Here is a 111,308-nt window from a genome sequence, read left to right on the forward strand (position 1 = left end):
GCCGTCGGCGGCCATACCACCGATGAGAATGAGGGCGAGCATGTCGTTCGGTGAGAGATGCCCGGTGCGTCGCTTGGGGATGACGCGGATCAGGATGACGAGGGCGAGATAGACGAGCGTCGTGCGCATCGCGATCTCCCAGAGGGGCTTGGAAAAACCAAAGTTCCCTTCCATGGGCGTCCTCCCGCCAGTACGGCCACGCGCGTCAGCGCGCGGGATGGACGTCGGGAGCGAGGTTCGCGGCCGCCCAGCGCGCCAGCGCCGCGAGCTCGACGCAGCGGTGCAGGTGCCTCATCTCGGTATTGCTGGGCATGGCCGCCTCCTTCGGGGGCACGGGAGTACTGCTTCGTTCGCGCTGGAGGGGCCCTCGCAAGAAAGGGACCGCTGCAGACCGTGTGCCGCGCGGCCGAGGAGGGGCTCGCTCGGTGTGCTGCCTTCTAAATTAGCGTATTTGCTCGTGTTTCTGACCGTTTGGCGCGCTGGTTCACCGTCGACGCCGAGCGCACTATAGTGCTGCACGTGGTCCGGCAGCCGACGAGCTAGCAGGGCCGATCCTCCCCCTTGCAGGAGCTCAAGCTCTTCCAGGAGTAAAAGATGACCGTGAAAGCCTTTGGTGCCCATGCCGCCGACAAGCCGCTGGAAGCGCTCGACATCTATCGCCGCGCCCCGGGCGACCACGATGTGCAGATCGACATCGTCTACTGCGGCGTCTGCCACTCGGACTTGCACACCGTCCGAGGTGAATGGGCGGGCACGCTCTATCCGTGCGTTCCTGGGCACGAGATCGTGGGGCGGGTGTCCGCTGTGGGGGGCCAGGTATCTCGCTTCAAGAAGGGCGAGCTGGTCGGCGTCGGCTGCATGGTCGACAGCTGCGGCCGCTGCGCGTCCTGCGCCGAACACCTCGAGCAGTACTGCGAGAGGGGCATGACGCTCACCTACAACTCTCCGACCCCGGACGCCCCCGGGCACACGCTGGGCGGCTACTCCCAGCGGATCGTCGTCAACGACAGGTACGTGGTGAAGATCACCCACCGCGAGGATCAGCTGGCGGCCGTGGCCCCGCTGCTCTGCGCCGGCATCACCACCTATTCGCCGCTCCGGCACTGGAACGCCGGGCCCGGCAAGAAGATCGGCGTGGTGGGCATCGGCGGGCTCGGCCACATGGGCGTCAAGCTCGCCCACGCGATGGGCGCGCACACGGTCGCGTTCACGACGTCGGAGTCGAAGCGGCAAGACGCCAAGGCCCTCGGCGCGGACGAGGTCGTGGTGTCGCGCAACGCGAACGAGATGGACCGCCACGCCGAGAGCTTCGACATGATCTTGAACACGGTCGCGGTGAGCCATGACCTCGACGCCTTCACGAGGCTGCTCAGGCGGGACGGCGCCCTGGTGCTCGTGGGCGTGCCGAAGGACGCCCACCCGTCGCCCAACGTCTTCAACCTCGTGCTCAAGCGCAGGACGATCGCCGGGTCGACGATCGGCGGCATCGCCGAGACGCAGGAGATGCTCGATTTCTGCGCGGAGAAGGGGATCGTCGCCGACATCGAGGTGATTCCGATCCAGCGGATCGAACAGGCGTACGAGCGCATGCTCAAGGGCGACGTCAAGTATCGCTTCGTCATCGACACCGCCAGCTTGGCCGCCGGGCCACAGCGGTAAGACCCTAGGTCATCGTCAACGCCGAGGGGCGGCGCTAGCCCCTTCGCCTCTTCCGTGGCGCGCGGCGCTGCCCAGTACGCCCGCTCCGCGCCACCGTCTCTTTCCCGCCTGCCACGACCTCCCGCACGCTGTCGCGCAACCAGCGGTGAGCGGGGTCCGCGTCCAGCCTCGGGTGCCACAGCAACGAGACGGTGATCTCCGGCGCGGCGAAGGGCAGCGCGAAGCTGAACAGGCCGTCGCGCAGGCTCCTTGTGTGGTGATCCGGAACGGCGGCGATCAGGTCGGTCGCGCGCGCCAGCGCGATCGCCGTGGCGAACCCGCCGACGATGGTCACCACCTCGCGCGCCAGACCGAGCGCGGCCAGGCTCTCGTCGATGCGCCCCTTGGCCACGCCGCGCCGTGAGAACACGACGTGGCGTCCGGCGGCGTAGCGCGCGGGCGTGATCTTCGCGCGGCCGAGGGGGTGGTCGCTGCGCACGACGCCGATGAAGCGGTCGCGGAACAGCGCCTGGGTGCGCAGCTCGGGGCTGGTGTCTTCGTCGACGACGCCCGTCTCGAGGTCGACGGCGCCCGTGCGCAACGGCGCGCTGTCCTTGTCGGGCTTGGCCACGAAGCGCAGCCGGACGCCTGGCGCCTCGGCGCCGGTGCGCTCGATCAGGGCTGGACCGAAGCTCTCGACGAAGCCCTCGCTGGTGCGCAGCGTGAAGGTGCGCACCAGGCGCTTCAGGTCGAGCTTCTCGGCCGGCCGTAGGACGGCCTCGGCGCCCTGCACAAGGTGGCTCACGCGCTCGCGCAGCTCGAGCGCGCGTGGGGTCGGCACCAGGCCGCGTCCAGCGCGCACCAGCAGGGGATCGCCCAGGGTCTCCCGCAGGCGCGCGAGCGCCCGACTCATCGCCGACGGGCTCAGGCGCAGGCGTCGGGCCGCGCCGGTGACGCTGCCTTCCGTGAGCAGCACGTCGAGCGTCACGAGCAAGTTCAGGTCAGGCAGCGACATGCCGGCAGGCTACCAGAGGTCGGGGTGAACTATGGCGTCGCATGCACATATAGGTTGCGATCGTTGCGCGTTCCGCAATCCGTACCGGCGCTCTAGCTTCGACGTCGAAGCGCGGATCACGTCGATTCGAGCCGAGCCGGAGGCCACCCATGACCGAGAACGCCCTTGACCTGTTCGTCCATCGCACCCGTGCCAGCTGGGGACCGCTCAGCAGCGATCTGGTCGCCAGCTGTCGCCATCACCTGGAACAGCTGGCGAAGGCGCACGCCTCCGAGCCCTGGCTCGCGGCGCTGCACGAGGAGGCGCCCGCGTCCAGGGAGCTCTACCGGGATGCGGAGCACGGCTTCGTGCTGCAGGCCCACACCGAGCAGGCCGGGCTCTACCGCCCGCCGCACGACCACGGTCGCAGCTGGGTGATCTACGCCCTGCAGCGCGGAGAGATCGCGATGTCGACCTACGCTCGCATCGAGACCGGAGGCGGCATCCAGCTGGTCAAGCGCGACGAGACGCTGCTGCGCGCCGGGCAGGCGCAGCTGTTCTTGCCGGGAGACATCCACGACACGCGCTGCGTCGCCGGCCCGGCGCTGCTGTTCCGTTTCACCGAGCGCGATCTCAGACAGGAAGATCAGGTCGCGCGGCGCGTGACCCGCTATGTCGAGCGCAACGGCGTCTGGACGGTGGGAACATGATGGCGCTGCGCACCTCGATCGCGGGCGCGCCCCTGCCGAGCGAGGCGCCCGATCAGGCGGCTTCCGGTGTGCAGGGCCCGGCGCGCGCGGAGGCGATTGCGTGCGTGCTCGCGGCCATGGTGCTGGTGGTGCTCTCCGCGGGCATCGCCAACGTGGCGCTGCCTGCGCTGGCGCACGCGCTCCAGGTGACGCCCGCCGCGTCGGTGCGCGTCGTCAGCGCCTACCAGCTCGGGCTGGTGATGGCTCTGTTGCCGTGCGCCGCGCTGGGCGAGAGCCTGGGCTATCGCGCCGTGTTCACGGCGGGCGTCGGGCTGTTCACGGGCGCGTCGGCGCTGTGTGCGCTGGCGCCATCGCTCCACTGGCTGGTCGCTGCGCGCTTTCTGCAGGGGCTCGGCGGCGCCGCCGTGATGGCGCTCGGGGTGGCGCTGCTGCGCTTCGTGGTTCCGCAGGCGCAGCTGGCAGCCGCCATCGGCTGGAACGCGCTCGCCGTGGCGCTGTCCTCGGCCGCGGCGCCCACGGTCGGCGCCGTGCTGCTCTCGAGCGCGAGCTGGCCCTGGCTGTTCGCCGTCAATCTGCCGCTCGGCGTGGCGGTGCTGCTCGCCTCGCGCGGCCTCCCCGAGGTCCCCGGCACGGCGCGGGCGCTGGACGCGACGAGCATGGCGCTGAACGCGGGGGCCTTCGGCGGGTTGATCGCAGGCGCGGAGCTGCTGCCGGCGGCGCCGGCGCTCGGGGCCGGCCTGCTCGCCGCGGCCGTCCTGAGCGCGACGCTGTTGCTCCGCCGCGAGCTGCCGAAGGAGGCGCCCCTCGTGCCGCTCGACCTGCTGCGCAGCCGTTCGTTTCGCGTCTCCGTGATCGCGTCGGTCGCGTGCTTCGCGGGGCAGGCCTCGGCGCTTGTCGCGCTGCCCTTCCATCTGCGGCACGGCTTTGGTCAGGAGGCCTTGAGCACCGGGCTGCTGATCACGCCCTGGCCGCTGAGCGTGGCCCTCCTGGCGCCCGTCGCGGGCCGCCTCGCCGACCGCATCTCGACGGCCTGGCTGTGCGCGACGGGCGCGGGGTGTCTCGCGCTGGGGCTCGCTGCGCTCGCGCTGTCGCCGGCGCACGGCAGCGCGCTTTCGCTGGTGCCGTTCGTGGCGCTGTGCGGCGCGGGCTTTGGCCTGTTCCAGGTGCCGAACAACCGCAACATGCTCCTCGCGGCGCCGCGCGCGCGGAGCGCCGCCGCGGGCGGCATGCAGGGCACCGCGCGGCTGGCCGGCCAGACGGCGGGCGCTGTCGTCATGACCTTGCTCTTCACGCTCATGCCAGTAGATGCCGCGCCGCGCATCGGCCTCGGTATCGGCGCCGTGCTGACGCTGAGCGCCGGGATCGTCAGCGCGCTGCGCGCCGGCTCGCACCGCGAGCCATGATGGTGGGCGGATGGGCAGCTGAGAGCCGCTGTGTCCGAGCTCTTCGAGCAGAGAGCGCCGCGGGCGAGAAGGAGGGGCGCCGGCTGGCGCCTTGACCCACCTCGGGCACGCGCGTATCCAATTTTGCGCAATGCTGAGGATCCGTCGGGCGCAATGGGTTGCTCTGGCGAGACCGGCGGACGATCGGCTCGCGGAGCAGCTGGCGGCGATCGCGGCGCGCCACTGGGCGGAGGCGGCGGCGCTCCCGGCGCCGGCGCGCCTCGAACGCGTGCGCGCCGCCGTCGATCGCGCGCGCGCCCTCGGGATCGACGACGATCGCGACGTGGGCCGCTTCGTCATGATCGACCTCGCGCTCGGGGCGGGGTTCGAGGTCGAGCGGGCCTGGGCGCGGGCGATCCTCGCGGACGAGCGGCTGCCGATGGGGGATCGCGTTGCGCGGCTGAAGGCGCGGGCGCACGGGGAGCTCGGGTGAGCGCGGCCCTCCGCGCCGTGGCCGGGCCGCGGTCCGATGTCGGCCTCGAGCCGCTCGGGTTCGAGCACGCCGCCGCCATGCAGGCGCTCCTCGCCGGCCCGGCCGTGGCGGGCCCGCTGCGGCTGCCGCACCCGCTGCCGCCCCGGCACGTCGAGCGCGAGGTGGTGGCGCTGCGCCACCACGAGCGCGAGGGGACGCGGGCGAGCTTCGCCATCGTCGTCGCGCGGGGGGTCGCGCAGGCGGCTGGGCAGGCCGCGGCCCCCGGGGGCGCGCCTGCGGTCGCGGGAGGCTGCGATCTCTGCGCCATCGATCGCCACCGGCGCACGGCGGAGATCCGCTACTGGCTGGGCGAGCCGTTCTGGGGCCGCGGGATCGGACGCGCCGCCGTCTCGGCGCTGATCGGCGAGGCGCGGGCCCGCGGGCTCGGCTCGGTGACGACGTTCATCGCGCCCGGCAACCTGCGCTCGCGCCGCCTGGTCGAGGCGCTGGGCTTCGAGCGCATGTCACGGAGCGACGCGGAGGAGGCGCCCGGCGGCGCGCCGCCGCTGCTCGCCTACGGCCGGGCGCTCTGAGCGCGGGGGCACGAAGATGGAAGAGAGAGAACCGTCCCTCCCCGCCACGCGGTACAGGTCAAAGAAGCGGGCCAGGAAGCAGGGGCGCTTCCGGCCGCCGACCGTCACCGAGCTCGGCCTCCTGGACCTCGAGCTCTTCCTGCAGTCGCGACCTTCGAGCTGGCCCGACTCCATCGACGAGCTGATGCTGCTCGACGCCCTCCGTCTGCGCACGCGCTACTACCGGTGGCGGTTCGTGACCGACGAGCAGTCCGCGCTCGAGACCTCGACCGACGAGGTGCTGCGCCTGGTCCCGAGCAAGAGGGGTCCGGAGACGACTTGTTCCGTCACCGAGAAGGAGAAGGAGGTCGAGAACGACGACGCCGCGAACAAGGCGCAGCGGGAGTTCAACGATCTCGGACCGCCCGCCGCCGGCGACACGCTCCTCCTCTTGGCCGCCATCCAGACAGGCGACATCCAGGCTGTCGAGGAGGTGATCGATGGCGCCGATCTCTATCTCCCCTGCGCTTATATCCCCTGCATGTTGGCGGACCAGGGCATCTGGGAATTCGCGTCCGCCATCGACTTCTACATGTCGCCACGGCAGGCCGCCTTCGTCGAGTACGCCTGCGCTCTCCTCGCGTCGGCCGACCGTCAGACCGTCTGCGCCAAGCTCGCCGTCCCGAAGATCAAGCATGCGCGCAAGGAGATCCTCGACCTCCTGCTCGCGCACGACAGGACCGACGCATTTCCGAAGCCGCTCCTCGCGCACACCCTGAAATTCGACCTCGCGCACGCCGGGTGCCTGATCGATAGCCCGTGCTGGACCCACTTCGGAAAAGACCCGATGAGCCAGCCCTCGTCGAACGTCCGGGACTTCGTGCTGCTGCTGACCGGCTTGCTGGCGGGGCTCTGCCTCGAGCTCAACGAAGCGCACCTTCATCGGAGCTGCGGCGTCGAGGACCTGCTCGACCGCCTGCTGGCCATCGATTCGGTCTGCGAGCTCTGCATCGGCGTGGTCTACGGGCAACAGGCGCTGAGCAACATCGGGCAGACGCCGCTGAAGGCGCCCACAGCGCTGTCGCCAGCGTTCGTGGACGAGCTCTTCCGTCTGCAGGCCGACGCGGCCGGTCTGGCCCACGCGCTGGATGCGGGGTTGAGAGAGGATCTCGGGCTGCCGCCGCCGATCCCGCCGGGGCAGCGGGAGGATCTCTGGGGAGCCGCGAAGCGCAACCTCTGGGTCTACCTGCCGCAGCTCGCGCAGCACCTCAGGGGATCCGAGAAGATCTGGTCCGTCATCTTCACGCCGCAGGACCTCTCCGGCCACATCGGGAAGCTCGAGGCGCTGGAGCCTCCCAAGGATCCGTCGCTGGTGGAGACCCAGGAACTCGCGAAGAAGATCGTGTCGAGTTGCCTGCTGAAGAGAGGCGCCATCGACCTCGCCACCCTCCTCGAGCTCCGGAGCAAGCTTCCGGCGAACCCCAAGGTCGAGCTGATCATCATGAACGTCCTCGGCCTTGGCCAGAGCCTGCAACAGACCATGGAGGAGGCGCTGGCGGCCGCGCACGCGGCCCGCACGCACCCCAAGGTGTTCGGCGCCCCCGCCGACATCAAGAACAAGTACGACCGTACCGTGTGCGGCGCGAACAGCGCGCCGCCCGACGTCGAGTACTACGGTCTTGACGGGCTGGCATGGGACGCCAAGCGGCTCGGCGGCAATCAGTTCGAATGGGGCGACACGCAGAAGAAGGGGTTCGCGAGCACCAGCAACGTGCCGTGCGCCCTCCTGCTCGACGCGACGTATGCCAACCAGCGGCGTTACCAGCGAGCCTGGGCCGCGATCTTCCGCGACGTCGCGCGCGGCAAGCTGCGGCTCTACCGGATGGTCAAGGGAGAGCGCCGGCCCGCGCTCCTCGAGATCTCAGTCGACATGATCTGCGAGGCCCGCGGCGCGCAGGTCCTCTCTCCCAGCCCGGTCGGCTTCCTTCACCATCCTTCATGCACCTTCGGGGCCTACGTCGTCGACGACTGGCTGAAGAGCGGCAAGCTCCAGGGAAACGCCGTCAACGTCGCAACGATCATCAAATCGAACCCCTGGGTGAAAGCCACGCTCGATCGTCTGCTGTCGGGGCAGCTCGTCTGGTACGACTTCTTCTCCGACCACACCCGCGAGCTCCCGCTCGGCGGCGGGCGGCACATCTGCCTCGAGGTCTCGCTCAGGTCGGTCCCCGAGATCGTGAACCTTTGCGACGAGAACGCCGCGCTCGCCGAGGAGGTGAGCTCCTTCTGGCGCATCATCTGGGTGGTCGACCAGCACCGCTTCTTCATCACGTTCACGCATTACGAGCGGTGGTGCCTGGGCCGCGGCCCGACGGCGCAGCCGCTGCCGATGCCCGCTTTTTTCGAGCTCGAGGGCCCTCCGCCTTCCGCGCTGCCCGCCGCCCCGACAGGCACGACCTTCGCGAACGCGCTCGGCGCTTTCGGCGCCGGCCTCACGTGAGGCGGCGCTTGTCTCGCCGCCGGTGCCACGAAGCGCCGGAACCACGCAGGCAGGTGTCAGCGCCGGGGACGCTTGAATCGCTCACGCGAGCGCTCGACCTCTCCTCGGATGACGCAGCCCTCGACGTGATCGTTCACCAGCCCCATCGCCTGCATGAACGCGTACACCGTCGTGGGGCCGACGAACTTCCAGCCGAGCTTCTTCAGGTCCTTCGAGAGGGCGATCGACTCCGGTGATGTCGATACGGTCTGCGGGAGCGCGAGCCGCTCCGCTTGGGGCTCGTAGCCCCAGACGAACGCCGCCAGCGAGCCCTCGCGCTCGACGAGCTCTCTGGCGCATCGCGCGTTGTGGATGACCGCCTCGATCTTGCCGCGGTGGCGGATGATCCGCGCATCCCCGAGGAGCCGCTCGACGTCTCGCCCCGTGAAGCGGGCGATCTCGTCGACGTCGAAGCCGTGGAACACCGCGCGGAAGCTCTCACGCTTGGCGAGCACGGTGCGCCAGCTCAACCCGGACTGGAAGCCCTCGAGGCTCAGCTTCTCGAACAGCCGGCGGTCGTCGCTGACAGGAAACCCCCACTCGCGATCGTGATAGTCGATGAACTCCGGCGCCGCGCCGGACCAGCGGCAACGCGCTCGACCGTCGGGCCCCACGATCGTCGCGGCGCTCATGGCGCGTCGCCTCGCAGGAACCCGAGCCGCTCGTCGACTCGAGACGGCGCGATCTCGAGGATCTCGGCGCTGACGACGCCCGCGGTGACGAACGGATCGCCGTTCACCCTGTCGCGAAGCTCCTCCATCGTGGTCCGATGCGCGAGGATCCCGCCGCCGCCGTGGGGCTTCAGGCTCCCGACCAGCACGAACACGCCTTCGTCGAAGCCACGCCGGATCCAGGCGTTGTGTTGCTCCATGTGCAGGCTGGCTTGACCCTTGTTGTCGGAGAACTTGAGAAGGACAAGAAACACGGCGCATGCTCCTGGGGTTACGGCTCACGTCTGCCGCGGGGGCGGCCACGTGTCGTCTTGCGTTGCGTCGCCTGGAGCCCCCGCTCTGTCCGAGCGTCGGGGCCAGGCGGGCCGGCGCTGGTCGTCAGCGACAGCAACCACGCGTGCATCTGCTCCACTTCCTGCGCGATGAAGGCCTCGTCGTGGAAGGCGCTCGCCAGCGTGGCCACCCCCTGGCTCCGCGCCAGGAGGTGCATCGCGAGCTCATCGGCGTCGTCCGCCCGGCCGAGCAGCACGAACTGCCGGCTCAGCCACGTCCGGAAGAGCGTCAACAGCCGGTTGGCTCCCGGCCGAGAAGGGTGGTCCAGCTTTGCGAGCTCGGCGCACAGGGTGCCGACGGGGCAACCGAATCGCTTGATGCTGGCGCGGTTCGCGATCAAGATCCCGATGAAACTGCGTATGCGCTCCGCGGGGCTGTTCCCCTCGATCTCCCACCGATCGAGCATCTGCTGCGTGCTCGCGAGGCGCTCGTCGATCACCGCATCCAGGATCTCGTCCTTCGTCTTGAAGTGGTAATAGAAGTTGCCGCGTGAGATGCCGACGGCCTCCGCGATATCAGCGAACGATGTGTGCTCGTAGCCCCGTCGATAGAAGAGACCATCGGCCGCTTGAACGATCTGAGCGCGCGTCGTCGGGTTGCTCACGGTGTCGCCTCGCCGGACGGCCGCTGTCGCAGCCGCGGAGAGTCATCTAGTAGGACGATTGTCCTAGGCTGTCAAGCGTCGCCGCGTCCGCCCTGCCACGACCCGGGGCACCGGCGGGCACGGTCGCGGACCGGCGGCGCCTGCAGCACCCTCCCGCCGTCGCGCCGGTCGGTACGCTGGAGCCGCGCGAGGGCCCGCTATCATCCGCGAGCGGTGGCCTTGGTCGTGTACTCCGCGAACAGCTCGCTCAACGCCCTCGCCATGGCGCGCATGCGCGGCACCTGGCGCAGCTCTCGATGCATCACGACGTAGAACGGGACCGACGGACCCGCGGCGTCGAGCGCGACGGGCTCCAACCCCGGGAGATCGACGCCGGCCCCGTGCACCACGATGCCCATGCCCGCTCGCGCTGCCTCGATCCGCGTCTCCACGGCGTTTGAACGAAGCGGGAAGTTCTGCGCGCCGCGCTCCACGAGCCAGTGGAAGGGGCCGAGTCCCTGGGTGATCCGCTCATCGACGATGAAGCGTTGGGCTGTGTAGTCGTCTCGCGTGAGCAGGCGTCCGGGCAGATGCGCCGCCAGGTAAGCGGCGCTCGCGTACAGAGCCGGCCTGACCTCGCCGACGCGCTTCTCGATGAGCACGTTCGAGGCCGAACGACCCCCGCGGAGCCCGATGTCGGCTTCGCGCTCCGCCAGATCGACGAGCCGCGACTCGACCGACACCTCGACGATGGTCGTCCGGTCCTGCTCCCAGCATCGCCGCGCCGCCTGGGCCGCCACGGCGCCAAACCCTTCCGGCACGGAGAGGCGCACGGTGCCGGCTCGTTCACGATCGTGCGCCCCGAGCGCTTGCTCGAACCCGGCGGCGATGCTCACGAGCGCGAGGGCCTCGCGTTCGAGCCGCACCCCGTGGCTCGTCCGGTGGACGACGGAGCGCCCGAGCGCGCGCTCGAGCGTCGAGACGCGCCGCATGACCGTGGAGGCCGACATGCCGAGGCGCTGTCCGGCCGCGAGGAAGCTCCCGCGGCGGTGGACCTCGAGCAGCACACGACAATCGTCCCAGTCCATGGGACGACCCTGCCATCTCGGCGGATCTTCGTCCATGCAAAACGGTTTTGTCCCAGCGCAAAACCGCCGTCGTGCGGCGCCGGTTATGCTGTCTCCCATGAAAATGGCAGTGCTCGGTACAGGAGCCATCGGCAGTACATTCGCTTACCAGCTGGCGAAAGCCGGCCACGAGGTCACGGCCGTCGCGCGCGGCGCGCGGCTGGAGCGCCTGCGGGAAGACCGCGCCATTGTTCTGAGCGATGGCGCGCGCGCCCCTGTGGCCGTCGCCGGCACGCTCGACCCGAGCGTCCCGTACGATCTCGTGCTCGTGACGGTGCTGGCGCCTCAGGTCGACAGCGTCTTACCCGCGCTGCGACAGAGCGCCGCGAAACACATCATGTTCATGTTCAACACCTTCGAGCCGCTGGATCGACTGCGGGACGCGGTGGGCGCCGAGCGCTTCTCGTTCGGCTTCCCCGGCGGCGTGCTGGCGCATCTCATCGACGGCAAGCTGCGGAGGCGCATCCTGCCGGGCACCACCGTGGGCGATGCGGCCTGGGCGAAGGTGTTCGGCGCTGCAGGGATCCCGACCGTGACCAGCGCCGATATGCACGGATGGTTGCGCTCGCACGCCGCCATGGTGATCCCCCTCATGTCGATCGGCGTCGTCGTGGCGCACCGGAACGCCGGCATCACATGGCGTGAGGCGCGCCGCTACGCCGCCGCGCTCGCCCAGGGGTTTCACATCGTGCGCGGCCTGGGCCACGCCGTCGAGCCCACCGTGGTGGCGCTTCTCAGCCGTCTGCCGCGCACGCTCACGACCGGCTTGTTGTGGCTCATGAGCCGCACCCAGGAGCTCCGGAAGCTCGGCGCGCTCGGCGCCGCGGAGCCCCGGATGCTCATCGACATGGTGGCGACCGCGGTGCCGAATCAGGCCGCCGAGCTGCTGGCGATCCGCCCGTGAAGGTATCCGGCCACGTCTCGGCGTGCGCAGGCGCAGCGAGCCCGAAGCCTGCGAGAACGCGGGTGCGTCTTGCAGGTTGGACCAAGCCGCTTCGCGGCAGCTCCTGTGCCGGCCGCGAGCGAGCGCGATGCTGACGAGGTGCAGGAGCTCGGCGTGAGGCTCAAGAAGATGCTGCGGGCCCTGCGCCGTTAAGCATTCCGGATACCGAGCCGCGGTTTCCTGCCGCGGCTCGGATCCTTGTCTTCGCTGCGGTTGTCACGGCAGTCATTGCTGCCGCAGCGCGGCTTTTGCCAGTATTTATTGCGAAAAAAGAGCCCGGCGCCGCGCAGGACTGGCCGCCCGCCGCCTCATTCCCTGCCCACCCTGCCGTTCGCGACGCCCCTGCCCGGGCGCCGCGTCCACCAGGAGGGCAGCGATGGGACAGCTCCGCGATCGAATGGCCGAAGACCTGAAGCTGCGGCGATACAAGCCGTCGACGTGCGACAATTACCTCCGCTGCGCACGGGCCTTCGTAGCCTATCACCGCAAGCCGCCGCAGCAGATGGGTCTCGACGAGGTGCGCGCGTTTTTGCTCTATCTCGCCGAGCAGCGAAAGATCGCGGAGGCGACGCAGCACCAGTACGTGGCGGCGATCAAGTTCCTCTACGCCACCACGCTCGGGCGTCCGGAGGTCGCTGTCGCGATCCCCTGGCCGAAGGTACCCCAGAAGCTGCCGCCGGTCCTCAGCGGCACCGAGGTCGAGGCGCTGCTCAACGCGATCGGCTCGGTCAAGCAGCGCACGATCGTACTGACGGCGTACGGCGCCGGTCTGCGGATCGATGAGGTCTGCTCGCTGCGGGTCGAGGACATCGACAGCAAGCGCAACCTCATCCACGTCCGCAATGGAAAGCATGGGCGTGATCGGTACGTGATGCTCAGCGCCCCCGTGCTGACCGCGCTGCGCATCTACTGGCGGGCGGAGAGACCCGCTGGACCGGAGCTGTTCCCGGGTCGCAAGCAGGGCTCGGTCATCTCGCACGAGGCGGTGCGCAACGCGCTGCGCGAGGCGGCGAGGCGCTGCAAGCTGCACAAGCGCGTCACCCCGCACGTGCTGCGGCACAGCTTCGCTACCCACCTGCTCGAGCTCGGCACCGACATCCGCGTCATCCAGGCCCTGCTCGGCCATCGCTCCATCCGCACCACCGTCCGCTACGTCCGCGTCAGCCAGGCTCACGTCGGTCGCACCCGCAGCCCGGTCGAGGTGCTCGGCACCCAGGAGGCCAAGAAGAAGCTCGGCTGAGGTCGCGTGCACCCGCATCCCCCGGCGCCGCGGCCCACGGCGACGGGTAGGCCTCGGCTCGAGGTCGCGGATATCGTCCGCGCCCACGGCGAGGCCTACCTGCGCGCCCACGCCGTCTCCACCGCCCAGCGCAAGGTCCTGCGCGACATCGCTGCGTGCAGGACCGCGGTGCTGGGCGGCCATGTCGACGTGTGCACGAGCTGCGGCCACGAGCAGCCCTCGTACAACTCCTGCCGCAACCGCCACTGTCCCAAGTGCCAGAGCCTCAGCCAGGCCAGGTGGATCGCCGAGCGGCAGCAGCGCATCCTGCCGACGCACTACTTCCACGTCGTCTTCACGCTCCCGGCCGAGCTGCGCCCGCTGGCGCTCGTCAACCAGCAGAGGGTCTTCGATCTGCTCTTCCAGTGCGGCTCGCGGACCCTGCTCACGCTCGGCCGCGATCCCAAACGGCTCGGCGCCGACCTCGGTGTCACCGCCGTGCTGCACACCTGGAGCCGCAATCTCAGCTTCCATCCGCACCTGCACTGCATCGTCACCGGCGGCGGCCTCTCGCCCGACGGCTCGCGCTGGATCGAGGGGCGGCGCGGCTACCTCTTCCCTGTGCAGGTCCTCGGCAAGCTCTTCCGCGGCAAGTTGCTCGCCGCGCTTCGGCAGGCCTATGACGCCGGAGAGCTCGACCTGACCGGCGGGGCCGCCGCGCTGGCCAACCCCGCTGCCTTCGCTGCGCTGCTCGACGCGCTCTACCGCAAGCCCTGGGTGGTCTACGCCAAGCCGCCCTTCGCTGGGCCCGAGCAGGTCTTTGCCTACCTCGGTCGCTATACCCACCGTGTCGGGCTGTCCAATCACCGGCTGCGGTGGATGGATGAGCGCGGCGTGTGCTTCCGGACCCGCGGAGACAAGACCGTGACGCTCTCCGCAGACGAGTTTCTGCGTCGCTTCCTGATTGTTACCGAGCAGGCTGCTTGATGGCCGGAAGATCCGGCTCTGTGATGGCCATCATCGAGCTGGATTTGCGCTCACCGCGATCGCAGCGAGGCATGCGCCGGGGTGACTGCGGCGGTCGCAGAGCGCCGGCGCTCTCAGTCGATGCGGAGTGGGAGGCGGTCATCGCCGTCGAGGACGGCGTGGTAGCGAGCGAGAGCGTCGTCGAGCCGATCGAGGTAGTGGAGCACGACGTCAACGGCGTAGAGACGAGGGCACAGCGGATCCGGGTCGCTCGGGTAGCGCGCGGTGAGCGCGCCGCGGGCGAGCGCGAGGGCCGCGACGAGGGCGGCGGCTGCGCTGCCCGCGGCGTCGCCGCGCCGCGTGTCCCCCTCGGCCACGGGGACGGGGTTCACCCGGCCTCCTCTGCGTCCAGCTGCAGGATGCGGCTCAGGACGTCGCGCTCGACGAGCTTGCGCTTCTTGCGCGCAGCGGCGCGGAGCGCGGCAGTGGCGAGTCGATCGGTGTCGCGCAGGCTGCCAGCGGCCGCCTCGTGCAGCATCGCGATGGCGTCCGAGGTGAAGAGCTCTTTCGTGCAGCCGACTCGGCCGAGACGTACACGCAGATAGTCGGCCGTATCGTCCGGCGTGAGCGGGTCGATGGTCAATCGGTAATGGAGGCGCGAATACAGGGAGCGATTGCGGCGCACGCGGAGCCGCTCGCCGAGCTCGGGCAAGCCAAGCAACACGAGCGAAAGCAATGCGCGGCTATCCCATGCGTAATTAAGGAGTATGTGAAGATGATCGAGTGTGTCCTGATGAAGCAGATGGGCCTCATCGAGGACGAAGACCGGAAATACGCGCTCCTTCGCGAGTTCCTCGACGTGCGTGCTGACCGCGTAGAAGACGTCTCCAGCGGTGCTGCAGCGAGCGAGACCGAGCGCCAGACAGAGCTGCCGATAGAAGTCCCGGCGTCCAAGCGTCACGTTGGCGCAGTAGGTCAGGCGAAACGTCTGCGGCGAAAGGGCATGACGGAGCGCGCGGAGCAGACACGTCTTGCCGACGCCGGGGTCACCGGCGAGCAGCACGCTCTTTCTGGCGTGCACCGCCTCGATGAGCGTCTCGAGTACCATCTGCTTGGACGGGGGGAGCCAGAGCTCGCCGTCTTCGACCTCCTTGGAAAATGGCTCTGCGGTGAAGCTGAAGTAGCTGCAGAAGTCCATGGTCATCCCTCCTCGTCATCGCGGGGCGTTCGTCCGAGAGCCTTGTCCAGGAGGGTCTTCGGCGGGTCAAAGGGGACGCGCGCCTCGTGAGCGACATCGAGGTTGCAGGCCGGTCGCGGCCGATGGGCGTTCTTCACCGGATCGACCCGGTGCAGGGCGAAGCGTTTGCCCTCGTGTTCAATCCAGGGCGGCTCGGTCGGCGTGACGAGGCACCTCGACACCGTGACGAGGCGGCCGGCGAGGAAGCCGAGATCGGTCTCCCAGTCCTCCCCATCCATCGAGAGCGTGCTGTCACGCCGCACGCGCCGGCGGGCCTGGGCCGTGAGCGCGTCGCGCAGCTTCCGCTCGTCGAGGTCGTCGGTGACGTGGGGATACTCCTCGTAGACCTGCGCGGGGGACTTGCCGAAGAGCGCCGCGTGCGGTGTGCGGTGATAGTGCTCGTCGACCCATGCGTAGAGCCGGACGTTGAGGTCGTGGAGCGACCCGAGCGCGCCGGTAAAGTCCAGGCACCTCTCGCGCAACGTCCTCCAGAAGCGCTCCATCTTGCCGCGCGCGGGGGCGTCGTACGGGCGGGCGTGGATCAGGGTGGTGCCGAGTCGCTCGCACGCAAGGTGCAAGGTGTGCCCGCGGTAGGTCGAGCCGTTGTCCAGGTAGAGGGCGTCGGGAGCGCCGTGCTTGCGCAGCGCCCGGATGAAGAGCGCCAGCATGTCGACCTCCCGCTCGGCGCTCATCGCCTCGAGCGCGAGGATGTACCGCGAGGCGTCGTCGAGCAGCGCGTGAATGCGCACCGGCGCCGGGCTGCCGTTGACGAGGATCGGCGACGCGTGACACACATCGCCGTGCCACAGGGCGCCGGGATGCTCGGCCTGCCAGCGCAGCCGCACCTTGCCGCCCGGGCGATCGCGCAGCGCGACGCGATCGAGGTGGTGTTCGGCATACAGCCGTCGCACCGTGGTGGCGGATATGGCGCCCTTGTCGATGCGGCCCGCCGCGATCAGGGTGTCGAGGATGAGCGAGACCGAGGCGCTCGGGTGCTCCTCTCGGATCTCGAGCAGCATCTGCCGTTGCTCGGGGGTGAGCTCGCGCGCCCGCCCCTTGTCCTTGCGGGGCTTGGGGCGTAAGCCCTCGAGACCTTCGGTCTTGTACGCGTAATACCAGCGCTCGAGCGTGGGGACGGAGTAGGTGCGCGGAGAATGGGCGCGTGGTGGGCGAAACCGCTGCTTGCTCAGGTCGGCGAGCGCTTCGGCGAGCTCTCCGCGGTCGAGCTCGCGGTGCATGAGCGAGCCGATGATCTCGCTGCGATAGAGCGCCACCGCTTCGGCGTGGTCCTTCGGCTGGAGGGGGTCTTGCACGTCGTGTCCTTTCCGCGCCGGTGACACCGCACCGGCCGCACAGCCATCCAAGCGCAAGGCGCTCCGCCGACCGAGGATCCAACCGGGTGGGGTCCGGCATGAGCTCGGCGAGCGGGCCGCTTGCCATCACGCGGCCCGCACGGCGCCTGCCATGACGGCGGCCTCGGGGACCTCGGCCGCAAAAGGCGCCATCGCGACGAGCGTCATCGCCGCCCGCTCGGCCCGCTGCCGCAGCGATGCAGCGAGGGGACTGGGGCGGACCGCCGCAAAGAGGCGCCTCTGGTCGATGGCGCGTAGCCAGCGCCGCACGGTCACCCAGCTGTCAGCATCGAAGCTGGCGGACCAAGGGCTGACGCGCCGCCGCACCTCGATGAGCGCTGCACCGGCGACGCCGACGAGCAGCAGGGCCAGACCGATCGCCGTCGCGGCGAAGTGCCGTCGCGGTGCGACGCCCCGCGGCACGACCGTGATCGCGGCGCTGCAGCGGCGGCATCGATAGCGGCGCGCCTCGATCGTGACGAGCCCGCCGCGCTCACCGGCAGCCAGCGGCCCGCGCACCTGCCGCGACCGCGTTCCGTGACCCCACAGCCCCAACCCGCCCCCCAGCGGGCACCCCGCCGCGCCGCAACGGGGGCAGCGGGCTGGCCGCGCGCGGTCTACGGTGGGCGGGGAACCAAGCCAGCCTTTGACATCGAGGTCCAAATGGACGATCTGTTGAGGGCTCCGCTCTTTCAAGCGATTCGGAGCACGACGGGAGGGGGCACGCGGCCAAACGAGCTCCTCCCGTCGCCTATTTTGTGGCCGGCGCCGCGCCGATGCTCCACTCCTGCCGCTGACCTACTCCGTTCGTTACGCCGACGGGCGAGGAGTCGTGCTGGTAATTTTCGAGAGGAGAACGGAATGCGCGCTCCCTCTTTTCCTGTGCTCCTGGATTCGACCAGCGCGTTCGTGCTCGGGACGAGCTACAATGAGAATTTCATCGGACTCGGCGTAATGCATGGCCGGGGAGCGCTCCGGCAACTTGCTGCCCCCGGACACCTCTGTCATCGCGTCTGATCCGCCTCGACGATGGTGTTCTCCGGTGGGTCGAGCGCCCCGTCATCAAAGAGCTGGATCCACAGGCGCACCATGGGCATCAACGACGGTGCTCGGTAACACCTGATGCACGTGCTGCCACATCGCTTCGTGAAGATCCGACACTTCGGCCTGATGGCCGCGTGTCACGCCACCACCACGCTCGAGGTGGCACGCACGAGGATCCTGGCGGCGCGAGACGCAGGGCAGTGCGCTGTCGGGGGAGATGAGCACCGGGAAGGCAGCTCTTACGAGAACGAGCCCTCTGCGCGCCACGTCGTCAAGGTCGACTGGTGCACGCTGCTCGCCGAGCTCACGGGGATCGACCTGTCCATCTGTCCTCGCTGCGGTCAGGCTGCGATGGCTCGCCGCCCGCTGCCGTCGTGCGTCGTCGGCTCTTCCGCCGCCCCTCCGGACACGTCATGAGCATCGCTGGCCTGGGCAGAAGCGACAGCACCACCTCCGTTGCGCGGCGGTCAGGCATCGATCCGCCTTCTGCGCCGTCCACCTCGGCGGCGTGCGTGCTGCTGGGCCTCCATCGGCGCCGCGCTCTGCCTCGGCACGTCTGCGCCCAACGTCGTGGCGGCGGGATGCACCACGCGTGCGAGCCCCGCCGCGCCCGCCTTCTGCGGCCTTCTCGGGCAGGATCTCCATAGGCCTCGCGACCGCCTCGCCCGGCCGCGAACCGGCCCGGTCCAACCCGACGTTTGCGGGACTGCGCCGGGACCTCGCCGCCGCTGCTGCTCAGGCGCAGTCCCGCAAACGCCTATTCATTGGCCCGGAGATCTGCATCAGCGCATTGCGCCAGCGCTCTGGAGCTAGCACCTCGGGTCAGAGTTCCTGCCCAGGGACCGGTGTCGCGAGGGGAGAAAGAGTTCAACGCAAAGCCGCAAAGTCGCAAAGGCGCAAAACTGCACGAAATCTGTTCTTTTTTGCGGCTTTGCGACTTTGCGGCTTTGCGTTGAATCTCTCCCCAGATCGCTGGCCGGACTTCTGGCGGGCGGAACTAGTCCCGATCGGTCGGCGCGCCGCCCGGGAAGTAGTGGCGATAGGGTCGGCCGCCCTCCACGGCGCGCTCGACGGACGGGCGCTCGCGCAGGCGGCGGTAGTAGGCGCGCAGGTTGGGGCGGTCGTCGAAGGGGTGGACCCAGTCGGCGTAGAACAGCGACGGGGCGGCGGCGCAGTCGGCGAGGGTGAAGGCGTCGCCCGTCGCCCAGGTGCGGCCGGCGAGCTCGCCGTCGAGCCAGGCGTAGACCTTGTCCAGGGCGGCGCGGGCCTGGACCTCCCCGTACTCATCGCGCGGGTTGGACTGCATCTCGCGGATGCGGTTGTTCACGATCACCTGCATCATATTCATGACGTAGTTGTCGAAGATGCGGTCGAACATCCGCACCTGGAGCGCGGCGGCCGGATCGGACGGGATCAGGCGGGCAGGACCCGGATGGGTCTGGTCGAGCCACTCGACAACGATGGTCGCCTCCCACAGGGCGAGATCACCGACCCGGAGCACGGGGAACTTGCCGAGCGGCCAGAGCGCCGCCAGCTCGGCGCCGGCCTGCGGGTTGGAAGGCTCCAGCAGGCGCAGCTCGAAAGGGACGTCCTTTTCATGGAAGGCGATGAAGGCCTTCTGGGAGTAGGACGAGAAGGGGTGGGCGTAGAGGATCGGTGTCGTCATGGTGGCCTTGCTGCTTCGCGTGTCGGCGAGCAGTTCGTGTCTGCAAGTGGTCATGGTCGGCGAGACCGTCGCGCGTTCCATCGGAGCGCCCGAGATTCTCGCAAAATCAGCCGGATCGATGTTCAGCCAGGCCTCTGCGTGCCCCTCGCCAGCTCCTCGCCGAGCGCGTCCAGCATCTGGAGCCAGCTCGGGTGCGCGCCGGTCCGGCGAGCGAGCGCCTCGCTCACGTTCTGCTCGAGCCTCACGAGCGTCCGCCCGCTTCGCTCGGTGAAGGTGATCGACACGAGCGTCTCCTCGGGCCAGTCCCGATCGTGCCCCTGGCTCTCGGAGGAGACGGGATTCCCGTTCGCGTCAGCGATCCGCATGGTGAACGCGAGCCGCTCCGGCCGCACGACCTCGCGGTAGACACCGACGGTCCAGCAATCGCCGAACTGCGGGTTGTGGATGCACGAGTGGAAGCCCCCTCCCGGCCGGACGTCGATCCGCGCGAAGCGGATGGTGCACCCCCGCGGCGCGAACCAGCGCGCCAGCAGGTCGGGGTTCGTCCACGCATTGAACACCACGTCGCGCGGGAAATCGAACGTGCGCTCGATGAGGACCGTGGGCTCATGAGGGGTGTGAGAGAATTGCATCGTGACGTGATCACCCTTTCTTCGGCGGATGCAGCTCGCGCAGGAGGTCGTCCAGGCGGCCGAACGCCTCGTCCCAGTGCTGCCGGTACTGCTCGACCCAGCTCGCCACCTCCCGCATCGGCGCGGGATTGAGCTGGCAAACGTGCTGCCGCCCGTCGCGCCGCTTCTCGATCAGACCCGCTCGTTCCAGGGTTGCCAGGTGCTTGGAGATGGCCTGTTGCGAGATCTGAAACGGCTGCGCCAGCTCGTGCACCGACGCAGGCCCCGTCTTGAGCCGCACGAGGATCGCGCGCCGGGTGGCGTCGCTCAGGGCGGCCAGGGTCGTGCTCAGCGAATCCACAACCATATGGTTGTGGATTCGCTCCAGGAAGTCAAGCGAGGGGCGATGTGCAATCAGATGGTTGCACTTCGTCGGGCGGCTCGGTATTGTGCATCCAGGAGGTTGCACATGGCATCGACGGACAGGATCGAGAAGCAGGTCACGCTGCGCGCGCCCGTGTCACGCGTGTGGCGGGCGATCGCCGACGCCAGGGAGTTCGGTCGCTGGTTCGGGATCGAGCTCGAGGGCGAGTTCGTCGCGGGCAAGACGCTCACTGGCATCTTCGATGAGGGGCTCAACGAAGCCGCCATCATGGACTACCAGAAGAGCCGCGGTCTCCGGCCTTCGAAGGTGAAGCTCCCCGAGAAGGGCGCGGTGTTCTGCACGGTGGAGCGCATCGAGCCGGAGCGGTACTTCAGCTTTCGCTGGATCCCGTATGGCATCGACGCCGAGGCCGACCCGGACAACGAGCCGACGACGCTCGTCGAGTTCCGCCTCGAGGGGGTCGCTGAAGGCACCCTGCTCACCATCGTGGAGTCCGGCTTCGACCGTGTGCCAGCGCATCGGCGCGAGCGCGCGTTCCGCATGAACGAGGGGGGATGGGCCGCTCAGGCCGAGAACATCGCGAAGTATGTCGAGAGCGTGTGAACAGGCGGTCGCCGACGTCTTCTTCGCCCTCGGCGATGGGACGCGGCTGTCGGTGGTGACCCGGCTCGGGGCCGGAGGGGCGCTGTCGGCGACCGCGCTCTCCGACGGAGCGAAGGTGACGCGACAGGCGATCGTGAAGCACCTCCGGGTGCTCGAGGGCGCGGGCCTCGTGACGCACGAGCGGCGCGGTCGCGAGGTCCTCTACGCGCTCGAGCCGCGGCGGATCGAGGAAGCCCGCGTGTTCCTCGACGGCATCTCCGCAGGCTGGGATCGCGCGCTCGAGCGGCTGCGCCGGATGGTCGAGGAGCCGTCGCCTCCGCCGAGGAAACGGGAAACGCGATAGGGGAGCGGCTTCTCGGCGACGTCCTGACCGAAGCTCCGCCCAGGTGCTGGGCCAGCGTTGACCATCTTGCGAACGGTTCGTATAGTTCCCCGCGTGCGCCATGTGACCCAGCCGCCCGCGCTCGACGAGGCCGGCCTCGAGCGGGCGCTGGAGCGGCTGCGGCGCGCGGTGCGGCAGCGGGGCCTGAAGGGGTCGTCGGTCCGCGACTCCATCGCGCGCGCGGCGCTCCTCAGGCGAGGGCACTTCTCGGTCGACGACCTGCTGAAGGAGCTCCGCGAGAGCGGCGTCGTCGATGCCCACCCCGCCACGGTCTACCGGGTCCTACCGCTCCTGGTGGAAGCGGGGCTCCTCCAGATGACGCTCGTGTCGAAGGGCGACGGCGCGCGGTACGAGCGAGCGTTCGAGCGTGAACATCACGACCATCTGATCTGCACACGCTGCGGCAAGGTCGTGGAGTTCGAGTTCGAGGCGATCGAGGTTCTTCAGCGCGATGTCGCGGAGAGATTCGGCTTCCGCTTGACGGGCCACGTCCACGAGCTGCTCGGGATCTGCAAGGACTGCAGCGCTGCCGGCGTCGAGGGCTGACGCGCGAGAGGCGCCCTGCCGGCGCCGCTGCGCGACCGGATCACCGGCGTGCCCGACCGCGAGGCAGGCGGCGTACATGAGCAGCGACCCGGACACCGCCGTCAGGTAGCCAGGCCACGCGATCCAGCCGGCGCTCAGGGCGACGAACGCGCCGACGAAGCCGAACATCGCCGCGCAGCCGGCCACGGCGACCCACCGGCCAAGGCGCCCCATGGCCGCGCACGCGAGCTCCCGGACCCGCGCGCCGAACGTCCCCCAGGGCCCCTCCAGCGGAAGAGCCGTCGAGGCCGCGCGCGCGAGCGCCCGGGCCCTCACGCGACACCTCGCCTCACCACGTTCATCACCTCGGTCGTCCTCCGCGCGTGGAGCTCCGCGGCGGCCTCTCCGAGCACGGCCCACAGCGCCTCCAGGCTGGAATCGTCGAGCCGGACGGAGACGGGGCCGAGGTGAATCGAGATACCCCCGCAGTCCAGGCACCGCTGGACGTGCGCGACGCCGTTGTACGCGAGGGTTTCGTGACGACAGTCCTTCGAGTTTGACAAGTCGACCTCCCGAGCGAGACCGTAACGCGAATGATTCTCATTTTCAACATCATCGCGCTGGGCGGCGACTGGCGGACGGATGGCCTCGCGACCGGAGATCCGGCCGTGACAGAGGGTCTTCGCTGCTCCTTGCTGAATTTTCAGGCCGAATCCGCGCTCCGGGGGGGCGGCGCGTCGCCGGCGCTGCGCGCCGAGGCGACGAACTCCTCCACGAAGGGCGACGCCGGTCGGGCGGAGAGCTCCTCCCAGGTGCCTGCCTGCGTCACGCGCCCTGCCTCGAGGACGGCGATGCGATCTCCCAGGAGCCGCGCGTCCGTCGCGTCGTGCGTGACGACGACGGTGGGGATGGCGAGCGTCCGCAGGTAGTTCGAGAGGAACGCCCGGACCTCGCGGCGCGAGTGGACGTCGAGCGCGGCGAGCGGCTCGTCGAGGAGCAGCGCCCGCGGGCTCACCGAGAGCGCGCGCGCGAGCGCCACGCGCTGCTTCTCGCCCCCGGAGAGCGCCTGCGTCCGCCGGTGCGCGTGCGCGGCGATGCCGAGGTCGTCGAGCATGGCGTCGACGACCTCGGCGCCGGCCGCGCGCCCCCGCCGCGAGGGATCGCTCCGCACCGCGAACGTGACGTTCTCACGGACGCTGAGGTGCGGAAACAGCGCGTAGTCCTGGGGCACATAGCCGATCCCGCGCTGCTCGACGGGCACGTCGATCCCGGCCGCCGTGTCGAGGAGCACCGCCTCTCCGACCTCCACGCGCCCTCGTTCCACGGGGAAGACGCCCAGGAGGAGCGAGAGCAAGGTGGTCTTGCCGGCGCCGTTCGGCCCCACCAGGACGAGCGACCCGCCGCCGGTGTCGAGCTCGGCCTCGATGCGCAGGCGCCCGACGCGCGCGGTCACGCGGGCGCGGAGGCGCTCCGCCGCCATCACGGCGCCGCCTCGAGGCGCTCGGCCTCGGTGGAGCGCCGCAGCACGGCCCGCACGAACAGGAGCAGCGCGAACGCCACGACGACAAGGACCATCGACAGCGCCTGCGCGGCGCGCAGGTCCGACTCGAGCGCCGTGTAGATGGCGAGCGGCAGCGTCTGCGTCCGCCCCTCCAGGTTGCCGGCGAACATGAGCGTCGCGCCGAACTCGCCGAGGGAGCGGGCCCAGCTCATCGCGGCCCCCGCTGCGAGCCCAGGGGCCGAGAGCGGCAGCGCCACGCGGAAGAACACCCGGAGCGGCGAGGCGCCGAAGGTCCGCGCCACCACGAGCAGCCGCGCGTCGACCCTCCGGAACGCGCTGGTCGCCGCCTGCACGAAGAACGGCGCCGAGACGAACACCTCGGCGACGACGACCGCCGCCGTCGTGAACGAGACGGACCACCCCGCGGGGTAGAGCCACCCGGAGAGGAGCCCGCGGCGGCCGAACGCGAGCAGCATCGCGACGCCGGCGACCGCGGGCGGGACGACGATGGGCAGCTGCACCACCGCCTCGACCGCGCGCGAGAGCCGCCCGCGCGAGCGCGCCAGCGTCCAGGCGAGCGGCGTCCCCAGGACGACCACGACGGCGAGGCTCGCGGAGGTCGTCAGGAGGCTCAGGCGCAGCGCGGGCCACACGAGGGGGTGGCGGAGCCCCTGCGCGACGTCCCCCGCGGTGGCCGTCGCGAACAAGGCCAGGATCGGGACGGCCAGGAAGGCCACGAGCACCGTGCCGACCGCGGCCAGGGCGACCCGCTCCGCGCGGAGGCGCCCGCTCACCGAGGCGCGCCCTCGCCGGAAGGCACAAGGAAGCCAGCGCGCCACAGCGCCGTCCGGCCGGCCTCCGACGTCACGAGATCGATCCACGCGCGCGCGAGCCCGGGGTGCGCGGCGCCGGACACGACGGCGATCGGGTACTCGGCGAGGACGTTGACCTCGGGCGGGATCGCCACGACGACCACGCCGTCCTGCGCCGCGAGCGCGTCCGTCCTGTAGACCACGCCCGCCTGCGCTTCCCCGAGGCGCACCTTGGCGAGCACCTGCCGCGCGTTGGGCTCGCGCGAGGCGACCCTGGACTCCACGCGCGCGCGGAAATCCCCGCCCAGGGAGGCCGACGCGCGATCGAGGATCTGCAGCGTGTAGCGGCCGATCGGGACCTCGGGGGTGCCGATGACGATGCGGGTCGCGGCGGGGAGGTCGGCGAACCCCCGGACGGTCGCGGCGCTCTCGCTCGCGACGACGAGGACGGGCTCGTTGCGCGCGAAGACGACGGGGCCCGCGGCGCGCTGGGATTTCACGAGCTCGTCCATGTGGCGCTGATCCGCCGAGGCGAACACGTCGACCGCGGCGCCGTGCTCGAGCTGCGTGCGGAGCTCCTGCGTGCCGGCGAAGTTGAACGTGACCTCGACGCTCGGATAAGAGCGCTTGAAGTCCTCTCCCAGCGCGGTGAACACGTCCCGGAGGGAGGCGGCGGCGAAGACGACGAGCCTGTCCTCCCGCTGGGCGGACGCCGGCGAAGGGCGCTCGCAGCCGCCGAGGGCGGCGAGGCACGCCGCGAGGATCAGGAGGGGGAGGCCGCGCACCAGCTGTCGTCGGGGGCAATTCATCCGGGAGACTCCTCTGTTCCGTCGTTCCCTGGCTCGGTCCGCGCCGTCATGCCGCTCGCACCTCGGCGACCCGCTCGCCCGCCTGCCGAGCGTCGTAGGCGAGCGCCGAGAGCTCACGGCGGAACTCCCCTGAGACGAGGACGTCGAGCAGGCGCTGCACCCTGCCGTCATCGAGCCCCTCGCGCGGGACCGCGAGGTCGTAGCGCTCCTCGGCCAGGGGCACGAAGCCGAGCCCGAACGCCATCGCCGCGTCGCGCGTCGCGACGCCGGCGTCCGCCGCGCCCATCGCCACGGCGCGCGCGACGTCGAGGTGGCCGGCGACCCGCAGGTGCGGCTTGCGCGCGAGCTCGAGCGGCAGCCCGTGGCCGCGGACCTCGCGCTCGAGGAGCCGCTGGGCGCCGGCGCCCGCCTCCCGGCCGGCGAGGCGCAGGCCAGGGAGATCGAGGTCGGCCGCGCCGCGGACGCGGCCGGCGTCCTCGCGGCGAACGAGGAGGCCCGCCTCCCAGCGCGCCAGCGTGATGAGGACGATCGGCTCGGCGTGCCCGAGCCGGCGGACGTCGGCGACGTTCGCCTCGCCGGTGCGCGCGTCGACGAGGTGGACGCCCGCGACATGGGTCCGCTGCCGGGCCAGCGCCTGGAGGGCCGCGGTGCTCGAGCGGGGGAACCAGAGGAACCGCCCCGGCCCCGGCCTCGTGTTGAGCCGGTCGGCGAGCAGCCCGAGGCCGGCCGCGCAGCCCATCATGACGACGTTCTCCTCGACCTCGGCGAGCGCCCGGAGGGGCTCGACGACAGCCCTCCCGCGCCGCTCGCCGGTCACGATGCCGTCCGCGGCCATCCGCACCGCGTCCTGCTCGAGGGGGTAGGAGACCCAGCGGTCCGCGATGCGCGCGACCGCGGCGCGGCCCAGCGCCGCCGGAGCGTCGGTCTCGGTCGCGAGGTCCGCCGCCGCGCTCGGCCCCCCGAAGAGGTCCTCGACCGAGCAGTCGAGGGCGCTCGCGAGGCGTAGCGCGACGTCGACCGCCGGGGTCGCGCGGCCCGCCTCGATGGCGCCCACGCTCTGCCTCGTGAGGCGGGCGCGCTCGGCGAGCGCCACCTGGGACAGCCCGCGCGCCTCGCGCCGCTCGCGAACCCGGTTCGCCGCTCGGTCTGTCATGACGCACACTCTTTACACCGAGGAAAGCTTGCTTGTCATCCATCGGCGGTCTTGAGATGCCCTCGGCCCCCCTCGACAGGTAGAGTTGCCCCGCTCGTCGCGCGTTGTCCTGCCACGCTCCCGCTCGCCGCCGGAGCGCTTCTCGCCGTGCGGCGCGGCGCCGGGGCACCTTGCTCTTCGCGCAACGCGGTCTAGCTTTCGCGGAGTGGCTCAGCCCCACGGATCCGCCGACGCCCGTCGAGAGGACGGAACTTCGGTCATTCCGACGCGGACGCGCTTCGAGGCCACGGCGAGGATGGGTTATGCCATCCTCACCCTGCTCCTGGCGCTCGGCATGGCGTTCTCGGTGCGGCGCTTCTCGTCCGTGGCCGAGGCTCAGATCGCTCGGCTACGCGCCAAAGAGCACGAGATCACGCTCGCGGAGCGGCTCCGGTGGAGCAGCGAGCTCATCGTGTCTCACGGCCGGGGCTATCTTATCTCCGGCGATGCGGAGCTCCTCGAGCAGGCGAAGAGGGCCAGGGCGCGCTTCGACGAGCACGTCGGCGCGCTTCGCGACCACGCGCTCAGCCCGATCGGCCTCGAGCGGGTGGCCGAGGTCGAGCAGGCGGCCAGGCACCTCGTCCGGATGCAGGAAGAGCTGCTCGACGCCCGGCAGCGGACGCGGACTGGCGACGCGAGCGAGCTCGTGCGCCGGTTCGACGAGGAGCTGAGGCCGCGTCACCGCGATCTCGAGGGCTCCCTCGCCCGCCTCGTCGAGCACAAGCAAGATGTCCTCAAGCAGCTCTACGATGATGCGAAGACGGAGCGAGCCCGGCTGGAGCTGTGGCTCGACGGCCTGCTGGGCTTGCTGGTGCTGGCCGGCCTGGGGATCGCCTGGTACTTCACGAAGCTCCTCGGCGGCCCGTACCACAAGGCGCGGGAGGCGCGCGACGCCGCGCGCCTGGCGCTGGCGGCCCGCGACGAGCTCATGGGCATCGTGGCCCACGATCTGCGCAACCCGCTCGGCGCCATCGCGCTGAAGGCCGCGTGGCTGCGGCGGGGCGCCGACTCCGAGCGAACACGGCAGCAAGCGGAGTCGATCGAGCACGTCTCGCTGCGGATGGAGCGCCTTATCAGGACGATGCTCGACGTGACGACGATGCAAGCCTCCAGGTTCTCGGTGACGCCGAAGCCGTGCGCGGTGGAGGATCTCCTGCACGAGACGATGGAGATGTTCGGGCCGCTCTCCGAGTCGAAGCAGGTCCGGTTCGAGCAATCCCTGAAGGAGCCCGGGCTCGTGATCCGCGCGGAGTGGGAGCGCGTGCTCCAGGTGCTGTCGAACCTCCTCGGCAACGCCCTGAAATTCACGCCCCAGAGCGGCCAGGTGACCCTCTCGGTGGACCGGGACGGGGCGATGGCCCGCTTCGCCGTCCTCGACTCGGGGCCGGGGATCCCCCCCCAGAACCTCACGAGCATCTTCGAGCGGTTCTGGAAGGACGAGACGCCCGGGAAGAAGGGCACCGGCCTCGGGCTCTACATCGCCAAGGGGATCGTCGACGCGCACGGCGGCCGCATCTGGGTGGAGAGCGAGGTCGGGCAGGGCGCCCGCTTCTACTTCACGCTCCCCATCGCCGAGGCGGCGGGGCACGAGGCGCCCGCGGCGGCAGAGGCGCCCGCGCCCGCGGCGGGAGGCGAGGGCCGCTCGCGCGGGTGAGGCGTCGAGCAGCAACGGGGCACGCGGCGCGCGGCGCGCGGCGGCGCCCGTTCCGCCCGGCGCTTCACGGCTGCCCGCCGGCCGGCGCGTCCTCCCGGACGCGCGCGTAGAGCAGCACGTCGCCGAGCCGCCCGTCCTTCACGACGTGGCGGCGCATCCGCGCCTCGAGCGCGTAACCCGCCTTCTCGAGCACGCGGGCGGACGCCCCGTTCCAGTCGAAGACGCCGGCCTGGATGCGCTCGAGGCCCAGCTGCTCGAAGCCGTACCGCGTCAGCGCGATCACCGCCTCGGTTGCCAGCCCGCGCCCCCAGTAAGCCGCGCCGAGCCAGTAGCCGAGCTCCGCGGTGTTCCGGTGCACGTCGTCGAGGCGCTCGAGGCCGATGCCGCCGGCCGCCTCGCCGGCGACCACGATCGCCAGGGCCTCGCCGGGCCGCGCGCGCGCCGCGCAGTGCGCGATCCAGCCCTCGGCGTCGTCGCGCGTGTACGGGTGCGGAAAGCGATCGCGGAGGTTCGCCCAGACGCGGCGGTCGTTCGCGTTCTTCACGAGCGCGTCGACGTCGACCGCCGCCCAGGGACGCAGGGTGAACGCGGGCATCTCGAGGATCATGGCGTCGCTCCCTCCGGTCGAGCCTCGCCGGCCCGAGCCTCCGATCGATCGAAGAGCTTCACGAGGATCTCGCTCCCGATGCCGGTCGCGACCATCCGCTCGCGGCGGTTCGAGAGCAGCGCGCCGAGCCACGGCAAGGCGCCGCCGTCCCCGAGCGGGAGCTCGAGGCCGTCGTCCCGGCGGACGACGAGCTGGATGAACGGCCCGGCGTAGTAGCCGAGCCCCTGCAGCCGCCCGAGATCGTGCACGACCTCGACCTCCGGGCGTGCGCGGGTGAGCGGCTCGCTGACCTCGGCGATCCAGCGCTCGGCGCGCGCGAGGAGCTCGGGGCCGAGGCCGAGGGACCGCGCGGCCCCCACGAGATCCGCCGCGCGTCGCGGCAGATCGACGCCGGCCTCGCGCAGGGCCGCCTCCGTCGACCCGGGCTCGTGCGCCTTCGCCCGCCGCGCCATCGCGTCCGCGTCGACGCCGCGCGCGCCGAGGCTCGCGCGGACCAGCGACGTGTCGGAGAGCACGACGCGCAGCCCCGCGGCGCGGAAGCCCGCGTGAGGCAGCGCGCGGACGAGGTCCGCCCAGACGACGAGGTGATCGAGCAGGGCGCGCCGCTCGCACGCGTCGTCCTCGCCGCGGCCCGGGGAGCGGGCCGCCGTCGCGAGGGCGAACAGGCGGAAGTGCGGCGTGAAGCCCGGCTGGGTCGTGGGCTGCATGCGCAGGACGCGCTGGCTCGCGCAGAACCGCAGCGGCTCGCCGCCCCGGGTCCCGCGCCGGCGCCGCGCGGCGTGCAGCGCGAGCCCCGTCGTCGGGTCCGCGGCGACCTCGGCGAAGCGGACCGTCGCGAGCACGTTGTTCGGCTCGACGCCCGCGCACGCCGTGGCGCCGAGCGGCCCGATCGGGGCGAGATCCACCGCCTCGAAGCCCGCCGCCGCGGCGTACGCCGCCGCGTCGAGGGCGTGCAGCCGCCGGGCGTCCGCCGTCGAGGCGTGCGTCATGGGCGCGCGCTCCGCGTGGTCGAGGACGTCGGCGAAGCTCCGCCGCAGCGCGCGCCGGCGCAGGCAATGGAGCAGGAGCGTGGTCAGCTCGTTGCCCGGGAGGTCCTCGGCGAGGAGCCGATCGATCGGCTGACCGGCGTGCGCCTCGGCCGCGCGGCGGGCGATGCGCGACGAGAGCTCGCCCGTCTTGTCGTCTTCGAACGGCCGCCGCGGGGGAGCGGCGGGCCGCTCGGGGGCGGTGGGCTGCTCGCGGGCGGTCGACACCGTCGTGAGGTCGTCGGCGGTGGGCATGGCTGGCTCCTCGTCGACACGGTGCCCCGGATCTGGCACCCTGGAAAGGGCCAGAGAAGCCGATCTCGATGGTGCCAGCGCGCTCCACCTCCCACGCCGCCCACGCCTTCCTCCACCTGCAGCGCGGCGCGCCGGCGACGCTGGCCGCCCAGCTGGTCGAGCAGCTGCGCCGCGCCGTGCTGGACGGCGTCCTCCAGCCCGATCACCCGCTCCCGTCGTCCCGCGAGCTCGCGCGGGAGCTCGGCGTGTCGCGCAACACCGCGGTGGCGGCGTACGAGGCGCTGGCCGCGGACGGCACCATCGTGGTGCGCCCTCGTCGGGCGCCGCTCGTCGCGCACGTGCCGGCGCGCGCGGGGGGGCAGGGCGCCGCCCGCGTCCAGCCGGCGGCGGCCGCGCCGCGCACGTCGAAGAGCGCGCGGCGGCTCTCGGCGGTGGTGCCCCCCGACAAGCTCGACGCGCTCCTCGGCAGCCGCGCGCGGTCGCGCCCGTTCGGGGTCGGCCTGCCGGACCTCGAGCTGCTCCCGTGGCGCATCTTCGAGCGGTGCCTCGCGCGCCGCGTCCGCTCGATGTCGGCGGCCGACGCGCTCGACCACGATCCGCGGGGCGCGCCGCTGCTCCGGCGCGCCGTGCTCCACCACATCGCGGTGGCCCGCGGCGTGCGCGCGACGGTCGACCAGGTGTTCATCACGGAGGGATCCCAGGCCGCGGTGGACCTGTGCTGCCGCGCGCTGCTCGACCCGGGCGACGCCGCCTGGGTGGAGGACCCGGGGCCGCTGGCCCTCCGCGCGGCGGTGCGCATGGCGGGCGCGCGGCCGATCCCGATCCCGGTCGACGAGGACGGGCTCCGGGTGCGCGCCGGCGCGCATCGACGTCGGGGCGCGCCGCGCGCGCGGGTCGCCTTCGTGTCGCCTGCCTACGCGTTCCCCTCGGGGGCGCGGCTCACGCTGCCGCGGCGCATCGAGCTCCTGTCCTGGGCCACCAGGGCGCGCGCCGTGGTCGTCGAGATCGACTACGAGGGCGAGCTGCGGTTCGACGGCACCCCGCTGCCCTCGCTCCTCAGCCTCGACCTCGAGGGCGTGAAGGATCGCGTGATCCACGTGGGGACCTTCAGCCGCTCGCTGTTCCCGGGCCTGCGGCTCGGCTTCATGATCGTGCCGCCCGCGCTGGTGCGCGCCGTGGCCATGGTGCGCGCGGCGTCGACCCGCTCGCCGCCCTACCTGCTGCAGGCCGCGCTTGCCGACTTCATCGACGAGGGCCACTTCGCGCGCCACCTCCGGAAGCTGAAGCAGGCGACGCGGCGCCGGCGCGACCTCGTGCTCGCGGAGCTCGGGCTGCTCTTGCCGAGCGCGGTCCGGGCGCGGGCGCCCGCGGGGGGCTCGGTGCTGACGCTCGACCTGCCCGCGGGCGCGGACGACGTCGCCATCGTCCAGGCGCTCGCGGCGCGGGGCGTCGACGCGCAGCCGCTCTCGCGCATCACGGCGGCGCGCGCTTCGGCCCGCGCGCCGCGCGCGCCCGGGCTCATCCTGGGGTTCGGCGCGCACTCGGAGGGCGCGCTCCGGGACGCGGCGCGGACGCTGGCGGCCGTCGTGACGCAGGCGATCGGCGCGGGCGAGGCCGGCGCGCCGCCGGGGTCGCCGCCGCGATAGTGCCTGTCCCCAGGGATGCGGGTACCGCCCGTCGTGAGCGAGCGCCGCGCCCACCACCGCGCCGTACGAGCAGGGCTCGTCCGCGATCCGGCCCGCTGGTCCGGGCGCGTTCCGAGGAGCACGCCGATGCAGGCCATCGCCGTGTCACCTCCTGCCACACCTGACACCTGTCACACCCGGTCGGTGTGGCAGGCCCCCCGGCGTCGCAGGACGGGCGCGCGAGCGCCAAAAGCAGGAGCGGGCCGCGCGCATGCGGAGATCGCGCGGGTCCTCGCCGCGAGGACGGGCTGGCATTGAAGTCGCAATCCGCGAGACCCGTGACCTCGTAGACGGAGGAGACATTCATGCTGCTCAAGAAGATCGTGGGGATGTCCGTGCTCATGCTGTCGGTTGGCTCGGCTGGAGGCTGCGGCGGGCTCGAAGGTTCGCAGGGGACCGACGTGGAGGAGGTCGAGGCGCTCGCCAGCCCGATCGAGAACGAATATCAAGGGTTCGGTTGCGTCCCCGTGGCCATGTCGATGTTCGAGATGGAGGCGTACGGCGTCGGCTCGTCCTGTTCCCTCATCGGGCGGAAGAAGAACGCCGAGAGCCGCGCGATCGACGCGCTCGAGGCCCACGCGGAGAACGAGTGTGAGGCGATCCGGGACGACAACCCGGAGGTCTGGGACATCCTCTGTCGTGAGATCTGCGAGTTCAACGGGTACGACGAGACGACAGGCACGGGGATGTGCTCGTACGAGGTGACGGACACGGACACGTGGGAAGAATCCGGCTGTGCTCTCGGCTCGCGGCAATACAACCAGCAGGAGGCCACCGTCCAGTGCGGCTGCGACTGCCTCATGGACCTCTGAGGCCGAGCGAGCGAGCGGCCCGGCTTCGCCCCCGGCAGTGCGATGCAGCGACGTCGCGTGTCCCTGGCCGGATGGCTGGCGGGCGGCGCTAGCGGCCGCCGGCGACGTCCAGGAGGGAGCCGGTGCAGTAGGAGGACTCGCTGGAGGCGAGCCACAGGATGGCGTGCGCGACCTCCTCGGGGCTGCCGGCGCGGCCCAGCGGCAGGCTCGCCTGGAGCCGCTCGACGCGCCCTGGATCGCCTCCGCTCGCGTGGATGTCGGTCGCGATGATCCCCGGCCGCACGGCGTTGACCCGGATGCCCTCGGCGGCGACCTCCTTCGCGAGGCCGATCGTGAGCGTGTCGACGGCGGCCTTCGAGGCGGCGTAGTCGATGTACTCGCCCGGGGAGCCGAGCTGCGACGCCCGCGAGGAGACGTTCACGATCGCGCCTCCCCTACCGCCGCGGAGCGTCGACATGCGCCGGACCGCCTCTCGCGCGCACAGGAAGCTGCCGACGACGTTGGTCGAGAGGATGCGCTCCACGCGCGCCGCGGTCATGTCCTCGAGGCGCGCCTGCCGGTCGAGCACGCCCGCGTTGTTGACGAGCGCCGCGATCGGGCCGAGGTCACGGTCGACGGTCTGGAACAGGCGCACGACGTCCTCTTCGCGGCTCACGTCGGCCGCGATCGCGAGGGCGACGCCGCCGTGCGCGCGGATCTCGTCGACCACCCTCGCCGCGGCGCCCTCGTCGCGCAGGTAGCTCATGGCGACCGCGTAGCCTCGGCTCGCGGCGAGCAGCGCGGTGGCGGCGCCGATCCCGCGGCTGCCGCCCGTGATGAGCATGATGTCGGCCATGGCGCGGGAGCCTACGCGAGCCCGCGGCGAGGCGGGGTGCTGTGAGGCGCGCGGTCGCGCTGGAGCGCTGAGCAGCTTGGAAACCAGAGAAATGAGCCGCCAAAGCGCCAAGGACGCCAAGCACGCGAAGAAGACATGAAGATGAGCCGCCGAGTCGTCAGGAAGACATGCAGATGAGCCGCCAGGTCACCAGGAAGACACCACAATCTTGGCGTCCCTGGCGACCTGGCAGTTCAACTTCTTGCTGTTTGCATGCGGCTTCGACCCGCTGGTCGCTCTAGACTCGAGTCTGGTCGCCGCACCCACCGCGCGCCGCGGCCGCTCCCCGATGGCCCCGATCCGCCTGTGCGCTGCCGCTTCCCTCGCCGTCCTCGTCGCCGCGTGCGCCGGCCGGACCACGGCGGTTCCTCCGGCCGAGTCGGCCTTTCCGCCTGGCCTCCCGGCCCCCTTGCCGGATCGCGCGCCTGCCGCAGGGGAGCCCCAGGCGTCACCGCCTGTTGCCGCGGCCGAGGCCGTGGAGCCCGCCTGGGCGCCGCCGATCGTGCACACGCTGGCCGTGCTCACGGTGACCCGCAGCGTGGAGGCGGCGCTGTGGCCCGAGCCCTTCGCCGACTTTCGCGCGGAGCGATGGGGATACCACTATGGCGAGGCGCTCACGAAGCCGCCGCTCTTCGACGCCGGTCAGCCCGCGTTCCGGTGGGATCACGACCCGTGGCCGATCAACGTGGTCGGCCATGGCCTGCTCGGGAGCGAGATGTACCTCAGGGCGCGGATATGCCGCTTCGGCGCCCCTGCCGCGCTCGCGTTCGCCATCGCCGGCACCCACCTCTGGGAGTACGGCTACGAGGCCAACGGCGTCCGGCCCTCGGCGCTCGATCTTGTCTACACGCCGCTCGCTGGGGTCCTCCTGGGCGAGCTCCGGTACGCGACCTGGCATGCGGCGGGGGGCATCGAGAGCGCGCCGGCGCGCCTGATCCTGCGCGCGCTCATGGATCCGTTCGGCGAGATCGAGCGGGGCGCCGGGGTCTTCGACTGCTAGTCTCGACGTGGGTACAGCTGCCTGACGCCGGGCAGCTGTGCCCACGTCGAGACTACAGCGGTTCCCGCCCACCTCTGCACCAAGCAGACCGTCGCTCCAGGACCTGTCAGCAGAGATACGCGTAGAAGTTCCCGAGGGCGCGAAGCGGCTCGATCATTTCCTGCTTGCCGCCCGCCAGCGCCGATTGCCTCCAGCGAATCGCTCTGTCGAGCGTGGCCGCAATCCTCCGCTCAAGCTCGGAATCCCTCATGAGCGGCGCCCAGAGGAGCATCCCTGCGCCGTCGACACCAGCGCCACCGTATGCGACCCAGCTGGCGGGATTCTCCCGCCGGAACTGGAGCAGAAACCTGTGAGCCGATCCGTCAGAGAACTCCAGACTGTTGATGGTGCCTGAGCGCCACCTGACCAGGTCAGCCACGTCGAGCCCGTGCATCACCGTCGATCGCCAGGTGGCTCCCAGGTCACTCGAGCTCCTGATGGCCTCGGGTACGAGCCCGTCACCGACGTTGAGCTCCACCGATGGCAGCACGCCCACGAAGGCCCAGGTGCCGAACAATGCGCCGCGACGGTGTGAGCCTCGCAGGAGGTTCCCACAGTCGCAACGAATCGTCCACCGCCCATCGTCCAACCGCACCGGCTTACCGAGGAGCGATGCGAGCGGCAGGCCACAGGCGTCGCACGCCGTGGGAGGTCGCCAACCGGGAACACCCTTGCGCGCGCCGAACGGAAGCCGCGAGAAACAATTGTCGCACAGGATAATGCCTGTCAGCTGGATGCTTCCCGCTGTAAACGGGCATTCGATGTGCGCATTGTGCAAGCCGGTCGATGTCGCGCCTTCCAAGTGACCACTCCTTGACGGAACTTGGGGCCAGGAAATCGAAACGCGGCTCGAAAGTCAAGCTCCTCGCAACGGCCGTCCCGCCGTACAGCTACGCTGCTCGCGCCGGCTGACATAGACGACCTACCCGATCCGCATCCCTCCTGGAGATGGGAGCGGAGCGGATCGAGCGCCGAGAGCTTCGCGCGGTGCGAGGGGTACGATTCGAAGCAGCTGGTTCGGCTGCTGCGCACCCTGGCTGCCAAGCTGGTGGGGATCGCGCAAGCTGCCTCTGCTTCGGGATGTTCACTCGATTTCTACGCAGATGGCATCACCGAGCTCGCGAGAGTCGGTCGCGCGGATGCCGCAACCGTAACCTGGGCCGTCAATGGAGCCCCCTCCACCGATCCTCGCAATCCCCCAGTACCCGACGTGGGTGCATATCTCATCCGAGTAGGCAGAGGCGGTAGCGAAATCCACGTGCTCGAAGCCTTCCAGGCACTGATCTCCGCCCCTCACGACCGCAAAGGTGGTCCCGTCGATGTCAAAGAGCTGGTAGTTGGGCTTGCAGAGGATGTAGCTCAGCTCGCGGGTATCGTTGGCATGCTGCTGGCAGTTGTTCCACGGGCCATCTATCGAACTCCCGTCTGCGATACGAAAGACTCCTGAATAGGGGAGCTCATCGCAGCGGGCGAGAAACGTCCAGAAGGCGTCGACTGGCAACAACGGTGTGTATCCTACGGGGCAAGTTTCCCCTTCGTAGATTTCGTATGTCGCCGTCTGAGCCTGAGCCGGTGCGCTCAGCGAGATGCCTCCCGCGATAAGCCCGCAGACCAGGACACCCATGGGCATCGTGTGACAGAAGTTTTTCATTTGTCCGCCAATGTGTTGTTATGATGGTTTATGTTTCCAGGCCAAGCGCGTGGTCGGGCGCAGGGGCTCATGGGTGCATCTTGGTCACGCCGCAAGATGCCCCGTGGGCTCCGCAATGAAGAGCCCGCTCCGTGCTTCATCGGCCAGCGCGGAGGTATCATTCTCAGGAGCGAAACGCTGTCAACGTGTAAACGATCGTGTCGCTTCATGGATATCTCTGATTGAGATGGAATTGGCAATCTGATCCCCGGTCATCCGGTCAGTGGAACAGGCCTTGCCTTGCGTCGGGCTCTGCAATTCGCTCGTGGGTCCCAGAGCTCGGCGAGGCGCGTGCCGCTCGCGACCCTCGCGCTGGAAGGACGCGCCCGGAGCGCCGCGGCGGCTCATCGAGGCCAGGTTCCATCCGCCGTGATGTCCTCTGCACCGGCGGAGCCACGTGATGAGCCCGCTGCGGCACGAGGTGCGGAGGCAGGCGTATCCGACCCGCCACGCAACCGCGCCGGGATCACGTCCAGAGTATGCGGCGACACGGCGGGCGACGCCAGACGGCGGGCTGGAACGGCGGCGTTCGAGAAATGAAACAGTGCTATCGAGCGCAGGGCGCCGCCTCCGCGCAGCATCTCTCGCGAAGGTCGATTCGTGCGAGAACCGCCACGATGTCCCGCGACCCTGCAACACCAAGTCCTGTGACATTCAGCCGCGGCGGGAGGCCGTCGGCCGGGGTGGCGGGGTGGAAGGCTACTCGAGTGTGACTTTCACAAAGGTGGACCGACTGGCGATGTCGCGCAACCTTTGAACAAACTGCCCATCGCGGAGCCGATGCAATGACCGTGTGTTGACGAGCTTGAGCTCACATTCGCCCGGCCACCCAGGACCGCCGTTCAGGCCGTCCCAGAAGGCGTCGAGGTTCCGACCAAAGTACGCCGCACCTTCCGGCTCTGCTGCCCTGACGTACGCGGACCAGAAGTCTGCTTCTGTCTGGACGGGGGCGCAGTCGACAACGATAGATCGCATGCCTTCTCACTGTTCCGCGATGGGTCAACCGAAGCCGCCGGACCAGGTCTGTCGAGAACGTCGTCTCCCGTTGCCAGCTCGCAGGCTCATGGGGCCACCTGACGGCGTTTTTCGCAGGGTCATGGGGCCACCCCAATCGCAGGAGGATGGGGCCACCCGCGCGGGGGCGTGACCTAGTTTTTCGCAGGGTCATGGGGCCAGCTTCCGAGGTTTTTCGCAGGGTCATGGGGCCAGCTCGGGACGCCGCGGTCGGGATCTGAGACGGGCTCCTTCCGACGACGGCGCGGGTCGCCGTCGGAAGGAGCCCGATGCCCTACCGAGAGCTGATCATGGTTGACATCAAGGAAATGCTCCGCCGTCGTGCGGCGGGGCAAAGCGCGCGTCAGGTGGCGCGCGAGACGGGGTTCGATCGCAAGACGGTCGGCAGGTACTTCGAGGCCGCAGCGACGTTGCCACTGCCGCGCGACCGCGAGCCGACGGACGAGGAGATTCATGCGATCGCCCAGCGCGTGCAGGCGCGCCCGGTGCCCGACGCGAGCGACGAGAGGAAGCAGATCGACGCGCATCGCGTGCGTATCGAGGCCTGGCTCGCCCAATCTCGCCCGCTGAAGCTGCGGAAAATCCACACGCTGCTCCAGCGCGACCACGGCGTCACGGCGAGCTACGACACGCTCTGGCGCTTCGCCAAGGAGGAGCTCGCGTGGCGCAAGAAGACGCCGACGGTTCGTGTCGCTGATACCGAGCCCGGCGAGGTCGCGCAGGTCGACTTCGGCCTCATGGGCAGGCTGTTCGATCCTGCGACGCAGCGAGTTCGCAATCTGTGGGTGCTCGTAGTGACGCTCGTGTACAGCCGCTACCAGTTCGTGTGGCCCTCGTTCGAGCAGACCACCGTGGCGGTGTGCGCGGGCCTGGATGCGGCGTGGCGGTTCTTCGACGCGATGGCGCGCGTGATCATCCCGGACAACATGAAAGCCATCGTGCTGCGCGCCGACGAGCTCACCCCCGTGCTCGTGCCGGCCTTCCTCGACTACGCTCAGACGCGCGGGCTGTTCGTGGATGCCGCGCGTGTCAGGTCGCCGAGAGACAAGGCACGTGTCGAGAATCAGGTCGCCTACGTGCGGGAGAGCTGGTTCGACGGCGAGTCGTTCACGAGCCTCGACGACGCGCGCGTGTCGGCTGAGCGGTGGTGCCGCGACGTCGCCGGCGCGCGCGTCCACGGCACGACGCGCGAGGTGCCGCGCGAGGTGTTCGAGGCGCGCGAGAGGAGCGCCATGAAGCCGGCGCCGGCCGCGCCGTTCGACGTGCCGTACTGGACCGACGCGAAGGTGCACCCTGATCATCACGTGCAGGTGCTCCGGTCGCTCTACAGCGTGCCCTCCCGCTACGTCGGCAGCACAGTGCGCGTCCGCGCCGACGGCGCGTCGGTGAGGATCTACGCCGGCACGGAGCTCGTGAAAGTGCACGCGCGCGTCGCGCCGGGCAAGCGTTCCACCGATCCGAGCGACTACCCCATGGGCAAGGACGTCGCGGCGGTGCGCGACGTCGCCTCGCTCATCGCGAGCGCGAAGAAGTGCGGAGTGCATGTCGGGGTCTACGCTGAGCGGCTGCTCGCGGTGCCATTGCCCTGGACGCGCATGCGGCTGGTCTACGCGCTGCTGCGTCTGTGCAAGAAGTTCGGTAACGGGCGTGTCGAGGCGATCTGCCAGAGCGCGCTCGCGTTTGATGTCGTCGACGTGCAGCGCGTGGCGCGCATGCTCGAGACGGCGAAGACACCGGCGTCACCGTCCACGGGGCAGCGCACGGTCGTTGCGCTGCCCGCGCCGCGGTTCGCGCGCAGCACGGAGCACTTCGCGACGCGCATGCCGGCGGCTGCCGCGACCAAGGAGGACTCGTGATCAGCTCGAGCGATGTCGACCCCGCGCTCATCACGGCGCTCAAGCGTCTTCGTCTCGGCCGCATCGCGGCGACGCTGCGCGAGCGTCTCCTGGTCGCCGAGAAGCAGTCGATGGGACACGAGGAGCTGTTGCTCATGCTGCTCACCGACGAGATCGCGCGTCGCGAGGCCAGCGCGACGGAGAGTCGCGTACGCGACGCCGGGCTCGACCCGGCCATGCGCCTGGAGCTCTGGGACAAGACCGCGAAGGTCAGCTTCGACAAGCGTCTGCTCGGCGGGTTCACGAGCCTACGCTTCCTCGAAGAGCACAAGCACATCGTCATCCTCGGCTCTGTCGGCGTGGGCAAGACCTACCTCGCGAACGCGCTCGGACACCTCGCGTGCCAGCACGGCTACAGCGTGCGCTTCTTGCGCGCCGACGCGATGCTGCGCAGGCTGCGCCAGAGCAGGCTCGACAACTCACGCGACGCCGAGATGATCACGCTCACGACCGTCGACCTGCTCATCCTTGACGACTTCGCGCTCGAGGCGATGAACAAGGAAGAGAGCCGCGACGTGTACCAGCTCTTCCTCGAACGCACAGGCAACGCTTCGATGATCGTCACGAGCAATCGCGACACGGCCGAGTGGCTCGCGATGTTCGACGACGTGCTGCTCGCGCAGAGCGCCGTCGATCGGTTCAAGAACGCGGCGTTCGACTTCATCATCGAGGGGGAGTCGTACAGACCGCGGCTCAAGCCGAAGCTCGACGAGAGCACCACGGCCGCGCCGGTGCCCGCGCGCAGCAAGCCGCCCACCCACCCACGCAGCAGGCGGCGATGACCGCTGCGGCCCCGGCGAGGACGTCGAGCCCGGGGCCGCGCCTCTGACCCCTCGCTCCGATCGGCGTGCCTCGCCCCCCTCGTCGACGGGAGCGCGGGTGTCGCCGGGGGCGGGGTGTACCTGCCTGCTCCTGGGCGTCGCGGACCCTGCCGGGATCTACACGGGGGCCTGGGTGGCCCCATGACCCTGCGAAAAGAGAGACGTCGCCGGTCGCTGCGCGCCCGGCTCCGGGGACCTCGACACGCTTCGCGGTCTCGGGCATGGTCGAGACCGATCACGGCGTCTCCCCCTGGCCCCATGACCCTGCGACGGGGTGGCCCCATGACCCTGCGACGTGGCACCCGTGGCCTCCCCCACGAAAGGTCCCATGAATCGGCTCTGCGCCGCAAGGCCCAGATGCTGTCCAGCGCGATGGGGTAGATCCGTCGAGCACCGGCGGCAGTCGACGCCTCTCCAGGGGGCCGGGGCGCCCTCCGCCGCCGCGTCGTCCGCGAGGAAGGGCCCGCGGCTTCACCGGTTCCACCGTACAGCCACGCTGTACGTGCTGCTTGACATCGAGCACCTCACGCGAACCGCCTCCCTCCGGGAAAAGTGACGCTGTATCAATAACTTATCCATGGTTCGAAGGGCCGCTCTCATGCCACGGGTTGCGGGCTTCGCCGGCGCCCTGGCGCCCGCTCCTGAACGACGGTAGTAGAGATCAAAGATATGCATCCTGCCTTCGCCAACATTCGATTCGGCCCCTTTGCGAGCGCCTACCACTCGGCAGCGATGACCCCGGAGCTCAAGGAGGCGCTCGGCGCATTTCTGGAGAAGGAATTGCTGCCACAGGTCGAACAGGCTTTCGAGTCGACGAGCGGAGCCTTGGTGGCGGCCTACGACGCCGAAAGGTACTGCGGTCCGAACAGCGCGGTCCGCGACATCTACAAGTTTGAGTTCGCGTTCCATCGTTCGTCGGGCGATGACACGATCAAGGTCGAGCTGGTGTTCCATGCGCAGGCCAGGGCGTTCTCCGCAAGAAAGAACAAGCCGCTCTACCTCTGGACACCCGCCCGCCGCGATCGATACGAGGCGGAAGGTCGACAGCTCCAGCACCTCTGCGGCTGCATCGCGAGGCGCGAGGGCGTGGAGGCCGTTTGCCCCTTGTGTTCGGCGGTGCTGCGCGTCCACGATTCGCCGAGCCTGTTCGATGTGAGCTGCCCGAGCCGCTGCTTCAAGTACAACGTTCACCGAGATCCGGCGAACGGGCAGTTCCTGCACGGTCACTTCTTCCGGAAGGAGCCCGGTGAGGTCTGACCCCGCTCCGGTCTGACCCCGCGCCTGTCGGATGTCGGGCAGCTCGCGAGCGCCCCGGTGCACCGGCCTGGTATCGTGGCCGGAATGAGCATCCGGCACAGCGCCGTCTGGGGACGAGGTCGCCTGATTGTCATCGCGGGATCCGAGGGGCACGTGCTCCGCTCGGAGGACGGCGGCCAGCGCTGGAAGAGGGTGCAGACGTCCACCCGCCAGGACCTGAGCGCGCTCGCGGGCGCCGGCGCGGCGCTGATCGCCGCCGGACACTGCGGGACCCTGCTGTCCTCGCGCGATGACGGGCAGCGCTGGTCCGACGTGGGCTGCGGCGCGACGGCAGACCTGCGCGGGGTCGCCCTGCGGGACGACGGCGAGGCCATCGCGGTGGGGCTCGGCGGGACGGTCCTCCGCTCCGGCGATCACGGCCAGACCTGGGGAGCCGGGCCGAGCCCCGGAGACCTCTGCCTCGAGGCCGCCGCGGTCGACGCCGAGGGCCGCTTCCTCGCGCTGGCGCTCGAAGGACAGCTCGCCATCCTGCAAGGAGCGACATGGACGCGCCACAAGGTCCCGGGCCGGAGTCCGAGGGCGCTCTGCGCGCGAGGCGGGCTCGTGATCGTGGGCGACGGCGACGGCCATGCCCACGCGAGCCGGGACGGGGGCGCATCCTGGGAGTCGCATTCCACCGGGACCGGGCGCTCGATCAAGGCGCTGTGGCTGGGCGCCGCGGGCCTCGTGATCGCGTCCGGCGAAGGCGGCATCCTGGCGGTCAGCGACGACGAGGGCCGCACCTGGAGGCGCACCGCGCTCCGATCGGATCAGCACCGCTGCGCGGCGTGGGGCGATGACGAGGGCGCGATCTGGTGCGTGGGAGACGGCCCCGCCGCCCGATCCCTCGATGGCGGGAAGAGCTTCACCAAGGTGCCAGTCCAGGCAGGGGACGCGCCTCTCGATGGCCCCTGGGAAAAGGTGCCTGTCCGGGGGAAGTTCCGGGGTCTCTGGGTGCAAGGCCAGGGGAGGGTCGTTCTGGTGGGCGATGGAGGCACCATCGCGCGAACCCATGACGGCGGTCAGACCTGGGAGAGGAGCGCCGTGGAGGACGCCGGCGCGCTGATCTCCGTGTGGGGCAGCGGCGAGACGATCCTTGCTGTCGGCGAGGGCGTCTCGCAGATCCGGACCGAGGACGGCGGGCGCTCCTGGATAGAAGTGACAGGCAAACCCGGCGGCGCCTCGGTCCACGGGCAGAACGAGACAAGGGCGTTCGCCGTCCTCGATGGCCGGATCTGCCGCCTCGTCGCGGGCGGTTCACGATGGCTGGAGCTGGAGGTCCCGAGCGAGCCGCGCCTCCGCGCCGTCTGGGCAGGGCCGGAGCAGCGCGTCGTGGCGGTCGGCTCCGGCGGGACCATCGTCCGCACGATCGACGACGGCGCCACATGGGAAGTCGCGGAGAGCGGCAGCTCCCGCGATCTGTCGGCGATCTGGGGCAGGGGCGACGAGCTCTTCGTGGCTGGTGGACCGGGCGTCAGCGACGTGTTGCGCTCTCGAGACGGCGGCGCGACCTGGGCGGTGGTGGCCCAGGTCTCCGGCAGCCTCAGGAGCCTCTGGGGAGACGACGCCGGCACGCTGTGGGCGTGCGGCGCGCGCGGCGTGCTCCTGCGATCCATCGACGGCGGCCACACCTGGCGAGGCGAGGCGTCCGGCACCTGGGGCACCCTGTTCGAGGTGCGCGGGGACGGGGCCGAGGTGTGGGCGCTGGGGGAAAACCTCCTGCTGCGCCGGCGGCATCGGGCGTCGACAGATTAACTGCCCGCACATTCCTCAGAAATACGCTCGAAACAGAGCGATTGCTACACCAGGGAGAGCCTCCTCGACACGCTCGGTGAGGGTGGCTGACGCGACTCCATGGCACCGCGCTCTTCCCTCCGGCTCAAGATCGTCACCTCCGAGACGACGACGCACACCCACTGTCCTTACTGCGCCTTCCAGTGCGGCGTGGTCATGACGGATCGCGCGGACCACGCGGGGGCGATCGACGTCCGACCGGACGACGATTTCCCCGTCAACCGCGGGCAGATGTGCATCAAGGGGTTCACCTCCGCGGCGCTGCTCGATCACCCCGAGCGGCTGACGGCGCCGAAGATCCGCGGTCGCGCAGGCCGCCTCCTGCCGGCGCGCTGGGACACGGCGCTCGATTTCGTCGCCGAGCGGCTCCTCCGGCTGCGCGAGCTCCACGGCCCCGCGGCGCTGGCCGCGTTCGGCAGCGGCGCCCTGACGAACGAGAAGACCTACCTCCTCGGCAAATTCGTCCGCCTCGCCCTCCAGTCGCCGAACGTCGATTACAACGGCCGCTATTGCATGGCCTCGGCGGCCGCGGGGCACAACAAGGCGTTTGGCATCGACCGCGGCCTGCCGTTCCCCGTGTCCGATATCGCCCAGACCAAGGCGCTCCTCCTCTGGGGCGCGAACTGCGCGGAGACCCTGCCGCCGATCATGCAATGGATCTTCGCGCAGCGCGACAACGGCGGCGCGCTCATCGTCGTCGACCCGCGGCGCACCGACACGGCGCGCGCCGCGGCGCTCCACCTCCAGCCCACGCCCGGGTCCGATCTGGCGCTCGCCAACGGCCTGCTCTACCTCGCCCTCGAGGAGAAGCTCGTCGACACGGCGTACATCGCCGCGCGCACGGACGGGTTCGACGAGCTCCGGCGCGCCATCCTCTCGTACCACCCGGCGCACGTCGAGCGGCTGACCGGGGTCTCCACGCAGGATCAGCTCAAGGCCGTGCGGCTGCTCGCCGAGGCGCCGAGCAGCATGCTGCTCTCCGGCCGCGGGCCGGAGCAGCAGTCGAAGGGGTCAGACACCGTGCTCTCCTTCATCAACCTGATGCTCGCGCTCGGCAAGGTCGGCAAGCCGTACAGCGGCTATGGCTGCCTCACCGGACAGGGCAACGGCCAGGGGGGCCGCGAGCACGGCCAGAAGGCCGATCAGCTCCCCGGCTACCGGCATATCGAGGACGCGGAGCACCGGGAGGCCATCGCCCGCGTCTGGGGCATCGATCCTGCTGAGCTGCCGGCCAAGGGGAAGAGCGCCTACGAGCTGCTCGACGCGCTCGGCCCCGAGGGGGGGATCCGCGCGCTCCTCGTGTTCGGATCCAACGTGGCTGTCGCGTCGCCGAACGCGCTCAACATCGAGCGGCGGCTCGCCTCGCTCGATCTGCTCGTGGTCTGTGACGCCTTCGTCAACGAGACGGCCCGGGACGCCCACGTCCTCCTTCCGGTCGCGCAGTTCGCCGAGGAGGAGGGGACGATGACGAACCTCGAAGGGCGGGTGATCCTGCGGCAGAAGGTCCGCCCCGCGCCCCCCGAGGTGAAGACCGATATCGAGATCTTCTGCGAGCTCGCGCGCCGCCTCGGCGCGGGCAGGCACTTCCAGTACACGTCCGCCGAGCAGGTGTTCGACGAGCTGCGCCGGGCGACCGCGGGCGCCAGGGCGGACTACAGCGGCATCACCTACGACAAGATACGCCGGAACCGAGGCGTCTTCTGGCCGTGCCCGTCGGTCGAGCACCCGGGGACTCCGCGCCTCTTCGCCGAGCGGTTCCATCACCCGAACGGCCGGGCGCGGTTCCACGCTGTCCACCACCGCCCCGCCGCCGAGCTCCCCGACGACGCCTATCCGCTCTACTTCACGACGGGCCGCTACAAGGAACACTACAACTCCGGCGCCCAGACGCGCCGGGTCTCCACGCTCGAAGAGGCCAAGCCCGAGCCGAAGGTCGAGGTCCACCCCAGGCTGGCGGCGCGCCTCGGCGTCGTCGACGGCGACTCCCTGCTCGTCGAGAGCCGGCGCGGGGCGGTCACCTTCCGGGTCGCGGTCGTGCCTTCGATCCGGCCGGACACGCTCTTTGCTCCGTTTCACTGGGGCGGCAAGAAGGCCGCCAACGTGCTCACCGTGCCGGCGCTGGACCCGACCAGCCGGATGCCGGAGTTCAAGGTGTGCGCCGTCAGGGCGCGCCGGGTCTCGGAGTCGAACTGATGCGAAGGAAGGACCTTGTCATCGTTGGCAACGGCATGGCGGCGTGCCGCCTGCTGGACGAGCTGATGTCGCGCGGCGCCAGGGACCGCTACGACATCACCGTCTTCGGCGAGGAGCGGGGCGGCGCCTACAACCGCGTCCTGCTCAGCAAGGTGCTCGCAGGGGAGGCGCCGGACTCCATCGTCACGAAGCCCCCCGCCTGGTACGAGCGCAACGGGGTGCGGCTCGTCAGCGGGACCTCCGTGGCGCGGATCGACACCGGGTCGAGGGCGGTCGTGGCAGCCGACGGCGCGCGCCATCGTTACGACGTCGCCGTGCTCGCGACAGGCAGCCAGCCGCTCGTCCCGCCGCTCGAGGGCATGACGACCTCGGAGGGCGATCTGCGCCCGGGCGTCTTCGTGTACAGGACGATGGACGATTGCGTCCGGATGCGCGGCAGCGCGCGGGCGGGAGACAACGCCATCGTGGTCGGCGGCGGGCTCCTCGGCCTGGAGGCGGCCAAGGTGCTGAGCGACATGGGCCTCCACGTGACCGTCATCCACGTGGCGAAGAGCCTCATGAACGCGCAGCTGGATCAGATGGGCGGCGACATGCTCGAGCAGCACATCGAGCGCTGCGGCATCTTCGTCCGCACCGGGCGCACCGTCGAGGCCATCTGCGGAGACGAGGCGGTCGAGGGCTGTCGCCTCGACGACGGCAGCGTCCTGCCGGCCGACATGGTGGTCCTCGCGTGCGGCGTCCGGCCTCGCGTCGACGTGGCGCGCGCCTCCAACCTGCCCATCAACAAGGGCATCGTCGTCAACGACACGATGGCCACCCAGGTGCCGGGCATCTACGCGATCGGCGAGTGCGCGGAGCACCGGGGCAAGCTCTATGGCATCGTGACGCCCATCTGGGAGCAGGCCGCCGTCCTCGCCGACGTCCTGACGGGCGCGAACCCGCAGGCGCGCTACCGGGGCACGAAGCTGTATACCCGGCTGAAGGTGGCGGGCGTCGACGTCACCTCCATGGGCAGCACCGAGCCGGAGCTCGAGAGCGACGACGTGCTCCAGGTCGTCGAGACGCGGAAGAGCACGTACCGGAAGCTGATCATCCGCGACGGGCGGCTGTTAGGGGCCCAGTTCGTCGGCAACACCGCGGCCGCGGCCACGCTGGTGCAGCTCTTCGATCGCAACGATCCGCTGCCCGCCGATCCTCTGGAGGCGCTCTGCGCCGGCGGCGGCGCGGGGCCAACGGCGCAGGCCGAGCGCGTCGTCTGCAACTGTCACAAGGTCAGCGAGGCGACCCTCCGGGAGGCCATCGAGGGCGGCGCCTGCTCGCTGGAGTCGGCGTGCGCCGCGACCAAGGCCGGCACGGGGTGCGGCTCCTGCCGCGGCGAGGTCGCCCAGCTCGTGGCCCGGCACGCGCCCTCGCCGGAGGTCGCCGGCGGCCGCGCCGTGGCCGTCGGATAACGTGGAAAGCACGCCGCGGCGAGCCGAGCGGCGCGGATGCGCCCTTGGCGCACGAGGATCCGCCCCGCTATAGACCGCGGCGAATGCACCGCACGCCGCGCGAGCGCCTCCACGAGCTCTTCACCAAGGTCGACGCGTTCTTCGCGAGCGCGAGCGCCCGCCACGGCGGGCGGATGGCCTGCCGCACCGGGTGCAGCGACTGCTGCCGGCGGCGGTTCTCGGTGACGTCGATCGAGGCCGACGCGCTCCGCGAGGCGCTCGCGGCGCTCCCGGAGGCCGACCGCGAGGCGCTGGCCGAGCGCGCGCGGGCGGGCGATCCGGGCGTGTGCCCGGCGCTCGACGGGGAGGGGAGGTGCGCGATCTACGCGGCGCGGCCGCTCATCTGCCGCACGCACGGCCTGCCCATCAGGTTCGCGCCGGCCAGCGAGCGCGCGCTGCCGGTCATCGACGCCTGCCCGAAGAACTTCGTGGGAGAAGACCTCCACGCCGTCGAGGCGTCGTCGGTCCTGGACCAGACGACGCTGTCGACGGTGCTGGCCGCCCTCGACATGGCCCACGCCGACGCGGCGGGGCAGCCGCGTGGGCAGCGCGTCGCGATCGCCGCGGTGCTCTCGGGCGAGGGGTAGCTGCCGCCGGGCCGTCGGCTTAATGACGAGCCGGTCCGGCTCAGCCGACCGACGGTCGTCGGCGCCATGAGGCTCCCGGCCTCGGCTTGCGTGCGCTCTCGGTGGCACAGATCAGGCGTTGGCACAGGCCAGCTATGGCCCAACGATTGGCTCAGTGTGCGCCAGGTGCTGAGCGGTGCCCATGGGAACGCGCTGATTTACGGCAAATCCAGGCTGGCCCGCGGGTTGCTCTCAGGTGGTGACCCACTCTGGACCGATGGCAGGTCACGACACACGCCGCCGTCGGTCCGGAGGGGCAGCTTATCCGGAGGATAGAATGACCAAGACGATCAGAGGGTTTGGGTCGGTGGCGGCGGCTGGCGTGGTGTTCGCGGCCTTGCTCAGCGGTTGCGGCTCGCAGGGGGCTGATCGCGGGCCGGACGTCGGCTCGATCAGCTTGCCGCTCGCGGCCGATGCACCGTCTGGAGCGCGATATCGGCTCCGCGACGCCACGTTCGAGATCTCGAACGGTTATTACTACTACGAAGATGAGAATACCTCAGCCATGGCTGTCGGCGGTGGCTACGGAACTGTGGTGACGGTCAGCAGCGAGGACGAGGATCCGGACTCGAGCTCCCTCCTCGTCGATCTGGAGCAGGGAGGGTACAGCGTCACGCTCCTTCCGGGCTGGCACTTCGAGAAGGTCGAGGACGGCACGGTGACGGAGCCGAACGTGGAGGCCACGCTGCTCTCGTCGCAACGGGTCTACCTGTACGTCTCGCCGCGTTCGACGACCTGGGCCGAGTATGCGTTCGGTATCGGGAGCAGCGAGCTGTGGCTCAACGGCAAGTTGAACCTCGGTATCAACGTCTACGAAGATCCGGACGACTACTACTACGGCGGAAACGTGACTGTGGGCGGCACCGGGGGCGCGGGCGGCGGCGACTACAGCTCTGGCTACAGCGCGGCGGGGGTCGGCGGCAGCGGCGGTTACTAGCGCTGGCGCGAGGAGCTGAGCGGAGCGGAGCGAGCGACGTCATCGCCCGTCAGCGAGGGCTGCACTGCACGACGCAGAAGGCCGTGGCTCCCTTGGCGCGGGCGCTCGCCTCGCACGACCGCTTCGCTTGCTGCGACGCCATGAAGCGGTCCTTCGCCGAGCCATTGCCGAACACCATCTGATAGTTGCACGCGCCCGCGAAGCCGCAGACGCGCACGGACGCGCTCGCCGTACACCACCAGGACGTCCCGCCCGCCGCGCTACCGTTGCTCGGGCTTCCATTCGAGGAGCCCTCGCTCGGTGAGGTGGGTGTCCGCGCCGCTGTCGGCAGAGGCGCCGGCGCGTCACCCGTCTCGTCGCCGGCAGCAGGCGACGGGGCATCACCCGCGGCGCGGTCGCCGTTGGACGGGCCTTCGCCCGCCGCCTCGTCGGCCTCCTGGTCGGGGCGAAGCGGGGTGCTCGTCGACGTGGGCACCACCGGCGAGAGGCCGCCGGCGGTCGACACGCCGGGAGGCGTGGTCTCGACGACGGTTTGCTCCGGCGATGCGCTCGCCACCAGGTACACAGCGCCGCCGATCACGAAGATGGCGCCCACGCCCAGCGCGAACAACCCGCCGAGGACGATGAGCACGATCACGAGCGGCGACAGGCCGGACTTCGGGCGCTGCGGCGGCGGTGGAGGGTAGTAAGGCGGCGGCTGCGGAGGGTAGTGATGCGGCGGTTGCGGAGGGTACTGAGGCGGCTGCTGCGGAGGGTACTGAGGGCGCCCTGGACCAAACATCTCGCAGTCATAGCGCAGCGGAGCCGTCCGCGCTGCGTGAGACGATCACCCACGCTGTCGGCGAACGAGCGATGTCGCGTCTCGCTCGCGTCGGACGAGCCCGCCCGCGCAGGGGCGCTGTCCGCGGCGGTGTCGCTCCGGAGCCGGCGGAGCGGCGCTCCGCGGCCCGCTCACACCCAGCCGGTCGTTGCGCGCAGGAGCAGCCCGAGCCCGAGCGACGCGCCGTTCGCGAGCGCCGAGGCCGCGATGGCCTGCGTGGCAGGCAGCTCGCGCAGCGCGAGCCGGTAGACGCCGAGCTCGAGCAGCACCGCCCAGAGCTCCGAGAGGGCCAGTCGCGCCGTGGCGCCGATCGCGAGCGCGGGGAAGATGAACCACACCGCCGGGTGACTCGCGAGGTTGGCGACGACGACGAGCGCGGCGCGGCGGCCTCGTGACCGCTCCGACGCGCCGAGCAGCGGTGAGGCGACGGCGAGCTCGATGAGCAGCGTGAACGCGAACGCGCGCGCCCAGGCGGCCACCAGCGGATCGGTGAAGACGCGGCTCATGGCGCGGCCGGCTGCGCGGCGATCTCGGGCCCGCCGCCGTCCACCCCGCGCGCGCGCCCGGACCGCTCCTGGCGCGCCTCCGCGGCGCGCCGGCCGACGTCGCCGCGGACATAGAAGTACGCGAGCAGCGCGAGCTCCAGGTACCCGTGGAAGGAGGCGAGCGAGAGCACCAGGTTGCGCGTGCCGAGCGCGCTGCGCAGGGCGCCGAGCAGCACCAGGCCGGCGATGAGAGCCACGGCGGCGAGCCCTGCGTCCCCGAAGTCGCGCCGGAGCGAGCGCGCGGACATGCGGAAGGTGGTTGTCCGCTGGCCCGGGTGATCTTCCTGGGGAATGAGCAGCAGCCAGACCGCGTAATGGACGGACTGCAGGAACGCATAACATGCGGTGAGCGCGACCGCGGAGCGGGTCGGCAGCCCGGGAGCGAGCCAGTCGCTCGCCAGGAAGAGGTGCAGCCCGAAGGCATCCAGCCACCCGGCGCGCAGGGTGAGCGAGGTCATCGCCCCGCTCGCGAGGAGCGCGGTCCCGGCCAGCACGAGGCCGAGCGGCCAGGCGACCGCGCGCACCCGGCGGCGGAAGAGCGCGAGCCACAGCGCGAGCGCGACCAGGTTGTGCGCGTGCGCGAGGACGAGCCGGAAGCCGCGCGGCGCGGCGAGCGCCGCCGCCGACAGCGCCACGGCGGCGGCGGCGGCGAGCGCGACGCGCCGCCACGCGCGCGACGCGAGCGCGCCGGCGACGATCGCGGCGCCGAGCCAGGCGGCGAGCAAAGCGTGCTCGGCGCGGAGCAGCGCCGCGGCCGAGCCAAAGAGCTCCTGGGCGCCCCGCAGCCCCACCAGCGCGGCGCAGGCCGTCCAGACGACGCCGCGCCACCACGACGGCAGCCCGCGCCGCAGCACGAGGTAGCGCACGTCGGCCGCGACGTGCAGGACGCCGAGCAGGACGGGCCCGAGCACGAGCAGCGCGCTCGGCGCAAAGACCGCCAGGGTGAAGGCGCCGAGCGCGTTGGCCGCGGCGAGGGTGGCTATCCTGCGATCGGGGCGCGCCACGACCGCGATCGCGAGCTCGCTCCGGCGGAGCAGGCCGAAGAGGCGCCGCCGCGCGCCGTCGAGCGGCGCGACGCCGCGTTCGAGCAGGCGGGCCACGCTCGCGGGCGGAGGACCGGGCGCGCGCACGGTCGAGGCCCGGTTCAGCGGCGCCGGCGGGCGGTCACGAGCGCCGCGGCGCCGCAGAGAAGCATCAGCCCCGCCATTGCGCCGCCCGAGGCGGCACCGCTCATGGCGCAGCCGCCGTCGTCCGAGGACGCCTTGTCCGCGCCCGCGCTGCCGGCCGACGTCGCGTCCCCGCCCGTGGCCGACGTCGCGCTCCCGCCCGACGCAATGCACAGATTGCAGTCGTATTCCATCGTGGTGAAGCCGCCGTCCTCGCCCGGCAGCGTTCGCTGACACTTCTGCTGCGTGCACGTGCCAGGCTCGTTGTAGGCGGGCCCCGCGTTGTTGCAGCTCGACCCCGGCGTGTCGCAGCTCTCGGGCGGCGGGACGTCCGCCCGCGCTGAAGAAGAGGTGAGCAGCGGCGCTGCGAGCAAGGCGGCGATCGCCACAAGGCACGAGGGCTTCATCATCCCGCCACTCTCTGCTTTTGCACGGAAAACCGCAAGAGCGGAGCCTCCGGGCCACGCTCGTCGCGTCCGGCCCTTGCCAGGGGAATATACCCGGGTAATATTGCCGGCGTCATGAGCGACCCGCCGACGTTGCCTACGTTCACCGCCTTCGCCGGCGCCGAGCGCGTCGTCCGCGGCACGCTGGAGGAGACGCTGCGCGAGGCCAAGAGGCGGCTCGACGCGGATCCGGAGCTCCGGCTCTTGATCTTCGAGGACGCCTCGGGGAAACAGGTCGACTTCGACTTCCGGGGCACCCTCGATCAGGTCCTCTCGCGCGCCAGGCCGGAGCGCCCGGCCAGGGCGGGCCCCGGGCGCCCGAAGCTCGGGGTCGTCTCGCGCGAGGTGTCGCTCCTGCCCCGGCACTGGGAGTGGCTCGAGCGCCAGCCGCAGGGGATCTCGGCCGCGCTCCGCAGGCTGGTGGAGGAGGCCAGCAAGCGCGCCCCGGACGAGGACCGCGCCCGGGAGGCCCGCGCCGCCGCCAGCCGCTTCATGTGGGTCATGGCCGGCGACCTGCCCCTGTTCGAGGAGGCGTCGCGCGCGCTCTTCGCGTCGGACAAGCGGCGCTTCACGGAGCTCACCCGCTCCTGGCCCGCGGACGTGCGAGAGCACCTGAACGAGCTCCTGCGCGAGGGCGGGGCCTTCCCAGCGGCGCACGAGGGCAAGCCGCGGCGAACGAGGTAGCCGCGGCCGCCGAGCCGCGATCCACGAGACGGTCAGATACTACCCGGTAAAATATATGGACACCAACATCGAAGTCGAAGCGCCGTCCGCGCCGCGCGGCGTGCACGACATGACGCAGGGCAAGCCGCGCGCGCACGTCGTGCGCGTCATGCTGTTCATCCTGGCCGGCATGGCGATCCAGACCCTCTATGGCCTGATCGACATCTACTGGGTGGGTCGCCTCGGGAAGGAGGCCGTCGCCGCCGTGGCGGTCTCGAGCAACCTGATGTTCGTCTCGCTGGCCGCGACGCAGATGCTCTCGGTCGGCTGCGTGGCGCTCGTCTCGCAGGCGGCCGGAAGGAAGGAGCTCGGCGAGGTGCAGCGCCTGTTCAACCAGGTGCAGAGCCTCGCCACGTGGGCGGGCGCCCTCTTCCTCGTGCTCGGCCTCGCGCTTCACCGCACGTACGCCGAGAGGCTCTCGGGAGACGCCATGACCGCCGAGCTCGCGAGCAGCTTTCTGCTCGCGTTCATCCCGGCGCTCGCGCTGCAGTTCACGATGGTGGGGCTCGGCTCGGCCCTGCGCGGGATCGGCGACATGAAGCCGGGGCTCGTGGCCCAGACCGCGAGCGTGCTGCTCAACATGGTCCTCGCGCCCTTCCTCGTCTTCGGCTGGGTATCGGGGCGCCCGCTCGGCGTGTTCGGCGCGGGCCTCGCCACGCTCCTCGCGACCGCGGCCGCCGTCGTGGGGCTCGCCGTCTATCTGCTGCGCGGCAAGACCTTCCTTCGCCTCCGCCTCGCCGACTGGCAGCCTGACCTCGCCACCTGGCGAAAGCTGGTGGCCATCGGCTTGCCCTCGGGCGCGGAGTTCTTGTTGCTGGCCGTCACCATGGGCGTGATCTACGTGGTCACGCGCCCCTTCGGCTCGGAGGCGCAGGCCGGGTTCGGCATCGGGCTGCGGCTGATGCAGGCCGGCTTCATGCCTGCGGTGGCGATCAGCTTCTCCGCTGCGGCGGTCGTCGGCCAGAACTATGGCTCCGGCGCCTACGCTCGCGTCCGAGAGACCGCGCTCGAGAGCGTGAAGCTCGTGCTCGGGTTCATGCTCTTCTTCACCCTGATCTGCCAGGTCTTCCCCGCGCCGCTCGTCGCGCTCTTCTCGCCCGCGCCGGACGTCGTCGCGGCCGGCGTCGACTACCTCCAGGTGACCTCCTGGGGTTACTTCGCGAGCGGCATCGTGTTCGTCTGCGCCGGCGTCTTTCAAGGCCTCGGCAACACCTGGCCCTCGCTCGCCGCCTCGGGGGCGCGCGCGGTCGCGTTCGTCCTCCCCGTGCTCGTCCTGAGCGCGCGCCCCGGCTTCCGCATGCACACCATCTGGCTCGTCTCGGTCTGCACCACGCTCGGCCAGCTCGGGCTCCAGCAGATCCTGCTGCGGCGCGAGCTCGCCCTCAAGGCGCCCGTGTCGCCCTGACGCGCCGCGGGGGGGCGGCGCGGCGCCGGGCCGAGCGCAGCTTCAGGGACGTGCGCCCGCCGTCCTGGCGGGCAGGGCGCGCACCTGGTTCTTCCGCATGACGTCGGCCGTCAGGCGCGCCGCCATGGCGCGCGGCACGAAGCGCCCGAGGTTCGCGAGGATGTAGTTGCCGAGGCCGTGGATGGCGTGGGTTCGCCCCGTCGAGAGGGCGCTCAGGCCGAGCCGCACGACGTCGCTCGCCTTCGCCTTCGCGCCCACGGCCGCGGCTTCCCCGGCGATCTCGAAGAACGGCGTCTCGGTCGCGCCGGGGCAGAGCGCGACCACCTTCACGCCCCGCTCGCCGAGCTCGGCCCAGAGCGCCTCGCTGAACGAGAGCACGAAGGCCTTGGTGGCCCCGTACACCGCCATCGAGGCGATCGGGTAGAACGCCGCCGTGGAAGCGACGTTGAGGACCGCGCCGCGCGTCCTCACGAGGTCGGGCAGGAACGCGTGGGTCATCGCGACGAGCGCGCTCACGTTGAGCGTGATCTCCTCGAGCTGCCTTTCGATCGGCGTCTCCTCGAAGCGGCCGTGGGTCGCGAATCCGGCGTTGTTGATGAGGAGATTGACGGTCACGCCGCGCCGCGCGACCTCGGCGTGCACGCGCCCGATCGCCCCTTCGCTCGTGAGATCGTCCGCGATCACCTCGATCCGGACGCCGTGCGCGGCGCGCAGCTCGGCGGCGAGCGCCTCGAGCTTGTCGCGCGAGCGGGCGACGAGGATCAGGTGGCATCGCTGCGCGGCGAGCTGGCGGGCGAATTCGGCGCCGATGCCGGTGGAGGCTCCAGTGATCAGGGCGTTCCGGTTCTCGAAGGGGTGTCGCGTCATGCCTCCATGTGTAAGCTCTGGGTGGATTCGCGAGAACGGGCATCTTCGGGCATCGGAGTTCCACGGATGAAAAACGACGCCTTCTCCTGGGACGACCTGCGCGTGCTGCTCGAGGTCGAAAGGCGCCGCAGCTTCCTCGGCGCGGGCAAGGCGCTCGGGCTCTCCACCTCGACGGTCGGGCGGCGCATCGACGCGCTCGAGCTCGCGCTCGGCCGGAAGCTCGTGCACCGGACGACCGCCGGAACCTCGATCGATCCGGCGGCGCGCGCGCTCGTCGCGCTCGCCGAGGGCATGGAGAGGGAGCTCCGCGTCGAGGGGAGGGACGCGCGCGGCGCGGAGTCGCTCGAGGGCGTGGTGCGCGTCTCGATCAAGGAGAGCTTCGCGCGCCCGATGGCGAAGGTCCTCTCCGCGTGGCGGCGCATCCACCCCGAGACGCTGATCGAGCTCGCGTCGGAGGCGCGCCTCGCGGACGTGGCGAAGCGTGAGGCCGACCTCGGCGTCCGGACGGTGCGCTCGTCGTCGAAGGCGCTCGTCGAGAAGCGCCTCGGCACGTTCTCGTACGGCCTGTGGGCCTCGAACGAGTATGTCGAGCGCCACCTGCGCGACGGCCACCTGCGCGAGGCGGATTTCCCGCGGCACGACTTCGTCGGCTACGACGGGCCGGGGCGGGAGTCCGAGCAGGAGCGGTGGCTCGTCGCCCGCGGCGCGCGCCGGTTCCCGTTCCGTTCGAGCTCGGACGACGCGATGCTCACGGCCGCGAGCGAGTCCCAGGGCATCTGCATCTTCGCGGACGCGCTCGCGCGCGACGTGCCCGGGCTGCGGCGGCTCGCCTGCGCGACGCCGCTCCCGACGGTGAGCGTGTACCTCGTGGTCCACCGGGATCTGCGGCGCGTCCCGCGGATCCGCGGCGTCGCTGGGGCGATCGAGGAGGCGATCCGGCAGATCGCCGTTCGTGAGAAGGCTCGCGGCTAGTTCCGCCCGCCAGGAGTCCGGAGGGAGAATTTAACGCAAAGGCGCAAAGACGCAAAGGCGCAAAAATACATGAGTTTTTTCTCTCTCTCTCCCTTGCGCCTTTGCGTCTTTGCGCCTTTGCGTTGAACTCTCCCCCTCCTCTCTCCGTCTCTCCGGCCAGCGCCCGTTCGTTGATGAGCGCCCGCTGAAGCGCGAAGACAGTCGATGCGCGGGGCCGGGCCGCGCGGCGGTCGCCCCATGGCCCACCGGCGTCGTCCGGCGAGATCACCTGCCCAGCGCAATCATCTTCTCGTTCACCCAGTCGTCGCCGGCGAGGGGGTGCACGCCGGCCCCGTCCCGATCGAGCGCGATCCCCACCGAGAGCAGCCCGCTCTTCACGAGGAATGCCCCCCTGGGGGTCTGCCCGTCGGACTTCGTGAGCCGCCCGCGGATCGCGAGATCGCCCCCCGTCGCCTCCAGCAGCCTGAAATCGACGCCGGCGTCCGCGCGCCTCACCTTCGCGGATGCCTTGAGCCCCTCCATCGTGAGGAGCCCCGCGGCCCAGCCGGGAATGGCATCCTCGGCGTCGAGCAGCATCACGGCCGGCCGCGCGTCCTTGCATTCCAACCGGATCGCCGCCTCCATGAGCCCCCGCCTCACCTCGGCGTCCTCGATGTCGATGTGCGCCCACCAGCCAGGGACCGCCTCGCCCTCGTGCTCGACCGCGAGGTCCTCGATGTCGATGCGGCCCTTCCGCAGCTTGGCTGCCTGATTCAGGACGTTCGCCGCGTCGAGCGTCATGCGCGCCGCCACGTCGCCCTTCACCTTCGTCTGTTTCCACTGCAGGGCGCCGTGCTTCAACAGCAGGTTCAGCGAGCCCGTCCCCCGGCCCAGCGGGTCGACCTCCAGGCTGCTCCGCAGGAAGGCTGCGCCGCCGGTGAACCGCGGCGCGTCCGGCGCGGCGCCCTCGGCGTTCAGCCAGCGCAGGTCCGGGATCGCCGCGGCGACGACATCCACCTTCGACGCGAACCCCGGCTGGAGCCGCAGGAGGTGCAGCTCCGGCGCGTCGAAGGTGGCGCTCGCCCTCTCCACGACGATGGGCGGCAACCCGCTTCCCGGGCGCTCGAGCGTCGCGCGGGGCAGCGTCACGGCGAGGCGCGCCGCTCCGCGCTCGTCGACGCGGAGCGCCGCGCGCGCCTCGGCGGTCGCGCGGAGCGACGCGGTGGAGGCCACGAAATGGCTCGTCTCGTAGGACGCGGTGCTGCCCGGCTCGACGCTCCCCCGGTTCACGACGAGGTTCGTCCGGAGCTCTCCGCTCCCGTCCTCGAGCCGGGGTCCGGCGCCATCACCCGCGGGAAGGGGGATGAAATCGAGCCCCGGCAGCTGCGCGTCGAGGCGGACGCGCGCCCAGGCGGTTTCGAGGACGTCGAGCCCGTCGACGTCCCTCGGGTCGAACGTGCTCATCGTCACGTCGGCGTCGGCGTCGAGCCGCGCGACGACGCGATCGGCGACGTGGACCTCGCCGGACCGGAGCTCCAGCGCGACGGGCCCGACGCGAACGGCGCGGAGGGGCTTGTAATAGAACCCTCCCCGCACGCGACCGCCGCCGGCATACCGGACTTGCTGGATCCAGACCTCCTTGAGCGTCGTGTCGATGCCTTCCAGGTGCACCGTCCACAAATTGTAGCCCTCGTCCGAGTTCTCGAGATCGTGCTTCGGCGGCAGCTCCGGCTTGAGCGGCGGGTTCGCGAACTCCGGGATGGGCGGCAGCGCCTGGATGTGCGGCGCCTCCAGATCACGCTCGCTCGTCGGATCCACGAGCATCCGCATCCGGAACACGAAGCCCGCGGCGCGGATGTCCTCCGCATAGAACTTCTTCCGGAGGAGATCGGTCAGGTGGATATCGACGTCCGCTTCGTCGAGCTCCACCGCCCACTGAAGCACGCTGTCGGAGCCGCTGAGCCGGAGCTCTTTGACGTGAACGACGCCGGGCCAGAAGCTCCACGCCGAGCCGTAATAGAGCGAGGCGTCGACGGGGTTGTAGCTGACGAGCCTCGCGATGAGCCCCGTGCTCAGCATGACGTTCACGACGACGACGTAGCCGAGCCACAGCGCGAGAGGCAGGATCAACAGCGCCTTCAGCGCCCTCCTGGCCCGTGGCCCGAAACGCCCGCTGAGCGCAGGTGGAGACTTCAGCGCGGCAGCTTCGTGCAGGAGCGCGTGCATGAGCCCCATCGATCGCACGCGCCATGCCGCGAGCTGAGCCGCGGCGCGAGGGGGCGGGCTCAAGGCTGGCCGTGGCGATCTGCCCCGCTCGTGGCGAACCTCGACATGCGCGGACCGCGGGGGGGCCCGATCTCGCGCGGACGCGCCCGGAAATGGCCCTGCCGCGAGCGCTGGGCCCCCGTCGGACCCGGCAGGCACCCGGCTTGCTAACCCCGCGAACGCCGGCGCTGGCGAGCCTGTCGCGTCGACGCCGCTGGAGGTCCGCTGGTGTCGATCTTCCAGCTTCCAGCCATCACCCGAGGTCACCATGAACCACACTGTCCATCACGACCTGAACGACGAAGAAGCGAAGAGCGCGGTCCTGCGGGCGATGGCGAAGTATTGTGATCGATACGCGGAGTACGCTCCCTCCATTTTCTGGAGCGACGAGCGGCGCGCGGATGTCGGCATCTCCTTCAAGGGCTTCACGCTCTCCGGGCGGCTCGAGCTCCGGCCCAGGGCCGTCGACTTCGCGATCGACATGCCGCTGCCGCTGCGCATGTTCAACCGGATGGCGATCGCGGCGATCGACGCCGAGGTGAGGCGGTGCATCGATGACGCGCACCGCGATCGCGCGCGGCGGCGCGCTCCGAGCGCGGTCGCGCAGGAGGCGCTCTGAGCGGCCCGCGCCATGAAGAGCGGAAGCGCCACGACCACCCGTGAAAGGCGCCGCCCACGGAGCGCCCCGCGCCGCGAGATGCGCGGATCCGCGAACGGCGTCGTCCTCCGCCGGCGCCGCGTCAGCGTGTCGGTCGAGTCCGTCGAGACGGTCGAGCTCGCCCGCGCTGACGGTGAGCTCGCGGGGACAGGGCAGCTCACCCCGTCACCGGTCGAGTCCGCCGAGTCGGCCGGGCTCCGTTACGTGAACGACGGTGAGCCGGGGTTCTCCAGGCGAGGGGCGGGCAAGGGCTTCCGTTACGTCGACGCCGACGGTCGCCCCGTCAAGGACGAGGCGACGCTCGCGCGCATCCGCCGCCTCGCGATCCCGCCCGCGTGGACCGAGGTGTGGATCTGCCGGAGCGAGCGCGGGCACATCCAGGCGACAGGGCGGGACGCGCGCGGCCGAAAGCAGTACCGGTATCACCCGCGCTGGCGCGAGGTCCGCGACGAGACGAAGTACGACCGCATGCTCGCGTTCGGCGCGGCGCTCCCGGCGATCCGCGCGGCGAGCGAGCGGGATCTCGCGCTCCCTGGCCTGCCGCGCGAGAAGGTGCTGGCGGCGGTGGTGCGCCTGCTCGACGAGACGTCGATCCGCATAGGGAACGACGAGTACGCGCGCGACAACGACTCGTATGGACTCACCACGCTCCACGACGAGCACGTCGAGATAGAGGGGAGTCTCATCAGGTTCCACTTCAGGGGCAAGGGCGGCAAGGAGCACGGGATGACGGTGCGGGATCGGCGGCTCGCCCGCATCGTGAAGCGCTGTCAGGACGTGCCCGGCCACGAGCTGTTCCAGTACATCGACGGCGAGGGCCGGCGGCAAAGGATCCATTCGGAAGACGTGAACGAGTACCTGCGCTCGGTCGCGGGCCACGACTTCACGGCGAAGGACTTCCGCACCTGGACCGGCACCGTGCTGTGCGCGTCGTTCTTCTGCGAGATGGAGATCGCGAGCTCGGTCCGCCAGGTGAAGAAGCGCGTGGCGCAGGTGATCGACAGGGTGTCTGCCCGTCTGGGCAACACACGAGCGGTCTGCCAGCGTTGTTATGTCCACCCCGCCGTGATCCGCGCCTACACGGAGGGCGCCCTGCAATCGCTGATCGACGCCGAGGAGGCCGTCGCGGACGGGGCGCTCGCGGCGCTCCGGCCGGAAGAGGCGAAGATGCTCCGGATCGTCCGCGGCTTCGGCGAGAGAGAGGCCGTGCCGCTCGTGACCCGCCTCAGCGAGAGCGTGCGCGCGGTGAGCGCGCGGCGAGCCGGCAAGAGCGCGAAGCGTCTCCCCAGGGAACGACGCGCCGCGGCCTGAGCCGCGCCGCGGCGAGCGCCGCAGCAGCCGCGCGGGATGCGCCTGGCCACGCTGTTCCCGACGAGTTTGCCGTGTCGTTGCGTCACAGCGTGATCGCCTCGCTGTGGCATCGTGCCGCGGACGCGACGGGGGCTGTTGCTGGGTTCGCGAGCGGCCCGCGATCTCCCGCCGGATACGCGCGCGGTACGGTTCGTGTTGTGCATAGCTCCTTGGAAACCAGCGCGCGCGGCGCGAACCCTCAGCCAAGGAGGTCTGCATGGCGAGCCAGCGGTTGATCACGGGGATGGTGCGAGCACGTGGGGAGGCCGAAGACGTCGTCCGGCGCATCCTGGACAGCGGGCACACGCGACGGGACGTCTGCGCCATCGTGAGCGAGGCGACGCGCCGCCAGCATATCTTGCGCTCGCGCGCATACGGCGCGGCCTCGCACGGGAGCGCGCTGACCTCCGTCCTCGCCGCGGCGAGCGCGGGGCTCGTGGTCCCGGGGCTGCGGCTCGCGGTGGCCGGCCCCATCGCGGTGAGGCTCGCGGACGCGAGCTCGGCGAGCGAGACGGCCAGCCTGAGCAGCGTTCTCGTCGACGCCGGGATCCCCGAGCAGAGCGCGCCGGAGGTCGAGAGGCGCCTCAAGGAAGGCGCGATGCTCCTCGGCGCCCTCGCGCGCGACGAGAAGGATGCCGCGGCGCTGCGCGCCATCCTGCGAGACGCAGGCAACGGCGATTTCTGCGGCACGGGCAAGGGAGCCCGCGTGTTCGCCGCGCTGTGAGCCGCCGGCGCTCAGCGCTCTGCGTCGTCGCTGGAGGGGGGCCGCCGCCGGATCGATGAGCTCGCTTCATGACCGCAAAGTCCCGGACATTGGAACGGGACTTGAAGGGAATGAAAGAGTTCAGCCGAGACTGATGCAGTACGAGGCGAACATGTACCCCTGAGGCAACAGGGGGCGCGCGCCTTCCCGCAGCGGTGACGATCCCTGGCGATCACGGCTCCTGCGTGGACGTATGGCGTGGTGGCCCACCTTGGGAGGTAAGGAGGAGAGGGATCGGGCGTTCACCAGACATCTCAGGAGAGTACCCCATGGAACCGGTCGCATTCGCAGACGAGAGCGTGGGCCTGGACGGACTCATCGACGATGACTCGATCGAGCAGCTCAAATCGTTCTGCCGCGGCGAGATGTCCGCGGTCGAGACCTACCGTCAGGCCATCGCCGCGGCGCGCCAGGGCTGGGTTGCTCACCACCTCCGGCTGAACCTTGCGTCGCACGAGGCGCGGGTGAAGGTGCTGCGCCGGCGGATCGAGGAGCTCGGAGGCGATCCCCCGGCGAGCTCCGGGCCATGGGGCGCGTTCGCCAAGGCCGTCGAGGGGACCGCGCTGGCGCTCGGCCACAAGACGGCGCTCTCGGCGCTGGCCGAGGGAGAGGAGCACGGGCTGAAGGACTACCGGAACGACATCGAGGAGCTCGACACCGAGTCGCACGCCCTGGTGCGGGACGTGATCTTGCCGCAGCAGGTGTCGACGCGCCGCTGGCTCGCGGATCTCAAGCGGCAGCTGCCGTGACGCGCGAAGCCGTCGGAGGATTGTCTGATGGATGACGTCGTCTTCGTCGCGTGCTCTCACACGCGCCGAAGACCCGAGTCATGGAGGCGGAGGCGCTGAGGGCAACGTCGGTGTTGGGACGGGGGTGAACTCCCCCGCTCAGCCCTTCGCGTCGTATCCCGCCTGGAGCAGCTTCGCGATCGTGGAGAGCTGCATGTTCGACGTCCCCTCGTAGATCTTCCCGATCTTCGCGTCGCGGTAGAGCTTCTCGACAGGGTAGTCTTTGGTGAAGCCGACGCCGCCCATGAACTCGATACAGAGCGACGCCGTCCGCTCGGCCACCTCGGACGCGAACAGCTTGGCCATCGCCGCCTCCTTCACGAACGGCTGGCCCGCGTCCTTCAGCCGCGCGGCGTTGTAGACGAGGAGGCGCGCGGCCTCGATCTCCATGGCGACCCGCGCATATTGGAACTGCACGCCCTGGAAGCTCGCGATCGACTGCCCGAACTGCTTCCGCTCGCCCATGTAGCGCATCGCGTGGTCGAACGCCCCCGCGGCCAGGCCGAGCATCTGCGCGCCGATGCCGATGCGGCCCTCGTTCAGCGTCTCGATGGCGATCTTGTAGCCCTTGCCGACCTCGCCGATCACGTTGCCCTCCGGCACCTCGCAGTCCTCGAGGACCAGCTCACACGTGCTGGAGGCGCGGATCCCGAGCTTGTTCTCCTTCTTGCCCACCGAGAAGCCGGGGAAGGATCGCTCGACAACGAAGGCCGTGATGCCCTTGTAGCCCTTCGTCGGATCGACGTTGGCGAAGACCAGGAATACCGAGCTCTCGTTCGCGTTCGTGATCCAGAGCTTGCGGCCGTTCAGGATCCAGCGGTCGCCCCGGCGCTCGGCGCGGGCCGCGAGCGCGAACGCGTCCGAGCCGGAGCCCGCCTCGCTCAGCGCATACGAGCCGATCCAGTCGCGGGAGAGCCGCGGGAGGTACCTCTCCTTCTGCGCCTCGGTGCCCCAGCGGAGGAACGCATTGGCCACCAGGGTGTTCTGCACGTCGACGAGCACGCTCACGCTCGGGTCGACAACGGCGAGCGCCTCGATCGCGAGGATCGCGCTGAAGAAGCCCGCGCCCGAGCCCCCGTACGCCTCCGGGATCTCGATGCCCATGAGGCCGAGCTCGAACAGCGAAGGGAGCAGATCGTGGTCGAGCGCGCCCTCTTCGTCCATCGCCGCCGCGCGCGGCGCGACGCGCTTCCGGGCGAAATCAAGCACCGAGTCGCGGAAGAGGCGCTCCTCGTCGGAGAGCTGGGTGAGCGGGGGGTGGGACACGACGGTTTCTCCTTGTGGGCCCATGGCGCGGCGCGGCGCCGTGGCGGCGTCGCCCCACTATGCTACGCGAGGGCCACGAGCGAAAGCCGTTCGCGCGCGCCACGCCCGGTCATCGCCGCGGCGCAACGCAGGTCACGCCGCGCCGGCGGCGGACGGGGCGCGCCGCCCCGAGCCGCCTCATCCGTTGTGTCGCCGCTCGCTCCGGGGTCGGGATCGTCCAGGCTGCCACGCGCGTCGCTTCGCCTGGACGCTCACGCGCGCTTGCCCGCGGGCGCGTCGCGCCGGCGGCACCGGAGCAGCGTGTGGGCGAGGCCGAGCTGGTCGATCTCCGCCTCGACGACGAGGCCAGCCTCGTCGATGCAACGCCGGATATCGGCGGCGCTGTACATGCGGCTGTTCCCGTTCGCGAGGCACGTGAAATACAGGGAAGAGCCGTGAAGACAGTGGACCGCCACCTCGTTCGTCTGCCGATCCCAGAACGTGTCGAGGATCCAGAGCACCGTCTCGTCCCCCATGGCCGACGCCGCCCGCCGGAGGATCTGGACGATGTCCGGCTCGGAGAAGCACACGAGGAACTGGCTCATCCAGATGGCATCAAAGCCCGTCGGGAACGCCTGGCCGTGATCCAGGAAGTCGATGGGGGTGCCCATGATCCGGCCGAGCAGGCCGTGCCGCTCGACGTTGACGCGCGCGTCCTCCAGCTGGCCCGGCAGGTCGAGCAGCGTGACGCGCACGTCGGGGTCGTGCGTGCAGCACTGGATCGCCCACCGCCCCGTGTTGCCGCCGATGTCGAGGAGCGTCCTCGGCCTCCGCTCGAACACGACGGGCAGCGCCTCGGGGAACGCGGAGTCGGAGTAGAGGTGATCGAACGCAAACCAGCTCTCCCTCACCTTCGGCGGGAGCGCCGGGAGCGCCTCATAGACCGTCGGCCACTCGCCGAAGACCTTCAGGCCAGCCGGCTTGCCGCCCTCGATGGCCTCGTCGAGAAAGCGCATGCCCTCGTAACAAACGTCATGGATGAAATCCATGTTGATGCGGGTCATCCTGTCATTCTCGACGATGAGCCCGACCCGCGTGATCGTGTAGCGCTCGCCACGCTCTCGCGGCTCTGCGTGGGCGTTTGCGCCGCTCGCGACGCTTGCGCCGCCTGCGCGCTCCACCAGGCCGAAGCTCAGGCTCGCCTCCAGCAAGGTCTTGGCGGCATAGGCGGAGAGGCCGGTGTCCTGGGCCACCTCCGCCGGTGTCCTGCCGCCCTTGCCAGCGCGCTGGAGCGCTTTGAGGACGCCGCGGTTTCGCATCACCCGCGCCACCTGGAACATGACGGGCGCAAACGCGATGCGCTGGGCGGCGAGCATGGCGTCGAGGGTGGGATTCGGGGCGGGATCGTTCTTCATCGAGCTCCGGTCGTCGGGGGTGGGGTCAAGGCTAGGGTGCACCCTAGCGCTGGAGGAGCAAGACGAAGCCGCAGACGCCCGTGAACAGCAGCGCGCACTCGGCCCGCCCCTCGTCGGCGAGCGAGATCCCCGTCACACCGCAGAGCATGCCGAACACGAGGCTCGCCACGCTGATCCGCCGCCGCTGGTCGATCGACCGGACCCGCGGCGGAGTGGGCGGTCTCGTGCGGTACGGGCTTGCCACCCCCTGATGATACCACCAGCGCCGCGATCACAAGGACGCCGCCGCGATGTCGAACAGCTCCTCGTCGGTGAGCGGCAGCGGGTTCGCCTTCATGCTGCTCGCCGCCCTGGCCTTCGCGACAAGCGCCGGGAGGTCCGCCTCACCCATGCCGTAGCGCCGGAGCCCCGGGATCGCGAGGTCACGGCAGAGCTCGCGGACCCAGGCGATCCCTTCCTCGGCGCTGGCGCCGGCGCGCCCCGTGACGAGCGCGGCCAGCTCGTCGAAGCGCGGCAGCGCGCGGTGAGCCGGGTCGCGCGCGCGCAGCGCCCGCAGGTTGACCTCCAGGACGGCGGGTAAGAGCGCCGCGCACACCGCGCCGTGCGGCGCGTCGTACATGCCCCCCGCGGGGCCCGCGAAGCCGTGGACGGCCCCGAGGCCGGCGTTCGCGAGGCAGAGGCCGCCGAGCAGGCTGGCGATCGCGAGGTCGTCCCGGGCCGGCGCGTCGGCGCCCTCCAGGACCGCGCGGCGCAGCGAGCGCACCGAGCGGCGGATGCCCTCGCGCGCGAGGCCGTCCGTGAGCGGGTTGCTGCGGCTCGAAAGGAACGGCTCGATGAGCTGCGAGAGCGCGTCGAGCCCGCTCGACGCGAGCACCCCGGGCGGGGCGCCCGCGAGCAGGTCGGGGTCGACCACCGCGAGGCGCGGCAGCATGTGGGGGCTGCGCAGGCTCGCCTTCACGCCGGCCTCCGGCGACGCGAGCACCGCGTTGCGCGTCACCTCCGCGCCGGTGCCCGCGGTCGTGGGGATCGCCACGAACGGCACGGACGGCCTGGAGAGCGCTCCCCCCTTGCCGATGACCTCCAGGTAATCGAGCGGGTCGCCGCCGTTCGCGACGAGCGCGGCGATCGCCTTGCCGGCGTCGATCGCGCTGCCGCCGCCGAGCGCCACAACGACGTCGCACCGCTCGGCCGCGGCCCGCGACGTCCCCTCGCGGGCGATGTCCACCGTGGGCTCGCCCGCGACGGCGAAGCGCACCGCGGCGACGCCCGCGGCCGCAAGCGCGGCGAGGAGCGGCGCGGCGCGGCCGGGATCCTGCCCGGTGACGACGAGCGCCCGCGTCCCGCCGAGGCCCCGCACGGCCGCGGGCACCTCGGCGATCTTGCCTGCGCCGAAGGCGATGCGCGTCGCGGTGGCGAACTCGAAGGCGGGTTCATTGCTGGGAGGCGCCATGTCAATACCCCGCGTCGTCAGGGAAGACATTGACGTATTTCCGGCTGGTCCGCGGCTCGGCCATCATCTCCGCGACGGTGTCCCGCCACCGCTGGTAATGCGCCGTTTCCTTGTGTGCGGCCGGCGCTTCCTTGGTCCTGTAGACCTCGACGAGCACGAACCGCGCGGGATCCTCGGTGTCCTGGACGACGTCGAACCGGGCGATCCCCGGCTCCTTGACGCTCTCGCGTGCGTTCTCGAGCGTCGCGCTCCGGAAGGCGTCGACGAGCTCGGGTCTGACACGTACATGCACATGCACGACGAACAGGCTGTTGGACATGCGCGCAATCTAGCTCGGGCGCGCTTCCGCAGGAACCCGGCTCGCGCCGCGGCCGGCCTTCCGGGAGAGCGCGCGCAGGCCGCGCGGGCTCGGCCGAGCGCGCTGTCTCCGGGCGGGGCGGGGCGGAGGGTGGCGGGGCGGGCGCGCGGGTGGCGGGGCGGCCGGCAGAGCGCCGTCGCCCCCTGCGTGGACTCCCGACTTGGCTCGGCCGGCTCGCGCACTACGATCGTCGTGACCCGGCGTGCGGCTCGGCAAGAGTCGAGTGCATGAGCGCCGCGAGCGAGGAAGGTCGATATGGCGGATCCGACCACGGAGAGCCCGGAGCCCGATGCGGCGCGGCCCATCGCGCTGCATTCCATCGAGTTCAGGTCCGATCACGGTCTCCTGAAGGACTGCAAGCAGGAGAGCGGCTGGAGGAACGAGGGGGCCCTGTGCCCACGGCCGGAGTGGACGCCGGGGGGCGCCGTCCCCCTCTCGATCTCGATGGGGCGGCACATCGTCGTCCGGCTCGAGCTCGCGCAGCGCGACGCCTACAGCGCGGCGGCGGCCGAGATCCGCGCCGTGGGGCCGGGGGGCATCGTCCTCGAGAGCCGCGGCAGCGGGGCCGTCGCCGGGCCGCTCGATCTCTTCTCCTCGCGGCAGCTCGGGAGGAAGATCCAGAAGTTCAACCTCGCCCTGAGCTGGTCTGCAGGGGCGGAAGCTACCGTGTCGCCCGCCCGGACCTCGAACGTCGTCTATGTCACGATGGGCAGGCCCCAGACCGACAGACAGGATGTCTGGCAGGAAGATGGGGTGACCTTGAAGCGGATGGACAGGGCGGTCTCCTGGATCGCGCCGATGGATACCCTCAATCCCCACGAGATCGTGGAGGGGGTCATGGCCAGGTTCCCGACGTACACGCTCCTGCCGAGCCCCAGGGTGCCCCGGAAGTACCGTCACCCGACGTACATGAACGACGAGGGCGGCGCCTGGCCGATGACCGATCACGTGGAGGAGAGCGGGGAGTGCCAGGCGATCGTCCGCCTCCTCCGCGGCATGCTGCGCCAGCTCGGGATCCCGGGGCGGACGCGCATGATCGTGGTCTGGGGCGACCCCAACGTCGGCGGCGGGCGCAGGACGCTGTCGGCCGACGTCGAGCAGAACCCGTGGGCGGGGCTCGACGTCACGAAGGTCGAGGGCGGCCGCGTGTGGCGCGCGGCGCTCGTCGACGGGCCGGTGGAGGTGGGGAGGACCTACCCGGCGTCCCATACGCGCATGCCCGACGGGACGCTCAGCCCGGGGCTCAACCGGTACGAGGCGTGCCTCGAGTTCTCCCACGGCGGCGTGACCAGGTATTACGCGGGGGGCGCCGGCGTGTTCGATTCCGTGGAGCCGATCCTGGGCGTCTTCTGGGGGCTCATCTGGTTCAGCTCGGCGCCGGACGACGGGTTCCGCGTCGAGCAGATCGTGGCGACCTACAGGAACGGAGGCTGGGGATGAACGCGCACGCATCTCAGAAGCAAGACGTCGACGCGAAGATCGCGGGGTGGCTCGCGGCCGTGGCCCGCGTCTCGCCGGACGGCTTCACGCCCGTCGAGCGGTTCGACGACGTGCCGGCCCAGGCGCGCGCGGAGTCGTTCTACTGGTGCGACTCCATCTTCAGGGACGAGCTCAACCCGCACGGCGAGGCCGTGAAGGCGCGCCACGCGTTCCATGCCGCCACGGACGATACGCCCGACCTGCTCCGCCACGAGTACGCCGCGGGCGGGCTCGGGCTCACCGTCACCGAGGGGCGCAACTTCATTCTCGTCCAGGTCGATCGCGCGAGCCTCGATATCCTCTCTCTCTGCGGTCCAGACCGCGCCGCCGCCGTGCGCCGGGTGGCCGAGGCGCTCTTCAACGCGGGCGTGGAATCGAGCGCGTTGGGCATTCCGGTGACCTCCGGCCCGGCGGCCTGCCCGGACGCCGCCGGGACACAGGAGCTCGAGGAAGGGACGGTGTTTTCGAGCAATCCGGCCGTGGACCCGGATCTCCTCACCTGCTGGAAAGACCGCACGGAGTGCGGTGTTCAGGGCGGAAGGCTCTACTTCCTCTGCTACAAGAAATCATCCCAGCGCGTGGGGTTCGCGAACGCGTGGCAATGGTTCGACGACCGGAGGGCCGGGGTCGGGTGAGGCGGGGGTAGGCGCGGAGCGCGCGGGAAAGCGCGGGAACGCGCCGGAACGTGCGAGAACGTGGATCACCGCTGCGCCGGTATTGCGTCTGCGCGCCGCGCGCGGGATGTTGCGCGCGTGGCGGGACCACAGGCACCCAGGATCCTGATCTTCCCAGGCGGCCCCTCGGGCGCTGCGCAGGCGCTCGCCGCGGCGCGCGGCTATGTCGCGGTCCCGGCGCGGGACGTCGAGGCCGGGCTGGATCTCCTGGCGACTCAGCCGTTCGACGTGGCCGTGCTGGAGGACGAGGGGCCGCTCGAGGACACGCTCGCGCTCTGCCGGCGGCTGCGCGCGGCGCCCGGGGGCGATCGCGTAGCCGTGGTCGCCGTCACCGGGAGCGCGGGCGCGACCGCGGCGCTGCTCGAGGCGGGCGCGACGGTCGTGGCGGCGGCGCTCGAGCCGTCGATCGCCATCCAGCTCGACGCGGCGGTGTGGTGGGTGCGGCGGCCGTCGGCGCACGTGGCCGACCGGGCGCCCGCGGAGCGCGCGCTGCTCGAGCGCGCCGCGCGCTCCTTCCGCGACGCGTCCGCGGAGGTGATCGGCCTCCTCATGTGGGACGCGGCGGGGGGCGTGCTCGACGCGAACGACGCGTTCCTCGGCATGGTGGGCTACACGCGCGAGGACGTCGAGGCGGGGCGCCTCAACTGGATGGCGATCACGCCGCCCGAGCACCGCGCCGCGGACCAGCGCGCCCTCTCGGAGGTCCTGAAGAACGGCGTCTGTCCGCCGTTCGAGAAGGAGTTCCTGGCCCGCGACGGGCGGCGCGTGCCCGTCCTCATCGCGCCTGCGCTGGTCGAGGGGGCGCGCGATCGCGGCGTCTGCTTCGCCTTCGACATGAAGGCCCGCAAGGCCGCGGAGGACGCGCTCCGGACGAGCGAGGAGCGCATGCGGCTCGTCGTGCGCGCCACGAGCGACGCCTTCTGGGACTGGGATCTCTCGTCCGGGCGCGTCACCGGCAGCGAGCGCATGCGGAGCTTCTATGGCACGGGCGGCGCCGACATCGAGGAGGACGCCGTGTGGTGGTTCGAGCGGGTCCACCCCGAGGATCGCGATCGCGTGATGAACGGGCTGCGGCGCGCGATGGAAGGGGACGAGGGCACGTTCGAGCTCTGGTACCGGTGCCTGCTCGCGGACGGCAGCTACGCCGACGTCCACGACCGGGGCATCGTGCTGCGCGACGCGACCGGCAGGGCGTACCGGATGCTCGGGGCCGTGTCCGACGTCACGGAGCGCCGGCAGATGGAGACGCGGCTCCAGCTCGCCGATCGCATGGCCTCGCTCGGCACGCTCGCGGCCGGGGTGGCGCACGAGATCAACAACCCCCTCGCGTACATGGTCGCGAACGTCGATTTCGCGCGCAAGGAGCTCCGCGCGAAGGGGGCCGGCGCGCGCCTCGACGCGCTCCTCTCGGCGCTCGACGAGGCCGCGGAGGGCGGCGCGCGGGTACGGCACATCGTGGGCGGCCTGAAGACGTTCTCGCGGGCCGACTACGGCGAGCTCGGCCCGGTCGACGTCGACCCGGTGATCCAGCTGGTCCTGCGGATGGCGCAGCAGCAGATACGGAGCAAGGCGCGGCTCGTCCTGGAGCTCCGCCCGGTGCCAGCCGTCCACGCGAACGAGGCGCAGCTCGGCCAGGTGATCCTGAACCTGCTCGTGAACGCCGCCCAGGCGCTGCCCGAGGGGAAGGTGTCGGAGAACGAGATCCGGATCTCCACCGCCCCCGCGCCGCCCGGCCGCGTGTGCATCGAGGTGTGCGACACCGGGCCTGGGATCGCGCCGGAGCTGCGGAGCCGCATCTTCGACCCGTTCTTCACGACGAAGCCCATCGGGGAAGGGACGGGGCTCGGGCTCGCGATCTGCCACGGCATCGTGACGAGCTTCCGGGGCGAGATCGGCGTGGAGAGCGAGGTCGGCAAGGGCGCGTGTTTCCGCGTGCTCTTGCCTGTCCATGACCATCGCGCGGGGACAGGAGAGGAGCGCAACGCCGGCTCGGGCGGGGCCTCGGACGAGCTTCCCGAGGAGGCCGCTCAGTAGGCGCTCCGCCGTCCTTGGCGGACGGGCTCCGATAGGGGCGCGCCGGTCCGTGCTCCGGCGCGCCGCGGGGCCGCTCCGCGGGACCGACCGCTTGCCAGGGCCGCGGCGTTCGCTCAAGTTGCGTCACCGGCCCCATGAACACTCGATCGGTCAGGGCCGCAGCTGGGCTGCTCGGCGGGGCGGCAGAGGAAGCGCGCCGCGCGGCGCAGTCCGGTCGTGAGGTTCGGTCATGATCGAGAAAACTGGCCGCATCCTGGTCGTCGAGGACGATCTGGATATCAGGAGCATCTTGACGCAGCTCCTCATGTTCGAGGGGTACGACGTCGAAGAGGCCGCGGACGGCGCCGAGGCGCTCGCGCTGCTGCGGCGGGACGCGCCGCCCGCGCTGATCCTGCTCGATCTGATGATGCCGGTCATGGATGGGTGGCAGCTCCGCGCCGAGCTCCAGCGCGATCCGTCGCTCGCGTCGATCCCGGTGGTGATCGTGTCCGCCGACGTGCGGGTCGAGCAGGAGGCGTCGCGGCTGCGCGTCGCGGGCCTGCTGAAGAAGCCGCTCCAGATCGAGCCGCTGCTCGAGCTGGTCCACCGCATCTGCGGCGCGCCGGCGCGATGAGCCGGGCGCGGCGCTAGCTGACCGGCTGCGCCGCGGCGGGCGCCTTCCCCTCCGCGAGGCGGCCGGCGCCGTGCTCGTGGAAGTACTCCGTGAGCCGCCTGTCGGCCTCGTCCCCGAAGAGGAGCTCGCACGCCTCGCGGAGGCCGGGCGACCTCGCGAGCGCCTCGCGGCGGAGCAAGAGCGAGATCTTCGTGCGCCGCCGCAGGAAATCATCGAGCTTCGCGATCATCTCGTGCTTCGCGGCGTGGGCGACCTCGCAGCGCAGGTCGTCCGCCCCTTCGAACAGCGGCTCGGCCATCCTCGGATCGCGCTGGATGTCCTCGAGCAGCCCGATCGCCTGCGCGCCATAGCGGCGCCATAGCCGCGTGCTGAGCGCCTCCGAGGCGCGCGGCGGCGTCAGCGCGTCGAGATCGAGGGCGCGCGCCTTGTGAAAGAACTCTTTACGAAGCGCCTCGCCCGGCTCGCCATACCAGCGCTGCGCAGGGCGGGGCAGCGCGACGCCGAGCCCCTGCACGGCGGCGCAGACCTCGTCGCCCACGTTGATGCAATCGGTGAGCTTGCCGCCGAAGATGCTCACGTGGGCCTGCGCCCCGTCCACCTCGAGGGCGTGCTTGCGCGAGAGCTGAAGCCAGTCCTCGCCGTCCCCGCCGCCCTCGACGGCCAGGGGGCGCACCCCGCAGCGCTCCGCGATGACGTCGGCCTCGGTCAGCGGGCGGGGCAGGTTGAGGCGCTTGTTGATGTTGGAGAGCACGAAGCGCCGGTCCTCGGGCGTCACCGCCGCGCGCGGGCCCTCGACGCGGGTGTCGGTCGTGCCGATGCACGTCCTCGAGCCCATCGGGATCACGAAGAACAGCCGGCCGTCGTCCGCGAAGAACGTGAGCACCCGCCGGCTCGCGGTGAGCCGATCCACGATGAGGTGGATGCCCTTCGAGAAGATGTGGCGGTGCCTCGTCCGCTGGCCCGTCAGCTCGTTGTGCGCGTCCACGAACGGCCCGCAGGCGTTGACGAGCACGCGCGACCGGACGGCGAGCTCCCTGCCCGACAGGACGTCGCGGGCGCGCGTGACCCACGCGCCCCCCTCGCGCCGCGCGCCGAGCGACTCGACGTAGTTGGCCACCCGCGCGCCGTGATCGAGCGCCGCGCGCACGAAGCCCCAGACGAACCGCGCGTCGTTGTCGACGAGGTACGCGTCGGAGTATTCGAATCCTCCGTCGCAGCCGTCCAGGTTGACGATCGGCTCCTCCCGCGCGATCGCCCGGCGGGAGAGCAGGCGGGGGATGCGCGTGAAGAAGCTGCCGATGATCCAGTAGAGCCAGGTGCCCAGGAAGAGCTTGAAGAGCCCGTGGCGGAAGCCCCGCTCGTGCGCGGCGTAGAACCGGATCTCCTGCACCGACGACGGGTAGCTCCTGAGGAGGAGGTTCCTCGACGTGCAGAGCTTCCGCACGAGCGGAAACTCGAAGCTCTCCATGTACTTGATGCCGCCCCAGGCGAGGTTCGACGACTCCTGGCTGGTGAATCCGGCGAAGTCGCCCCGATCGATCAGCGCGACCTTCGCCCCCCGCGCGGCGAGGGCCGCGGCCGCGACGGCGCCGTTGATCCCGGCGCCGAGGACGAGGACGTCGAACGTGTCGCGGCTCAAGCTGTCGATGTTCGTGGCCCGCAGCATCGATGGCGATCCGGCGAAGGCGCGGCCGGCGCGCGCCCCACCTGCTCTATCACGTCCTCGCCGCCTCGGGGCGGCGGACGGCGCCCAAAAGCGCGGCGGCGGCGTCCGCTGCGCGCGCTTCTGTCCGCTGCGCGTGCTGGCGTCCACGCGGCTCCGTGTCCGTCACCGCCGCCGCTGTGGTCCGCTGAGCTTCTGTTACGTCCTGTTACGTCCTGCCGACGTCTCGCTCAGCCCATCAGCCCATCGGCCCAGCTGCCCTCCTCGCCGCGGTACGCGTCGGACGGCGGCGCCGGATGGACGCGGCGCGGGCTGCTCTTCGCCGCGGCGGCGTGGCCGGTGTGGAGGTGCTGCCAGCGCGCCATCTTGGTGTAGACGCCGCCCCGCCGCAGGAGCTCTCCGTGCCCGCCGTGCTCGACGATGCGGCCGCGCTCCATCACGAAGATCTGGTCGCAGTCGACGACCGTGCTCAGGCGGTGGCTCATCAGGACGATCGTCCGCTTCCCCTTCAGGGCCCGCAGCGCCTCGCCGATGGTCCGCTCGTGCTCGGCGTCGAGCCCGTCGGTCGGCTCGTCGATCACAAGGATGGGCGCGTCCGTCAGCAGCGCGCGCGCGATCGCGATGCGCTGCCGCTGGCCGGTCGACAGGTTGAGCCCGCCGTCGGCGATCGCCGTCCGGTAGCCGTCCGGCAGCGCCTCGATGAAGCCGGCCGCCCCCGCCATCTCGGCCGCCCTCCGGATCTCTGGATCGGTCGCCGAGGGGCGGCCGTAGGCGATGTTCTCCGCGATCGTCGCCGGCAGGAGGATGCTGTCCTGGAGGACGAGCGCGATGTGCCGGCGCAGGTCCGCCACGCGGACCGCGCGCGTGTCGATGCCGTCGAGCCGCAGCGCGCCGCAGGTCGGGTTGTGGAAGCGCGGCAGCAGGCCGAGCAGCGTCGTCTTGCCGGCGCCGACCGAGCCCACGAACGCGACCATCTCGCCCGGCCGGATCGTCGCGTCGAGCCCGCGCAGCACCGGGTGGCCCGGGCGGTACTCGAACCCGACGCCATCGAGCGAGAGCGCGCGCGGCTGGGGCGGGAGGCTGGCCGCGTCGTGCCTGTCGACGACCGCCTGGTCGCGGTCCAGCACCTCGAAGACGCGCTGCGCGCCCGCGACGCCGCCCTGCACCGCGGCGCCGGCGCCGGTCAGCTTGCAGAGCGGGTCGTAGAGCATGCCCAGGTACCCGAGGAACGCCGTCAGCGCGCCGAGCGTCATGCCGGCCTCGCCCCCGCCCGCCCGGGCCTGGACGATGAGGTAGCCGCCGTAGCCGAGCACCAGCGCGCCGCCGAGCCCGAGGATCGAGCCCATGGCGAGCGTGTGGCGGAGCTCGTCGTGGTGGAGCCGGAGCCACGCCTTCACGCTGTTGCGCAGCGTCGTGTGGAAGCGCGCCTCCTCGTCCGCCTCGCGGCCGAACGCCTGGACGAGGCCGATCGACGCCATCGAGCGCTGGACGGACGTCGCGAACTCGCTCTCGACCTCCTTCGCCTCGGTGCACTTCTTGTGCAGCACGCGCCCGAACCTGACGTTCGTGAGGAGGAGCGGCGGGACGACCGCGAGCGCGAGCAGCGTGAGCTCCAGGCTGCGCGAGGCCATGATGCAGATCATCACGGCGAGCGTCAGCGCGCTCCCCATCACCGCGACCGCCACGTTGAGGATGCCGTGGAACCCGGAGGCGTCCTGGTTGAGCCGGTAGAGGGCGTCCCCCTGCGGCTGCGCCCGGTGATAGCCCATATGGAGCGCCTGGAGCTTCCGGTACACGTCGCGCCGCACGCGCGTGAGCCCGCCATAGCCGATGCGGAACGTGAGCAAGGCGCGGCCCATGCCCACGAACTCCTGCGCCACGCGGAGGACGAGCGTGATCGCCGCGAGCCCGAGGACGCGGCCGAGCAGGCTGTCCGGGAGCGGCGCGAGCAGGATGCGATGGACGAAGTCCCCCGTGCGCGGGCCGGTCGAGATGAGATCCACGATCACGGCGACGGGCCACACCTGGAGCAGGCTGATCGCGATCGAGGCGCAGACCAGCACGGCGAGCGCCGCGATGCGCGCCCACTCGCCCTTGAAATAGGCGCCCACCCGGAGGAAGAAGCGGACCCGCTCCGCGCCGGCCGGCTGGCTGGGCGCGGCGCGCGCGGCGGTCAGCTGCGTGGTCGTCCGAGGAGAATGCCTCGAAAACCTGACCCTGCCTTCGCGCCGAGGCGAAGGATGATAGTGCTTGCGGTGAGCCGGTGCGCTCATGGTTCGCTGAGCTCTCTCCTGTCTACGGCTGAGGTGGTCGTCGGCGGCCCATCTCGGGCCCGGCCTGACGATCCATCGGTTACGACCAGTAGCGAGGTATCGCCGCTGGTGTAACAGCCCAACGCGGACGCGCTCGACGCGAGTGCCGGAGACGAGGTTGGCGCTTGCTGATTTGCTGCGCGGTTGTCCGGGACTCCAGGGCCGGCGACGCCGGCGCGGCCAACGGCACAGGCCGACGGCGCGGCCGGCTCTCCGCGCCTACCCGCGAGTCCGGCTCTCGCGCCGCGCGAGCCTCCGGCCGAGGGCGCGCGCCGGCGCGAGGTCGAGCTCCGCCGGCGCGTGATCCGCGCTCGCCCGAGGCGGGCCGTCGCGCTGCGCGGCCCTGCTCGTTGGATCCATCTCCGCGCGGGCGGGGGCCTGGACGAGGACTCCATGACCGGCGAGGGAGCCGAGCGTCGCCGTGAGCGTCGCGCGCTGCGCTCCCTCGACCGCGGACGGCGAGCAGAACACCGAGGCTACCTTGCCGGCGAGATCTCCCGAGGGCTGCCTCGTTCCGTCGAGGAAGCGCCGGATCTCCGCGCACATCGCGCCATAGCGCGCAGGCGAGCCGATGGCGATGCCGTCCGCCCAGAAGAGGTCGTCTTGCTGCGCCAGCGGGACGGAGGCGAGGTGTCCCCGCGCGGCGCGGATCCGCTCATTCGCCGCGCTCCACCGGTCCTCGATCACCGTCAGATCGGCGACGCGCCGGAGCCGCACGGTCGCTCCGGCCTGCCTGGCGCCCTGCGCGACGGCGGCCGCGAGCGCGGCCGTGTCGCCATAGCGGGAATAGAAGATCACGGCCACGTTCATGCCGAGCGCGCATGCAGCCCGCATACCGCCGTGATCCCATGGCCGGAGCGCTCCATGCCATGCCCGATGAGCCCGCCGCGCGCCCCGTCATGGCATCGTCGAGAACGGCATGATGGGGGCTGGCTGGCAGGCCCCGCAGCCGTGGATGACGCATGGCGCAGGGCGCGCGTCGCGATTCAAATTGCGCGTCGCGGCTCCACGGCTTATGGGTCCTTTGATGGTCCGGAGCGGATTGCGCAGGGGTGGCGTCGATGTCCCGTGCGCCCCCGGAAGGGGGTGCGGCGCGGAGCGGAGCGATCCGCCGGCCGCGCCGCCGTGCCCTCCGGGCGCGATGGGGCGGAGGCTCGCCGAGCAGGGCCCCTCTCGACGGAAGACGATCTTCATCATCGAGGACGACCAAGGCGTCTGCGATGCTCTCGTGACCGTCCTGTGCGATGAGGGATACGATGTGATGACGGCCGGGGACGGCGCGGACGCGCTGGCCAGGCTCCGCGAGGCGCCGACGCCGACGCCGGCGCTCATCGTGCTCGATCTGATGATGCCGGGGATGGACGGATACGCGTTCCGCGCAGAGCAGCTGCGCACGCCGGCGATCTCCGACGTCCCCGTGGTCGTGCTGACGGCGGGGGCGGCGCCGCGGGCGACGGAGCTCGGAGCGGTCGACATCCTGAAGAAGCCCGTCGATCTCGTCGCGTTGCTCGACGTGGTCGGTCGCAACACCTGAGTCGGCGCCGGGACGCCCGAAACAAACATCGCTGAGAGCGCGGCGCGACGGACGCGTTACAGCGCTCGTTTCTGCTTGCCGGGGCGGCGGTGCGTGCGTCATACGCAGCTCACCGCACGCGGTCGACAAGGGGCGTGATCATGTCGATGGCCCGGCGAAGCATCCTTTGCAGCGTATCCATGTTCAGCCTCGCCGCGCTCCCCGGACTGTCGGGCGGCTGGGGCGCCGCGCCGGACGGCGACGCGCCTTTGCCGGCGCCGGGGGACGCCCCGTCGCCGGCCAGCGAGCTGTCGAAGGCGGTATTCCAGCACGGCGTGGCGAGCGGGGATCCGCTGCCCGATGCCGTCATCCTCTGGACGCGCGTGACGCCGGGCAAGGCGGGCCCGGTGGCGGTGACATGGCAGATCGCGCTCGACGCCGGCTTCAGCCGGATCGTGGGCACTGGGGCGCTCCTGACGGACGAGGAGCGCGATCACACGGTCAAGGTCGACGCCGGCGGGCTCGACCCAGGGAAGACCTATTATTACCGGTTCATCGCCCTCGGCGGATCGTCGCCCGTCGGGCGCACGAGGACGGCGCCGCGCGGCCGCGCGGGGCGGCTGCGCTTCGCCGTCGCGTCGTGCGCGAGCTATGCGCACGGGCTGTTCCACGGGTACCGGCTCATCGCCGCGCGCCTCGACCTCGACGCGGTGATCCACCTCGGCGATTACATCTACGAATTCGGCGCTGGCCAGTACGGGAGCGCGCGCCATTACGAGCCCGCGCACGAGATCGTGACGCTCGCCGACTACCGCGCGCGTTATGCCCAGTACCGGCGCGACAGGGACCTCCAGGCGGCGCACCAGCAGCACCCGTTCATCACGGTCTGGGACGACCATGAGCTGGCGAACAACACCTGGAAGGGCGGCGCGGGGAACCACGCGTGGCCTGCCGAGGGGTCGTGGGAGGAGCGCAGGGCGGTCGCGCAGCGCGCCTACGCGGAGTGGATGCCGATCCGCGAGCATCCCCGCGATGCCGCCCGGATCTGGCGCGCGCTGCGCTACGGCGATCTCGTCGACCTCTTCCTGCTCGACACGCGCTCCTGGGGGCGCGACCGGCAGGCCGACCCGAGCGACCGCGCGGCGATCGAGGCGCCGGCGCGGACGATGCTCGGGCGCGATCAGGACGCGTGGCTGCGCGCGGAGCTCGCGGGCTCGACGGCGGCGTGGAAGGTCATCGGCCAGCAGGTGCTGATGGGCCAGCTCCCGCAGGACCTGAACACGGACGCGTGGGACGGGTATCCGGCGGCGCGCCAGCGCTTCTTCGAGCTCCTCGACGAGGAGCGCGTGCGCGACGTCGTCGTGCTCAGCGGCGACACCCACGCGTCGTGGGCGATCGATCTCGCGCCGGCGCCGCTCGATCCGGCGCGCTACGACGCCGCGACGGGCCGGGGCGCGCTGGCGGTCGAGATCGCGGTGCCGGGGATCACCTCCCCGTGGCTCACCGAGGAGCAGGCCCGGGCGGTCGAGCCGCTGGTCCTCGCGAACCCGCACGTCAAGTACGCCGACGTGTGGCGCCGCGGGTACGCGGTCCTCGACGTGACGCCGGAGCGCGTGCAGGGCGCGTGGTTCCTGTACGATGCGCCCGAGCGCCCGGAGGTCGACGAGGTGTTCGCCGCGGCGTTCGCCGCGCGCCGCGGCGAGAGCCACCTGCGCCGCGAAGAGGCGGCGGCGCCCGCCATCGACGACCCGCCCGAGGCCGCGCCGCGCGTGAGCTGACCTGAAGCTGACGTGCGGCGGGCCCGTGAAGCCCGCGAAACCACGCGGGTTCTCCGCCGGTTGGTGGTAAGATCCGTCCCAGCGATATGCTGTGCGGGCGTTCTGCTGGTGCTGTCGCGAGCCTCTGGCTCGCCGTCGCCGCGATCGGGTGTGCGGGCGAGCGTCCGTCGCAGCCCGAGGGGTGGGACAGCGCGGTGGCGCTGCGACCGGCGCGCGATCTCGACGCGAGCCCGGGGGTGCTCGAGGTCGATCTGACGGCGCGGGTCGAGGACGTGGAGATCGTGGCCGGCAAGAAGACGCCGACGTGGACCTACAACGGCGGGCTCCCCGGCCCGCTGCTGCGCGCCAGGGTGGGCGATCGCGTGATCGTGCACCTCCGCAACGAGCTGCCGGCGCCCACGACGGTCCACTGGCACGGCGTGCGTTTGCCGGCGGAGATGGATGGCGCGCCCGGGCACAGCCAGCCCGAGACGCCGCCGGGCGGAGGCTTCACGTACGACTTCGTGGTGCCGGACGCGGGGCTCTACTGGTACCACCCGCACGTCGACTCCGCGGTGCAGGCGGGCAATGGCCTCTACGGCCCGCTGCTGGTCGAGGATCCGGACGAGCCCGCGGCGCTCGGCGACGAGCTCGTGCTCGTGCTCAGCGACGTCAGCCTGCGCGACGACGGCTCGCTCGAGGACCCGGAGGCGGGCGGCAACCTCGGCACGCTGTTCGGGCGCGAGGGCGACCTCCTGCTCGTCAACGGGCGCGTCAACCCGGTGATCGGGGCGCGCGCCGGGCTCAGGCAGCGATGGCGCATCGTCAACGCGGCCAAGTCCCGTTATTATCAGCTGCTGATCACGGATCACCGCTTCACCCGCATCGGCGGCGACGGCGGGCTCCTCGAGCATCCGGTCGAGGAGGACAGGATCCTGCTCACCCCCGGAGAGCGCGCCGACGTGCTTGTGACGCCGCGCGGGGCGCCGGGCGCGACGCTCTCGGTGCGCTGGGTGCCCTACGGTCGCGGCTACGGCGCGACCTTCGGGAGGCCCGAGGTCGAGGCGTTCCGGCTGCGCCTCGCGGACGAGCCCCTGGCCGAGGAGGATCCGCTCCCCGCGATCGCGCGGGGCATCGAGGCGCTCGACACGGCGGCGGCGAGGCGCGTCGATCTGCAGCTGACGCGGGAGGAGGGCCCGGGCGACCTCGTGATGGGCATCAACGGCGTGCCCTCCTGGGAGGCGGAGCCGCTCGTGGCGGCGGTGGGTGAGACCGCGGTGTGGACCGTCGAGAACACGATGGAGTTCGATCACCCGTTCCACCTGCACGGCTTCTTCTTCCAGGTGCTCGGCGCCGATGGCCAGCCGGTGAGGCCGCTCGCGTGGAAGGACACGGTGAACGTGCCTGTCGACGGCGCGGCGCGCTTCGCGGTGCGTTACGACAACCGGCCTGGCATGTGGATGTTCCACTGCCACATCCTCGATCACGCCGACGCGGGCATGATGGGGATGCTGCAAGTCTTGCGATGAGCGCGATGAGCGCGGCGGCGGGGGAAGGCGGCGAAGCGCGCGGAGCAGGACGCGCGGGGTGAGCGGTGCGCGGGTTGGGTTGATAACAGCGCTGTAGAAAAACAGGGGCTCTGTCGGTATCTCGCACAACACAGCACCTCCGCCGCGGCGGGAGGGGGCTGCTAGGGGAGGGGGCTGCGAGGGGAGGGGGGATGCGAGGGGAGGGGGGATGCGAGGCGAGGGGGATGCGAGGCGCGGACAGGCATGATCCCGAGACGAAGTCGCCCTGGATCGGGTAGGATGGGAGCGTGGTAGATCTCGATGTGATCTCGGACCGAACCTACGTGGCTGCGGGGGCGGACTTCGCGTTCGTGATCACCCGGCGGGGGCGGGTCGTCACCAAACGCGTGCCGCGCGACATGCCCAGGGAGGGCCGCAGCCAGATCGTCGAGGCGGCGCTGAGCCTCGGGGAGCGAGGGCGGCTCGGGTGCGTCGAGCTGCGGCGCGAGGATCTGGTGCCGTACGGGGGCGCGGCGCCGGTCGACGTGTACTTCGGCGTGGCCGCCGAGGCGATCCTCTGCGTGGTGATGCCCACGTGGGCGGACCGGCGGGACGTGGCGTCTGCGATCGAGCGCGGCCTGCGTGCCATCGACGAGGGGATCCCGGCGGCGCCGCAGCCGATCCGGAGCGCGCCGCGGCGCACCCGGTCGCGGCCGCGGGGGGAGGCGGTGCCTGCGTCGGCGCGCCGGCCGGTCGCCGAGGTGCACGAGGTGCCGCCGGCCATCTGCGGGGCCGCGGTCGTGTGCGAGGCGCCGGCCCCGGCCTCCAGGCGCCCGCCGCCGCCGTCGCCGCCGGCCCGCAAGCGGAGCGCGGTCGCGGGGCTGGCCCTCCTCGCCAACGGGGGGCCGCCGCGGTCGCTGGCGCGCCCGGTGGCGCTGCGCGAGGCGCCGGCGTCGCCCGGGGAGCCGGCGCGGCCGGCCGGGTCGCTGCCGGACATCCGCATCGGCGAGGCGGCGCTCGGGCGCGAGAGCCTCGACGCGATCGGGCGAGAGCTCGGCGGGGCGTGGCCGTCGGCGCCCGAGATCCGCGTCGGCGCGGCGTCGGCGGGGGAGGGGGCTCTGGCGTCGATCGAAGCGGAGATGCCGGAGCCGGCGCGGGCGGGATCGATTCCGGAGGCGGTGCGCCTCGAGCTGGTGAGCATCAGCCGCGAGAGCCTGATGGAGATCGCGGCCGAGGAGGGGCGCATGGCGGCGGCGGGGCCGAGGCCGTGGGTGCCGCTGGTGCGGCCCGCGCAGGTCACGCGGCCGTGGGAAGAGCCGCCCGAGGAGGCGGGGCGCACGGGCGAGGCCGAGTGCGGGGCCGGGGAGGCGGGATGAAATCTCTGCGCTAGAGACGATACCCCGGATCGCGGGGTAGCTTGCCGTCGACGCGAAGCACTTTGACGTCATTTCCCGCTGCAGACGCGCGAACGAACCCGATCGCCCCGTCCACCCTGCCCACGATCCAGACGACCGTGGCCGCGTTCGACACGCTTTTCGGCGGACCGGATTGGCCACGGATCTTGCGATCGATCCAGTAGAGACCCACCTCTTCGGGTGACATGCCGAGGACCGCCTCGTCGAAATCGATGCGCTCCGGAGCAGCCCTGGGATAGGTGACGGGCACCAGCAGCTTCCCGTTCACCATGACCTGGTTGCCCATGTACGCGCGCTTCAGATCTCCAAACGAGATCCCCTCCGCGGGGAAGCTCTTCGAAACGACGATCGCCAGAGGTCCCAGGTCTCCCGCGCCGTACGTCTCCTCCGGCGCTGCCGTGACCACCGCCGCGAACACCAACGCGCACGACGTCAAGAGGGTTCTTCGTGCGATCATGCTAGAAACTCCACGCGGCCTGCGTGATGAACTGATCCAGATCGATGCTCTTCTCTTTCAGGTAGGGCATCCATACATGCACGCCCACGACCTTCAGCACGACGTTCTCCGTGGGGCGTATGTTCAAGCCCCCGACGATATCGCACGCCTCGTACACGAAGCTGGATTTCCCCGTGCGGTCGTACTCGAAGCCGACCCAGGGCATGATGCCGTACCAGGGCAATCGATAACCCGTTTGAAAGTAGAAGCCCCAGGCACGGTTGTCAGGGGTCCATGTCCCTGGGGCAAGGCCAGGAGGCCGGTGGTCGTCGTCGTAGCGTACATCATGCATGATGTACTCGGTCTGGAACAGGAAGCCGCCCCAGGTGTACTTGAGATCTGCGGCCAGGCCGAGCTCGTCGTACCTCGCGGTGACCGGGAAGCTGGTAACGAACGCGCCGTCCTCCAGCGTCGTGACCTGCCCGGCGTCGGTGTAGCGGCCCTTGTAGCCCGATGTGCCGATGGCGACGTTGCCGAACGGAGTGTCTTGCCGTAGCCAGAGGCGCCAGCCAACCGCCTTGTTGTTGTCCAGGTCCATGTAGCTGTCGACCGGGCCACGGCCGTTCGACAGCGTAAGGTGGTATCCTACCTGCGTGTCACTGATGCCATGACTTCCATAGGCTTCGATGCCGGTTTGTCGCTGGGGCAGCCACTCGGAGCCGACGATATAGGGTCGCGTGACGCTCAGGATGACGGGTGTCCCGTGGTCCACGTTCCAGATCCCGTACGGGGTAAGCCACTGTCCGAGCCGGACGTTGAAGAGAGGATGGGCGGCGTATTCAAGCCACGCGCGCTCGATGATCACCCCGCCCACCTTCTTCGGCCGATTGAAGTCGGTGTAGTCTGGAAAGGCGGCGCCGATACGGGCGCTCTGGAACGTCGCCGGGTCGGTTACGATCGCCCCGTCCGGCAGGTAAGTGAAGCGGAGCTCGATCAAGGAGCGGAACTTCTTGCCCAGGTTCGAGTCGAGGTAGACGTTGAGATTGCCGACGTAGAACGTCGGGTTCGGGCCCACTCCGGTCAAGGCCCCGGAGGTCTTCTCGTCGCTGAGCAGCGTGGCGAAGGTGAAATCAGCGAAGCCGTAGACGCTGAGCTTGGTCTCTTCGGAGGTCAGCTCCTCCGCGACCTCCTCGGCGGCCAGCGCTTGAGCGACCGATTCTCCGCCGGCTCCCGGCGCAGCGCCCGCGTCGACCGGGCCGGCAGCCCCTGCCTGTGGTCGAGGCGCCGCGGCGCTCGAAGCCGGGCTGGCCGCCGGCGAAGGCGTGTTTGCTGCGCCCGGCTGCGCGCTCGCGGCAGGTTGAGCCGGAGGCGCCGGCTCCGGAGATCCAACGGCGCCCGAGGCGTCCGGCGCCGGAGCCGGTCCGGAGGGGGCCGCTGGAGCCGCGGCCTCCGCGGGCGTCGGAGCTGCTTGTGCCGCCGCGAACGACGACCCGAGCGACAGCGCGGAGGATACGGCGAAGGCAAGGTGAATGGTCACGCCGCGGGGTGCAACGGATCGCGTTCTCAATTGGGGCAGCTCCCTTCCGCGACGCACTGGTATTGCTCGACTCCATAGGCGGTAAAGTCGCAGCACACGGTGCCGGTGAAGCAATTGTTCGGCGAGAGCGTGCAGCCTTGAACCTGACACTTTTGCGTCAGCTGGATATTGCAGTACGTGGCCTCGGTTCCTGCGCAATCTGCGTCGCCGGTGCAGGGCTTCCCCGCGCCGATCGGCGGCCGGCGACAGTAGGACGGGGTGACCGTGAGGTCGCACATGGTTCCACCCGGGCAGTCGGCAGGGCCCTCGCACCCCTGGCTGGTGCAGTAGCCGCTGGTCCCCGAGACGGCGTGACAGTAGCTGTACGTGGCTTCGGGGCAAGGCATCGTCGCGGTGTCGCATGCCGCAGCCAGGCCGGCCGGGGTCGCCGTGCATGGCGCCTCGGCGGACGCCCTGCTGAACCCGGTCGCGCATTCGCACGCCCCTGTCGCTCCGGTCACCTCATTCTCGCCACATGCCGTGCAGGACGCCGCGGCGTCGGCGCGGCCATATCCGGCTTTGCAGACGCAGCCACTCGGCCCGATCTCCTCGTTCTCGCCGCAGCGCACGCAGCCCGCCGTCGTTGCAGCATAACCCTCGGCGCAGACGCAGACCTCCGAGTACTCCGACACGGACCTCACGGTCTGGCCAGGTCCACAGGGCTGTTCGCTGTCGTAGACGCAACCAAGGAACGAAAAAGCAACGGCATTGGCCATCAGAAAGACTCGACCCCATCGGCGTGACGCCGAGGGGGGAGGTCCATGCAGCAGTCTCGCAGACATCACGCTCATTCCTTGTTGTTGGGTTCGTTACACAACCTTCGAACGCAGAGTTTGCAAGAGGAGTGATGCTCTCTGTTGTCGAGCCCACCGGAGGGCAGCCCGGCACCTGCCATCGTGGCTGGTCTGCCCAGGTCCCAGCGTGCCTTTCCACTGCGGCCATGCCCCGAACCGCCCGCACATGGGTAATGCTACAGGGATCTGCAGCCAGTGGAAGGCCAATCTGCGCACCTCGGAGGGCGGCCCAGCGCAGCGCGACCCGAGCTCGCGCTGCGCGCCGCGGATCCGGGCGGCCTCTCACGGGCGTCAAGCGGGACAGCCTGGGCGCCGGCGTGAGCTGTTGTGCTACACGTCGAGCCGCGGTGCGCCCAGCATCCGACGATACTCCTTGTCCGGCGTCGCGCTCGACGACGCCCGGCTGTTCGCCGAGGCCCAGGAGGCGATCCGCCGGCTTCGCCGTGTTTTCACCATCCGGACACCCGGGAGCCGCCGCGCTCGCCCCGGGCCGGCCGGCGTGACGTCACCCGGTCCGGGGCGCGTACGCTGCCGGATCGCTGGGGGGTCGGTGAGCGTCATTGTGGATTGCTTGACAACCTGATGGCCCTTCGCACGATTCCTCATCGTGGGGGAGCATGCGTACCGGACCCGACGATCACACGGAGCCAGGCGCGCTCGTCGTCGAGCACGCCCGCCACCCGGGGCCGGGCGAGCCCGCGGAGCGCGCTGAGCGCGCCGAGCGGGCGGGTTTCGGGCCGCACAAGGCCGCCTCGGGCTGCCCGCCGGAGCAACGTACGGACGAGCTCGGGACGAAGAGCCCTCCGCCGGGGAGCGGCCGAGGAGCCCAGTCGAGCACGGTCGCGACCGACATCCCGACGGACATCGCTCGCAAGTGGCAGGAGATGACCGATCTCCTCGCGGAGATCCTTCGCGTCCCGGCCGCTCTGATCATGAAAATCGAGCCGCCGGAGATGGTCGTCTGCGTCTCCAGTGAGTCGAAGGGGAACCCTTTCGCGCCCAACGAACGAGCGCGCCTCGGCTCCGGCCTCTACTGCGAGAGCGTGATGAAGACCCGAACGCCGCTGCTGATCCCTGACGCCCTGAAAGACGAGCAGTGGAAGTCGAATCCGGACATCGAGCTCGGGTTGATATCCTATCTCGGCTTCCCGATCTCCTGGCCCTCGGGGGATATCTTCGGGACGATCTGCGTGCTGGATGACCGCGCGAACCATTACAGCAAGGCCTACCAGGCGCTCATGGAGCAGTGTCGCGACGTGATCGAGATGGACTTGAAGTCCATCTTCGCCCTCGATACTCGCCTGACAGAAGAGGCCCGGGCGAAAGAGCGGCTGGAGCAGCAGGTCGCCGAGCGCACCGCGGACCTGCGCCACGCCAACGCCCAGCTCAGGCAGAAGATCGCCGAGCACGAGCGGACGGAGGCGGCGCTGCGGAAGGTCGCGGAGGAGTGCAGGTGCGCGGAGGAGGCGTTGCGCACGAGCCAGGAGCTCCTGCGCGCCATCATCGACAGCTCGACGGCCATCGTCTCCGTCAAGGACATCGAGGGGCGCTACCTCCTCGTCAACCGCCGCTTCGAGGAGCTGTTCGGCGTCGCTCGCGAGGCCATCGTGGGCAAGAGGGACGATGACGTGTTCTCTCGGGAGCACGCCGAGGCGCTCCGCGCTTTCGACCGGCGGGCGCTCCTCGCCGGGACGGCGCTGAAGGACGAAGAGGTGGTGCCCGAGGACGACGGCGCGCACACCTATCTCACCATCAAGTTCCCTCTGCGCGACGTCGCCGGCGTCCCGTACGCGGTGGGCGGCATCTCCACGGACATCACGGAGCGCAAGAAGATCGAGGCGGAGCGCGCCCTGGTGCTGGAGCGCGAGCAGAGGGCTCGGACCGCCGCCGAAGCGGCGGTGCGGATGCGCGACGACTTCCTGTCGATCGCCTCCCATGAGCTCTATACCCCCATCGCGGGCCTGAAGCTCGCCGTGCAAGGCTTGATGCGCGAGGCGACGACGCTCCCCGTCGGCGCGACGAAGCTGGCCAGGATGGCCGAGCGGCAGTGCCAGCGGCTCGTGAGGCTCATCGAAGATCTGCTCAACGTGGCTCGGATCCAGGCAGACAAGCTCGAGCTGAAGCTGGGAGACGTCGATCTCCGGGCGCTCTCGCAGGAGGTCGTGGAGCACTTCGACGTGGAGCTGAAGCAGGCAGGAAGTACGGTGAGCTGGCGCGCAGACGCTCCCGTTGTGGGTGTGTGGGACAGGGCCCGTCTGGAGCAGGTGGTGACGAACCTGGTGCTGAACGCCATCAAGTATGGAAGGGGCAGCCCGATCGAGATCAGCGTCGCGGCCGAGGGGGAGGTGGCCAGGCTGGTCGTCGCCGATCGCGGCATCGGGATCGACGCGAGCTGCGCGCCGTACATCTTCGAACGCTTCGAGCGAGGCGTCTCGGCGCAGCACTACGGCGGTCTCGGCCTGGGGCTGTACATCAGCCGCCAGATCGTGGACGGCCATGATGGCTCGATCCGGGTCGAGAGCGAGCTCGGCGCGGGCGCTGCCTTCATCGTGGAGCTCCCCCTGCACCGGCGCCGCGACGCTCCGCCGACCGAGGTGTCTCCGCCGGCTGGAGGTCCCGATGAGCCTGCCGCATGATCCTCACGACGGTGTCTTGGTCGTCGACGACGACAGCGGATTTCGCGCCGTCGTGGAGGAGCTCCTGCAGGCATGCGGCTACGAGGTCGTCTGCGCGGAGAACGGCGCGGTGGCGCTGGAGCTGCTCCGCAGCGGCCTCCGCCCGAGCATCATCCTGCTCGACCTCATGATGCCGGAGATCAATGGTTGGGAGTTTCTCGCGCTCAAGCGACGGGAGCCCGCGCTGGCGGACATCCCGGTGGCGATCCTGTCGGGCGTCGACGCTCTGGAAGCCAAGGCAGCCACCCTGGACGTGTGTGCGCTGCTCAAGAAGCCGATCGATCTCGACACCCTTCTCGCCGTGGTCGCGAAGACACGATGAGCCCGCGTCGGGGAGCTCGTTCGGCGCTCGAGACATTCACCCTCGCCGACCGGTGGCATCGAAGCGCGGAACCTCCGGGAGCTCCGGGGCATCGAGCCCCGCGAACGGATCGCGCCAGGCGTCGAGCTGCCACAGGCGCGCGTGCCAGGCCGCGACGCGCGGGTAGTCCGAGAGCGGCAGGCCGGCGAGATCCGCGAACGGAAGCACCGATGCCATCCGAAAGTCTGCATACGAGACCGCGCTCCCGACGAGCCAGTCCCTGCCGCTCAGCACCTGTTCGAGCAGCGCCGCCGCCTCGGCAAACCCCGAGAGCCCCTCCGCCACGAGGTCGTCGCGGATGGGACCGAGCCCGTAGCGCTGCTTCGTCACCCGCTCGAAGTGGACCTTGTCGCACGCGGCGACGAAGTTGTGCGTGCCCCAGCTCAACCAGCGGATCATCTCCGGTTGCGCGGCGCCCGTGCGCCAGAAGTCCGAGCCCGTGAGCTGCGAGAGGCGGCACGCGATCGCGTCCGTCTCCCAGAGCGACTGGTCCCCCTCGACCAGGATGGGCACGCGCAGGTTCGGGTTCAGCGCTCGAAACTTCTCCTGCTGTGACGGGTCGAGAGGAGCCGCGTGGACGTAGTCCACGGGTGCATCGAGGTGGCGCGCCACGGCGACGGCGACCCGTGGATTCAAGTTTCGGCTGAAGTACAGTTTCATAGATCCTTTCTTCTTCCTCTCCGCCAACCCGGTCAATTCCTCGATGCATCGACGATGAGGCCGCCCTGAGTTCACCTCTCGCTGTCGAGCATCGCCATCATAGGCGCGGGGTAGCGGGTGCCGGCGATCTCCTCCGCGGGGACGGCGGCCTCGAGCTCGGCGAGGTCGGAGGGCGCCAGCGCGATCTCGAGGCCGGCGAGGGCATCGTCGAGCTGCTTCCGCGTGCGCGCGCCCATCGTCGGGATCACCGTGACGCCCTGCGCGGCGCCCTTGGCGCGGACCCAGGCGATCGCGAGCTGCACGGGGGTGACGCCGCGCCTCTCTGCGAGGCGAACGAAGGCGTCGACGAGGGCCTGGTTCTTCCGGGCGTTCTCGCCCGAGAAGCGCGGCATGTGGGCTCGCAGGTCGCCCGCGCCGGCCGGCTTGCTCCCGGCCAGCAGGCCGCGCGAGAGCACGCCGTACGCGGTGACCGCGATGTCGAGCTCGGCGAGCGCGGGGAAGATCGTCGCCTCGGGGCCGCGGCTCACGAGCGCATACTCGATCTGGAGGTCCACGATCGGGTATCACGGTCGCCGACGATCTCCCTTCGAACGTCCGCCGGCAGCGGCTCTTGAAGACCGGCTTCACCTGCCTGTACGACCCGCGCCACGCGCGCCTGCGCAAGCTGACGGAGGCCCAGTACTTCGCGCACGATCACGTCATCGTCTCGTACAACGGGGACCTGCGCGGCTTCGTGGAGGACCTGCTCGGCAAGACGCGGAGGATCCGGTGCTCCGTCGCGAGCTTCTCCAACCTGGGCGCGCTGCTCGACGGCACAGCGATGCTGGCGACCGTGCCCGAGATCGTCGCCGACGACATCCGCGCCGTCAGGCCGCACCTTCGGACCAAGCCCCTGCCGTTCGAGGTCCAGCCCGGGTACATGGAGCTGCTCTGGCCCGCCGCCACGGACGACGACGAAGCGTGCAAGTTCGCTCGGGAGAAGATCGTCCAGATCGCGCGGCCGCTGAGCAAGGGATGACCGGCCTGCCGGCCCGTCAGCGCCCATCGGCCCGGAGAGAGTTCCATGAAGGCACGAAGATCATCGATCTTTTTTCCGGCCTTCTGGCTCCACCTGGAGCGCGGTCTGCCCCTGGTCTTTACGCCCCCGTCGCCCCGCGCGGCTGCCGCGCAACGGCCGTCGCATAGGGCGGCTCGCGGCCGGCGCGCACGGCCGCGAGATCGGCGCGCATCGTCCTCGCGTCGGGATAACGCTCCTGCTTGAGGAAGGCGAGGGCGCGGTCGACAACGGCGCACAGGCCGGGCGGCGCCGTGGGGGCGTGCATCGCGAGGGGCGGCGCTTTCTCCGTGGCGACCGCGATGAGCAGGCGCGCGTCCTCGAGGTTGCCGTGGATCGTGCGGCCCGCGAGCAGCCGGAACATCGTCGCTCCGAGGCCGAAGAGGTCCGTCCGGCCGTCGATCTCGCGGATGAGGCCGAGGGCCTGCTCGGGCGCCATGTAATCGTCGGTGCCGATCGACACGCCCGTCGCGGTCTTCGTCATCTCGGGCACCCCGGCGACGTCCTCGAGCAGTGGGTCGAGGACGCGCGCGAGGCCGAAATCGAGCACCCGCACGCGCCCGTCGTTGCCGATGTGGAGGTTCTCGGGCTTAAGATCGCGGTGAACGACGCCGTGCTCGTGCGCCACGATCAGCACGTCGAGGACCCGCTCGCCGAGCGCGATCACCTGACCGACAGGGAGCGTCCCGTGCCGGGCCATGCGGTCGAACACGGTCTCTCCCTCGAGCACCTCCATGGCCATGTAGACAAGGCCGTCAGCCGTGGCCGCGGCCTCCAGCACCTGGGGGAGCCCCTCGCAGAGCGGCGCCACGGCGGCCAGCGCGCTCCCGATCGGCCCCTCGCGCAAGAACCGCTTCCGCACCGCCTCGATCTCGGCGAGCTCGGCGTGCAGGAGCTTGACCGCCGCCACGCACCCGTCAGCCCGGCGGCAAAAGAAGACGCTCGCCATGCCGCCGACCCCGAGGACGCTCTCCACCGCCCAGGGGCCGATCCACGTGCCGACGCGCTGCTCCGCCAGCTCCTCTTCGGTCGCCATGGGGAGATGCTACCACCGGCGGCTCCCCGCCGGGCCTCGTCCCGCAGGGGCTCGTCCCGGCGGATAGGACAAGCAAAGGCTGGAGGTCAGCGCCCCGTGGACGTCCCCGACTGAGCGAGCGCCTGGACCGCTCGCCATAGCTGGGTCACCACGTCGCGATCCAGGCCGACGGTGGAGAGCTTCCCGAGGCACCCGGCGCAGACATGACCGGCCTGGAGCTTGATCCCCACCTCGGACCTCTGCTGGCAGAGGTCGAAGAGGCAGGCGAGGGTCTCGGCGTGCAACAGCTTCGCCGGGTCATAATCGGCGGAGAGAGCGTGCAGCCCGTAGAGGAGCAGCTCGTAGGCCACGAAGGACGCGGCTGGCAAGGAGATGAGCTGGTCCAGGCCGGCCAGCGAGATCACCGCCGTCCGGGATCCCGGATGCCAGTGCGAGAACCAGCCGTCCGGCAGGGGCTGCTCCACGAAGACCACCTTGAGGGCGCCTGGGTCCAGCAAGTCCGCATCGGCGGCCAGCTCGTCCTCGTCGCGCTGCGAGAGCGGACCGGCGGGGATCGGGGACCCCTGGAGCGACTCGTCCACGTCGAAGGCTGGCGCCCCCTTCACACCGCCCAGCGCCTGGGATGCCGTCCGGAGCAGCGGCGCCAGCCGGGCAGCCGTGGGGAGACCGAGGACCTGAGGGCCCGGCCTGGCGCGGCCGCGGACGCCCATCTTCATGGCCATCATCGCGTCGAAATAGTGGCCTTTCTTGCTCAGGGAGGACATCGGCCTGGAATAGGAGTCCCGCTCGGCGTCGAGCCGGTCCGCCTCGGCCAGGATCTCGGGATCCCCGTCGGCGTAGCCTCGGAGTCGGTTGGCCGCGTCGGCCAGCGTGGACGCGGCTTCCTGCCACCGGCGAGCGTCGTTGAGCCCCAGGGCCACACGGCGAGCGCGGGCGGCGTCGAGCGCAGCCGCGGCCCGGAGCACCTCCCGATCCGCCGGCTGGGCGCGGATCTGCTCCTCCGCGACCCGAGGCCATGCCAGCGTCCAGGGCTCCTTCGACAGCGCGCCGTCCCGGTCCGTGAGCGCGACGTTGACGGGGAGCGTCTCGCCGATCGCGCCGGCGGGGAAGCGCAGCCGGAACATCGGGGCCAGCACCATGCCGCCCGGGAGCGAGCCGAGCGAGAAGGAGCAGGTCCCGCCGTCGCGGGTGCAGGGGTAGTCATTGAGCGACTCCACCTCGACGCCCTCGGGCGCGCGGATCACGAGCGCGGCGTCGCGGGCGACCACGGAGAGCACCTCGCCGATCTCCCGGCCGACGAAGCCGGGGAGCTCGTCGGCGCGCGCGGCGAAATAGAAGTTGCCGCCGCCCTCCTCGGAGAGGCGGCCCAGGAGGAATTCATTGAAGCCCTCGCCCAGGCCAATGGTGCTGGTGGTGACCCGGCGCAGCCGCTGGGAGCGGGCGCGGGAGGTCAGCTCGTCGGGCGAGGTGATCCCGTGGTTGGCCTGGCCGTCGGTGAGCAGGAGGACGCGGCCGATGGCATCCTCGGGCAGGTGCGCGCCCACCTCGGCGCAGCCGCGGAGCCAGCCGCCGCCCAGGTCGGTGTTGCCTCGCGCGGTCACCGTGTCGAGCGCGGCCTCGGCGCGGAGCCGCGCCCCGGGCGTGGCCTCGGTGGAGGGGATGGGCACCTCGACCTGGTGGTCGAAGGTGACCACGCTGAAGCGATCGCCGGGCTGGAGGGTGCGGATGGCCTGGCGAGCAGCTTCCAGCGCGAGCCGGAGCTTCTCGCCGGACATCGAGCCGGAGCGGTCGATCACCAGCGAGAGGTGGACAGGCTTGCGGGCCTGGCTCCCCTCGGGCCGGGGTACCGTGATCTCCACCCGGAGCAGTCGCTCCGAGGGCTCGGCGGGGAGCAAGGGGCGATCGGGGCGGGCGTTGAACATGGCACCATGGCACACCCCGCCCCGGGCTGCCGTCAACGGGTCGATGGCTTTCGCAGGCCGGCAGATCGCAACGGTTCGGCCCCACGGAACAGTGTTGCCAGGGATCTGCCTCGCGAGCCGGGAGAGAGTTGAACGCAAAGGCGCAAAGGCGCAAAGACGCAAAAATGCACGAGAATTTGTTCTTTTTGCGCCTTTGCGCCTTTGCGCCTTTGCGTTGAACTCTCGCTCCGGAGGCCTGGCAGGCGGTACTGGCGACCGCCGCCTCGCCGCGCGCCGAGCTTCACGCCAAGGAGACTCCCTCGATGCCCGCCATGCACTCGCTCCCGCCGGTTCATCGCCCTCTCGAGGACGCGCTCGCGCTCGGCCCCGCGCTGCTCGCGCGCGCCCGGACGGCAGAGGCGGCGCCCTGGCTCGCCGCCAGCCTCGTCGAGGGCCCCGCCGTGGTGCTGGGCGCGGCCCAGCGCGCAGCGCGCGTGGTCGACCTCTCGGCCTGCGCCGCGCGCGGCGCGAAGGTCCTGCGGCGCGCCACGACGGGCACCGCCGCGTTTCTCGGCGGGCGCGGCGTCGTGTGGACCCTCGCGCTGCCGCACGCCGCCGCGCTCGCGCCCGACGCCACGGCCCGGACGCTCCTCAACCGCAACGTGCGCGGCTTTCTCAAGGGCTTCTCCCGCGCCGGCGCGCCCGCGCATTACTTCGGGCGCGAGTGGATCTCGCTGCAGCACCGCCCCGCCGCGCTGGTCGGCCTCGACGCCACGCCGGACGGCGCGGTCCTCATCGAGGTCTTCGCGGGCCTCGACGCGCCGCCCGAGATCCCCCCGGAGCTCGCGGCGCCGGACGAGCGCGTCATCGACCGCTGGCTGGGCAAGGCCCCGGCCGCGCTCTCCGACGTCCTCCCGGCGCGCCTCTCGCTCGAGGCGCTCGCGCGCGCCGTCGTCGAGGGGGTCGCCCTCCGCGCCGCGCTCCCGCTGATCGACGGCGGCGAGGCGCCAGAGCTCGCGGCCGAGCGCTTCCAGCCCGTGACCGCGCCCGACGACCCGGTGCCGCCGGGCGCCTCCGCCGCGGTGCTGGCGCGCGTGCCCATCGGCTGGATCGAGGCCGCGGCGCTCTCGAACGTTCCGCACGTTCCACCGGCGCGCGCGTGGCTCGGCGGCGACGTGCTCACGGCGCGCTGGCTCCTCGCCGCGCTCGGCCGGGGGGATGCGCCGGCGCGCGGCGAGGACGTCGACGCCGAGGCCTCGCCGCTGGAGGGGGCGACCCTCGCCGACCTGCGCGCGCTCGCGCGGCGCGCGCTCGCCCTGGGCCGTGCGCCCGGGGGCTGATCCGCCTCGGAGGCCTCAGAGAAGCGCCTGGCAGGGCGCGAGCTGGCTCGCCAGGGGCCCGAGCGCCGCGCCGGCCGCGCCCCCGGCGAGGAGGCCCGCCAGCGCGGGGCGCGGGCGAGGATCCGGATCGGGGACATGCCGCCCTCCGTCGAGGCGATAACGCCAGCGGGGACCCCGGGCGACGAGATCGGCGATCGCGAGGACGAACCGGTCGATGTCCGCCGCGCCGGTGCCGACGCCGAAGCTCGCCCGCACCGCGAGGGGCACCGCCGCGCTCCCGCTCGCCTCCGGCGCGCGATCCCCGGCGAGCGCCGTCATGAGCGGGTGCGCGCAGAACGACCCGTCCCGCACGCCGATGCCGTGCTCGGCGCTCAGGGCCGCGGCGACCGCGCCGGGATGGAGGCCCCGCACATTGAACGTCACGACGCCGATCCGCGGGCTCTCCGGGCCCCACATCGCGAGGCGCTCGACCCCGGGAACGGCGCACAGGCCGCGCGTGACGCGGTCGAGCAGGCGCGCCTCGTGCGCCGCCACGGCGGACATGCCCACCTCGGAGAGCGCGCGGCACGCCGCCGCGAGCGACACCGCGCCGACCACGTTGGGCGTGCCGGCCTCGTGGCGGGGCGCGCCGCTCGCCCATTCGACGCCGTCGTGCGTGACGCGCCGGACGGCGCCGCCGCCGGCGAGGTAGGGGCGCGCGGCGTCGAGCCAGTCGCCGCGGCCGACGAGCACCCCGCCGCCGAAGGGGGCGTAGAGCTTGTGACCGGACAGCGCGACATAATCGGCCCCGATCCCGGCGAGATCGATCGCGCGGTGCGGCGCGAGCTGGGCCGCGTCCACGGCGAGCCGCGCGCCGTGGCGATGGGCGACCGCGGCGAGCTCCGGGAGCGGCCACAGCTCGCCCGTGACGTTGCTCGCCCCCGTCACGGCGAGCAGCCGATGGCGTGAGAGCACGCCGCGCAGCGCGTCGTCGGCCCGCGCGATCGCCTCGTCCGCGCTCGCGGGCACCGGGAGGACGACAGACCGGCCGCGCCGCCACGGCAGCTGGTTCGCGTGGTGCTCCGAGGCGAACATCACCACCGTCGTGTCCTCGGGCAGCGCCGCGGCGAGCAGGTTGAGCGCGTCGGTGGTGTTCCTCGTGAACACCACCGTGTCCTCGTCGCGCGCTCCCACGAAGCCCGCCACCTCCCGGCGAGCGGCGGCATAGAGCTCCGTCGTCACGGTGGACGCGAACCCCGCCCCGCGGTGCACGCTGCTGTACCAGGGCAACAGCGCGGAGACCGCGTCGAGCACCGAGCGCAGGCACGGGGCGCTCGCCGCGTAATCGAGGTTCACGTAGCCCACCTGCTCGCCGGTGACGAGCGGCACGGAGAGATCCGCCCCGACGACGGGCAAAGGGAGCGAAGGGAGCGAACCGAGGGCAGACGGCGCCGGCGCGCCCGCGGAAGGGCGCCAGTCCACGATGGAAGCGATCGACATATCACCTCAGGAGTCCAGGGGACTCCGGGCGACCAGAGTCCGCGCTTGCCCGCCGCACATGCGGCTGGCCAGGTCGTCACCCGGGACACCCCACCGCGGATCGGAGGGTTGTCGGCCAGCGAGCCGGGGCTACGCGCTGGCGCTCATGACCTGCCGCACCACTACCGCGTTGGTTGCCTCGTGGCAAGGACCGCCTCGACCTCACCGCGGCCGGTAGTGCCACCCCGCGGCCCGCCCGGCTGCGAACGCCGGTACGGGGGCGCCCTGGGCGCCGGAAGCCAGGCGCCGATTTGCGCCAGCGCGGTGAGCCAGCCCTCGAGGTGCCACGTCCGCGCGATGATCCGGTCGGGCGAGCCACGTCGCGCGATCCTGGTGTTGATGGGGCAGCAGTCGGCAAGTAACCGTGATGCTTCAGCAGCAACGGCATCGCGACCCGCGAGCGAGCGCCAGCGCCGATTCTGTTCACGCGCAATCCACTGCAGGAACTCGTCATTGCAAGCCGTGAAGCAGGCCGGGAATCTGTGCGACGAGCCCAGACGACCGATCGGCGCGTAGAGCGGCCATCGATGGTGGCGGGCAGCCGGCCGCGCGGCACGCTCCTTGTTTCATTCGATCGAGCTCAGGGAGGGTATCGGCGCCCCAGGTCGCCCCGGGGAGCGGTGATTGGCTGTGCGCGCGCGCCTGCCACCCTTTTCATCGAAGATGACGAAGAAGGAGCTCTGGCGCTCGCCTCGCGGATCCTGCTCCCGAGCGAGGCGTCGCTGGCCGAGGCGGCACGCTCGAGCGGAGCGGTTGCAGTCTTCCTCGCGCGCGCTCCCCGGGCGCTTGACGGCCGTCGGGCGGAGCCCAACAGAGCGTTTCCCAAGCTCATCCCTGGCGCCGTGATGGGGAAGAACTCGAACACACCACATCTGAGCCATGGAGAGGACGCGGCGTTTCTTCGTCCTCTCCTCCGTGTCCACCGCCTCGGCGACGCGGGCGGCCGTCGACCAGGTGGACGATGACTCTGCCTGGGCGCGACATCCGAACGCACCCGCGCGTCGCGCCTTCAGGCTTGCTGTGCATGGTTGCGGCGCACATCCTTTGCCTTCCTGCTACCTGTCTCCCTACCGCCTCCCTTCCAGCGGCCTTCGACCTCCATGAGCTCACGGTCGCGGAGCTCGCGCGCCTGTTCCGCGCTCGATCGCCGCCGCCGCGGGGATGGCGCCTCCACTCGAGGCCGCGCGCTCCGGCTGCAGGCCTGCCAGCGCCTGCCCGCCCGCGTGCCGCCAGCGCCGTGGCCGCGAACCTCATGGAGAGGATCCGGGCGCGCCGGCAAATCATCGCGACCGACAGGGACCAGATGCGTGCCTGTTGCAAATTTCTATTGGAGATTCCGCCTGCCCTCGTGGTAGGGTGATCCTGCTCGGGGGAGACGCCCTGCAGGTAGGTGGGAAGAGGGGGAGTCGTGCTCATGCGCGACGGCACGGCCGGGCCATGTCCGCTGAATCGGATCGAGGGGGGGCAACGATGCCTCGGAAGAAGATTCTGCTGGTCGACGATTCTCAGACCATCCTGCGTATCGAGCAGATGGCGCTGAGCAAGGACTACGACCTCATTACGGCGAACGACGGCGGCCAGGGGATCGAAGTGGCCTTGGCGCAGCGGCCGGATCTCATCCTCCTTGATGTCGTCATGCCGCACATGAACGGGTTCGACGCCTGCCAGCAGCTGCGCGCGGAGGATGCGACGCGCGGCACGCCGATCCTGCTCGTCACCAGCCGGAGCGATGTCGCGCACATGGAACAGGGATTCCGGTGCGGCTGCTCCGATTTCGTCACGAAGCCTATCGACACGATGGAGCTCCTGGAAAAGGTCAGGAACTGCCTTGGCGACTGACTCGGCGGCGAGGGCATTCGAGGGCGCACGTCTCGCCCCTTCCAGCGGCGACGATGGATCCATGGCCCTGCACGACGATGTCGGCGGAGAGGAGAGGACGAGCCCGTCCGGCCCGAGGGTGCCGTCCGCGTCGGCCGGACCGCCCAGCTGGCGCTCGCTGCCGGCGGAGGCCCAGCACGTCATGCCAGGCCAGCTGTTCGCTTCGCCCGAGCCGACCATGGTGACCACCATCGTTGGGTCCTGCGTGGCGATCTGCCTCTGGGACGCCACCGCCGGCGTCGGCGGGATGAACCATTACGTGCTCCCGGAATGCCCGAGCCCGGCGATGGCCTCGGTCCGCTTCGCCGAGTTCGCATGCCGGCGCCTCCTCGAGCGGCTCGTGGCGCTCGGGGCCTCCAGCCAGGCGCTGCAAGCGCACGTCGTCGGGGGCGCCTGCCTCATCTCCGCGTTCCGGGAGCGCGGCACCCACCTCGGCGCCCAGAACGTGGATGCCGGGCTCTCGTTCCTGCGCGCGGAGCGGATACGGATCGCCCAGCTGGACACGGGCGGCAACCGGGGACGCAAGATCGTCTTCCGGACGAGCGACGGCGCCATCTCGATCCAGCCTCTGTGAGCCGCATGGACAGCGATCGCGACGAGCTGCTCCAGACGTTCACGCCAGAGGCGCACGAGATCCTCGACGAGATCGAGCGCGCGCTGCTGCAACTCGAGACCGGCCGCGACGCGCACGAGGTCCTCCAGCGCGTCTTCCGCGCCACCCATACGCTCAAGGGGAGCGCCGGCTCGGTAGGCCTCGGCGGCCTGAGCGATCTCGGGCACGCCGCCGAGGACATCATCGAGGCGCTCTGCCGCGGCGAGCTCCCGCTCTCGACGCCCGTGGTCTCGCTGCTGCTCGAGACGGTGGACGCAGCTCGCCGGCTCGTCGCCGAGGTCGAGCGGGGGCAAGCCGAGCGCAGCACCTCGTACAGAGAGGTCGTCGCGCGCCTGGAGCAGGCGCGGCATGGAGGGCTCACGGCGAAGGAGGACGCGGGGGCGACGAGCGCGCGCCGCGCGACCGAGGACGACGCGGAGGGAGCGACCGGCATCAAGAGCATCCGTGTCGCCGTCGAGAAGCTGGACTGCATGGCGGATCTCATCGGAGAGCTCACCCTCGGCCGGAACAGGATCGCTCGGACGCTCCGCGCGGTGCGCGGCGAGGCCGGCGCTGCGCTGCGCGACGAGATGGAGGAGCAAGATCGGCTCTGCAAGGAGCTGGAGGAGGCGGTGCGCGCCGCGCGCATGGTGCCGGTCGGCCCCTGGTTTCGGCACTACGAGCGCACGGTGCGCGATCTCGCCCACGCGCACGGCAGGCAGGCGCGCCTCCTCGTCGTGCACGGCGACGTCGAGGTGGACACGGCCGTTGTCGAGCGGTTCCGGGACGCCCTGACGCACATCCTGCGCAACGCGATCTGTCACGGCATCGAGCCGCCCGAGGCGCGGCGCGCCGCGGGCAAGGACCCCTGCGGCACGATCACCCTTCACGCCGCGCACGAGCGGGGCGGCATCGCGCTCCGGATCTCCGACGACGGCGCCGGGATGAGCCGCGAGCGCATCGCCGCCCGCGTCGGCGCGCTGGGGAGGCACCCGGCGCCCGAGACGCTCCCCGATCATGAGCTCTTCAGCCTCGTCTTCGAGCCCGGGTTCTCCACGGCGGTGGAGTCGTCGCACCTGGCGGGGCGCGGCATGGGCATGGATGTCGTGCGGCGCAGCGTGGAGTCGATCCAGGGGACGATCCGGATCGAGAGCCGCGAAGGGCTCGGCACGTCGCTGTCGATCCAGCTCCCGCTCACCCTGGCCACCATCGAGGGGCTCTCCGTCGGGATCGGCGGCGAGCGGTACGTGATCCCGCTCCGCGCGGTGCTCGCCTGCTGTGATCTGCCCCGCGGCACGCTCGCGCACGGCGGCGCCCAGGGGCTCATGATCCGGCGCGGGCGCGCGCTGCCGTGCGTCCGCCTCCGGGCGCTCTTCGGGCTCGGCGGATCTCCCCCGCCGGAGGAGCGCGTCGTCGTCGTCGCGCACGACGGCTCCGAGGCCGGCCTCGTTGTCGACCTCCTCGACGGCGAGGGGCGCACGGTGGTCAAGCCGCTCGGCCAGCTGTTTCGCCGCGTCCGGGGCATCTCCGGCTCGACCATCCTCGGCGACGGCAGCGTGGCGATGATCCTCGACGTCGACGCGTTGCTCGGCGGCGTCCTCGGGGACCTCGGCCCGGTCGACGCCCCCGACGAGCGCAGGGCAGCACCATCGGCCGCCGGAGGCAGCCCAGGATGAGCCGGCGCCCCGGCGCGCAGGGCGCCCATTTGCCATCTCTCTCCATGGAGGCTTCATGATCTCCGACGCGTCGAGCCCCGTGTCGCAATACATCTCCTTCATCATCGCGGGTGACGAGTACGCGGTGAACATCCTCCGGGCGCGGGAGATCGTCGAGCACAGCGTCACATCGCGGGTCCCGATGATGCCAGCGTGCATCGTCGGCGCCATGAACCTCCGGGGCCGCGTCGTGCCGGTCATCGATCTCGCGGTCAAGCTCGGGCTGCCGCCGACGAGGGTGAGCCGGTGGACGTGCGTCCTCATCGTCGAGACCGAGCTCGACGGCGAGAACACCCGCCTCGGCCTGCTCATCGACGGCGTGGGCGATGTGCTCACGCTCTCCGAGGACGAGATCGAGCAGGCGCCGGCCTTTGGCGCGCAGGTGCGCGTGGATCAGCTGCTCGGGATGGCGAAGGTGGGCCAGAAGCTCGTGCTGCTGCTCAACATCGACCGCATCCTCTCGCCGGCGGAGCTCCTGGCCTCGACGACGCCCGGCCCCTCGGCCCCCGGGGCCCCGCCGGCGCTCCCAGGCGGCCACGGCGCGCCGGCCGGCCAAGGGGACAGGCCATGATCTCGCTCGCCGAGCTGGGCCCGCGCGCCCTCAGCGACGAGGAGTTCGGGCTGTTCCAGCGGCTCGTCAAGCGCGCCTCGGGCATCGCGCTCGGCCCGCAGAAGAAGCCGCTCCTGCTCTGCCGCCTCGGGCCCCGCCTCCGCGCGCTCGGGCTCCGCAGCTTCGGCGAGTACTACCGCCGCGTGACCGCGCCGGACGGCGAGGGCGAGCTCGTGCACATGCTCGACTGCATCTGCACGAACGAGACCCATTTCTTCCGGGAGCGCGATCAGTTCGAGCTCCTCGAGCGCGAGATCCTCCCGGCGTGGCACGAGAGCGCGGGCCACGGAGCGCCCTTCGCGCGCGGCCGCCGCCCGCTGCGCGCCTGGAGCGCGGCCTGCTCGACCGGGGAAGAGCCCTACTCGATAGCGATGTCGTTGCTCGACAGCCTGCCCTCCCGGGATCGCGGCGACACGGCGGGACAGGCGCCGCCATGGGCCGCCGCCGCGTCGCCCGGCGCTCCGGGGATCTGCATCCTCGCGACGGACCTGTCCGTCCGCGCGCTCGACCAGGCGCAACGCGCGGTGTGGCCGCTCGATCGGGCCTCGGAGATCCCGGAGGAGCGCCTGCGCAGCTACATGCTCCGCGGGACGGGCGCGAGCGCGGGCCTCATGAAGGCCCGGCCGGAGCTGCGCAGGCTCATCACCTTCCGGCGCTTCAACCTGCTCGACGCGGCGCCCAAGCGATTCGGCCTGTTCGATCTGATCTTCTGCCGGAACGTCCTCATCTACTTCGACGCGGCGACGAAGGCGTCGATCGTGGCGAGGCTCATCGCCAGCCTCGCGCCTTCAGGGTACCTGTTCCTCGGACACGCCGAGGGCCTCCACGGGACGGACCACCGCGTGCGGTGCGTCGCGCCATCCGTTTATCGGCTCCTGCCCCCGGCGGGGCTCGCAGGAAGCCGCACCACATCTAGCCCGGAGCATGCATCATGCTTGCGCATATCGGAGTAGGCCGGAAGCTCTACCTCGGCTTCGCCGCCATGGTCGTCCTCGTCCTCGGACTGGCGGGCACGTCCTACATGAGGTTCGCGGAGCTCGACGAGGCCCGCTCGTGGGACCAGCACACCTACGAGGTGATGCTCACGACGAGAGAGATCATGGCGTCGCTGCTCGACACCGAGACAGGAGAGCGCGGCTTCGTCATCACCGGGGTGGAATCGTTCCTGGAGCCGTACCGCAGCGGGCGAGACCGGTTCGATAAAAACCTGAGCCGTGCCCGGGAGCTCACCAGGGACAACCCGCGCCAGCAGACGCGCCTCGACAGGATCGACAAGCTCCACGACGAGTGGCTCTCCTCCGTGCTGGAGCCGATCATCCAGCAGCGCCGCAGCGCGGACGAAGCGAAGGCGCCGGCGGATCGCGCCGTCGAGGAGGTCAAGCAGGGGCGCGGGAAGGGCCTCATGGATCAGATGCGCACGGCGCTCAAGGAGATCGACGACGAGGAGATCTCCCTCCTCGCCCAGCGGCAGGCGGCGACGAACGCGCTCGTCAAGACGATGTACGTGACGCTGCAGATAGGAGGTCTTCTCGCGATCGTCGTCGCCGCCGTGCTCGCCGTCGTCTTCAGCAGGATGATCCTCCTGCCGCTCACCCAGGCGGTGTCGATCCACCAGCGCATCGCCGGGGGCGACTTCACGGGCCAGGTCACGGTGAAGAGCTCCGACGAGTTCGGCCAGATGCTCGGCGCCGTGAAGGCCATGTCGGAGCGCCTGGCGGGCCTCATCGGCGAGGTCCGGAGCGGCGCGGTCTCGGTCTCCTCGGTCTCGGTGCAGCTCTCGGCGACGGCGCAGAGCCTGTCGCAGGGCACCAGCGAGCAGGCGGCGTCCGTGGAGGAGACGATGACCAGCCTGCAGCAGCTGAGCGGCACCATCGCGAAGAACGCCGCCAACTGCAAGCAGGTCGAGGAGACGGCGCACCGGAGGACGAGGGACGCGGAGCAGAGCGGTCAGGCCGTCCGGGAGACGGTCGAGGCGATGAAGGCGATCACCCAGCGGATCGTGATCATCGAGGAGATCGCGTACCAGACGAACCTGCTCGCCTTGAACGCCGCGATCGAGGCGGCTCGCGCGGGCGAGCACGGCAAGGGCTTCGCCGTGGTCGCCACGGAGGTGCGGCGGCTGGCCGAGCGAAGCCGGGATGCGGCGAAGGAGATCGGCTCGTTCGCCGCGTCGAGCATCGTCGTCGCGGAGCGCTCGGGCCAGCTCATCGCGGAGCTCGTCCCGTCGATCCGGGAGACCGCGGAGCTGGTGCAGGGCGTCGCCGTGGCATCCAAGGAGCAGTCGAACGGCGTGGCCCAGATCAGCGGGGCGGTGGAGCTGATAGAGCAGTCCACGCAGCGCAACGCGGCGATTGCCGAGGAGCTCGCCAGCACGGCGGCCGAGCTCTCGGCGCAGGCAGAGCAGCTCCAGAACGTGATGGCGTCGTTCCGCCTCGCGCAGGAGAGCGACGGCGACCCGGGCCAGAGGCCTGCGGCGCCGCCGCGTCTACCGGACCGCCGCGGCGGCAAGGCGCTGTGGAGGCCGCCGCAGAAGGGCCCCCTGAGCGGCGGCGGCGCATCGAGCAACGGGCGCGTGCCGCACGCCCCAGGCGATCAGGATTTCATCCCATTCTAGATCCTGTCGGAGATGGGGATCCGCGGCGCCGCCCGGCGGTGCGGCGCTGCGCGGGTCAAAGATGGATGTCGAGCTCGCAATGGCCGGAGTCCGCCTCGTAGCCGCCGATTAGGATAACGATGGTCTGCCCTGCCTCGAGCGAGACCGTGAGCTCCGACGTGGCGTCTTCCAGCGGTGCGTCGTCGTTGCAGGTGAGCTTCTCGCCGGAGGAGATCCATGTGCAGCCGCTGGTCCTGACCCTCGACGACCGCTTCCGGATGGCCGTCGGCATCCACGAGGAGAATCAGCTGCTCCTCGATATCTACGCTGGAGGACCGCGATGAAGCACCCGGAATGGTTGCGGCAGGCCATCGCCGCTGGGCGAGTGCTGCACCATACGCGGCAACCTCGGATCCGGCACAACGCGATCAACCTCATGAGTCTCGCTGTGCTGAACTGCGGCTATGCGCTTGTAGGAGCAGCGGGCGAAAGCGTGCCTGTCTGGCTCTACGTGCCCGTCGGCAGCGTGCTCCTCGGCTGCATGGTGTTCAACCTGTTCATCCTGTTGATCCACGAGTGCAGCCACGAGATGTTCGTGTTCCTCGCCGATCCCCGGCGTTCGCGCGCGCTCAACCACCGGATCGGGTGGCTCTTCGGCGTGATGCCCTTCACGGATTACGAGAACCACTGGGAGAAGGGCCACGACCATACGGCGTAACCGCCCCAGCTCCACCGTATTTGTGCAGGCACCGCGTATCCACCTTTATAGGAGAAGACGCTCCTATCGGGCAGGGCGGCGAGCAACGAGCTCCCTGGTATTCAATAATCGAGCGCCTGGCGGGAGTGATGGTTGATGATCGAGTAGTAGTCGCCCTCGACTCGGCGGATCTCCCAGAGTTGGGCCGGCGCGCCGCGCACCTCGTCGTGGAGCACGGCGTGCCGCCGATCGGCCTCACCGGGTACGTGATCGAGGACTTGTCCGGTCGGCGGCCACCGAATCACGTAGCGGTCGAGGGTGGGGTGTTTTTCGAGGCGCCACAGCTGTCCTTTCGCACCCCAGACGTACCGCTCGAGGATCGCGATCCACCAGGGCCCGATCCGCACCGAACCGCTGTGATCGAGCGCCATGCCGGTGCGCCGATTGACGATCATGAGCCCCGCCCCGCTCGCCGAAAGGTCCTCGGGGGCGCGCGACCGTGAGGCGCCGATCGGGTCGAAGTACCAATGCTGAGCCGTCGACGTCGGCGTGTCCCGATACATCACGACGGACACGCGCGACGCAAGCTCCACGGGCGGCGGGGAAATGCCGCTTCCGCTACAGGCCCAGAAGCCTCCCCACGAGCCTCCAGGGGCCAGTGCCCGCCCGAGCGACCAACTCAACTTCGGGCAGTTCTCGTATTCGATGCCGCCCATTCGTTCGACGGGGAAGCCAGCCTGAACCCTGTAGACGAAGGCGGCCGCATTGACGAACCTCGCGACGTAGAAGGGATGGTGCTCGAGCGCAGGCGTGGTGCACACCCAGAAAGACTCCATTGACGAAAACAAATTGGCTCCGACCAGCACGCGGCCTGCCGGGCACCACTTCCACGGCGCGACCTCGGGGCGCGAGCTTGGCGATCCATCCATCGCGAAGATCGCGTTGCTGCCGTCGCTCCGTCCAATGCCAATCCAGGTCGCGACAGGAGGAGGGGGCGGCCGCGGGGGCTCCTCCTTCCTGCGGCACGCCAATACAAGTGCGTGCCGGTTCGGCTCGGGTCGGCACCACTCGCCGCATTTGTCGCAATTGAAGCCGTGCGGGAAGCAGAAACGACAGTCGCACGTCTCACACTGGTATGTGAGGAATTTAACGCGGCAGACCTTGACGTCATCGACGAACTCGAGACCGTTGGCGATCTTGTCGATGATGGTGGCGCGGTCGACCGAGCCGGCCAGGTGCGAGGTAATGGCGTTAAAAATCTCGCTCGAGCACGCGGTAAGGACGGCGGGGCCCCCTCCGCCCAGGGCGATCGCCGCGCAAGCCATCCACTTAATGTAATCCGACCAGTTCGCCTCATAAATGGTCGTCACCGTCTCGTAGCGCTGCTGCAGGTTCTCCAGGTTACTCCGGTTGCATCTCGCGGAGGCTTGACCGCACACCAAGAATATCGCCAGAGCGACGGCGAGCCCGAGCTGGCACCGACGCTTTATTCTCCTCCTGGAAGAAATAGCGGTTCTCATACATCCCTCCTTGGTCGCCGATCGCGGGCGTCGGAACGAACTCCCGACACGTACGGAACGACGCCAGGCTTATCTGGAGCCCCACCGCACATCCGTCCACAGCAATAGGGTCAATGGGATCCGCGATGGACTCATGTGGGACCAGATGCGTCGCGGAGCTCTGGGCTTATTTGCGCGACGTCTCGATTCTCACCCCCGGCCGGGGCGATCTTGGCGATCTTGGATTCGAGCCTCGTGTCGCTCGTCGTGAGCCAGACATTCCCTTCCTCGTCCGTCGCCGGGAGCAGACGGACATCGGGCCGCGCCCAGTAGATCGGGATGACGATGGCCAGCCCGAGCCCGGTACCAGTGTGAGCACCGTGAGCCGTCGCATCATTCTATTTACGCAGGAAATCCAGTTGCAGTCGCTGGTCCTGGCCCTCGACGACCTCTTCCGGATGTTACCGAGCAGGCTGCTTGATGGCCGGAAGATCCGGCTCTGTGATGGCCATCATCGAGCTGGATTTGCGCTCACCGCGATCGCAGCGAGGCATGCGCCGGGGTGACTGCGGCGGTCGCAGAGCGCCGGCGCTCTCAGTCGATGCGGAGTGGGAGGCGGTCATCGCCGTCGAGGACGGCGTGGTAGCGAGCGAGAGCGTCGTCGAGCCGATCGAGGTAGTGGAGCACGACGTCAACGGCGTAGAGACGAGGGCACAGCGGATCCGGGTCGCTCGGGTAGCGCGCGGTGAGCGCGCCGCGGGCGAGCGCGAGGGCCGCGACGAGGGCGGCGGCTGCGCTGCCCGCGGCGTCGCCGCGCCGCGTGTCCCCCTCGGCCACGGGGACGGGGTTCACCCGGCCTCCTCTGCGTCCAGCTGCAGGATGCGGCTCAGGACGTCGCGCTCGACGAGCTTGCGCTTCTTGCGCGCAGCGGCGCGGAGCGCGGCAGTGGCGAGTCGATCGGTGTCGCGCAGGCTGCCAGCGGCCGCCTCGTGCAGCATCGCGATGGCGTCCGAGGTGAAGAGCTCTTTCGTGCAGCCGACTCGGCCGAGACGTACACGCAGATAGTCGGCCGTATCGTCCGGCGTGAGCGGGTCGATGGTCAATCGGTAATGGAGGCGCGAATACAGGGAGCGATTGCGGCGCACGCGGAGCCGCTCGCCGAGCTCGGGCAAGCCAAGCAACACGAGCGAAAGCAATGCGCGGCTATCCCATGCGTAATTAAGGAGTATGTGAAGATGATCGAGTGTGTCCTGATGAAGCAGATGGGCCTCATCGAGGACGAAGACCGGAAATACGCGCTCCTTCGCGAGTTCCTCGACGTGCGTGCTGACCGCGTAGAAGACGTCTCCAGCGGTGCTGCAGCGAGCGAGACCGAGCGCCAGACAGAGCTGCCGATAGAAGTCCCGGCGTCCAAGCGTCACGTTGGCGCAGTAGGTCAGGCGAAACGTCTGCGGCGAAAGGGCATGACGGAGCGCGCGGAGCAGACACGTCTTGCCGACGCCGGGGTCACCGGCGAGCAGCACGCTCTTTCTGGCGTGCACCGCCTCGATGAGCGTCTCGAGTACCATCTGCTTGGACGGGGGGAGCCAGAGCTCGCCGTCTTCGACCTCCTTGGAAAATGGCTCTGCGGTGAAGCTGAAGTAGCTGCAGAAGTCCATGGTCATCCCTCCTCGTCATCGCGGGGCGTTCGTCCGAGAGCCTTGTCCAGGAGGGTCTTCGGCGGGTCAAAGGGGACGCGCGCCTCGTGAGCGACATCGAGGTTGCAGGCCGGTCGCGGCCGATGGGCGTTCTTCACCGGATCGACCCGGTGCAGGGCGAAGCGTTTGCCCTCGTGTTCAATCCAGGGCGGCTCGGTCGGCGTGACGAGGCACCTCGACACCGTGACGAGGCGGCCGGCGAGGAAGCCGAGATCGGTCTCCCAGTCCTCCCCATCCATCGAGAGCGTGCTGTCACGCCGCACGCGCCGGCGGGCCTGGGCCGTGAGCGCGTCGCGCAGCTTCCGCTCGTCGAGGTCGTCGGTGACGTGGGGATACTCCTCGTAGACCTGCGCGGGGGACTTGCCGAAGAGCGCCGCGTGCGGTGTGCGGTGATAGTGCTCGTCGACCCATGCGTAGAGCCGGACGTTGAGGTCGTGGAGCGACCCGAGCGCGCCGGTAAAGTCCAGGCACCTCTCGCGCAACGTCCTCCAGAAGCGCTCCATCTTGCCGCGCGCGGGGGCGTCGTACGGGCGGGCGTGGATCAGGGTGGTGCCGAGTCGCTCGCACGCAAGGTGCAAGGTGTGCCCGCGGTAGGTCGAGCCGTTGTCCAGGTAGAGGGCGTCGGGAGCGCCGTGCTTGCGCAGCGCCCGGATGAAGAGCGCCAGCATGTCGACCTCCCGCTCGGCGCTCATCGCCTCGAGCGCGAGGATGTACCGCGAGGCGTCGTCGAGCAGCGCGTGAATGCGCACCGGCGCCGGGCTGCCGTTGACGAGGATCGGCGACGCGTGACACACATCGCCGTGCCACAGGGCGCCGGGATGCTCGGCCTGCCAGCGCAGCCGCACCTTGCCGCCCGGGCGATCGCGCAGCGCGACGCGATCGAGGTGGTGTTCGGCATACAGCCGTCGCACCGTGGTGGCGGATATGGCGCCCTTGTCGATGCGGCCCGCCGCGATCAGGGTGTCGAGGATGAGCGAGACCGAGGCGCTCGGGTGCTCCTCTCGGATCTCGAGCAGCATCTGCCGTTGCTCGGGGGTGAGCTCGCGCGCCCGCCCCTTGTCCTTGCGGGGCTTGGGGCGTAAGCCCTCGAGACCTTCGGTCTTGTACGCGTAATACCAGCGCTCGAGCGTGGGGACGGAGTAGGTGCGCGGAGAATGGGCGCGTGGTGGGCGAAACCGCTGCTTGCTCAGGTCGGCGAGCGCTTCGGCGAGCTCTCCGCGGTCGAGCTCGCGGTGCATGAGCGAGCCGATGATCTCGCTGCGATAGAGCGCCACCGCTTCGGCGTGGTCCTTCGGCTGGAGGGGGTCTTGCACGTCGTGTCCTTTCCGCGCCGGTGACACCGCACCGGCCGCACAGCCATCCAAGCGCAAGGCGCTCCGCCGACCGAGGATCCAACCGGGTGGGGTCCGGCATGAGCTCGGCGAGCGGGCCGCTTGCCATCACGCGGCCCGCACGGCGCCTGCCATGACGGCGGCCTCGGGGACCTCGGCCGCAAAAGGCGCCATCGCGACGAGCGTCATCGCCGCCCGCTCGGCCCGCTGCCGCAGCGATGCAGCGAGGGGACTGGGGCGGACCGCCGCAAAGAGGCGCCTCTGGTCGATGGCGCGTAGCCAGCGCCGCACGGTCACTCAGCTGTCAGCATCGAAGCTGGCGGACCAAGGGCTGACGCGCCGCCGCACCTCGATGAGCGCTGCACCGGCGACGCCGACGAGCAGCAGGGCCAGACCGATCGCCGTCGCGGCGAAGTGCCGTCGCGGTGCGACGCCCCGCGGCACGACCGTGATCGCGGCGCTGCAGCGGCGGCATCGATAGCGGCGCGCCTCGATCGTGACGAGCCCGCCGCGCTCACCGGCAGCCAGCGGCCCGCGCACCTGCCGCGACCGCGTTCCGTGACCCCACAGCCCCAACCCGCCCCCCAGCGGGCACCCCGCCGCGCCGCAACGGGGGCAGCGGGCTGGCCGCGCGCGGTCTACGGTGGGCGGGGAACCAAGCCAGCCTTTGACATCGAGGTCCAAATGGACGATCTGTTGAGGGCTCCGCTCTTTCAAGCGATTCGGAGCACGACGGGAGGGGGCACGCGGCCAAACGAGCTCCTCCCGTCGCCTATTTTGTGGCCGGCGCCGCGCCGATGCTCCACTCCTGCCGCTGACCTACTCCGTTCGTTACGCCGACGGGCGAGGAGTCGTGCTGGTAATTTTCGAGAGGAGAACGGAATGCGCGCTCCCTCTTTTCCTGTGCTCCTGGATTCGACCAGCGCGTTCGTGCTCGGGACGAGCTACAATGAGAATTTCATCGGACTCGGCGTAATGCATGGCCGGGGAGCGCTCCGGCAACTTGCTGCCCCCGGACACCTCTGTCATCGCGTCTGATCCGCCTCGACGATGGTGTTCTCCGGTGGGTCGAGCGCCCCGTCATCAAAGAGCTGGATCCACAGGCGCACCATGGGCATCAACGACGGTGCTCGGTAACACCGGATCACCGTCGGCATCCACGAGGAGGATCAGCTGCTCCTCGCCCGCTGCGCCGAGGTGTTCGGGCAGACGGCGCAGGCGTAGCCTCGATGGCAGCCACGCTCGCTCTTCTCACGTGCGCGCCCGCACCCAGGCCCGGTTGACCGAGAGCCCCGCGATGCGCGGTTCGGCGCGGACCATGGCCTCGGCCTGCGCCTTGGTGTCGAAGTAGCCGATCCCGGCGGACTGCCAGTTACACGGCGTCTCTTCGTCCCCAGGCGCGGCGGTGGTCACGAACCCGAGCGTGGCGATCGAGCTCGTGAAGAGGAAGCGCCGCACGGAAGCTTCGATGGCCGCGTCGAGGAGCGCCCGCGTGCCGAGCACGTTCACGCGACGGAGCTCGTTGCGCCGCGGCGCCCAGTACGAGACGATGCCGGCTGTGTGCACGACGGCCTCCGTGCCGCGCACGGCCGGCCGGAGCGATCCGGCGTCGCCGAGATCCCCGAGCGGGACCTCAACCGCGGGTCCGAACGCCTCTGCGCGCTCGGCGGGGCCTCGGACCAGCCGTTCCCTTTTTTCTAGAGCGGCGGTCGCCCGCTTCGGAGACGGGCCCACCTCGACGTTTTCGGTGCTCAGCGCACCGGAGTGCGCTTGCGCGCCGAAAACGCCGATCTGGGCCCGTCTCCTGTGCGGTCGCCCGCCGCTCTGCTCCTCGAAAAGGTGACGCTATAACAGCAACTTATCGATGCATCGAGGAGGCCGCGTCCACTCCGCGGCCTGCGGGCGTCACAGCGCGCAAAGCCGCGTGACGCGCGAGCGGGCTCAAGCCTCCTCTTCGATCACGTCCTGCGCTTCCTTCTTCATCGGCTTGTACTTGAAGCTCGCGCGAATGATGCCGTGATCGTTGGTGCCGTCGGCCTTGTGATCCTCGAAGTTCAAATGATCGTTGTTCACCGTCATGCCGCTGAACATCCATAGGCGTTTGCGGCTGTTGTCGTAAAACTCCTGGCTCACCAGGATGTGATCGAGCGATTCACGTATGTCCTGATGGACATGCGTGTAGTAGACGTCCCTTGTGTCGCGATACTCCTGCAAGGTCTGCGCGGTATAGAGCGCGGTGTCTCCGCCTCCAGCCGAATCGCCTACCAGGTACTTCGGTTGGCCGGTCAGTACGTTGGCAGTGTTGCTCTGCTGTCCATCGTTGATATCGCCGATCACGATGACGGGTGTATTGTTGCCCTTCATCTGTTCTGTCAAAAGGAAGCGAAGCGCCGCCGCCTCCGCCGTTCGACGGATCGTCGAGAGCGCCGACCCGAGCCCGGCCGAGTGCTTTGAATAGGTAGTCCTGTCTGCCTTGTACCAGGCCTCGTTGAACACCTTCGTCGGCGCCTTGGATTTGAAGTGGCAGACGTAGACATGAATCGCAGGGTCGTTTTCACGCGGTTTTATCGTGAAGTGGAGGACCGGCCTGGAGAAGCCGCTGATGCTCACGTTGATGTCCGGCGTCTGCGGATCGTCGCCGCTGGATTGCAGGACGAATTTTCTGGGGAAACGCTCTATCCAGTCCGGCTGGCCTTCCAGGAGCCCCTTGCGTACGATGGCGGCACAGACGATCTTCGTCCCCGTCGCCTCCGCCGGCGCCAGCACATCGTAATCCTCCGTCATGCCCGCGGTCTGCAAGCAGTTGTCCAAGGAGTCGCGGTGCCATAATTCCTGGAACCCGCAAACGTCGGGTTTCAGCATTTTCAGCTGCCGGGCGACCCATTGGAGCTTGAGATTGTATTGATCCTGGGTCCAGCCCTCCGGGTCCGAGTACATCCGCAATCCAGGTTCGTTGAGGTTGAAGAGGTTGAATGTCGCAATGCTCAGCTCTCTCAGATTCATGGACACTTCCTTTTCTCTGGGGATTGCCGCTCAAGTACGAACGACGAACCCGACAATCGTAGATTCGCCGTCCTGCGACGCTTCTCCGCGTCGCTGCTCCAATGCGCGATGCGCGATGCGCCGCAGGTGCAGCGTCGTCGGTGTGCCATTGAGCGCCACAGGATCCAGGAAATCCAAACGCGATCCGGATGTCAATCTCCTCGTAATGGCCATCCCACCATACAGCCACGCTGTACGCGCTGGTTTCCGCGGCTCACTTCGAGCCGGCGATCCCGGCGAGGATCAGGTCGATCCCGGCGAGGAGCTCTCCGCGGTCGTCGTGGCCGGGGAGGTGGGCGGCGACGCTTCGCGTGAACGGGTACTCGCCGGCGTCGAGCTCGCGCCAGCGCGCCGCTGCCGCCTCGAGGAAGTCGACGCGGTTCGTCGACGGCGCGAGCTCGCGGCGCGCGAACTGGATCGCCGTGGCGTTCTGGACGCTCACCCCGATGACGTAGCTGAGCAGCGTCGACGCCGCGGTGAACTGGGCGCTCCCGCGGACGCCCAGCGCCTCGACCTGGCGGCCGAGGCGCTCGTAGATCCGCAGCATCGCCGTCTCCCACGGAGCGCGTGAGAGCTGCGCACCCACCCACGGATGCGCCTCGATCGCGTCGAACACGCCGAGCGCGATGCGGTGGACCTCGAAGCCGCGCTCGCCGAATCAGTCTGATCCAGCCGGTTTCAGTCAAAACCGGCCGCCACCACCCCCGGACTGGCCACCACCGCCCCCGGACTGGCCACCACCGCCCCCGGACTGGCCGCCACCGCCCCCGGACTGGCCGCCACCGCCCCCGGACTGGCCGCCACCGCCCCCGGACTGGCCGCCACCGCCCCCGGACTGGCCGCCACCGCCCCCGGACTGGCCGCCACCGCCCCCCGAGTGGCCAACACTGCCCTTGACCGGGCCACTGCCCCCGGCGCTGGCAGCGCTCGTCGTGGGGCAGCCGCGGGAGTAGTTCCTGGCGGTCACCTTGTAGCAGCACAATCCGTCTCGCTGCTTCGCGCTCTCCACCGACACGACCTGGTCGTTGCAACTTCGATCGATCGTGTTGAGCTCCTCCACCGCCTGCTCGCGGTCCAGGCACGCCCCGAGCTCGTCGGGCCATTCGAAGCAGCGGATGTCGTCCCGGTCGAGCCAGTCGCTGCAGCCCGGCGCTGCGATGAGGAGCGCAGCTGTTGTCGACGGGCCGGCGCTCAGCAGGAGACCGGCAAGGAGCGTTCGTCGAAAGGATCGGTCGAGCCGCATGAGGTGCACCTCCAGGCGTTGCTAGCGCGGCGGCTCGGGCACGAACTCGGCGCCCAGCCGGAAGATCAGGAAATCCTTGATCACGTGTCGCTGGCGCTGGGCCAGATGAACGGGCTGCCGGCCGTGCGGCTCGGGTTCCACTCATACCACATCCACCGGGCCCCCGCGTCGATGCCGCAGACGATGGGGAACTCGTTGCCGGGCTGCGGGACGTCGGTGGCGGTGTCGTTCGCCTCGCCGAACACGACATGGCCGCGGTCGGACACCTCCGTCGTCACCCAGCCGGTGCTGGTCGTCTGCGGATCCAGGCCTCCGCCGTTGCAGCGCGCGATGTGCTGGTCGATCGTCTCCAGCGTCGGCCCGTGCGAGCCGAGGTCGTAGTCCTCGCCGGTCGCGCAGACCTCCCACGCGCCGTTGCCCGTCAAGATTGCACCAGGATCGGCGAAGCCGCAGCATGCGTAAAGCCCCCAGCCGCGGCGCCCGTTAGCGAGATCCCGGCGTCGCGCGCGCCCGCCGCGTCCACCCTCACTTGGGCGCGTCGCGCTTCCGGAACCACTTGGAGAGGTAGCGCTCTTCGAGGTCGATGAAGGCTTCGCGCATCATGGCCTCGTAGACGACGGCCTCGAGGACCCCGGGGCGCGGGGCGGGGGTCTGCTGCTGGATGAGCCCGGCCGGGACCTTCCGCGAGATCTTGTAGCTCGTGAGCAGCGGCTCCGCGTCTCCGGGCAAGATGAACTCCGTTTTGAACAGGAACTTGAGCCCCATGATGATGATCTGCGGCTTCTTGCTGGCATGGGCGATCCCGGACGACTCGACGCGATAGCTCACCACGAGGGAGGGGGAGGTCACGGTGAGCTGCTCCTCGGCGGAGCCCTCGAAGGGCGGGCCTGGCTCGAAGGTGA

Annotated in this window: 111 protein-coding genes, 1 pseudogene and 1 riboswitch (2 of these 113 cut by a window edge); of the genes and pseudogenes, 54 read left to right on the top strand and 58 right to left on the bottom strand. The window is 70.6% G+C overall.

From position 1 onward, the window contains the following. Positions 1-174 carry the start of a DUF421 domain-containing protein gene (locus WME97_RS06135; RefSeq protein WP_437550184.1) on the bottom strand. The gene continues 321 nt to the left of window position 1, outside the view, so only the first 174 of its 495 coding nucleotides appear in the window; the start codon lies at positions 172-174; its stop codon lies off the left edge, out of view. A gap of 420 nt (positions 175-594) precedes the next feature. Between WME97_RS06135 and WME97_RS06140 the strand changes: the two genes are divergently transcribed. Beyond that, positions 595-1,659 carry an NAD(P)-dependent alcohol dehydrogenase gene (locus WME97_RS06140; protein WP_437550186.1) on the top strand — a complete coding sequence of 355 codons (1,065 nt, stop codon included), beginning with the start codon at positions 595-597 and terminating at the stop codon, positions 1,657-1,659. Positions 1,660-1,693: 34 nt separating this feature from the next. Here the strand turns inward: WME97_RS06140 and WME97_RS06145 are convergent, their stop codons facing one another. Next, positions 1,694-2,653 (bottom strand): LysR family transcriptional regulator, encoded by a 960-nt coding sequence (locus WME97_RS06145; protein WP_437550188.1) that lies wholly within the window; start codon positions 2,651-2,653, stop codon positions 1,694-1,696. A gap of 149 nt (positions 2,654-2,802) precedes the next feature. Between WME97_RS06145 and WME97_RS06150 the strand changes: the two genes are divergently transcribed. From WME97_RS06150 to WME97_RS06170, 5 genes are all read left to right on the top strand, one after another. Next, positions 2,803-3,342, top strand: coding sequence for a hypothetical protein (locus tag WME97_RS06150; protein WP_437550190.1), 540 nt, complete (start codon positions 2,803-2,805; stop codon positions 3,340-3,342). Beyond that, on the top strand, positions 3,339-4,745 hold the full coding sequence (locus tag WME97_RS06155) for an MFS transporter (protein ID WP_437550192.1): 1,407 nt from the start codon (positions 3,339-3,341) through the stop codon (positions 4,743-4,745). The genes WME97_RS06150 and WME97_RS06155 overlap by 4 nt, the downstream gene beginning before the upstream one ends. A 130-nt stretch (positions 4,746-4,875) precedes the next feature. Continuing rightward, positions 4,876-5,217, top strand: a complete 342-nt coding sequence (locus tag WME97_RS06160; protein ID WP_437550194.1) for a hypothetical protein — start codon at positions 4,876-4,878, stop codon at positions 5,215-5,217. Beyond that, positions 5,214-5,789: a GNAT family N-acetyltransferase gene (locus tag WME97_RS06165; RefSeq protein WP_437550196.1), complete on the top strand. Its 576-nt coding sequence runs from the start codon at positions 5,214-5,216 to the stop codon at positions 5,787-5,789. The genes WME97_RS06160 and WME97_RS06165 overlap by 4 nt, the downstream gene beginning before the upstream one ends. 16 nt (positions 5,790-5,805) lie before the next feature. Further along, entirely contained in the window at positions 5,806-8,268 is a 2,463-nt protein-coding gene (locus WME97_RS06170; protein ID WP_437550198.1) for a hypothetical protein, read from the top strand. A 56-nt stretch (positions 8,269-8,324) separates the two neighbouring features. Here the strand turns inward: WME97_RS06170 and WME97_RS06175 are convergent, their stop codons facing one another. From WME97_RS06175 to WME97_RS06190, 4 genes are all read right to left on the bottom strand, one after another. Further along, positions 8,325-8,939: a DNA-3-methyladenine glycosylase I gene (locus WME97_RS06175; protein WP_437550200.1), complete on the bottom strand. Its 615-nt coding sequence runs from the start codon at positions 8,937-8,939 to the stop codon at positions 8,325-8,327. After that, a complete protein-coding gene (locus tag WME97_RS06180) occupies positions 8,936-9,232 on the bottom strand; it encodes a YciI family protein (RefSeq protein ID WP_437550202.1) in 297 nt (98 codons plus the stop codon). Before WME97_RS06180 ends, WME97_RS06175 begins: the two co-directional genes overlap by 4 nt. Positions 9,233-9,249: 17 nt before the next feature. Next, entirely contained in the window at positions 9,250-9,915 is a 666-nt protein-coding gene (locus WME97_RS06185; RefSeq protein ID WP_437550204.1) for a TetR/AcrR family transcriptional regulator, read from the bottom strand. Between the two features lie 200 nt (positions 9,916-10,115). Then, a complete protein-coding gene (locus tag WME97_RS06190) occupies positions 10,116-10,982 on the bottom strand; it encodes a LysR family transcriptional regulator (protein WP_437550206.1) in 867 nt (288 codons plus the stop codon). A gap of 34 nt (positions 10,983-11,016) precedes the next feature. On the opposite strand from WME97_RS06190, the gene WME97_RS06195 reads away from it, so the two are divergent. The 3 genes from WME97_RS06195 to WME97_RS06205 all read left to right on the top strand — a co-directional run bounded on the left by WME97_RS06195 (position 11,017) and on the right by WME97_RS06205 (position 14,170). Next, positions 11,017-11,925, top strand: a complete 909-nt coding sequence (locus WME97_RS06195; protein WP_437550208.1) for a ketopantoate reductase family protein — start codon at positions 11,017-11,019, stop codon at positions 11,923-11,925. A 415-nt stretch (positions 11,926-12,340) separates the two neighbouring features. Continuing rightward, positions 12,341-13,204 carry a tyrosine-type recombinase/integrase gene (locus tag WME97_RS06200; RefSeq protein WP_437544987.1) on the top strand — a complete coding sequence of 288 codons (864 nt, stop codon included), beginning with the start codon at positions 12,341-12,343 and terminating at the stop codon, positions 13,202-13,204. 6 nt (positions 13,205-13,210) lie between these two features. Beyond that, positions 13,211-14,170, top strand: coding sequence for an IS91 family transposase (locus WME97_RS06205; RefSeq protein WP_437550210.1), 960 nt, complete (start codon positions 13,211-13,213; stop codon positions 14,168-14,170). 113 nt (positions 14,171-14,283) lie between these two features. Here WME97_RS06205 and WME97_RS06210 read toward each other — a convergent pair whose 3' ends face one another. The 4 genes from WME97_RS06210 to WME97_RS06225 all read right to left on the bottom strand — a co-directional run bounded on the left by WME97_RS06210 (position 14,284) and on the right by WME97_RS06225 (position 17,257). Continuing rightward, positions 14,284-14,541 (bottom strand): hypothetical protein, encoded by a 258-nt coding sequence (locus WME97_RS06210; RefSeq protein ID WP_437543650.1) that lies wholly within the window; start codon positions 14,539-14,541, stop codon positions 14,284-14,286. Next, the gene (locus WME97_RS06215) at positions 14,538-15,347 is read right to left on the bottom strand and encodes an ExeA family protein (RefSeq protein ID WP_437543652.1); all 810 of its coding nucleotides are present in this window, start codon (positions 15,345-15,347) and stop codon (positions 14,538-14,540) included. The genes WME97_RS06210 and WME97_RS06215 overlap by 4 nt, the downstream gene beginning before the upstream one ends. 2 nt (positions 15,348-15,349) lie before the next feature. Next, a complete protein-coding gene (locus WME97_RS06220) occupies positions 15,350-16,699 on the bottom strand; it encodes a helix-turn-helix domain-containing protein (RefSeq protein WP_437543653.1) in 1,350 nt (449 codons plus the stop codon). A 126-nt stretch (positions 16,700-16,825) separates the two neighbouring features. Next, positions 16,826-17,257, bottom strand: coding sequence for a hypothetical protein (locus WME97_RS06225; RefSeq protein ID WP_437545645.1), 432 nt, complete (start codon positions 17,255-17,257; stop codon positions 16,826-16,828). A gap of 603 nt (positions 17,258-17,860) precedes the next feature. Between WME97_RS06225 and WME97_RS06230 the strand changes: the two genes are divergently transcribed. After that, complete coding sequence (locus WME97_RS06230; RefSeq protein WP_437550212.1) at positions 17,861-18,199, top strand: hypothetical protein; 339 nt, start codon at positions 17,861-17,863, stop codon at positions 18,197-18,199. A 580-nt stretch (positions 18,200-18,779) separates the two neighbouring features. Here WME97_RS06230 and WME97_RS06235 read toward each other — a convergent pair. From WME97_RS06235 to WME97_RS06245, 3 genes are all read right to left on the bottom strand, one after another. Next, a complete protein-coding gene (locus WME97_RS06235) occupies positions 18,780-19,448 on the bottom strand; it encodes a glutathione S-transferase family protein (protein ID WP_437550214.1) in 669 nt (222 codons plus the stop codon). A 122-nt stretch (positions 19,449-19,570) separates the two neighbouring features. Then, positions 19,571-20,080, bottom strand: coding sequence for an SRPBCC family protein (locus WME97_RS06240; RefSeq protein ID WP_437550216.1), 510 nt, complete (start codon positions 20,078-20,080; stop codon positions 19,571-19,573). A gap of 10 nt (positions 20,081-20,090) precedes the next feature. Continuing rightward, entirely contained in the window at positions 20,091-20,426 is a 336-nt protein-coding gene (locus WME97_RS06245; protein WP_437550218.1) for an ArsR/SmtB family transcription factor, read from the bottom strand. Positions 20,427-20,528: 102 nt separating this feature from the next. Here WME97_RS06245 and WME97_RS06250 point away from each other — a divergent pair, with 102 nt between their 5' ends. From WME97_RS06250 to WME97_RS06260, 3 genes are all read left to right on the top strand, one after another. Next, on the top strand, positions 20,529-21,047 hold the full coding sequence (locus WME97_RS06250; RefSeq protein ID WP_437550220.1) for an SRPBCC family protein: 519 nt from the start codon (positions 20,529-20,531) through the stop codon (positions 21,045-21,047). Continuing rightward, positions 21,031-21,390 (top strand): ArsR/SmtB family transcription factor, encoded by a 360-nt coding sequence (locus tag WME97_RS06255; protein ID WP_437550222.1) that lies wholly within the window; start codon positions 21,031-21,033, stop codon positions 21,388-21,390. The genes WME97_RS06250 and WME97_RS06255 overlap by 17 nt, the downstream gene beginning before the upstream one ends. Positions 21,391-21,483: 93 nt before the next feature. Next, a complete protein-coding gene (locus WME97_RS06260) occupies positions 21,484-21,975 on the top strand; it encodes a Fur family transcriptional regulator (protein ID WP_437550224.1) in 492 nt (163 codons plus the stop codon). Between the two features lie 311 nt (positions 21,976-22,286). Here the strand turns inward: WME97_RS06260 and WME97_RS06265 are convergent, their stop codons facing one another. From WME97_RS06265 to WME97_RS06285, 5 genes are all read right to left on the bottom strand, one after another. After that, positions 22,287-22,517, bottom strand: coding sequence for a hypothetical protein (locus tag WME97_RS06265; protein WP_437550225.1), 231 nt, complete (start codon positions 22,515-22,517; stop codon positions 22,287-22,289). Positions 22,518-22,657: 140 nt separating this feature from the next. Continuing rightward, the gene (locus tag WME97_RS06270) at positions 22,658-23,434 is read right to left on the bottom strand and encodes an ABC transporter ATP-binding protein (RefSeq protein WP_437550226.1); all 777 of its coding nucleotides are present in this window, start codon (positions 23,432-23,434) and stop codon (positions 22,658-22,660) included. Next, entirely contained in the window at positions 23,434-24,249 is an 816-nt protein-coding gene (locus tag WME97_RS06275) for an ABC transporter permease (protein ID WP_437550228.1), read from the bottom strand. Before WME97_RS06275 ends, WME97_RS06270 begins: the two co-directional genes overlap by 1 nt. Beyond that, the gene (gene modA / locus WME97_RS06280) at positions 24,246-25,076 is read right to left on the bottom strand and encodes a molybdate ABC transporter substrate-binding protein (protein ID WP_437550230.1); all 831 of its coding nucleotides are present in this window, start codon (positions 25,074-25,076) and stop codon (positions 24,246-24,248) included. Before modA ends, WME97_RS06275 begins: the two co-directional genes overlap by 4 nt. A gap of 46 nt (positions 25,077-25,122) precedes the next feature. Continuing rightward, positions 25,123-26,229, bottom strand: coding sequence for a substrate-binding domain-containing protein (locus tag WME97_RS06285; RefSeq protein ID WP_437550231.1), 1,107 nt, complete (start codon positions 26,227-26,229; stop codon positions 25,123-25,125). 295 nt (positions 26,230-26,524) lie between these two features. Between WME97_RS06285 and WME97_RS06290 the strand changes: the two genes are divergently transcribed. Then, positions 26,525-27,922 carry a sensor histidine kinase gene (locus WME97_RS06290; RefSeq protein WP_437550233.1) on the top strand — a complete coding sequence of 466 codons (1,398 nt, stop codon included), beginning with the start codon at positions 26,525-26,527 and terminating at the stop codon, positions 27,920-27,922. Between the two features lie 64 nt (positions 27,923-27,986). Here WME97_RS06290 and WME97_RS06295 read toward each other — a convergent pair whose 3' ends face one another. Further along, positions 27,987-28,529 carry a GNAT family N-acetyltransferase gene (locus tag WME97_RS06295; protein WP_437550235.1) on the bottom strand — a complete coding sequence of 181 codons (543 nt, stop codon included), beginning with the start codon at positions 28,527-28,529 and terminating at the stop codon, positions 27,987-27,989. After that, the gene (locus WME97_RS06300) at positions 28,526-29,809 is read right to left on the bottom strand and encodes a hypothetical protein (RefSeq protein WP_437550237.1); all 1,284 of its coding nucleotides are present in this window, start codon (positions 29,807-29,809) and stop codon (positions 28,526-28,528) included. Before WME97_RS06300 ends, WME97_RS06295 begins: the two co-directional genes overlap by 4 nt. Before the next feature lie 68 nt (positions 29,810-29,877). Here WME97_RS06300 and WME97_RS06305 point away from each other — a divergent pair, with 68 nt between their 5' ends. Then, entirely contained in the window at positions 29,878-31,455 is a 1,578-nt protein-coding gene (locus tag WME97_RS06305) for a PLP-dependent aminotransferase family protein (protein WP_437550239.1), read from the top strand. A gap of 344 nt (positions 31,456-31,799) precedes the next feature. After that, the gene (locus WME97_RS06310; protein ID WP_437550241.1) at positions 31,800-32,306 is read left to right on the top strand and encodes a hypothetical protein; all 507 of its coding nucleotides are present in this window, start codon (positions 31,800-31,802) and stop codon (positions 32,304-32,306) included. Between the two features lie 88 nt (positions 32,307-32,394). Here WME97_RS06310 and WME97_RS06315 read toward each other — a convergent pair whose 3' ends face one another. Then, complete coding sequence (locus tag WME97_RS06315) at positions 32,395-33,141, bottom strand: SDR family oxidoreductase (protein WP_437550243.1); 747 nt, start codon at positions 33,139-33,141, stop codon at positions 32,395-32,397. 328 nt (positions 33,142-33,469) lie between these two features. Here WME97_RS06315 and WME97_RS06320 point away from each other — a divergent pair, with 328 nt between their 5' ends. Beyond that, a complete protein-coding gene (locus WME97_RS06320) occupies positions 33,470-34,180 on the top strand; it encodes a DUF3943 domain-containing protein (RefSeq protein ID WP_437550245.1) in 711 nt (236 codons plus the stop codon). Between the two features lie 106 nt (positions 34,181-34,286). Here WME97_RS06320 and WME97_RS06325 read toward each other — a convergent pair whose 3' ends face one another. From WME97_RS06325 to WME97_RS06335, 3 genes are all read right to left on the bottom strand, one after another. After that, on the bottom strand, positions 34,287-34,697 hold the full coding sequence (locus WME97_RS06325; RefSeq protein WP_437550247.1) for a hypothetical protein: 411 nt from the start codon (positions 34,695-34,697) through the stop codon (positions 34,287-34,289). A gap of 606 nt (positions 34,698-35,303) precedes the next feature. Next, positions 35,304-35,843: a hypothetical protein gene (locus tag WME97_RS06330; RefSeq protein WP_437550249.1), complete on the bottom strand. Its 540-nt coding sequence runs from the start codon at positions 35,841-35,843 to the stop codon at positions 35,304-35,306. Positions 35,844-36,608: 765 nt separating this feature from the next. Next, positions 36,609-36,884, bottom strand: coding sequence for a barstar family protein (locus WME97_RS06335; protein ID WP_437550251.1), 276 nt, complete (start codon positions 36,882-36,884; stop codon positions 36,609-36,611). A 329-nt stretch (positions 36,885-37,213) separates the two neighbouring features. Here WME97_RS06335 and istA point away from each other — a divergent pair, with 329 nt between their 5' ends. From istA to WME97_RS06375, 8 genes are all read left to right on the top strand, one after another. Next, positions 37,214-38,779, top strand: coding sequence for an IS21 family transposase (gene istA, locus WME97_RS06340; RefSeq protein ID WP_437541801.1), 1,566 nt, complete (start codon positions 37,214-37,216; stop codon positions 38,777-38,779). Next, positions 38,776-39,600 (top strand): ATP-binding protein, encoded by an 825-nt coding sequence (locus WME97_RS06345; RefSeq protein WP_437541803.1) that lies wholly within the window; start codon positions 38,776-38,778, stop codon positions 39,598-39,600. The genes istA and WME97_RS06345 overlap by 4 nt, the downstream gene beginning before the upstream one ends. A gap of 708 nt (positions 39,601-40,308) precedes the next feature. After that, positions 40,309-40,896, top strand: a complete 588-nt coding sequence (locus WME97_RS06350) for a hypothetical protein (RefSeq protein WP_437550253.1) — start codon at positions 40,309-40,311, stop codon at positions 40,894-40,896. 84 nt (positions 40,897-40,980) lie between these two features. Then, positions 40,981-42,690: a WD40/YVTN/BNR-like repeat-containing protein gene (locus WME97_RS06355; RefSeq protein ID WP_437550255.1), complete on the top strand. Its 1,710-nt coding sequence runs from the start codon at positions 40,981-40,983 to the stop codon at positions 42,688-42,690. A 99-nt stretch (positions 42,691-42,789) separates the two neighbouring features. After that, positions 42,790-44,922 (top strand): molybdopterin oxidoreductase family protein, encoded by a 2,133-nt coding sequence (locus WME97_RS06360; RefSeq protein WP_437550257.1) that lies wholly within the window; start codon positions 42,790-42,792, stop codon positions 44,920-44,922. After that, complete coding sequence (locus tag WME97_RS06365) at positions 44,922-46,373, top strand: FAD-dependent oxidoreductase (RefSeq protein WP_437550259.1); 1,452 nt, start codon at positions 44,922-44,924, stop codon at positions 46,371-46,373. Before WME97_RS06360 ends, WME97_RS06365 begins: the two co-directional genes overlap by 1 nt. Before the next feature lie 83 nt (positions 46,374-46,456). Next, the gene (locus WME97_RS06370) at positions 46,457-46,999 is read left to right on the top strand and encodes a YkgJ family cysteine cluster protein (RefSeq protein ID WP_437550261.1); all 543 of its coding nucleotides are present in this window, start codon (positions 46,457-46,459) and stop codon (positions 46,997-46,999) included. A 316-nt stretch (positions 47,000-47,315) separates the two neighbouring features. Continuing rightward, complete coding sequence (locus WME97_RS06375; protein ID WP_437550262.1) at positions 47,316-47,975, top strand: hypothetical protein; 660 nt, start codon at positions 47,316-47,318, stop codon at positions 47,973-47,975. A 49-nt stretch (positions 47,976-48,024) separates the two neighbouring features. Here the strand turns inward: WME97_RS06375 and WME97_RS06380 are convergent, their stop codons facing one another. The 4 genes from WME97_RS06380 to WME97_RS06395 all read right to left on the bottom strand — a co-directional run bounded on the left by WME97_RS06380 (position 48,025) and on the right by WME97_RS06395 (position 50,916). Then, positions 48,025-48,756, bottom strand: a complete 732-nt coding sequence (locus tag WME97_RS06380) for a hypothetical protein (RefSeq protein ID WP_437550264.1) — start codon at positions 48,754-48,756, stop codon at positions 48,025-48,027. Positions 48,757-48,926: 170 nt separating this feature from the next. Further along, positions 48,927-49,301, bottom strand: a complete 375-nt coding sequence (locus tag WME97_RS06385) for a hypothetical protein (RefSeq protein WP_437550266.1) — start codon at positions 49,299-49,301, stop codon at positions 48,927-48,929. Then, a complete protein-coding gene (locus tag WME97_RS06390) occupies positions 49,298-50,470 on the bottom strand; it encodes a hypothetical protein (protein ID WP_437550268.1) in 1,173 nt (390 codons plus the stop codon). Before WME97_RS06390 ends, WME97_RS06385 begins: the two co-directional genes overlap by 4 nt. A gap of 14 nt (positions 50,471-50,484) precedes the next feature. After that, a complete protein-coding gene (locus tag WME97_RS06395) occupies positions 50,485-50,916 on the bottom strand; it encodes a hypothetical protein (RefSeq protein ID WP_437550270.1) in 432 nt (143 codons plus the stop codon). 111 nt (positions 50,917-51,027) lie between these two features. Between WME97_RS06395 and WME97_RS06400 the strand changes: the two genes are divergently transcribed. Both WME97_RS06400 and WME97_RS06405 read left to right on the top strand, forming a co-directional pair. Beyond that, positions 51,028-51,636 carry a DUF2239 family protein gene (locus WME97_RS06400; protein ID WP_437550272.1) on the top strand — a complete coding sequence of 203 codons (609 nt, stop codon included), beginning with the start codon at positions 51,028-51,030 and terminating at the stop codon, positions 51,634-51,636. A gap of 55 nt (positions 51,637-51,691) precedes the next feature. Then, on the top strand, positions 51,692-53,080 hold the full coding sequence (locus WME97_RS06405) for an MATE family efflux transporter (RefSeq protein ID WP_437550274.1): 1,389 nt from the start codon (positions 51,692-51,694) through the stop codon (positions 53,078-53,080). Positions 53,081-53,122: 42 nt separating this feature from the next. Here WME97_RS06405 and WME97_RS06410 read toward each other — a convergent pair whose 3' ends face one another. After that, positions 53,123-53,947, bottom strand: coding sequence for an SDR family NAD(P)-dependent oxidoreductase (locus tag WME97_RS06410; RefSeq protein WP_437550276.1), 825 nt, complete (start codon positions 53,945-53,947; stop codon positions 53,123-53,125). Between the two features lie 66 nt (positions 53,948-54,013). Here WME97_RS06410 and WME97_RS06415 point away from each other — a divergent pair, with 66 nt between their 5' ends. Continuing rightward, on the top strand, positions 54,014-54,919 hold the full coding sequence (locus WME97_RS06415; protein ID WP_437550278.1) for a LysR family transcriptional regulator: 906 nt from the start codon (positions 54,014-54,016) through the stop codon (positions 54,917-54,919). A gap of 264 nt (positions 54,920-55,183) precedes the next feature. Here WME97_RS06415 and WME97_RS06420 read toward each other — a convergent pair whose 3' ends face one another. Beyond that, positions 55,184-57,028, bottom strand: coding sequence for a hypothetical protein (locus tag WME97_RS06420; RefSeq protein ID WP_437550280.1), 1,845 nt, complete (start codon positions 57,026-57,028; stop codon positions 55,184-55,186). Positions 57,029-57,431: 403 nt separating this feature from the next. On the opposite strand from WME97_RS06420, the gene WME97_RS06425 reads away from it, so the two are divergent. The 4 genes from WME97_RS06425 (at position 57,432) to WME97_RS06440 (ending at position 60,683) form a co-directional block, all read left to right on the top strand. Then, the gene (locus WME97_RS06425) at positions 57,432-57,782 is read left to right on the top strand and encodes a polyhydroxyalkanoic acid system family protein (protein ID WP_437550282.1); all 351 of its coding nucleotides are present in this window, start codon (positions 57,432-57,434) and stop codon (positions 57,780-57,782) included. 12 nt (positions 57,783-57,794) lie between these two features. After that, positions 57,795-59,132, top strand: a complete 1,338-nt coding sequence (locus WME97_RS06430) for a DNA topoisomerase IB (protein WP_437550283.1) — start codon at positions 57,795-57,797, stop codon at positions 59,130-59,132. Positions 59,133-59,388: 256 nt separating this feature from the next. Beyond that, complete coding sequence (locus WME97_RS06435) at positions 59,389-59,895, top strand: hypothetical protein (RefSeq protein ID WP_437550285.1); 507 nt, start codon at positions 59,389-59,391, stop codon at positions 59,893-59,895. Positions 59,896-60,203: 308 nt separating this feature from the next. Next, a complete protein-coding gene (locus tag WME97_RS06440; RefSeq protein WP_437550287.1) occupies positions 60,204-60,683 on the top strand; it encodes a DUF2383 domain-containing protein in 480 nt (159 codons plus the stop codon). A 138-nt stretch (positions 60,684-60,821) separates the two neighbouring features. Here the strand turns inward: WME97_RS06440 and WME97_RS06445 are convergent, their stop codons facing one another. The 5 genes from WME97_RS06445 to WME97_RS06465 form a co-directional block, all read right to left on the bottom strand. Then, complete coding sequence (locus WME97_RS06445) at positions 60,822-61,988, bottom strand: acyl-CoA dehydrogenase (RefSeq protein ID WP_437550289.1); 1,167 nt, start codon at positions 61,986-61,988, stop codon at positions 60,822-60,824. 251 nt (positions 61,989-62,239) lie between these two features. Further along, complete coding sequence (locus tag WME97_RS06450) at positions 62,240-63,382, bottom strand: class I SAM-dependent methyltransferase (protein WP_437550291.1); 1,143 nt, start codon at positions 63,380-63,382, stop codon at positions 62,240-62,242. Between the two features lie 43 nt (positions 63,383-63,425). Continuing rightward, positions 63,426-63,626 (bottom strand): hypothetical protein, encoded by a 201-nt coding sequence (locus WME97_RS06455; protein WP_437298260.1) that lies wholly within the window; start codon positions 63,624-63,626, stop codon positions 63,426-63,428. 27 nt (positions 63,627-63,653) lie between these two features. Continuing rightward, positions 63,654-64,832, bottom strand: coding sequence for an iron-containing alcohol dehydrogenase (locus WME97_RS06460; protein ID WP_437550293.1), 1,179 nt, complete (start codon positions 64,830-64,832; stop codon positions 63,654-63,656). A 1-nt stretch (position 64,833) separates the two neighbouring features. Then, positions 64,834-65,151 (bottom strand): putative quinol monooxygenase, encoded by a 318-nt coding sequence (locus WME97_RS06465; RefSeq protein ID WP_012233804.1) that lies wholly within the window; start codon positions 65,149-65,151, stop codon positions 64,834-64,836. 294 nt (positions 65,152-65,445) lie between these two features. Here WME97_RS06465 and WME97_RS06470 point away from each other — a divergent pair, with 294 nt between their 5' ends. From WME97_RS06470 to WME97_RS06485, 4 genes are all read left to right on the top strand, one after another. Continuing rightward, positions 65,446-66,630 carry a hypothetical protein gene (locus tag WME97_RS06470; protein ID WP_437550295.1) on the top strand — a complete coding sequence of 395 codons (1,185 nt, stop codon included), beginning with the start codon at positions 65,446-65,448 and terminating at the stop codon, positions 66,628-66,630. Continuing rightward, entirely contained in the window at positions 66,627-67,304 is a 678-nt protein-coding gene (locus WME97_RS06475; RefSeq protein WP_437550297.1) for a hypothetical protein, read from the top strand. Before WME97_RS06470 ends, WME97_RS06475 begins: the two co-directional genes overlap by 4 nt. Before the next feature lie 117 nt (positions 67,305-67,421). Next, positions 67,422-69,377, top strand: coding sequence for an ATP-binding protein (locus WME97_RS06480; protein ID WP_437550299.1), 1,956 nt, complete (start codon positions 67,422-67,424; stop codon positions 69,375-69,377). Between the two features lie 229 nt (positions 69,378-69,606). Continuing rightward, positions 69,607-69,990, top strand: a complete 384-nt coding sequence (locus WME97_RS06485; protein ID WP_437550300.1) for a response regulator — start codon at positions 69,607-69,609, stop codon at positions 69,988-69,990. Positions 69,991-70,003: 13 nt separating this feature from the next. Here WME97_RS06485 and WME97_RS06490 read toward each other — a convergent pair whose 3' ends face one another. The 3 genes from WME97_RS06490 to WME97_RS06500 all read right to left on the bottom strand — a co-directional run bounded on the left by WME97_RS06490 (position 70,004) and on the right by WME97_RS06500 (position 74,799). Beyond that, entirely contained in the window at positions 70,004-71,656 is a 1,653-nt protein-coding gene (locus tag WME97_RS06490; RefSeq protein WP_437550302.1) for a glycerol-3-phosphate dehydrogenase/oxidase, read from the bottom strand. A 227-nt stretch (positions 71,657-71,883) separates the two neighbouring features. Beyond that, complete coding sequence (locus WME97_RS06495; protein WP_437550303.1) at positions 71,884-73,926, bottom strand: ABC transporter ATP-binding protein; 2,043 nt, start codon at positions 73,924-73,926, stop codon at positions 71,884-71,886. Positions 73,927-74,184: 258 nt separating this feature from the next. Beyond that, entirely contained in the window at positions 74,185-74,799 is a 615-nt protein-coding gene (locus WME97_RS06500) for an NAD(P)H-dependent oxidoreductase (protein WP_437550305.1), read from the bottom strand. A gap of 193 nt (positions 74,800-74,992) precedes the next feature. Here WME97_RS06500 and WME97_RS06505 point away from each other — a divergent pair, with 193 nt between their 5' ends. The 4 genes from WME97_RS06505 (at position 74,993) to WME97_RS06520 (ending at position 80,119) form a co-directional block, all read left to right on the top strand. Further along, entirely contained in the window at positions 74,993-75,499 is a 507-nt protein-coding gene (locus WME97_RS06505) for a response regulator (RefSeq protein WP_437550307.1), read from the top strand. 179 nt (positions 75,500-75,678) lie between these two features. Further along, positions 75,679-77,256, top strand: coding sequence for an alkaline phosphatase D family protein (locus WME97_RS06510; protein ID WP_437550309.1), 1,578 nt, complete (start codon positions 75,679-75,681; stop codon positions 77,254-77,256). A gap of 86 nt (positions 77,257-77,342) precedes the next feature. Next, complete coding sequence (locus tag WME97_RS06515) at positions 77,343-78,764, top strand: multicopper oxidase family protein (protein ID WP_437550311.1); 1,422 nt, start codon at positions 77,343-77,345, stop codon at positions 78,762-78,764. A gap of 287 nt (positions 78,765-79,051) precedes the next feature. Further along, complete coding sequence (locus WME97_RS06520; RefSeq protein ID WP_437550313.1) at positions 79,052-80,119, top strand: hypothetical protein; 1,068 nt, start codon at positions 79,052-79,054, stop codon at positions 80,117-80,119. 10 nt (positions 80,120-80,129) lie between these two features. Here WME97_RS06520 and WME97_RS06525 read toward each other — a convergent pair whose 3' ends face one another. The 3 genes from WME97_RS06525 to WME97_RS06535 are packed head-to-tail and all read right to left on the bottom strand — an operon-like array spanning position 80,130 to position 82,517. Then, positions 80,130-80,615, bottom strand: a complete 486-nt coding sequence (locus tag WME97_RS06525) for a hypothetical protein (RefSeq protein WP_437550315.1) — start codon at positions 80,613-80,615, stop codon at positions 80,130-80,132. 1 nt (position 80,616) lies between these two features. Continuing rightward, positions 80,617-82,131: a hypothetical protein gene (locus WME97_RS06530; RefSeq protein ID WP_437550317.1), complete on the bottom strand. Its 1,515-nt coding sequence runs from the start codon at positions 82,129-82,131 to the stop codon at positions 80,617-80,619. A gap of 26 nt (positions 82,132-82,157) precedes the next feature. Further along, positions 82,158-82,517: a hypothetical protein gene (locus tag WME97_RS06535; RefSeq protein ID WP_437550318.1), complete on the bottom strand. Its 360-nt coding sequence runs from the start codon at positions 82,515-82,517 to the stop codon at positions 82,158-82,160. A 1,064-nt stretch (positions 82,518-83,581) separates the two neighbouring features. On the opposite strand from WME97_RS06535, the gene WME97_RS06540 reads away from it, so the two are divergent. Then, positions 83,582-85,600: a sensor histidine kinase gene (locus WME97_RS06540; protein ID WP_437550320.1), complete on the top strand. Its 2,019-nt coding sequence runs from the start codon at positions 83,582-83,584 to the stop codon at positions 85,598-85,600. Beyond that, positions 85,584-85,961 carry a response regulator gene (locus WME97_RS06545; RefSeq protein ID WP_437550322.1) on the top strand — a complete coding sequence of 126 codons (378 nt, stop codon included), beginning with the start codon at positions 85,584-85,586 and terminating at the stop codon, positions 85,959-85,961. The genes WME97_RS06540 and WME97_RS06545 overlap by 17 nt, the downstream gene beginning before the upstream one ends. A gap of 36 nt (positions 85,962-85,997) precedes the next feature. Here WME97_RS06545 and WME97_RS06550 read toward each other — a convergent pair whose 3' ends face one another. Together WME97_RS06550 and WME97_RS06555 are read right to left on the bottom strand one after the other, a co-directional pair. Further along, complete coding sequence (locus tag WME97_RS06550) at positions 85,998-86,660, bottom strand: glutathione S-transferase family protein (RefSeq protein ID WP_437550324.1); 663 nt, start codon at positions 86,658-86,660, stop codon at positions 85,998-86,000. A gap of 71 nt (positions 86,661-86,731) precedes the next feature. Then, positions 86,732-87,214, bottom strand: coding sequence for an aldo/keto reductase (locus WME97_RS06555; RefSeq protein WP_437550326.1), 483 nt, complete (start codon positions 87,212-87,214; stop codon positions 86,732-86,734). 56 nt (positions 87,215-87,270) lie between these two features. Here WME97_RS06555 and WME97_RS06560 point away from each other — a divergent pair, with 56 nt between their 5' ends. Beyond that, positions 87,271-87,678: a hypothetical protein gene (locus WME97_RS06560; protein WP_437550328.1), complete on the top strand. Its 408-nt coding sequence runs from the start codon at positions 87,271-87,273 to the stop codon at positions 87,676-87,678. Between the two features lie 118 nt (positions 87,679-87,796). Here WME97_RS06560 and WME97_RS06565 read toward each other — a convergent pair whose 3' ends face one another. Next, positions 87,797-88,750: a serine/threonine-protein kinase gene (locus tag WME97_RS06565; protein WP_437550329.1), complete on the bottom strand. Its 954-nt coding sequence runs from the start codon at positions 88,748-88,750 to the stop codon at positions 87,797-87,799. 86 nt (positions 88,751-88,836) lie between these two features. Further along, positions 88,837-90,672, bottom strand: a complete 1,836-nt coding sequence (locus WME97_RS06570; RefSeq protein ID WP_437550331.1) for a vWA domain-containing protein — start codon at positions 90,670-90,672, stop codon at positions 88,837-88,839. 302 nt (positions 90,673-90,974) lie between these two features. Here WME97_RS06570 and WME97_RS06575 point away from each other — a divergent pair, with 302 nt between their 5' ends. Further along, positions 90,975-91,991 carry a lipoyl protein ligase domain-containing protein gene (locus tag WME97_RS06575; RefSeq protein ID WP_437550333.1) on the top strand — a complete coding sequence of 339 codons (1,017 nt, stop codon included), beginning with the start codon at positions 90,975-90,977 and terminating at the stop codon, positions 91,989-91,991. Positions 91,992-92,006: 15 nt separating this feature from the next. Here WME97_RS06575 and WME97_RS06580 read toward each other — a convergent pair whose 3' ends face one another. After that, the gene (locus WME97_RS06580) at positions 92,007-93,470 is read right to left on the bottom strand and encodes an aminotransferase class V-fold PLP-dependent enzyme (RefSeq protein WP_437550335.1); all 1,464 of its coding nucleotides are present in this window, start codon (positions 93,468-93,470) and stop codon (positions 92,007-92,009) included. A gap of 36 nt (positions 93,471-93,506) precedes the next feature. Continuing rightward, positions 93,507-93,621: riboswitch (SAM riboswitch) on the bottom strand. A 1,358-nt stretch (positions 93,622-94,979) separates the two neighbouring features. On the opposite strand from WME97_RS06580, the gene WME97_RS06585 reads away from it, so the two are divergent. The 8 genes from WME97_RS06585 to WME97_RS06620 all read left to right on the top strand — a co-directional run bounded on the left by WME97_RS06585 (position 94,980) and on the right by WME97_RS06620 (position 101,615). After that, complete coding sequence (locus WME97_RS06585; protein WP_437550337.1) at positions 94,980-95,348, top strand: response regulator; 369 nt, start codon at positions 94,980-94,982, stop codon at positions 95,346-95,348. 61 nt (positions 95,349-95,409) lie between these two features. Beyond that, a complete protein-coding gene (locus WME97_RS06590) occupies positions 95,410-95,961 on the top strand; it encodes a chemotaxis protein CheD (RefSeq protein ID WP_437550339.1) in 552 nt (183 codons plus the stop codon). Positions 95,962-95,966: 5 nt separating this feature from the next. Further along, positions 95,967-97,655, top strand: a complete 1,689-nt coding sequence (locus WME97_RS06595; RefSeq protein WP_437550341.1) for a chemotaxis protein CheA — start codon at positions 95,967-95,969, stop codon at positions 97,653-97,655. A gap of 55 nt (positions 97,656-97,710) precedes the next feature. After that, a complete protein-coding gene (locus WME97_RS06600; protein ID WP_437550343.1) occupies positions 97,711-98,265 on the top strand; it encodes a chemotaxis protein CheW in 555 nt (184 codons plus the stop codon). After that, entirely contained in the window at positions 98,262-99,257 is a 996-nt protein-coding gene (locus WME97_RS06605) for a CheR family methyltransferase (protein ID WP_437550345.1), read from the top strand. Before WME97_RS06600 ends, WME97_RS06605 begins: the two co-directional genes overlap by 4 nt. Further along, positions 99,236-100,918 (top strand): methyl-accepting chemotaxis protein, encoded by a 1,683-nt coding sequence (locus WME97_RS06610; protein ID WP_437550347.1) that lies wholly within the window; start codon positions 99,236-99,238, stop codon positions 100,916-100,918. Before WME97_RS06605 ends, WME97_RS06610 begins: the two co-directional genes overlap by 22 nt. Positions 100,919-101,037: 119 nt before the next feature. Continuing rightward, positions 101,038-101,241, top strand: coding sequence for a hypothetical protein (locus WME97_RS06615; protein WP_437550349.1), 204 nt, complete (start codon positions 101,038-101,040; stop codon positions 101,239-101,241). Beyond that, complete coding sequence (locus WME97_RS06620) at positions 101,238-101,615, top strand: fatty acid desaturase (RefSeq protein WP_437550351.1); 378 nt, start codon at positions 101,238-101,240, stop codon at positions 101,613-101,615. The genes WME97_RS06615 and WME97_RS06620 overlap by 4 nt, the downstream gene beginning before the upstream one ends. Before the next feature lie 101 nt (positions 101,616-101,716). Here WME97_RS06620 and WME97_RS06625 read toward each other — a convergent pair whose 3' ends face one another. Next, on the bottom strand, positions 101,717-103,114 hold the full coding sequence (locus WME97_RS06625; RefSeq protein ID WP_437550353.1) for an RICIN domain-containing protein: 1,398 nt from the start codon (positions 103,112-103,114) through the stop codon (positions 101,717-101,719). A gap of 359 nt (positions 103,115-103,473) precedes the next feature. Here WME97_RS06625 and WME97_RS06630 point away from each other — a divergent pair, with 359 nt between their 5' ends. Continuing rightward, positions 103,474-103,659, top strand: a complete 186-nt coding sequence (locus WME97_RS06630) for a hypothetical protein (RefSeq protein WP_437550355.1) — start codon at positions 103,474-103,476, stop codon at positions 103,657-103,659. 28 nt (positions 103,660-103,687) lie between these two features. Here the strand turns inward: WME97_RS06630 and WME97_RS06635 are convergent, their stop codons facing one another. The 9 genes from WME97_RS06635 to WME97_RS06675 form a co-directional block, all read right to left on the bottom strand. Then, positions 103,688-103,945 carry a hypothetical protein gene (locus WME97_RS06635; RefSeq protein ID WP_437543650.1) on the bottom strand — a complete coding sequence of 86 codons (258 nt, stop codon included), beginning with the start codon at positions 103,943-103,945 and terminating at the stop codon, positions 103,688-103,690. After that, positions 103,942-104,751, bottom strand: coding sequence for an ExeA family protein (locus WME97_RS06640; protein WP_437543652.1), 810 nt, complete (start codon positions 104,749-104,751; stop codon positions 103,942-103,944). The genes WME97_RS06635 and WME97_RS06640 overlap by 4 nt, the downstream gene beginning before the upstream one ends. Positions 104,752-104,753: 2 nt before the next feature. Continuing rightward, positions 104,754-106,103, bottom strand: a complete 1,350-nt coding sequence (locus tag WME97_RS06645; protein ID WP_437543653.1) for a helix-turn-helix domain-containing protein — start codon at positions 106,101-106,103, stop codon at positions 104,754-104,756. Between the two features lie 126 nt (positions 106,104-106,229). Next, positions 106,230-106,412 (bottom strand): hypothetical protein, encoded by a 183-nt coding sequence (locus WME97_RS06650; protein WP_437543655.1) that lies wholly within the window; start codon positions 106,410-106,412, stop codon positions 106,230-106,232. Positions 106,413-106,418: 6 nt separating this feature from the next. Next, a complete protein-coding gene (locus WME97_RS06655; RefSeq protein WP_437543657.1) occupies positions 106,419-106,661 on the bottom strand; it encodes a hypothetical protein in 243 nt (80 codons plus the stop codon). A gap of 485 nt (positions 106,662-107,146) precedes the next feature. Next, complete coding sequence (locus tag WME97_RS06660; RefSeq protein WP_437550357.1) at positions 107,147-107,278, bottom strand: hypothetical protein; 132 nt, start codon at positions 107,276-107,278, stop codon at positions 107,147-107,149. A 94-nt stretch (positions 107,279-107,372) separates the two neighbouring features. Further along, the gene (locus WME97_RS06665; RefSeq protein WP_437550359.1) at positions 107,373-107,855 is read right to left on the bottom strand and encodes an NAD(P)H-binding protein; all 483 of its coding nucleotides are present in this window, start codon (positions 107,853-107,855) and stop codon (positions 107,373-107,375) included. Between the two features lie 207 nt (positions 107,856-108,062). Then, entirely contained in the window at positions 108,063-109,124 is a 1,062-nt protein-coding gene (locus WME97_RS06670; protein WP_437550361.1) for an endonuclease/exonuclease/phosphatase family protein, read from the bottom strand. Positions 109,125-109,377: 253 nt separating this feature from the next. Beyond that, a complete protein-coding gene (locus WME97_RS06675) occupies positions 109,378-109,710 on the bottom strand; it encodes a hypothetical protein (protein WP_437550363.1) in 333 nt (110 codons plus the stop codon). 183 nt (positions 109,711-109,893) lie between these two features. Between WME97_RS06675 and WME97_RS06680 the strand changes: the two are divergent. Next, positions 109,894-110,010: pseudogene (locus WME97_RS06680) on the top strand (hypothetical protein); the annotation flags it as partial. Positions 110,011-110,486: 476 nt separating this feature from the next. On the opposite strand, the gene WME97_RS06685 reads toward WME97_RS06680, so the two are convergent. After that, positions 110,487-110,831: a hypothetical protein gene (locus tag WME97_RS06685; protein ID WP_437550365.1), complete on the bottom strand. Its 345-nt coding sequence runs from the start codon at positions 110,829-110,831 to the stop codon at positions 110,487-110,489. 100 nt (positions 110,832-110,931) lie between these two features. Next, on the bottom strand, positions 110,932-111,308 hold the 3' portion of the coding sequence (locus tag WME97_RS06690) for a hypothetical protein (protein WP_437550367.1). It continues 1,405 nt past the right edge of the window; the window shows 377 of its 1,782 coding nt (coding positions 1,406-1,782); its start codon lies off the right edge, out of view; it ends in the stop codon at positions 110,932-110,934.

It is taken from the genome of Sorangium sp. So ce367, assembly GCF_051520455.1.
GTDB classification, from domain to species: Bacteria; Myxococcota_A; Polyangia; order Polyangiales; family Polyangiaceae; genus Sorangium; species Sorangium cellulosum_B.

What these genes read in the sequence shown, in the direction of transcription:
- WME97_RS06250 (WP_437550220.1), top strand. Translation starts at nt 20,529, where the DNA reads ATGGCATCGACGGACAGGATCGAGAAGCAGGTCACGCTGCGCGCGCCC.
- WME97_RS06285 (WP_437550231.1), bottom strand. Translation starts at nt 26,229, where the DNA reads ATGACAGACCGAGCGGCGAACCGGGTTCGCGAGCGGCGCGAGGCGCGC.
- WME97_RS06460 (WP_437550293.1), bottom strand. Translation starts at nt 64,832, where the DNA reads ATGGCGCCTCCCAGCAATGAACCCGCCTTCGAGTTCGCCACCGCGACG.
- WME97_RS06510 (WP_437550309.1), top strand. Translation starts at nt 75,679, where the DNA reads ATGTTCAGCCTCGCCGCGCTCCCCGGACTGTCGGGCGGCTGGGGCGCC.
- WME97_RS06350 (WP_437550253.1), top strand. Translation starts at nt 40,309, where the DNA reads ATGCATCCTGCCTTCGCCAACATTCGATTCGGCCCCTTTGCGAGCGCC.
- WME97_RS06175 (WP_437550200.1), bottom strand. Translation starts at nt 8,939, where the DNA reads ATGAGCGCCGCGACGATCGTGGGGCCCGACGGTCGAGCGCGTTGCCGC.
- WME97_RS06515 (WP_437550311.1), top strand. Translation starts at nt 77,343, where the DNA reads ATGCTGTGCGGGCGTTCTGCTGGTGCTGTCGCGAGCCTCTGGCTCGCC.
- WME97_RS06145 (WP_437550188.1), bottom strand. Translation starts at nt 2,653, where the DNA reads ATGTCGCTGCCTGACCTGAACTTGCTCGTGACGCTCGACGTGCTGCTC.
- WME97_RS06490 (WP_437550302.1), bottom strand. Translation starts at nt 71,656, where the DNA reads ATGCTGCGGGCCACGAACATCGACAGCTTGAGCCGCGACACGTTCGAC.
- WME97_RS06425 (WP_437550282.1), top strand. Translation starts at nt 57,432, where the DNA reads ATGAACCACACTGTCCATCACGACCTGAACGACGAAGAAGCGAAGAGC.
- WME97_RS06415 (WP_437550278.1), top strand. Translation starts at nt 54,014, where the DNA reads ATGAAAAACGACGCCTTCTCCTGGGACGACCTGCGCGTGCTGCTCGAG.
- WME97_RS06395 (WP_437550270.1), bottom strand. Translation starts at nt 50,916, where the DNA reads ATGATGAAGCCCTCGTGCCTTGTGGCGATCGCCGCCTTGCTCGCAGCG.
- WME97_RS06435 (WP_437550285.1), top strand. Translation starts at nt 59,389, where the DNA reads ATGGCGAGCCAGCGGTTGATCACGGGGATGGTGCGAGCACGTGGGGAG.
- WME97_RS06450 (WP_437550291.1), bottom strand. Translation starts at nt 63,382, where the DNA reads ATGAAGAACGATCCCGCCCCGAATCCCACCCTCGACGCCATGCTCGCC.
- WME97_RS06255 (WP_437550222.1), top strand. Translation starts at nt 21,031, where the DNA reads ATGTCGAGAGCGTGTGAACAGGCGGTCGCCGACGTCTTCTTCGCCCTC.
- WME97_RS06305 (WP_437550239.1), top strand. Translation starts at nt 29,878, where the DNA reads ATGGTGCCAGCGCGCTCCACCTCCCACGCCGCCCACGCCTTCCTCCAC.
- WME97_RS06410 (WP_437550276.1), bottom strand. Translation starts at nt 53,947, where the DNA reads ATGACGCGACACCCCTTCGAGAACCGGAACGCCCTGATCACTGGAGCC.
- WME97_RS06245 (WP_437550218.1), bottom strand. Translation starts at nt 20,426, where the DNA reads ATGGTTGTGGATTCGCTGAGCACGACCCTGGCCGCCCTGAGCGACGCC.
- WME97_RS06585 (WP_437550337.1), top strand. Translation starts at nt 94,980, where the DNA reads ATGCCTCGGAAGAAGATTCTGCTGGTCGACGATTCTCAGACCATCCTG.
- WME97_RS06140 (WP_437550186.1), top strand. Translation starts at nt 595, where the DNA reads ATGACCGTGAAAGCCTTTGGTGCCCATGCCGCCGACAAGCCGCTGGAA.
- WME97_RS06505 (WP_437550307.1), top strand. Translation starts at nt 74,993, where the DNA reads ATGGTCCGGAGCGGATTGCGCAGGGGTGGCGTCGATGTCCCGTGCGCC.
- WME97_RS06440 (WP_437550287.1), top strand. Translation starts at nt 60,204, where the DNA reads ATGGAACCGGTCGCATTCGCAGACGAGAGCGTGGGCCTGGACGGACTC.
- WME97_RS06465 (WP_012233804.1), bottom strand. Translation starts at nt 65,151, where the DNA reads ATGTCCAACAGCCTGTTCGTCGTGCATGTGCATGTACGTGTCAGACCC.
- WME97_RS06385 (WP_437550266.1), bottom strand. Translation starts at nt 49,301, where the DNA reads ATGAGCCGCGTCTTCACCGATCCGCTGGTGGCCGCCTGGGCGCGCGCG.
- WME97_RS06215 (WP_437543652.1), bottom strand. Translation starts at nt 15,347, where the DNA reads ATGGACTTCTGCAGCTACTTCAGCTTCACCGCAGAGCCATTTTCCAAG.
- WME97_RS06565 (WP_437550329.1), bottom strand. Translation starts at nt 88,750, where the DNA reads ATGGCGACCGAAGAGGAGCTGGCGGAGCAGCGCGTCGGCACGTGGATC.
- WME97_RS06240 (WP_437550216.1), bottom strand. Translation starts at nt 20,080, where the DNA reads ATGCAATTCTCTCACACCCCTCATGAGCCCACGGTCCTCATCGAGCGC.
- WME97_RS06380 (WP_437550264.1), bottom strand. Translation starts at nt 48,756, where the DNA reads ATGTTTGGTCCAGGGCGCCCTCAGTACCCTCCGCAGCAGCCGCCTCAG.
- istA (WP_437541801.1), top strand. Translation starts at nt 37,214, where the DNA reads ATGGTTGACATCAAGGAAATGCTCCGCCGTCGTGCGGCGGGGCAAAGC.
- WME97_RS06160 (WP_437550194.1), top strand. Translation starts at nt 4,876, where the DNA reads ATGCTGAGGATCCGTCGGGCGCAATGGGTTGCTCTGGCGAGACCGGCG.
- WME97_RS06295 (WP_437550235.1), bottom strand. Translation starts at nt 28,529, where the DNA reads ATGATCCTCGAGATGCCCGCGTTCACCCTGCGTCCCTGGGCGGCGGTC.
- WME97_RS06290 (WP_437550233.1), top strand. Translation starts at nt 26,525, where the DNA reads ATGGGTTATGCCATCCTCACCCTGCTCCTGGCGCTCGGCATGGCGTTC.
- WME97_RS06620 (WP_437550351.1), top strand. Translation starts at nt 101,238, where the DNA reads ATGAAGCACCCGGAATGGTTGCGGCAGGCCATCGCCGCTGGGCGAGTG.
- WME97_RS06485 (WP_437550300.1), top strand. Translation starts at nt 69,607, where the DNA reads ATGATCGAGAAAACTGGCCGCATCCTGGTCGTCGAGGACGATCTGGAT.
- WME97_RS06550 (WP_437550324.1), bottom strand. Translation starts at nt 86,660, where the DNA reads ATGAAACTGTACTTCAGCCGAAACTTGAATCCACGGGTCGCCGTCGCC.
- WME97_RS06475 (WP_437550297.1), top strand. Translation starts at nt 66,627, where the DNA reads ATGAACGCGCACGCATCTCAGAAGCAAGACGTCGACGCGAAGATCGCG.
- WME97_RS06570 (WP_437550331.1), bottom strand. Translation starts at nt 90,672, where the DNA reads ATGTTCAACGCCCGCCCCGATCGCCCCTTGCTCCCCGCCGAGCCCTCG.
- WME97_RS06310 (WP_437550241.1), top strand. Translation starts at nt 31,800, where the DNA reads ATGCTGCTCAAGAAGATCGTGGGGATGTCCGTGCTCATGCTGTCGGTT.
- WME97_RS06545 (WP_437550322.1), top strand. Translation starts at nt 85,584, where the DNA reads ATGAGCCTGCCGCATGATCCTCACGACGGTGTCTTGGTCGTCGACGAC.
- WME97_RS06575 (WP_437550333.1), top strand. Translation starts at nt 90,975, where the DNA reads ATGCCCGCCATGCACTCGCTCCCGCCGGTTCATCGCCCTCTCGAGGAC.
- WME97_RS06660 (WP_437550357.1), bottom strand. Translation starts at nt 107,278, where the DNA reads ATGCCGACGGTGATCCGGTGTTACCGAGCACCGTCGTTGATGCCCATG.
- WME97_RS06170 (WP_437550198.1), top strand. Translation starts at nt 5,806, where the DNA reads ATGGAAGAGAGAGAACCGTCCCTCCCCGCCACGCGGTACAGGTCAAAG.
- WME97_RS06195 (WP_437550208.1), top strand. Translation starts at nt 11,017, where the DNA reads ATGCAAAACGGTTTTGTCCCAGCGCAAAACCGCCGTCGTGCGGCGCCG.
- WME97_RS06355 (WP_437550255.1), top strand. Translation starts at nt 40,981, where the DNA reads ATGAGCATCCGGCACAGCGCCGTCTGGGGACGAGGTCGCCTGATTGTC.
- modA (WP_437550230.1), bottom strand. Translation starts at nt 25,076, where the DNA reads ATGAATTGCCCCCGACGACAGCTGGTGCGCGGCCTCCCCCTCCTGATC.
- WME97_RS06495 (WP_437550303.1), bottom strand. Translation starts at nt 73,926, where the DNA reads ATGAGCGCACCGGCTCACCGCAAGCACTATCATCCTTCGCCTCGGCGC.
- WME97_RS06360 (WP_437550257.1), top strand. Translation starts at nt 42,790, where the DNA reads ATGGCACCGCGCTCTTCCCTCCGGCTCAAGATCGTCACCTCCGAGACG.
- WME97_RS06540 (WP_437550320.1), top strand. Translation starts at nt 83,582, where the DNA reads ATGCGTACCGGACCCGACGATCACACGGAGCCAGGCGCGCTCGTCGTC.
- WME97_RS06405 (WP_437550274.1), top strand. Translation starts at nt 51,692, where the DNA reads ATGGACACCAACATCGAAGTCGAAGCGCCGTCCGCGCCGCGCGGCGTG.
- WME97_RS06605 (WP_437550345.1), top strand. Translation starts at nt 98,262, where the DNA reads ATGATCTCGCTCGCCGAGCTGGGCCCGCGCGCCCTCAGCGACGAGGAG.
- WME97_RS06470 (WP_437550295.1), top strand. Translation starts at nt 65,446, where the DNA reads ATGGCGGATCCGACCACGGAGAGCCCGGAGCCCGATGCGGCGCGGCCC.
- WME97_RS06365 (WP_437550259.1), top strand. Translation starts at nt 44,922, where the DNA reads ATGCGAAGGAAGGACCTTGTCATCGTTGGCAACGGCATGGCGGCGTGC.
- WME97_RS06610 (WP_437550347.1), top strand. Translation starts at nt 99,236, where the DNA reads ATGCTTGCGCATATCGGAGTAGGCCGGAAGCTCTACCTCGGCTTCGCC.
- WME97_RS06150 (WP_437550190.1), top strand. Translation starts at nt 2,803, where the DNA reads ATGACCGAGAACGCCCTTGACCTGTTCGTCCATCGCACCCGTGCCAGC.
- WME97_RS06595 (WP_437550341.1), top strand. Translation starts at nt 95,967, where the DNA reads ATGGACAGCGATCGCGACGAGCTGCTCCAGACGTTCACGCCAGAGGCG.
- WME97_RS06270 (WP_437550226.1), bottom strand. Translation starts at nt 23,434, where the DNA reads ATGGCGGCGGAGCGCCTCCGCGCCCGCGTGACCGCGCGCGTCGGGCGC.
- WME97_RS06370 (WP_437550261.1), top strand. Translation starts at nt 46,457, where the DNA reads ATGCACCGCACGCCGCGCGAGCGCCTCCACGAGCTCTTCACCAAGGTC.
- WME97_RS06400 (WP_437550272.1), top strand. Translation starts at nt 51,028, where the DNA reads ATGAGCGACCCGCCGACGTTGCCTACGTTCACCGCCTTCGCCGGCGCC.
- WME97_RS06525 (WP_437550315.1), bottom strand. Translation starts at nt 80,615, where the DNA reads ATGATCGCACGAAGAACCCTCTTGACGTCGTGCGCGTTGGTGTTCGCG.
- WME97_RS06235 (WP_437550214.1), bottom strand. Translation starts at nt 19,448, where the DNA reads ATGACGACACCGATCCTCTACGCCCACCCCTTCTCGTCCTACTCCCAG.
- WME97_RS06315 (WP_437550243.1), bottom strand. Translation starts at nt 33,141, where the DNA reads ATGGCCGACATCATGCTCATCACGGGCGGCAGCCGCGGGATCGGCGCC.
- WME97_RS06190 (WP_437550206.1), bottom strand. Translation starts at nt 10,982, where the DNA reads ATGGACTGGGACGATTGTCGTGTGCTGCTCGAGGTCCACCGCCGCGGG.
- WME97_RS06600 (WP_437550343.1), top strand. Translation starts at nt 97,711, where the DNA reads ATGATCTCCGACGCGTCGAGCCCCGTGTCGCAATACATCTCCTTCATC.
- WME97_RS06535 (WP_437550318.1), bottom strand. Translation starts at nt 82,517, where the DNA reads ATGCCTTGCCCCGAAGCCACGTACAGCTACTGTCACGCCGTCTCGGGG.
- WME97_RS06330 (WP_437550249.1), bottom strand. Translation starts at nt 35,843, where the DNA reads ATGGGTGTCCTGGTCTGCGGGCTTATCGCGGGAGGCATCTCGCTGAGC.
- WME97_RS06155 (WP_437550192.1), top strand. Translation starts at nt 3,339, where the DNA reads ATGATGGCGCTGCGCACCTCGATCGCGGGCGCGCCCCTGCCGAGCGAG.
- WME97_RS06670 (WP_437550361.1), bottom strand. Translation starts at nt 109,124, where the DNA reads ATGAATCTGAGAGAGCTGAGCATTGCGACATTCAACCTCTTCAACCTC.
- WME97_RS06500 (WP_437550305.1), bottom strand. Translation starts at nt 74,799, where the DNA reads ATGCGGGCTGCATGCGCGCTCGGCATGAACGTGGCCGTGATCTTCTAT.
- WME97_RS06640 (WP_437543652.1), bottom strand. Translation starts at nt 104,751, where the DNA reads ATGGACTTCTGCAGCTACTTCAGCTTCACCGCAGAGCCATTTTCCAAG.
- WME97_RS06675 (WP_437550363.1), bottom strand. Translation starts at nt 109,710, where the DNA reads ATGCTGCGGATCTACGAGCGCCTCGGCCGCCAGGTCGAGGCGCTGGGC.
- WME97_RS06375 (WP_437550262.1), top strand. Translation starts at nt 47,316, where the DNA reads ATGACCAAGACGATCAGAGGGTTTGGGTCGGTGGCGGCGGCTGGCGTG.
- WME97_RS06430 (WP_437550283.1), top strand. Translation starts at nt 57,795, where the DNA reads ATGAAGAGCGGAAGCGCCACGACCACCCGTGAAAGGCGCCGCCCACGG.
- WME97_RS06615 (WP_437550349.1), top strand. Translation starts at nt 101,038, where the DNA reads ATGGTCTGCCCTGCCTCGAGCGAGACCGTGAGCTCCGACGTGGCGTCT.
- WME97_RS06335 (WP_437550251.1), bottom strand. Translation starts at nt 36,884, where the DNA reads ATGCGATCTATCGTTGTCGACTGCGCCCCCGTCCAGACAGAAGCAGAC.
- WME97_RS06590 (WP_437550339.1), top strand. Translation starts at nt 95,410, where the DNA reads ATGGCCCTGCACGACGATGTCGGCGGAGAGGAGAGGACGAGCCCGTCC.
- WME97_RS06320 (WP_437550245.1), top strand. Translation starts at nt 33,470, where the DNA reads ATGGCCCCGATCCGCCTGTGCGCTGCCGCTTCCCTCGCCGTCCTCGTC.
- WME97_RS06300 (WP_437550237.1), bottom strand. Translation starts at nt 29,809, where the DNA reads ATGCCCACCGCCGACGACCTCACGACGGTGTCGACCGCCCGCGAGCAG.
- WME97_RS06580 (WP_437550335.1), bottom strand. Translation starts at nt 93,470, where the DNA reads ATGTCGATCGCTTCCATCGTGGACTGGCGCCCTTCCGCGGGCGCGCCG.
- WME97_RS06200 (WP_437544987.1), top strand. Translation starts at nt 12,341, where the DNA reads ATGGGACAGCTCCGCGATCGAATGGCCGAAGACCTGAAGCTGCGGCGA.
- WME97_RS06625 (WP_437550353.1), bottom strand. Translation starts at nt 103,114, where the DNA reads ATGAGAACCGCTATTTCTTCCAGGAGGAGAATAAAGCGTCGGTGCCAG.
- WME97_RS06230 (WP_437550212.1), top strand. Translation starts at nt 17,861, where the DNA reads ATGCACGTGCTGCCACATCGCTTCGTGAAGATCCGACACTTCGGCCTG.